Below are 115,343 nucleotides of genomic sequence, written 5' to 3'. Positions count from 1 at the left end.
CATCTTTCTGGGGCGGGCGTTAATTTAAACTCAGGCGGAAGTGCGGGCAGTGGTAGTGGTTTTAGTGGTGATCTACCGTTATTACCTGGTGAGCTTGAACTGCAAAAATCCCCCGCGCCACCTCAAACCATTCTTTACCAAGCGCTATTGCAAGCTGAAGAGGCAAGTATCCCTGCAGTAAGAGTTTGTCCTTTAGAGCAAACTCAAGGGTTAGTGAGTCCCCCACCGCCTCCACCTCCGCCATTAGCACCACCGCAACCAGTGCCGGTACAAGCAACGAATTTAGCATCAGATGCTCGTGTTCGAAATACAACTAAGCCTGCTCCGGAGTTTGGTACTCATTTCCCGACTTCCTCAATCGGTATCGAGAATGAGCTGAGTGGTTTGATTGTCGCGATGCCTGCCAATTCATCACAAAAATTTGGTTATGTAAAAAATGCAAAAGGCGAAGCGCTATTCATGTTGACCAAAGATATGAATCAAGGCAGTTATCATTGCCCGCCGCATCTTAAAAATGGTCGAGATTATACAGGGTGGCAAACTCATACAATTGAGCTTATTACTTACCCTTGTGCAATGGATGATGAAAAAGCCGTCGAGGATCGTAAAGCAGGTATGCTTTGGTTAGCGAAGTATTTCACATCGCACATTAGCCAGTTTAACCATCAAACGCTTGCGGCTACGAGTAGTGATGATGGTCAGTTTATTCTAGAAATCTCGAACGTGAATCATATTATCGCTGCTGGAAATGGTGTCGCTGCCGATTACCAAGGTCAAACAATCTCGATGACCCCGAGTGGGCAGCAGGTTACAGTTGGAGTTAGCGCTAAATTATTTGGAACGGGCGCTAATGCAGAGCTTCGGTTACTTGAATTAGCCCCTTGGTATAAAAAATCACTCAAGGATAAGTTTTTGTCATTAACTCGCGATGAGCGGTTGGATGATGAAGAAACGGCTTCCTCAGTATTTGCTTACTTAACGTCCATCTATATTAAAACCGCTGAGTTGTCGAAAAAATTTGGTATTTATATCAACGAGTGGCAGCCAGAATCAGAAGGCATTACACCTAATGCTAATGGTTTAACGGACCCTAAAGTGAAAAATGCTTGGGAGATATTACCAAGAACTAAGCCTTCGAAAATGTTAGAGGTATTAAGTGCTAAGGATTCTCGAGTCGTGCGTAGCAAAATAACTCCAGAACTTTATTCGGTGTGTTCAAATGATCTCGCCGTTAATGTATTTCAATACTTTCAAAATGGTGGAGAAGTAGCTGGGCATGGCATCAATAACGCCACCATCGGTGATCCTAAAAGCCCACAACCAGCGATACTTTTTGAGTTTCGAACGGTTCCAAACGCGCTGCAAGGTTATTTACCCAAGGTGGAATCTACTGCAAAAACAGACACCAAGCTACTCGATGCATTTGAGGGTAAAAAACGTACATTAGTCAATAATCAAGTTGACGATGTTATCCAAAATAGTGGCGATCAATTTGATCTCTGGTACCAAAACTATCGGCAGAGTATAAACATGCCTCCAGTCAAAAATGCGAAAAAAAGCGCTTCAGCTAATCATAAAGCTGAATGGGTCAAGGCGGAAAAACCACAAGAATGGCAATGCATTACTAGCCAATAACCATCAAAATACAGGGATGTAATGATGATTAATCAATGGGTAACGCAACAAAGCGGATCTGTGTATTGGCTTGTTGGATATAAGACAATCAAGCATGCGATGCTTGAAAACGGCGGTATGAGTTTCGAAAACATGGCCGTACTATTTCATGGAGATACTTTTTCTTCAGTAATGGGCTTATCTCCGTGGCTCGTTCCAGTATCTGGGAAAGTGTTAAACCTGCCAGTCGAGATTTTGCAGCAAGGTCTATTTCTAACCAGTTCAACCCGTACTGAAGTAATGCTCGATCATTTACAAAGCTTATTGATAGCTTCACTTGATGGCGAAGAAGTGATGTTTCGCTTTTATGATCGTGATGTGATTATTCCCATACTACGAGCGATGGATGAAACTGAGGTGAATCACTTTTTAGGCAACATCAACCAATTGGTGGCGATTGATCACCATAAAGAAGACGCTCTCATTACCTTCAGTAATACCTCATGCAGTGAATTTGTGCTTCGTCACGGGACTTGGTGGAAGATGTTACCTCACCACCTAGCGCCTTTGTACAACGTAAATGTTCATGCCAATTCCTTAGAAAGACGTTGGTGGGAGCTACTGCCGCATCTTTTACAACGCTTAGAATCACCGCAGCAGACGATATTATCAGCCTTGCAATCAGCATTAGAAAAGCAAAATAGCTATGAGGTCGCAGAGCAGCATGCGTTAGTTGCGCTCGTCACTGCAACCGATACCGCGCTTGATGATTTATCCCATCCTTTACATTTAACATTGGATGAATTGAAAGAGTTAAAGGCCATTAAGGAGAGCTGGCAATGAGAAGTACAACAGGAGTTAGCCCTTTTTGTGCGCCGTGTGAAAATCGAACGCATTGGATTGAAATTATCATCCGTGATGAGTTCAATAAGCCATTTGAAGGCATCACTGGCACTATCACTGACTCTGCAAAGCATAAATTTCCCGTCGTATTAGGTGAAGCACCTATCTTGCTTAAAACGCTTGCCCCCGGCCCGGTGACGCTCACTCTCGATGCTGAACAATGGTTAAGAGAGTCTCAGGGCAAACTGAGAACACCCAATAATGAAGCCGATCCTACTTTGGATTTTGCCAAGCAATACCAAGGCCATTTAGGTAATAGTGCTAGTTTTCTAAATGTAACCAGTGGCGATCTAACCGAATTAACGCCAGAACAAGCTCTACCCGTAAGACACCAAAAAGGCCAAGCGGATGCTTGTAATTTACTGACAGATAAAAGTTATGTCCTTAAAGTGAGAGGATTTAACTTTATTACCTTACGTGTAGGTATATTTTTTGATGGTACGGCCAATAATAGCTACAGTGCGCAGTGGGGGAAAACTCAGTTAGAGAATTACTATCAAACATGGAAAATGAAATACAACGTTGACTGCGACATTATTTCCAGAAAAACAGGGCGGCTTAAAAACGACATTCCTGCTACTCACTTATCGAGCGAGTGTTTTGATTATCCTAAAAAAGACAATTTTTTTATCTCTTTATTTAAAAATGATGAAGGCGAAGTAGAGACAGTGGCAGGCAGCGCTACTAATGAGCTAACTAATGTACAGAAGTTGTTTGAATTATACTCACAAGATAAATATCTCAGCGACCTAAATGTTTTTACACATGCTGAGTATGTCACTGGTATTGGCACTGGTAATAGTAAAAACATTGAACCCGCTGATGAATCTACGTTTGGGCAAGGGTTAGGGATAGGTCAGTATGGAGTCACAGCAAAAGTAACAACTGGCGTAAAGCAACTATCGGATAATATGCATATGGTTGTAAGTCAAATCTTTGCTCAGTTAGGAGATGATGTTGATGGAATAAATAAAATTCAGTTCGATGTGTTTGGTTTTAGCCGTGGAGCTGCCGCGGCAAGACACTTCATCAATGTGGTTTTGGATGGCGAGCAGGGCGAGTTTGCTCAAGCGTTTAGCAAGGCGTGCCAAAAAAGTGGCGTTCCCTTGGCGTATGGGTTTGATTGGGATGAAGCAGATGAGGCTAAAGCCAACTGTGAGATTACTTTTGCAGGCCTGTTTGATACCGTAGCTTCTGTGGTTGACCTACTCTCTTTTGATTTTTCAACTCATCATGATAACGGTGATGTGAGGTTATGGATTGATCCTCAGCGCATTCGGCGTGCTGTTCACTTAACCGCCGATCCTAGTATTGAGTGCCGCTATAACTTCAGCCTTAACCATCTTAACTCTGTGGATTCGGCTGCGCATTTTCATGAATTTGTTCTTCCCGGAGCCCATTCCGATATTGGTGGTGGTTACCATTCACGCCTAAACTACAACAATAGTGATTATCTCTTGCCGATCTTAGAGAAGAAGTTGGTGAAGCGTGCGAGTCGCTCTTTCTCTGACCGCTGGGATAAGGATCGCGCCGAGCAATACGTGAGAAGAAAGCTGGCTGAGTATAAACAGCGTGATTTAGCCACTGGTTGGCAGGAGAGTGATTACACAGAGCCAGAAATTGAATTTATCAATCATAGTAAAAAAGAGGGCGGAAGAGTGGTTGGTCGCCTTTATATACAGCGCAAAGTGGAAGGAGAGCTCTCCCGTTTATACCTCAGATTGATGTATGGTTTAGCTGAGTTTCACGGGGTACCAATAACTGATGATAATGGTTTTTTATGGCAAGACCCAGATCGTGGTTCTTATAGAGTCATGGACTTTCCTGCACAATCGAATAATAGTTTAGCTGCTAATTTTAAGGCATTAAATCAAAAAGTACTGGATATGGCGAAGCAAGGGCAATATGCCAAGTTAGAGAGTGAGTTTGATGCAAAACGTAAACAAGAGTTGATGCAGTTAAACTTATTTCATCATTCTTCGGATGATAGTTTTGCACTCAAACCGCTTTGGGACGAAAGTCAAGGCTGCTATAAACGGTCTAGCTACTCATGTGAGAAAGGAAAATAAGTTGAATATTAAAGCAATACTTATCATTTTATCTTTGTGCTTGCTGAGTTCTTGCGCCTCTAGTGCAACATATATACCAAGAGATAAATGGCGAGTGGGTGTTGTTATGCCCTCTTTTTACCCTGTTAAAGTTACTCAGGCGTATGGGGTAAATGAAAATGAAAATTGGACATCATTGCTGCATAGTTTTACACCGCAATCTTTTAGTAATAGTGAGTTAAGTAACGCGCGTAAAAAGCTGCCTAACTATGATGGTTTTGGTCTTCCTCTTCATGCCATAAGTATAACAAGTCGATACCAAATAGGTGGTACGAATCACTTGCCAGATAGTGTTTATTTATATTGGGTTTCGCTAGTAAATACTCAATTTTATGTCACGAAATATATTGTGCCAGAGTCTATAAAGCAACTTATGGCAAAACAAGACAGCTATACTCGAGCTAATGGTTTTGTTGTCAATCCCTGCTATCGCACGGACTTTGTATTTGGGTTATTGCCAAATGGGCAAGCCAAAGTTTGGCTAAGAGGTTGTGGCGAGACCGTATATCTAGCAGAATTAGCACCAGATAAAGTCATGGATCGTGATAGCAACGGTTTTACAGCTGACACATATAAAGAGGCTTCTTATTTAGGGCGTATTCACCAACGCGCAAAAGACGCAGGTGTATCAATTGACCCGATTCCTTGGGATAAAGTGGATAAGGTGTACTCGGCTCAGGAGATTAAGCCACTTCAGCACTAGAGATTGCTTTGAATCAGAGTAGTGATCTGAACGTGTTTGATGCACTACTATAGAGGCACTGCTGACTTGAAAAGGAATGACCATGGTTACTGCTCTATATGCATCGATACTTTCAATATTATTTTTGTGGCTAGCGATTAACGTTATTAAACAGCGTCGGGCTAACCAAGTGAGATATGCCGATGGTGGAGTACCAGCACTGCAATTAGCTCGCAGCGCGCAAGGAAATGCCGCAGAATACATTCCTATTACTTTAATCCTAATGGGGTTATTGGAGTTTAATGGTGCCAGCGTATGGTGGATCCACGGGGTGGGTATTACGTTTATCGTTGGCCGAATTTTACATGCCAGAGCGATTTTAAGTGATCAACTTAAAGGGCGGATTCGTGGTATGAAGCTAACGTTCAGTGCGATGGTTATCTTGATCGTGCTGAATATTATTTACCTTCCTTTTGGCCAAGTATTGGGTTAAGAATGCTATTCATTCACGGTAGGGTGAAGTTTATCTTGATAAGTGGCCAATTCTCGGCGCAAGCCTTTAAATGTGGTAAAGGCACTGTCAGTGGACAGTTTGTTCACTAACCAGTTAGGTAGCGCACCTCCTGGATTAGCGAAGGCAATATAATCGATGTGAGTCATACCATTAGTCAGTTTTTGCAGCGTCCAATGTGCGTTGACTTGAGTGATACGGATGTATCCCGGTTGTTCAGGCAAGTAATTTAGGGCATCCACTATGTCTAAACTTAAACCATTAGGTAGCATCTCAAATTTTGAATAAGTCACCATATCTCTGTTTTTAGCTGGCCATGGTGCCGAGAATTGGGTGTAAACAATATTCTCGGTATCTGAAATTTTTTGCAGCACACGGCTATTACTCACGTTATCTATCCAGTTTGGTACATGTTCACTGTCATCTAATAGCCGCATAAAAGCGAAATAGCTGGTGGGTACGAACATTTGCGCCCGTATTTGGACTAAGCCATCGCTATGGTGTCGCGAGTAGATCGTAATGCCGTCTTCTGATTTTACCTGTAACCAATCGACCGAAGTCGCTGCCAAACTAGCAACATTGCTAAATAGTAGGCTTAAACCAACTATCCATTTCATCATGGTTCTTTCCTCATTGATGTTGTAGTACGTGGCCTTATTTTTGTCGTGTTGGTTACAAAAAGTGGGTTTAAGAACTGCACTAGCATAAAAACATAAATATATTATGTATACGTTTTGTTTTATTAGTTTTTGTTATGTTACTTAAAAGTTTGCTCAATGTTCAGGTACGGCAATGAAATCTTTAAGATGGTATGAGGTTTGGCTCTGTCTCATCCTATCATGGATTTCTATCCCCGCATGGGCAGCGCCATCCTCAATACACAATGGTCATATTATTCGTATTAGTGCTGGTGAATGGCCGCCGTTTATTGGTCAACACCTTGAAAATAATGGTTTTGTTGCTGAGATCATCCGTAAAGTATTTAAGGATGCTGGCTACGAAGTTGAGTTTCATTTTTTCCCATGGGCGAGAGCATACGCCGAAGCCAAAGCTGGACGTTATGATGCAACTGCTATTTGGATGTTTAACCAAGAGCGAACGGTAGATTTTTATTATAGCGAAGCGGTGAGCGATGAACGCTTCGTGTTTTTTCACCATAAAGAAACCGACTTTCACTGGGAAAGCCTCTATGATCTTAAGGGGTTACATTTAGGAGGTGGCATTGCCTACAGCTATGGTGCCGAGTTAGACAGATTGTTAGAGACGCAGCAAATAAAAATGTCTCGAGTCAATGATCCAAAACAGAACTTCGAACGGCTGGCGAAAAAGCGGATTGATCTCATGCCAGAAGAAATTCATATCGGTTATTACACTCTGGATAAATACTTACCGCAATGGCGAGAAATGATCACGCACCATCCCAAACCTTTTCTCATCAATAATAACTATCTGTTGTTCCCTAAAATGGGTGAACGAAGTGAACAACTGTTGACGCTATTTAATCATGGACTGAAAGAAAGTGATGTCTCCATGATGGAATGATTCGCTTTTTTTGAATGGCCCTTCCTTCTTACCTTTCCGCAGTGAATTAAAAGGCGGTTAGATTAAGTTCAGAGACGCGAGCAGGAAGATGCCTAGTGTACAAGTAAACAGTGAAAATACGGTCGTCAATGCAATGATGTTGGCCGCTAAGGTTGCATTTCCTCCCATAGCTCTAGCCATAACATAACTGGCCGCAGCGGTAGGGGATGCACTCATCAAAAAGACTAGCCCGAGATCTAACCCGCGAAAGCCAAAAAGTAACGCACCCGATGTGATCAATATCGGGGCGAGAATCAGCTTATGGGCAGTGGCAAACCAAGCCGGTGCTTTGTCGCTTCTGAGTGAACCTATATTGAGTGAGCCGCCAGTACACAGTAGTGCTAATGGTAGTGTCATATTGGCAAAATATTGGCCAGCATCAGTAACCATTTTCGGGATTGGAAGGGATAAGGAATAGCATAAAACGCCGAGCAGAATACCAATAATCAGTGGGTTTTTGGTGAGTGTTTTGGCAATCACTCCAGCGGCTTTGAGCCCTGAACTTTCCCCTTTTGGCGTGAGTGTTATCACCGCTTGAATATTATAAAGGATAGTGGTTGCGGCAACGTACATCGCCGCTAATGCTAGCCCAGGTTCGCCATAAGTATTTGCGACATAAGCCAAAGCGATAATAGCGGTATTCGCACGAAACCCGCCTTGGATGATCACGCCGTGATCCAGATGTTGTGGGAACGCTTTTTTGGTGAAAAAAGTCGTGAAAAGAAAAAATAGGAAATTAGCGAGTAGTCCATAGCCAATCAGTGCTGCACTGGAAGAAAAATCGTGCTGTGATTTGACGATGCTAAGAAATAGCATGGCTGGTAAGGTGACTTGGAATACGATTCGTGACGCGACATCGATGAAATTGTCGTTGATAACCCCCGTTCGCTTCAGTACAACGCCCAGTACTAACATCAAACAGATAGGCCCTGTAATTGAGGCCGAAAACAAAAGTTGTTCGATAATCGTTGTCATATCAATCCATTGAAGTTGCTCATAGTGTTGCTATTCTTCCACAGTTCCTCATTTTGCAAAATCAAATTTGCAAAAAAGAACGAACGTGCTAAAAATAGCATGGTATGAAGTGAGAGTCGGCATAATATGAGCAAAGGTAGAATTACAAGAGAAAATGTACTGAACAAAGCATTCGAATTAGCCAGTGAAAACGGTTTGGAAAGCCTCACTATCGGTGAGTTGGCAAAACAGTGCGGTTTATCAAAAAGTGGTTTGTTTGCGCATTTTAATGCTAAAGAAAATTTGCAAATTGCAGTATTAGAGCATGCCCATTCTGTGTTTACTGAGCGTGTTATTACACCGGCTCGCCTGATTGGCGACGAGAATATCGAAGCTAAATTGCGAGTGCTGTTAGAGCACTGGTTAGGTTGGAATCATTCATTCCAAGGCAGTTGTATGTTTTTAGATGCGTGGAAAGATGCCGCAACTTGTGATTGTGCAATTCAAAAAGTACTTAAAAAAACCATCGCGACTTGGATTCATTACTTGCAAATTCAAATTCAAAAAGGGGTTGATAGCGCACAGTTTCATCCGAAATTGGATGTAAAGCAGGCTGCTTATGAGTTGTATGGACTCTATTTAAGTGCTCATTTGTTCTACTCGATCTACGGCCAAATGGAAAGTTATCAACATTTTTGGAAAGGCGTGGGCGATTTAATGTCTCGATGGCGAAATATAGTGAAGCAGCAATGTTAGCTAATTCTCGCTTTTCACAGCGAGAAGAACGAGCCTGCAACAGCGAAAATGCACTTTTATTTAACTAAATCAAATTGTTAACAAAATCAAAATTTTTTAATTAGAAATAGTACGAACGTTCTATTTTATCGAGAGGAAGGGCAACTCAGTGAGTGAAAAAATCTATTTCAGCACCTCAAACACATTCAGTGTGAAACGTACATTGGTCAATATGAGCACTCGTCTTCATCACACGCTCGCACCGTCACATGCCCAAAAATTTGCACGAAATATATTGTTGACTCCGGCAAGAAGTAAGCCTCAAAACCAGCCGCCAATTGGCCTGAAAACTGGCCGTGTAATGTGCGTTGAAGGGGCTCTGACGACTTATCAACTCGGAAGTGGTCCCATTTGGTTATTGACTCATGGTTGGTCTGGCACGGCAAGTCAGTTTTACCCACTGATGGAGCATATTGCGGCACGTGGTTATACGGCATTAGCTTATGATCACCCAGCACATGGTCAAAGCGAGGGCGTGTATGGTCACATTCCTGCGTTTGTTGGAGGGTTGGAAGCGATACTCGATAGTATTGACAATGTTGCTGGTATCGTTGGACACAGTATGGGGACGGCCGCCGCATTAGAGTGCCGACATCATAAAATTGAGCATTGTCCCATGCTATTGGTTGCGCCCGTGCTGGATTATTTGGATAACTTATTCAGCAGTGTGGCAAGGTCTGGCTATTCGATGCGCTTATTTGAGGCCGTTGTTGCGGAAGTTGCCGATCAATATCGTTATCCCATTCAATCTATCGATCCTTACCATAAGCTTGCTCAGCGTCAATCTCGCAGCGTCATTGTTCACGATGAGAATGACAAGTTCACCAAATATTCTGTTTCAAAGCGAGCGGCAGAAGAAATCGAGAAAGTGTCACTTATTACCACCCAAAACCAAGGACATGGACGTGTGATGAAAGGTGAACAAGTTAAGTCCGGATTTGATTTGTTGGCAGGAATACCATGCTAAGGTGTTCGTTTTAAGTTAATTTGAAGCCGTAATTGGATGGGCGTAATTTAACCAATAGTTTTCCATTTATTTCAAAGTGTTAAATTGTTAACCATAGTCTTGATAAGGTTAACAATTTCGCAATAATTATTATCTCCTTGTTTGAATATGTGTGATCATATTGTTGCCAGTAGGCCCTCATAAGGAAAAATAATAATGAATAGAAACGATAGTGTCCCTTTACCCTCCAACACCCGAGAATGGTTTTTTAACCGCAACAGCCTTATCATCCTAGCCGATATTGTCCTGTTTTTTGTCCTGTACAATGCCTTACCTGTTGATACTAATGTCGCTTTGGGCATTAGTATGCTGGCATTTATTGCTGTGCTGTGGTTAACGGAAGCTTTACACGTCACAGTCACGGCCATTCTTGTACCTATCATGGCCATCGTTTTTGGTGTTTTTAACACCCAAACGGCGCTCAATAACTTTGCTAACTCGATTATCTTCCTATTTTTAGGTGGATTCGCATTGGCTGCTGCTATGCATCGGCAGGGGCTGGATAAAGTTATTGCCGATAAAGTTCTTATCATGGCGCGCGGGAAAATGAGCGTTGCGGTATTCATGTTGTTTGGTGTGACTGCCGCGCTTTCAATGTGGATCAGTAACACCGCCACCGCTGCGATGATGCTACCGCTTGTGCTTGGAGTGCTCAGCAAAGTGGATAAAGACCGTGGTCATTCGACCTATGTTTTTGTGCTGTTAGGTATTGCTTACAGCGCCAGCATTGGTGGTATTGCAACCATCGTAGGAAGCCCTCCTAACGCGATTGCCGCGGCTGAGGTTGGTCTTTCATTTACAGATTGGATGAAATTTGGTGCTCCAACGGCGGCGATTATGCTGCCCATTGCGATTACTATTTTATATTTCGCATTAAAACCGGATCTTAATGGAGAGTTCGAGCTCAATTATGAACCTGTTACTTGGGATAAAGGTAAAGTCGTCACGCTTGGTATTTTCGCATTAACGGTTTTTTGTTGGATATTTAGCAAACCAGTCAATGCCATGCTGGGTGGTTTTGCGAGCTTTGATACTCTGGTTGCGCTGGGTGCGATTGTTTTGGTCAATTTTGCCCGAGTGGTGCACTGGAAAGATGTAGAAAAAACGGCAGATTGGGGGGTATTACTGCTGTTTGGTGGCGGCATTTGCTTGAGCAACGTACTTAAGCAAACGGGAACCAGCGTTTTCCTAGCCAATGAACTAAGTGCCCTGATCTCTCATTTAGGTCTGTTCTTTATTGTATTCGTGATTGCTGTTTTCGTGGTGTTCCTAACGGAATTCGCGAGTAATACAGCCAGTGCAGCGCTGCTTATTCCGGTGTTTGCCAGTGTTGCTGAAGCCTTTGGTATCTCACCCGTGATTCTATCTGTATTGATTGCTATTGCGGCTTCTTGTGCATTTATGTTGCCCGTTGCGACGCCACCCAATGCGATAGTGTTTGCCTCTGGACACATTAAGCAAAGTGAGATGATGCGAGTGGGTATGATGCTAAATATTGCTTGTATTGGCTTGCTGACCATGATTGCGATGCTGTTCTGGTAAGCTAAGCACAAACTACTTCAATACTAATGAGCTCTCAATTCAGAGAGCTCATATTGAGATGTTATTACTGTTGGTTAACGAATTCTTTAAAGCGTGCTTTCGTTTTCTCATCAGCCTTGTTGTACCAAAAATGCAGCATTTCTTCGGCGGCGTTTTGTACATTTCCTGACTGAGCTAGTTCATTTTGCAGCATAGCAACATCCGTCATTCCAATAGCTGCAATACCCCCTGCGCGATTATAGTCATTTGCTTCACGGATATAGTCACGGCCTACTTGATACCCTTCTTTAAGAAGGCGATCTTGCTTTATCTCTAGTGTTTGGCCTGCTTGGTCAATCAGTGACCATTGCATTGTTTTAATCTCTTTCTCTGCTCGATGTGCATCACGGTATTCAGGCATGGCAAAATTCAGTTTTGCATCCTTTGCGGTGAATGTGGCAATGACTGCATCGCTTTCGATAATCACGCGATCATTCCCTTGCGTAAAATAAGGCGCGTATTTGAAGACGATTTGTTGTTCACCATCGGCCAGCTCAAGGCTTTTCGCTGAGGAAAATAGGCTGCCAGAAGTTTCGGGCTTCTGACCATTCACCGCTAATAAGTTAATGGTGTCTGGAATTTCAAGAGTGATATTAGCCAATACAGAGGCACTAAAGATCATGGTTAATGTACATAAAGCCGGTTTAATTAGGTTCATTATTTTATCCTTGCAAGCAATAGAGTAGAGGTTGCCGATAGTTGGTTGTAAAAGCAAGTTCTCAACGGCATAAGTGACTAATTTTCATTGAAATGTAACATCTTTAGTGCGAGGCATGCGTCATGCATTCGTCAATATTATCAGATCGTTAGTCACGTGATAATGTCATTCTCTTAATTTTAAATTATGCCATTCAGTCTTCTTCAAAGGCCTTAATTAGCGTAAAAAATTAAACTTACCTGCTTTGCTTTGTCAAAATTCTGAATTCCTGACTCAGAATTGCTTTTAAGATGTAACACGGTGAATCCCCATAACAAAATTTTAACGATGACTCGAAAAGCGTTTTTATTTTTTTGCTAAAAAAAATAAGTCTTGTAAATACTGAAATGGATGTTCTTCAATGCCTTATCAGAAGAGCAGCTTGCTTAAATGTAAGTGAAACATTCAGAAATGAGAGATATAGGTATGAATCGTATTACTTTGTGCGCCGCAAGTATTGCAATGGCTCTTTCGGGCACGGCAATGGCAGCACCAGCAACCCCTAGCGTCGATGTCTATGGGTCGAATAATCTACAGTTTTCTAAAGTTGAATTAGCCATGGAAAGCACGGCTGGTTATAACCAAATGGTCAAATATTATGATCAAGCGCCGATTGCCGTTAAGTTTAACCAATGGAGTGGTACAACAGGCAACACGTATAAAATCTATTTTGATGGCGCACAGGTCGCGACAGGCCCAATCACTGGCAGCCAAACCACCGCAAACTTCAGTTATGCACAAGGTGGTGTTTACCAAATGACAATCGAAGCTTGCGACGCGACAGGTTGCAGCAAAAGTGCACCCGTTGAGATAACAATTGCCGATACCGATGGCTCACATCTCAAACCTTTGGTGATGAATATTGATCCCAATAACAAGACTTACACGACCGATAAAGATACGGTGGTTGGAACCTACTTTGTTGAGTGGGGCATCTATGACCGAAAATATACGGTAGATAACATCCCGGCTGATAATCTGACGCATATTCTATACGGCTTCATTCCAATTTGTGGCCCTAACGAATCATTGAAATCCGTTGGTGGAAACAGCTACAACGCGTTGATGACCGCATGTAATGGGGTGAATGATTACGAAGTGGTGATCCATGACCCTTGGGCGGCCTATCAAAAGAGTTTCCCGCAAGCGGGTCACCAATACAGCTCTCCGATCAAGGGCAACTATGCCATGTTGATGGCGCTCAAACAGCGTAATCCAGACCTCAAGATCCTTCCTTCTATTGGTGGTTGGACACTCTCTGACCCATTTTTTGATTTTACCAACAAGGCCAATCGCGATACTTTTGTTGCTTCAGTGAAGAAATTCCTAACCACTTGGAAATTCTACGACGGTGTTGATATCGACTGGGAATATCCTGGAGGAGGTGGTCAAGCAGCGGATCGCGGTGACCCAGTCAATGATGGCCCTGCGTACATTGCGTTAATGCGTGAACTGCGTGCCATGCTTGATGAATTGCAATCGGAAACTGGTCGTACTTATGAGCTCACGTCAGCAATTGGTGTTGGTCATGACAAGATTGAAGATGTTAATTATGGCGAAGCCATTCAATATATGGATTACATCTTTGCCATGACTTATGACTTTTATGGCGGTTGGAATAACGTATTAGGCCACCAAACCGCGCTTTACTGCGGATCATTCATGCGCCCTGGTCAGTGTGATGGGAAAGGAGTGGATGAAAAGGGCGAACCTTATAAAGGCCCAGCTTATACGGCGGATAACGGTATCCAGTTACTGCTAGCACAGGGTGTCCCTGCTAATAAGTTAGTCTTAGGTACGGCCATGTATGGCCGTGGCTGGGAAGGGGTAATGCCGGCTTCATTAAGTGATCCAACCGATCCGATGACAGGGGTAGGTAACGGAAAATTGAAAGGCACTTCCGCGCAAGGCGTGTGGGAAGCGGGTGTGATTGACTATAAAGGCATCAAATCATTCATGTTAGGGGCTAATAATACCGGTATTAATGGCTTTGAATATGGATACGATGAACAAGCTGAAGCACCTTGGGTTTGGAATCGTACAACGGGCCAACTGGTTACTTTTGACGATAACCGTTCAATCAAAGCCAAGGGCGCCTATGCTCGAAACCTTGGTTTGGCCGGGTTGTTCTCTTGGGAGATTGACGCTGATAATGGTGACATTCTAAATGCGATGCATGAAAGCTTAGCAGGAGGAGGTACTACACCCCCCGCGAACCGCGTGCCCACTGCAAATGCAGGTGTTGATCAATCGGTGGTTGGTCCGGTGAGTGTTGTTCTTGATGGCGGTGCATCAAAAGACAGTGATGGCACTATTGTCAGTTACGTGTGGCAGCAAACGACGGGCACAGCAGTGAGCTTAGTAAACGCTAATTCTGCACAAGCCAGTTTTGACGCGGCCGAAGTGGCACAAGTACAAACGCTGACGTTCAAGTTGACGGTCACAGATAACAAAGGCGCAACGGCTTCTGATGTTGTGACTGTAACGGTCAAACCTAAAGCAACTGAGCCTGTGAACACGCCACCAGTGGCGGTGATGACTGCGCCAAGCAATGCCAGTGCTGGTGAGGTTGTGGTAGTGGACGCTTCCGCTTCAAGTGACGTCGATCAAGACACCTTAACTTTTGTGTGGGATGTACCTGCAGGCCTAAATGCAATCATTCAAGGTGCGAGTGTTTCGTTTGTTGCTCCTGAGTATACACAAGACACCACGCTAAGCTTCACTGTCACTGTCAGTGATGGTAAAGCGGCGGCCTCTGCAAGTGCATCGGTTATCGTGGCTAAGAAAGATTCTGGTGGTGGTGACACTTGCAGCAACTTATGGGATAAATCAGCGGTTTATACTGGCGGTCAACAAGTTTCTTGGGCTGGTAAAGTATGGGAAGCCAAGTGGTGGACAACTGGCGAAAACCCATCGACTACTGGTGTGTGGGGAGTATGGAAAGAGATTGGTCCTGCGAGTTGTTCAACAAACTGATTGCCTTAATAAACCAACTGCTTTAATAAGCTAACGGGTTTAATAAGCTTTTTATTGCAAAACATCACTTCAAGCCTCGCTCCAGTGCGAGGCTTTTTTTGTGCGTCTTTCTGTGTTTTTTCATTCATCACTTGCAATTCAATATTTTTGCTTTAGTGTTATATATGTGTATAACACTATATCGGTATGAAATTGTGACAGATTGGCAAGATAACCAACCCATATTCCGTCAGCTAGCCGACAAAATTACCGAGCAGATCCTACAAGGTATTTGGCTAGAAGATAGTGCGTTGCCTTCGGTAAGAACCGTTTCGGCAGATATGAAAATCAATCACTTAACTGTCATGAAAGGCTATCAACTGCTTGTTGACGAAGGCATTGTTGAAAAAAGACGAGGTCAAGGTATGTATGTCGCGAAAGGAGCGCTAGCGCAATTACAGGCGAAACAAAAGCAGCACTTTTTAGAGCAACAGATCCCAGAAATTGCACAAACACTCAAGCTATTGGCGATGCCGCTTGAGGATTTTATCAACCAACTACAACAGCATATTGAAGGTGACCAATGAATCCATTAGTCGAAGTCAACGGTGTATCTAAACAGTACGCAAAGCATGCCGAGTCGGAAGCTCTGCAGAATGTGAGCTTTAAGCTCTACGCAGGACAGGTGCTCGGTTTGCTCGGACATAATGGTGCGGGCAAGTCGACCTTAATTAAGTCGTTACTCGGTGCTCACCATTATCAAGGTGACATTTTGATCCAAGGCTTAAATCCGATTACGGAACATGCGCAAGTGATGGCGCATCTTTCCTACATTTCAGACGTCAATGTGTTGCCAGATTGGATGACGGTTAAACAAATTTTGCGTTATACGTCAGGCGTGCATCCCAGTTTCTCGTTAGACAAGGCCACGCAAGTCCTTGCACAAACCAACATTCGTTTATCAAGTAAAATTCGTACTTTATCAAAAGGGATGAAAGTACAACTGCATTTAGCCATTGTGATTGCCACCGATACCAAAGTGCTGATTTTGGATGAGCCAACTCTTGGTTTGGACCTAATCTACCGTGATACCTTCTATCGTCACTTACTAGAATGGTTCCATGATGGTGAGCGTGCCTTGATTATTGCTAGTCATGAAGTATCGGAAATTGAACATTTGCTAACGGATGTGCTGATCTTGAAGCAAGGTAAGGTCGTGCTGCAAGACTCAATGGAGGTGATTACACAAGGGTATTTTGTTCTAGAGGCCAGTAACGCACATCAAGACGTTATCCAAACCTATCGTCCTTTGGCATCTCAGCCAAGCTTGGGAACAACAAAGTGGTTGTTGACTTCAGAACACCGTCAAGCCGTTGAAGGGCTTGGTTCTATTTACAGTGTAAAACTTGCTGAACTATTTCTTGCCTTGCAGAAGGAGAACGCATAATGCACCCCAGTATTTATATGCTTGAAAAAGAGCTGATTGAAAACAAAAATGTTACGCGTATTCCTTTGTTTCTATTGGTATGCGGAACCCTATTGTTCATCAGTTTGTTAATGAACAATACACTGCATAACTTGTTTTTGGAGATGGAATCTGGTGGCGACATCAGTGATGTCCATATTGAATTTGTGGATGATTTCAACACATTTATCATCATGCTTGTTGGTTTTATTTCGCTAATGCTCAGTTCACTCTATTTCCCCAGAACATTCCGCAAGGAGCGTAAAGAGGGAAGCTCTATGTTCTGGCGCAGCATGCCAGTGACGAACAATATGACCCACATAGTGAAACTGGGGTTTGGCTTATTTGCAATCCCTGTGGTCTGTTCCGTGTTAGTCATTTGTGCGGACGTTCTGCTGTGGGGGCTTAACTTAGCGACAGAAAACCGTTTAGCCCTATTATTTGAACAACGTTCTCTAGGATATGCCGTTCAACACTGGTTGAATTACCTCAATATCATGTGGGTGATTGCTGTGACGATGCTGCCATTAGCCTGCTTTACTTTAGTTATTTCACAGATATTTAATTCGCCGATCCTTGTGATGTTCGTGGGCGGTTTCGCGCTTAAATGGATCTCGATTGTTATGCTGAATTCTGACATTGTAGGGGAGTTTTACCACGCGATTTTCAACTTGCCGTTGCAGTTAATGACTTCTTCAAACATGTTCACGGCTTTCGAAGGTGCTGGTTGGGGTAATTTATTTGTGTATATCATGATTGGTATCGCCAGTTACTGGATTAGCCACAAGCTCTATAGTACTGATGAACTTTCATTGAAGTCACTGTTGACCCGATAAGTTTCTGGTTAAGCTTAATCCAAAAGAGAGCGTTTGTTCTCTTTTTTTTCGCCTACTTCCTGCGGTTACTATGATGAGGATAGAAAAGGTTAGACCAGAAAAATTCACTCAAAATTAGAAGTTAGTTCCAAAGTGATGAGTAATCAACTCTCTGACTAACATGATATAAATGTGTTAAATGCACTATGCTATTTTGTAGTCCTTTGTGAGCAATGACAAAGACGTGGACCGCTTCAAGTTTTATTTCGAGGCTTGAAATTATAATGTCCAATTGATCGAGAATTCTATCGGTTTGAGTTAAATTACTATTACAAATAGGTCTACCTATGTTTAAAAAAATGTCGTTAAAAAATAAACTGGCGATTTCAGCCAGCGCTGCCATTATTCTTGGGGGATTACTCGTTGAAGCATTGTCGTATCGAGCTGCACTGGAGCGATTAGATATTGATGTTGAACAACGATTACAAAGTACCACCGCTTCTTATAACCAGTATGTGACGGACTGGTTACTGTCGAAAGAGCGTGCTTTAACCTCGCTGTCGCAAGATGCCGAGAAACAAGCCATCGTGACACATTTAAAACAAGTTCGAGATTCTGCAGCGTTTGACAACGTATTTCTTGCTTACCCCGACGGTTCGCAAAACAACGCTAATGGTGTCATCTTGCCGCCGGGGAACGATGATCCGCGCAAATGGGGCTGGTATACAAACGCTAAAGCAAACCCATCAAAAGTGTTTATGGATAACCCAACCGTTGCTGCGGCAACGGGCGCTAATGTGGTTTCATTAGGTAAGGCACTGAATTTAAATGGCCAACAAGTCGTTTTAGGCGCCGACGTAGAAATTACTGACATCCTCAACAGCATGAAGCAAGTTATTTTGCCGGGTGAGGGATATATGTTTATTGCTAACGATAAAGGCAATATTTTTACCCATAGTGATACTAAGCTGCTCAATAAAAGTGTTTCTGATCTGGGTTTAAATTTCGCTGATATCCGCCAAGCGATTGCGAAAAGCAGCGATTTATTGGTGGATATTCGAGGTGAGGAGTATGTTCTCTACGCTCGAAGCATCAACGGAACGAATCTCAGTACTGTTGTGGTCATCAATCACGATTCGCTCATCGCACCTTTATCTGAAGCTACCTTCAGCCAGCTCATTGTTACTGCCGTTGTGGTCATACTCTGTACTCTGCTGTTCAACTTATTGTGTAATATTTTGTTCCGTCCTTTGAATAATGTTTCTCAAGCGTTGGCACAAATTGCAAACGGTAGTGGCGATTTAACGCAACGCATTAAGGTTGAAAATAGTGATGAAGTTGGCGAACTAGCCAATAATTTCAATACCTTTGTGGAGAGCTTACAACAACTTATTGGCCATATTCGTCACCAGTCTCATCAACTGGAAGCGCAATCAGAACATGGCGCGCATCGCGCTAATCAATCGGCATCAGAGCTTAGTCACCAGCAGCAAGAAATTGTGATGGTCGCTACTGCGGTTACTGAAATGGCGTCGGCAACGCAAGAGATAGCCTCTCACGCAGAGCAAACGGCAAGAGCAGCGCAAGACTCGGCAACCAGCACCAACAATGGACATGCCTTGGTGATTCATACCAAAGGCTCGATCAATAACTTGGCAAAATCAGTGAGTGAGGCCAGTGGAGTGATTGCCGCACTAAACCAACACGCGCAAGAGATTTCGACCGTACTGGCAACCATTCAAGGCATTGCAGAACAAACCAACTTACTTGCGCTGAATGCGGCTATTGAAGCTGCGCGAGCCGGTGAGCAAGGCCGAGGTTTCGCAGTGGTAGCAGACGAAGTCCGTGTGCTTTCTCAGCGCACCCATACTTCTACCGAAGAGATAAAATCAACCATTGATACCCTGCAAGAAACCACTAAACGTGCGGTATCGTTGATGCAAAGCAGCTCAACGCTCGCTGAGAACTCAGTGGAAGATGCCGATAAAGCATCCGGTGCGCTTGAAGAAATTAAAGCAGCGGTTGCCTTGATCAGTGATATGGCGACGCAAATTGCGACGGCAGCCGAAGAGCAAACGCATGTGACTAGTGAAATTACACAAAATGTTACTTCTATCAAGGATGTGACGGAGCAACTGGTCATTGGTGCAGAAGATAGCTTGAGCCAATCCAATGAACTCAAGCAGCAAGCGGAAGAGTTGAGTGCAAAAGTAGCGACATTTAAATTAGCGTAACGGTTGTTTCTTTTTTGTTCAAAAGGCTCTGCGGAGCCTTTTTTTGATCAGATTGTTATGTTTTCTCACTTAATGAGAAAGTAAGTCTGTTATTAATCTTAAATTCTCGATATATAAGAATCATAGTTGAGGCGTGGAATAAATGAGGCTAAAAAGAAAACATGAACGAAACGAAATTATCGGCCAGCCAAGTTAATGAAAAGTCACTGCAATTATTGATGCAAGTGGCGGTAAATGAAGAGCCAGTATCAGCGAAAACCTTGAGCGAACAATTGCAAGTTCCGCTGAGTAGTTTGTACCGACATCTGAAGATTTTGAAAGAGTGGAACTTGATCGAAGAGAGCCCACACGACAAAACGTTGATCATCGGTTCGGCGGCTCTACTTTTAATGCGCAGTTATGAAACGAGTCAACACAATTTAGATGCAGTCGATGCGGTGTTAAGTCGATTACAGAAACAGACAGGCGAAATGGCGGCATACATGGTTCCGGTGGGATACCGAGCCTTGTGCGTTAGCCAAAAAGAAAGTATGCAGGCACTTCGATGCAGCTTCGTCCAGGGTCAAAGTCAACCCCTGCTTCGAGGTGCCTCATCTAAAGTGATGTTGGCGTATTTACCCGCTCCGCGCTGTGAAAAAATTCTTCGTTATTTTGGTGAAGACCACCAAATGGAAAAATGGCAGACAGAGTTGGAAAAAATACGTCGTAATGGGTACGCCGTGAGCACGTCAGAAATTGATCCTGGCGTTTCCGGAATTAGTGCCCCCGTAATGAAAGGGAGTAAGTTGATCGGCGCAATTTCAGTGATGGCTCCAGCCCATCGTGTTGAAACCAACAAGCAGCGGATCATTTTACATGTATTACAGGCAGCAAGAGCGTTGCCACCAGAAAGGTAATTCATAATGCTAAGTTTATTCAAACGCTACCGTATGAGTCGTACACAGAGCCAACCCGCTTATCCATTCACGTTCATGACACTCTGTGAACAGATAAAGCCAATGTCTCAAGTAGAGTTTGAATTTGCTCAGCAGAGCCTTGAATTTGCATCAGATTGGCTCTATCAGAGTCAATCCACGCCTTGTTACTCTGATGCGGGACATATAGTCGTCAAAGATAAAAATGCCACCCGTTTTCAAGATACCTTGAGTCATCAATTAGCACTGAGCTCAGTGCCCGTCGTGCTAGCGAATTGTCACGAAATGCTGCTCAATGCATTACCAGTGATGGCTTTTGAGAATGACGAAGTTGGTATTGTGAGTATCGGACATCATTTTGAGCTGAAACAAACGCTGGACCTACAAGTTGGCTCTGCATTTCATTTTGCACTCTCTCGCTATAACAATACGCGCCTATTTTGTATTGGAATTGATGAAATGCATCAATCCAACCAAGTGTGGGAGTATGCAGAAGATTTAGACTGTGATTGGTTAACGCTGAATGAGTGTGGTTTTCGTCATCGTAATCAACTAAAAAGCCAATTAGGTCACTACATAGAGCATTGTGATCAACTGATCGTGACGATTGATTTAGCCTCTTTAGTTCCGGGAGTGGGGGTTGATGAGAACAACGCGTTAGATAACCAAATGGTACTAAGAACGTTAAGGCAATGTGCGCTTTCGGGCAAGGTAAAGCTTATCCAACTGGTGGGGGCGAAGGATAAATTGATTTATTCTAAGCAGACCAAAGAAATTTTAGATGAGCTATGTGCTTTATCACCAGATGTGATCCACGCTGCGTAGTGACATATTGATTCTCATATATACCAAACAAAAACCCCCAGTTGTCTGGGGTTTTTGTTTTATGGAACTCAACTATTTGAAGTATGCTAAGTGTGTTGTTCGGTTTTTAGTATTAGGTTAATGAGCACTAAACTTGCTGAGTGATAATGAAGTGGCTTGTGCTTTCTGGAAGAGCTCTTTACTACAATCGCTCATCACTTTGCTGTCATTAAGTAGTTCGAGTGAATGTTGATTAAGATTGCTCAGTTGCGTTAGCAAATCTTCAACATGTGACAGTTGCTCATCAGATGAATTGACCGCTAAGTGGTTGGCGTTATTCGCTTGATTAACATCCTTGATCGCTTGGCTGACTAACTCGTTACTACTTTCAATAGCTTCAACGCAACTCATTGATGCATTGACACTTTCCCCCATGTAGCCGATCAAGTCTTTCGAAAAGTTACTAAGCACGGTAAGGATCTCTTCCACTTGGTTGGTTGAAGAGGATGTTTTTTCCGCTAGGTTACGCACTTCGTCTGCCACGACGGCGAAACCGCGACCATTCTCACCCGCGCGAGCCGCTTCAATGGCCGCATTGAGCGCAAGCAGGTTTGTTTGATCAGCGATCGTACGGATGATCTGTAAGATATCGGTGACTTTTTCAACCTGGGCATTTAGGCTCTCAGCGGTTTTTGCTGTTACTTGTGACTTTTCTGCTAGGTTTTTATTTTCACTTAATGCATGTTTAAGTTGTTGTTGACTTTCTTGCCCAGAAATAACGGCTTGTTGTAAAGACAGCGACGCAGTATTGATATTCTCGGTGACTGACGCAATGCTTTGCCGAGCACCTTCACCAATTTGTACTGATTGCGCAATTTCCCGCTGCTGACCATTGATATTGTGTTCTAGCTGCTTCACTTGTCGTTCAACAGCTTTCGTAACATCAGTGACATCGCAGATGTTTTGTTCAATAGGGTGGAAGGTGTGTTCCACTTTTTCAATGAACATATTGATTGCTGTGGCAAGGTCACCTAACTCGTTATCTTTGTTAAATGGAATTCGTTGCTTGAGGTCACACCGACCAGAAGCCAATGATTCACATAAGTTTTTCAGCTGATTTAAAGGATGCAGTAGAGCGCTCCTCAAAATAAAAAACAAGCCAATAAAAGTAATCAACACGAAGGTTATGCCAATTGAAATGGCCCATAGCCCCAGTTCCTTGGAAATGGCATTGACCTTGTCAAATTGCCACTGAGTAACTAAGTAACCCACCAATTTTGCTTCCTTGCCCGACGTTAATGGGTTGATGATGATCACGTGTTGTGTGCTTTGTTCAATAATAATGGCGTTGGTTGATGCTTGGGTCAGCGCATTTTTTATATTGACTCCGCTAGGAGATACGGACTTCTCATTTAATTGATAGAATAAAGATCCATCTGCAAGGAAAACCGCTATATGTTTGAGTTCTTTATTGCTGCTATCGACAGCGACTTTAACCCGCTCTTCCAAGCTCTCTACTTTGTTAAAGCGCACCGAAGTGGCGACGTTTTCAGCTAGAGAAGCCGCCATTTGTTGATAAGTTTGAGCGCTCAGCGAGTACATCACTGTGGCACTTTTCGACCATAGAGCATAGGAAATAGCAATCAGCGATACAACGCTAAGTAGCGACGCACTTGCCACTACCAACCGACTAATACTAAGTCTCATATAGAGTAATCCTGATCAATGAGTTAAAGAGCTTCTACGTTAACGCCGATGGTGATGGCACCAATCACTTTCCCTGAGCTAGGGTCAACCACGCTGTGGCTTATCTGTGACTGAAACATTTGGGTCGACTCATCTTCTTCTATCTCACCAATTAGATATGCGCTTGGACCTTTAAGGTAGGTGTCTTGCCACTTTTCCTCATCTCCTTGCCAGTAGTCAGAAGTAATCTCGCTTTGGGCGACATTCAGCCCTTTGTTATCCATAGCAAAGATCTCCGTAATTAGCCCGTTGCTAGCTTGTTGAATCGATTTAAGTTCAGAAGATGCGGGGGAAGAGAGCAGTTTGTTGATCAGTGGAGCATCGGTTTGGCCCACTTGGCTACGCCAATCCTTGTCGAGTTGATCAATTTGCATTTGAGTTAGGTTAGCGTGTTGAGCGTTTTGAGCATTAATGGCTTGGATTAAAACGGGATTAGCAATGATTTCAGCCACCTTGGTATCAATGAAGTTTTTTAGCGCCCCTTCAAACTCATTAGCAAAGGAGGAAAAGGAGAAACAAGCGATCAGGCAAATAAAATATTTCATAACAGACTCCAGTCGAGTTAGGTATTTTGCGTTGTGTATAAGGTATGTAGTGATCTTAGATGTTCATATTCATCCATATGCACCTTGAGCCTAGTTTAAGAATAGAAAACTGTAAAAAAATAGGTGTGATTTGAGCGCATGATCAAATGAATATTCATCTCTTGCCAAACAAAACAAAAAACTATCCGTTTTGACAATTGACAATTGACAATTGACAAGCTTGATGGCGGTGCCGGTTGTATTGTTTTCTCGACGAGGTCGGTTAGAAAATATCGATTTGGAGTGATACTTGTGGTGACCCAGCTGTGCTGAATGGCTTATTTAGCTAACGCATAGATTTTATTTTTTAACTCACTGTCACCGTTAAGCAATGTAAATTTAACTTATTTGTCACGATAGACCGCTAAGCTGCTTGCAAAATCCAATAACAAGACAAGTAAAGTCAAGGAGCAAACATGTGGAAGCGTGATGAGCAAGAGTCTCAATTTAGTGAAATGATCGAAGCGAGACTCTCTCGCCGCCGTTTTATGGCGGGTAGTGCGGCAGTCAGTGCAGGCGCGTTTTTATCTTTAAATCCAGTTGCTAAGGCTGTGGCGGCAAAGTCGAGCTCTTCACTGCTCAACTTTGAGGCTATTCCAGCATCAACGGCTGATAAAGTCATTGTGCCTAAAGGGTACAAAGCGACTCCGTTGATTTCATGGGGTGACCCTATTTCTGTTGATGCTCCTGAGTTTGACCAAAGTGGTAAACAAGATTCACGAGCACAAGAGCTTCAATTTGGTGATAACACTGATGGCATGAGCTTCTTCCCAATTTCGGATGATCGCGGTGTGCTTGCGATTAATAATGAATACACCAATTACGAATACTTGTTTGATCACAAAGGCAAATCGATGACAGCAGATGATGTGCGTAAAGCGCAAGCTGCGGTCGGCGTTACCGTCGTTGAAGTGATGCACAAAAATGGCCAATGGACGGTTGACCGCGCAGGGAAGCGTAACCGTCGTATCACGGCAAACACACCAATGCTGCTCACTGGGCCAGCTGCAGGCCATACGCTAATGAAAACCGCCACTGATCCTAAGGGCTTAAATCCACTGGGAACTTTTAACAATTGTGCGAATGGTCAAACGCCGTGGGGGACATACTTAACGTGTGAGGAGAACTTTGATGATTTCTTTGGTAGTAACCAAGATGGCGTGAAGTTAACGGCTGATCATAAGCGTTATGGTATTGAAGCCAAACCCAGTGATTATCAATGGCACCAACATGATGAGCGTTTTGACGTTGCGAAAAATCCCAATGAGCCAAACCGTTTTGGCTGGGTGGTGGAAATTGATCCGAACGATCCAACATCGACGCCACTCAAACGCACGGCGTTAGGTCGTTTCAAGCATGAAAATGCGGCGCTTACACTCAATAAAGATGGCCATGCTGTGGTCTATCTGGGCGATGATGAACGCGGTGAACATCTATACAAATTCGTTTCAAAAAATCGCTACCAAGCTGGTAACGATGCGGCGAATCGCAACTTATTGGAAGAAGGAACCCTCTTTGTTGCTAAGTTTGATATGAATGAGCAAGAGCTGAAAGGTTCAGGAAAGTGGCTTGAATTGACCTTTGGTAAAAATGGTTTAACGCCAGAAAATGGTTTTAAGGACCAAGCAGAAGTGATGATTTTTGCTCGCCGCGCAGCGACTCAAGTGGGTGCTACGACAATGGATCGTCCTGAATGGGTTGCGATTCACCCTGATAATAAGCACGTGTTCTGTACACTGACCAACAATAAAAACCGAGGTAAAGAGGGGCAACCTGTTGGTGGTCCTAACCCTCGCGCTAAGAATAACTATGGCCAGATTCTGCGCTGGATGCCAGCCAATGAGGATCACACTAGTACTGTGTTTGCATGGGATCTGTACTTGATTGCGGGCAACCCAACGGTACATAAAGGCGATCTCTATGCGGGCAGCGACAATATCTCAGCAGACAACATGTTCAACAGCCCTGATGGTATCGGCTTTGACAAAGCGGGTCGCTTGTGGATTCAAACCGATGGCAACTATTCCAACAAAGGGGATTTTGCTGGGCAAGGCAACAACCAAATGTTGTGCGGGGATCCAATTACTGGTGAAGTGAAACGTTTCCTAACTGGGCCGATTGCTTGTGAAATAACAGGGTTAACTTTTTCACCGGATCAAAAAACCATGTTTGTTGGCGTTCAACACCCTGGGGAAGATGAAGCGCCATCGCATTTCCCATACGGCGGAACCACCAAGCCGCGTTCGACCATTATGATGATCACTCGTGAAGACGGCGGGGTGATTGGCGCATAAGCCCTGATCATTTTCCTCTGAAGGGAGCTGCGGCTCCCTTTTTAACATTCCTGCTGTCGGTCAACGCTGTTGCCATCATTCATTCACGTTCTTGGCGCCTCCTATCTTGCACGAAAGAAGACGTTGTTTCGGTTGGGCAGGACATGGTCTGGTTTGCCTTTCCTACACGTTATGCATGAATTCTTTGTGTCAGGAAAATAAGTAAAAAGGGTGAGATCGGGGCGATTATTTTCCCTCAAATTGACAATCGCTTGATACGTTCTTTGCGTGTCGTCCGTTATTATGTTGATCTTCAATAATCCAGCGGTGTCTATTGAGCGTGAAAAAGCAAATCCAAATCAAAAAATCGGGCTTAGTACTCTTAGCTTTGTTCTCGTTGCTGTTAGTTCCCATCTCATTGGTTGGGTCTTCGATTGATTTGACCACGCCAGTGAGCGAGGGCGTCGGTGCATTTTTTACCTATTTAACCGATTCGGCCGGTTGGCAAGGCTTTGGTTTTACCTTTGCTTTGTTGGCTTTTTTGGCAACACGGACAGCGACTTCCCGCATTGAACTGCTTAACCGCATTATTCAAATTGGCTTGTTATTGGTGATTGGTATGGCTGCCAAAACGGGTTTAAAACATTTGACAGAAAGCCCGCGCCCGTACACTGAATTGATGACGCATCAACTGCTTATTCCAAACCCTGCGCATTTTTATAAATTGAGTGAATTACAAAAAGAAAGTGTGATGACCGACATCGCAACCCAAGTCAGTGACTGGCGTTTACGTCATTGGCAGGGTGAAAAGGACTATTCATTTCCTTCTGGCCATACGATCTTCGCTGCTATTTGTCTGGCTTTCTTTGGTGGTCTGTTTATTGAACAAAAGCGCTATATCTTTGCGGCAGGTCTACTGCTTTGGGCCTGTGGGGTCGCCTTTAGCCGCTTATGGTTAGGGATGCATCGTCCGGTTGATTTATACGGTTCCTTGCTGTTTGTCAGCATGATTTACCTTGTGATACCCAAGGTGTACCCCTTAGATCACCCTAAATTAAAACCACTATTAACGCGTCTTCATCTCTGTTAATGGGTCACGAGTCATCATAAAAAAGCCAGCACATTTAAACGTGCTGGCTTTTTTGTAATCACATTTTACAATCACATAAGTAACGGCAATCAGGCAAAGAAGGAGGAAGCCACACCAATCAAACCACCGAATACTCCACCCCAAATAACCAACCAGCCAAGGTGCTGTTTAATCATCTTCTGTACCATCTCTTTCACCAATTTAGGCGTGAGTTCATTGAGACGTTGATCGATGATGTTTTCGATGTTAGCGGTGATCTCTTCAATCATCTCAGGAGCTTCTAACTGCTCTTTGAGCGCTTGTTTAACGCTATCGCTCTGGCTGATATCAATCATAGATTGCTGCATTTTTTCGACAAACGGTTGCTTGAGTGGTTGTAGCGCGTCGGTTCCACCAAACATCGCCAGCATGCCGCCAAATGGAGAGTTTGCAATCACTTCGACCAAAGAATCAAAGGTTGGGTTGAAGTCAACTTTGGCAATCACAGGCTCAAGATCCAACGTTTTACTGCCCGTCATCTCTTTACTGAGGAAGCGGTCAATATTGGACTGGGTGAAAAATTGCTCCATCATCAGGCTCTTGATTGCGGTTTTGAACTCTTCAAAGCGAGCAGGTATCACACCCGAGCCATAGAGTCCGGGCACTTTTTCAAACAGCATGTGAATCGCAAGCCAGTTGGTGATTGCGCCAGAAAAGGCAAATAAGCCCGCATACAGCGCAATGGTGTTATCCAGTTGATAGCCCGCTGCAAGGAGCGCTAGCGCAATGATATTAGTGAGTAAGCTCTTGTTCATAATCCAAATCTAGTTAAATAAAGGGAATGGGCGAATTCTAAGGAAAAAGAGTCAATTGTGGAAGCATCAACGGAGCGCAAACTCCGTTGATAAACCATTAAGCAATCTCAACGTCGTCGCAACCGATAAAGCCACCCGTTTGGTGCGCCCATAGGTGTGCATAAATGCCGTTTTGAGCGATCAACTCTTGGTGGGTGCCTTGCTCAACGACGTTACCTTTATCGAGTACAATCAACCTGTCCATTGCGGCAATGGTTGATAAACGGTGAGCAATGGCAATCACGGTTTTGCCTTGCATCAGCTCATTTAAGCTCTCTTGAATTGCCGCTTCCACTTCGGAGTCGAGTGCGGATGTGGCTTCGTCGAGTACCAATAGTGGCGCATCTTTTAACAGCACGCGGGAAATAGCAATTCGCTGGCGCTGGCCGCCAGACAGTTTTACGCCGCGCTCGCCCACTTGCGCATCATAGCCTAGGTTACCAAATGGGTCGGTGAGTGTTTCGATAAACTCATGTGCGTGTGCCTGTCGGGTGGCTTGCAGCAGTTGTTCTTCACTTGCATCAGGGTTGCCATACAAAATGTTATCGCGGATCGAGCGATGCAGCAGTGAAGTATCTTGCGTCACCATACCAATTTTGCTGCGCAACGAATCTTGGGTGACGTCATTGATCGCTTGCCCATCGATGCGAATTTGCCCACCTTCAACATCATGAAAACGAAGCAGTAAATTGACTAAAGTTGATTTTCCAGCGCCAGAACGCCCTACTAAACCCACTTTTTCACCCGGTTTAATGGTCAGGTTTAAATGGTTAATAACGCCTTTATTCTCGCCATAGTGGAAACTCACGTCATCAAATTCGATGCCACCTTGTGCAACCTGCAACGGTTTTGCGTTGGGTTTATCTTCAATGGTGATCGGTTTCGAGAGGGTTTTCATGCCATCCACGACTGTGCCCATGTTTTCAAAGAGTGCACCGACTTCCCACATGATCCATTTCGACATGCCATTAATGCGCAATGAAAGGCTGATCGCAATCGCGATTGCACCAATACTGATGGCACTCTGCATCCATAGATAAATCGAAGTCGCCGCAATCACGAACACCAAAATATAGTTAGCGAGTTCAACGCACAGGTTAAAGCCAGTCACTAAACGCATTTGGCGGTGAACTGTGTCTAAAAAGCTCTCCATGCCTTGTTCGGCATAGTCGGTTTCTCGGCGGGTGTGTGAGAACAATTTGACCGTGGCAATATTGGTGTAGCTATCGACAATGCGCCCTGTCATGGTTGAGCGAGCATCGGCTTGTTCTGATGCCACTTTTTTAAGCTGTGGTACAAAGTGAAGTTGAATGCAAATGTAGGCCGCGAGCCAGACGAGCATCGGCACCATTAAACGCCAGTCTGCTTGCGCCAACATCACCACAATCGCAGTGAAATAGACTGACACATAGACAAACACATCCAAAGTCTTCATCACTGTTTCGCGGATGGATAACGCCGTTTGCATCACTTTAGTGGCAATTCTTCCCGCAAAGTCATCTTGGTAAAAAGAGAGGCTTTGCTTGAGCAGATAACGGTGCGCTAACCAACGGATCGACATGGGATAATTGCCGAGCATAGTTTGGTGGATCAACAGTGAATAGATGCCAATCAAAAGTGGCATGATCACGAGTACCAAAATAGATAAACCGATCAAGGTGTCTCGGTTCTCAGTTAGGAAAGTCTCTGGGTTACTGGATGAGAGCCAATCCACCAGTTGGCCCATAAAACCGAACAGTGATACTTCAACAACGGCAATTAACGTGCTGATTAACGCCATTAAAATGAGTGGTTTTTCAAAGCCGCGCGTGTAGTAACGACAAAAGGCCCATAAGGTCGCAGGAGGCTGTTTGGGTTCCTCTTTGGGAAAGGCTTGGGTAAAGCTTTCAAATTTTTTATACATCGAAAATCCTTATGCCAATTCTCGCTAAAGTATGAGAGACCAAAAGCCTAGAACGCGAGAATCTAACGTTGAACTCCTATAAGGGGAGCAAATGATGGAGTAAGCCGAACAGAAGTATAACGAAATCACAACATAAGTGGCGGATTACTTTTCGCGTTTGGCTCTAGAAAACGGCGCCTGATTAATACGGTGGTTAATGCCGCAAGCATCGGCTCGAATGGTCAGTAACGTCCATCGGGTGAAAAAGTGAAGCGAGTAAAATATCGTTATCGACGATAAGAGAACCATAAACGAGTTGCGTTACTTTTAAGTGAGTTTTTACTGTGAATATTTTTTGAATAAGGGTGAATATTTTTAGGTGTGATGAGGATTTTGCCGTAATTTTTAATGTGAAAAATAGTTTTCTCAGTAATTAATAGGAGTTATTCGATGAAATAACCCAAAATTCAGTCAATGTTGTTTTAACATTATGCTTACAATTGGCCTAAAGTGAGTAGAAGGGAAAGTTTCTATGATGTTGCAGGAACAAGTGATCACACAGCCAGCCGTGAATACGGTACAAAATGCCAATTGTGTCGTAATGGTGCCGCCAAAAGAGTTCAAATTTAACGCTCAAACGGCACAAGATAATGAATTTCAACACCAAGTTGCATTGAGTACCGAACAAGTTCGCATCCAAGCCATGGCCGAATATCAAAGCATGGTTGAGACACTGCGTCTCGAAGGCGTACAAGTAGTGGAGTTTGATTACCCATTATCTGAAGTGGAAACGCCAGATGCCGTCTTTCCCAATAACTGGTTTAGCACTACGCCAGAGGGAACCTTGTTTACCTTTCCGATGGCTTGTAAAAATCGACAGCAAGAAGTGCGCCCACAAGCGTTGGTTGAAGCCCTTACTTTGTCAGGCCGCAAGATATTGGCGCAAGATTCGTTGCTCGCGTATCAAGACCAGCAGGCTTATCTTGAAAGCACCGGTGTGATGGTGATGGATCACCTTAATCGAACCATCTATTCGGCGTTGTCACAGCGCTGCGACCGTGAAGTGCTAGAGGAGTACGCCAAACGTATCGGTTATGATCGCGTGGTCTCTTTTCAAACGGCGTTGCCTTCAGGCCAACCGGTTTATCACACCAATGTGATGATGGCGGTTGGTGAAGCATTCTGCGTGATTTGCGATGAAGTGATCCCGGAGTTTGAACGTCGTTTTGTGGTTAAATCACTGGCTAAAGATAAACAGATCATCTCAATTTCACTTGAGCAGATGAACTGTTTCTGCGGCAACATTTTACAATTAGAAACGGCGGCAGGGGATAAAGTGATCGCTATGTCACAATCGGCGTTTGATGCCTTTTCGCCGGCGCAGCGTGCGCAGCTAGCCAGTCACGGTAAGTTACTGCCGTGTAATGTGAAGACCATTGAGGATATTGGCGGTGGTTCGGTGAGATGTATGTTAGGGGAAGTGTTTTTGCCTGCTATTGGCTAAGATTGATGTACTCAACGCCATTTTTGCCATTTTTCTTCACCTGATACATTGCTTGGTCGGCCAATTCATATAAGGTTTCAAAAGTATGCATTGAGGTTGTGAATTGGCAAACACCAATACTAAAGCCAATTTGCACTTCTCCATGGCTTAATTTTAGTGGTGAATAGGCTTTGGTGAGCAAACTGTCGATAAACTGCTTTAACGTTTCTGTGCTTTGATTGATGCACAAGAGGACAAACTCATCGCCGCCCAAACGAGCAATCGATGATGGTTGAGGCGCATTTTCTTGAAGCCATTGAGAAACTTGGAGCAGCACGAAATCCCCAGCTTGGTGCCCAAGATGATCATTGACGGTTTTAAAGTCATCCAAATCGATAAAAATCAGTGCCGCAGGGTGTTCGACAAGATCATTCATCTCGTCAAACTTAGTTTCTAACGCCTTTCGATTTAATAGGTTGGTTAATGGATCTTGCGCGGCGAGTTTGGAGAGTTCTAATTCATAATGTTTTTCATTGGTAATATCCGTGTGGGTGCCCATCATGCGCAGCGGCTTTCCATTCTCATCATATTCAACGATTCGGCCGCGATCCGACACCCAGCTTTGACCTCCATCTTTGCGGATCATCCGGTGTATGACCTGATAGGTGTCAGCCTTGCCATTCAAATGGTCCTCAAAAGCGCCCACGGCTAAGTCATAATCATCGGGGTGGAGCTTGCTTTTCCAAATGTCGACGGTGGCGTCTAGCTCGTGTGATTGATAGCCAAGCATATCACCCCATTCTCTATTGAATATTTTAAGGGTTCCGCTAGGAATGTGTTGTTCCCAAAGACAAAGTCCAGTGCCTTCTAGCGTCGCATTCAGTTTTTCTTCAAGAGAGCTGTTTTCTTTTTTGAGATGCTCAACTTGCTCTTCAAGCTGCTTGATTCGTTTTAAGTACTCTTCCATAAACCGTGATGAACCGAGTCTGCATTTATGTCGAGTGTGCCACAGTTTGCCGATGGATTCACAAGGTTGTTGATATCTTGTTCAACATACATCTCATTTTTTCCCGTGGGTCACAAAGCTTATTTGGTTTGAATAAATTTGCTGTAGGTACTGACTCGGCCGTTGATGTACTCAATACCGCAGTGAATGCTCTGTTCGTTATTGCCAACAATCTGATATTCGACAATAAATTCACCGCTGATCACTTTGATAAATAAGAAACCGTCGATGACTTTCCATAATCCTTGCAGTGTTTTTTCACCAAACAGATCTCGCTCGACCAACGTGCCATTAGGCTTTAAATGCAAAGCGGAAGAAAAACCGTCTACATTCACTTTTACCCAAGTATGCTGGTGAGCCTCAAAGCTTAATATTTTGCGTCGACACTTAACCCACTCTGCCAGTGCTTGTTCTTGGATTGGGGTGAGCGTAGGGAGCGCTTCCATTTCTAAAAGGGTGTGATGCTTTTCATACCAGAAGAGTTGTAAGTGAAGTAATTTCATTGGTTCTCAGAGTGTTATGCATCGGGGCGTTATCAAAAAGCAACTCTGCGCGATTGTGTTGGTGATGTCAATATTTGCCAAGAAAAGCTACCGCGCTCATGGGGGAGAGGGCGCGGCATTATCCAATATGAGGATGAAGGATGCATAAAAGATGCACCCGAGCACAATTTATAGGTTGAATAAATGAGCTATAGGTTGAATAAACGAGGCGAATCAGCGGCATCGCAGGCTTGATTTAGCCGATGCTGCGCAACACGAATATTTTGTTTCCAATGTTCATCTTGCGCCCACATTTCGATCACCATCGGCACAACACAGTTTGCCTCTTTCAGCGTTTGGGAAATAGCATCGAAATTGACTTCTCCTTCACCAATCACCAAGTCTCGAAATTGGCCCGTGGAACTAGAGGTAACACAATGGGTATCTTTAAGGTGGATCTGAGTAATGTGTGGCATACCAAGTGCCAATTCAGTACACACATCGTAGTTCCAACCTGAAATGTTGCCTACATCTGGATACGCCATAAAATAAGGGGAGGGTACTTCCCGCTTTAGTATTTCGAACTTGCTCAGTGAATTAAGATAGCTGGTATCCATGATCTCCACTGCCAGCATCACGCCAGCACGCTCGGCCAGTTTGGCGGCAAGCTGCATGCCTTCAATGAAACGTTGATGAGTTTCTTTATTAGCGGGTTCGTAATAGACATCATAGCCTGCGAGTTGGATGGTGCGAATGCCCAGTTTGTAAGCTAAGGTAATCGCTTTCTCCATGTGCAGAATGGCTTGCTCTCTAATGGCGGGGTCTGACGAGCCAAAAGGAAACTTGCGGTGTGCACTTAGGCACATCGATTGCAGCGGGATTTGGTATTGCTCACACCATCTTCGTAGCTGATAGATGGTTGCATCATCCCAGTCTAAGCGTTGACGACGTTCATCCGACTCATCGACGGATATCTCTAAAAAATCAAACCCTAGCTCTTTCGTTGTGGCGAGCTTTTCTTCCCAACTGAAATGATTGGGGAGTGCTTTTTCATACAACCCGATACGTTGGCGTGGCAAATGCTGATACATACGGCCTCCTAGCACCAAAAACGATCGATTTGACTGCGCAGTGCTTCGGCAGTGACGCGACCTTTTTCACCGACCAATGCACGCCCCGCAATGAACGTTTTGGCCTTAATGCCTTCAAATAAATAGAGATCATCTGGCACGATGCCACCTGTGATGGAAAGTTCAAGCCCCATATCGGATAGAGTTCGCATCTTCTCAACATCTTCGCTTGTCCAACCAATACCGGCCAGTTCGGCATCTCTTGAACGGTGATAAATGGCTTGAGTGATACCAAGGTCAATCCACGCTTGTGCATCAGCAAAGGTCCAGTTGCCGTAAATTTCGATTTGGATTTCGCCATCCAGTTCATCGGCGACTTTCTTACACGCGCTGATGGTGGCGATATGCGCTGCGGCAGAAACGGTGATCCAATCTGCGCCAGCTTCAAATGCCATCCGCGCCAAAATAGCACCGCCATCGGTGGTTTTCATATCGCACACTAGAATATGGTCAGGGTGATTATGGCGTAACGTTTTGACGGCTTTCATGCCTTCAGCAAAGGCGAGGATGGTGCCCACTTCGATGACATCCACAAAGCTTGCTACGTTTTTTGCCACTTCGATGGCAGAAATAAGGTCAGTTTGGTCGAGAGCGATTTGGATCATTGGTTTAGTCATGAGAGTTATCCTTGAATTTTGTCACGGATCAAACGGGCGAGCCCGTCGTGATTGTTATCGGTTGTACAAATCAGTTTGGCGTGGGATTTCACCGTATCGTCGGCATTGAGCATCGCCACACCGAGCCCGGCGTAGTCGAGCATTGAAATGTCGTTATGGTTATCGCCGACAGCCAACACGTGATTAGCGTGGTAGCCGAGCGATTGCACATATTCAGCCAAGCGCTGACCTTTACTGTTGCCTTTGGCAGCAAAGTCGACGCGATTCGACCATGAACGCTCACCGTTGAATGTCTCTTGTACCCAAGCTTGTTGGGCAAGGCGTTCAACGGAACTCGGTAGCCCTTCAACTACAAATTTCCAAATAAACGTTTCTTGCTCGACGCGGTGACGAAACGAGTCAATTTGCTCGATTTTGGGCTGTGCCGTCGGTGGATACTGGTTGGCCCATTTTTCTAACGCTTGCATGTAGGCGATTGGGCTACGCTTGGAATAGGTCATCGCGTCGGTCACATACATCACCAGTTTCATTTGAAACTCTTTAGCCAAAGCGAGAAAGGTCAATGCATCGTGCTTGGTGATGGCATTGTGCTTGAGCACTTTTTCATTTTGGTAGTCATACACATAAGTGCCGTTGCAGCAGATGATGGGGGTTGTGAGCCCCAATTCTTGATAATAGGGTTTAGCCGCCGTGTGGTGACGGCCAGTCACGATCACCACGTGGCAGTGTTGCTGCGCTTGTTGAATCGCTCGCTTTAGCTGAGGATGAATGGTGTGTTCATCAGTCAACACCGTGCCATCAAGATCGAGCGCGAGAACTTTATACATAGCCGCTACCTTTGGCCGTAGTAAGCGTTATCACCATGCTTACGTTGATAGTGTTTATCGGATAATTCCGGTTGAATTTTGATGCCACTGTTGAGCGAACGAGTCGCCAGCGCCATGGCGGAAATCTCCTCCAAGACGACGGCGTTATGAACCGCATCGTTAGCATCTTTGCCCCAAGAGAAAGGAGCATGCCCGGCGACAATCACGCTTGGCACCGCCATCGGATCAATGCGACGATGTTTGAACTCTTCGATGATCACAAGGCCGGTATTTTTCTCATATTGGCCAGCGATTTCATCGCAAGAAAGTTTGCGTGTGCAGGGGATGTCACCGTAAAAATAATCGGCGTGAGTGGTCCCTAAAGCAGGAATGTCAATGCCCGCTTGCGCCCAAATAGTGGCACTGCGCGAATGGGTGTGTACCACGCCGCCGATCTCTGGATAAGCTTTATAGAGTTCGAGGTGAGTGGCGGTATCACTGGATGGATTAAGTGTGCCTTCCACAATCGCGCCGCTAAGATCAACGATCACCATGTCATCGACTTTCATCACATCGTATTCTACGCCGGAAGGTTTGATGGCGATGACGCCCTTCTCGCGGTTTATTTCTGATACATTGCCCCAAGTGAAAGTGACTAAACCGTATTGGGGAAGCTTAAGATTTGCCGCAAATACTCGCTGTTTTAGTTCGCTATACATGACATCCTCACTCGACCAATTGTGCCGCTAACGCTTCATCAATTACTTGGTAAACATCCTGCGGAGTACGACAACGGCGCAGTTTATCGAGATCAACGCCAGTCTCGCTCTCTTCATCATCCAGCACTTGGGTTACTTCCATTAATCCTTCCATATGCTGATCAGACGAGCTACCAGCCAAGGTGATCAGCACATCGACTGGTTCATCTTCGCCGTCAAAGTAGACAGGCGTTTGTAGCGTCACTAAAGCAAAGGCGGTTCTGATCACGCCATTTTCAGGACGAGCATGAGGCAGGGCAAGATTCGGCGCGATGACTATATACGGGCCTAATTGTTCAACGCTGCTGATGATGGCATCGTGATAGCAGGGGTGGATGGCTCCTGATTTGATCAGCCTATCCGTACCGATTTTGATCGCCTCTTGCCAAGTGCTCGCTTGGGCATTTAATTGAATGGAGTCATTGTCGATCAGTGATTGTTTCAGTCCCATAGTTCTATCTCCAGAGTGGGTGCCAGTGCGTCTGGCACCTATTGTTGTTTTTGTACTTATCGTTTTGTAGTAAATAGCTATTTCAAAGTGACAAAGTTTTTATCGATGATATCGAGCAGCTCATCACCAAAAGAGTTCGGATTCAGCATGTTTTGTACGCCGAGCACAAATTTGCCTTCTCCGGGCTCCATCTCACCAGAGAGATGTTTTGATGAGACGATGATGTCGGTGGTGGCGAGCTTAGATTTATAATCAGACACTGCGCAGGAATCCATCACGTGTGGAATGCCTTTTTTCTCCAGATACTTACCGATTTTCATCTTCATCATCATTGAGGAGCCTTGCCCATTGCCACACACGGCTAAAATGCTGACCGGGCGCACGCCATCACTGACTTTCAGTGCTTGTTCGACGGCGGCGATGACTTCTGGATCGTCACTGATGTTCACCAAACCTTGTGCATCTTCCTCTTCACGCAGTTTTTTAGAGGCGAAGAACATGTACACACCAGCCAATGCAATCAGCACAAAGAAGAACAGTTTTGAGACGGATAAGCCTTGCATGATTGGCGGGAAGACTAGCGCCCAGTCGGCCATGCCCATCCAGCCACTGAATTCGGTGCCGTATTGGTTGAAGATGTGAATGGCCCATGCTGAGCCAACGACTTCGATTATACCCATCACAAAACAGATCTTCATGACCGCGCGCCAGCCGCCAAAGTGGTTGGCAAAAACACCAATGGTCGCGTTGGAGAAGAACATCGGGATAAAGCCGGGAATGATCATGATCGGTGCATCAAAAGCGAGCATGGCCAGCACCGCCGTAAATTGACCAATCGCGCCCCACATAAAACCAAACACCATGGCGTTAGGTGAGAACGCGTAGATAGCGGCGCAGTCAATGGCTAAAACCGCGTTAGGAATGACGCGCTCTGAGATACCTTTAAAGGCTTCAGACAGTTCGGCAACGAACATACGCACACCCGCTACGATAACTTGAATCGCTACCGCAAATTTAAGGCCAGTTTCCAGAATGTAGATAGACCAATGGGTTTTTCCCGCCATTGCTTGCAGGTTGTCTAAACCAAATGAGAGCAAAATAATGCCGAAAAATAGCGTCATCACAATCGCGGTTGCGGCAATACTGTCGTGGAAAATGTGCAACCATTTAGGCAGCTCAAGGTGGTCGACACTCTCGTTTTTGTCGCCCAATTTGGGGGCAATCTTAACCGCAATCCAAGACGCGACTTGTTGCTGGTGGCCGATGGAGAAACCGGCTCCACCCGTGACGGCTTCGGTGGGTTTGAACATAATGTTGGAGGAGATAGACCAGTAGAGCGCCATCAAAACAGCCGAATAAAGGATGGTTTCCCACATGCTTGCGCCCAGCACAAGGTAGAACACCGCAATTAACCCTGCCTGTTGGAACATAATATGCCCCGTTAGCATGATGGTGCGAATGCCTGTGTAGCGGCGCAGCAAAACGAGCAAAATGTTGATCGCCAGTGCCAGTAGTACGGTATAACCAACCCAAGAATAATCATCCCCCATGATTTCCATGGTGGCCATCATTGAAGTGTACGGGTCGATAACCGAGCCAGTTAAACCATGATATTCCGATAATTTCTCAATCACAGGCTTAAAGCCTGCCACTAAGGTCCCTGCACCCACCTGTACCAACATAAAGCCGACGATGGTTTTGATCGACCCTTTAATGATGGTGGTGGTATCTCTTCTTAATAACCAGTAACCGATAAGGGTGACTAAGCCCAGCAGCAAAGGTGCTTTAGTCATTACTTGGCTATAAAAAATGTAGAAGATATCGTAGATGAACTGCATATCTTTACCCCTTGATTCTCTATTTATCGTTATGTGTATTCCCGTCTTACTCGAAGCTGGGTGTAGGTCAGAGTGAATCAGCAAGGTGATGCCGATTTCAATCCTGTTTTGCTCACGAAATAGACTTTACCAATCAAAAGTAATCATTCAATGCTCATTTGTGATTATTTTGATTTTTATCAATTTCTTCGCCAAATGGAGACATTATTTGATACTCAAGTCACAGTTAAAATTTTATTTCAAATAAAATCAATTGTTTAGGTTTTATTGTGAGCGAGAGGGAAGTTTTGTTCGTCCAGTGTTTGACATTGTGATGGATGAGAAATAGAATCAAAACAAATCATAAATAATCACCAAGTAATCACTTGATGAAAAGATAAGGTGATAACCATGAACGAAGTACAAAGACATAACGAGATACTGTCTTTGCTAGACAATATGCGCACCATCAACGTCACGCATATTATTGAGAAATTTAACGTGTCACCAGCAACGGCCCGCCGCGATATTTCTAAGTTAGATGAGCTAGGTAAGCTGAAGAAAGTTCGCAATGGTGCTGAACGTTTAGAGATTAGAAAGCGAGCGTGGACGCCGTTAAATATCGACAGTACGGATCATTTCCATGAAAAATCACAGATTGCCATGGCTGCGGCTAAGCTCTGCAACCCAGGTGACAGTGTGGTAATTAACTGTGGTTCTACCGCCTTCTTGCTCGGTAAAGAGTTGTGTGGCCAAGATGTTCAAATCGTGACTAACTATTTTCCACTGGCCAGTTACCTTATCAATGAAGATCACGACGATGTAATCATCATTGGTGGGCAGTACAACAAAGCACAAAACATTTTCCTCAACCCCGCCCCTGATTCGTTAGGCGGTTACGCCGGACATTGGATGTTCACCAGTGGCAAAGGGCTGACGGAAAATGGCCTATACAAAACCGATATGCTCACCGCCGTTGCCGAGCAACAGATGCTAGAGCAAATCGGTAAGTTAGTGGTGGTAGTGGATAGTTCTAAAGTTGGGCAGCGTACGGGCATGCTATTTTGCCCCGCCAGCAAGGTTGATATTGTTATCACTGGCAAAGCCGCCGATCCGCAAGTTATCCAAGCGCTACAACAGCAGGGGACAGAAGTGATTCTGGTATAGAAAGCACTTCGCTCTACACATTCTAATAATAAACACAGGCTCAGTGTCTTCACCTTTGGTTAAGACGCTTGGCTCCCTACATCCAAAATTTGTCTAACTGATCGTGAAATAAAAGGTGTTGCTATGAGTAAAATTGATGAAATCACACGCGATTCATGGGTTCTCAGTACGTTTCCTGAGTGGGGAACTTGGCTGAATGAAGAGATAGAAAAGACCGAAGTGGAAGCCAACACCTTTGCTATGTGGTGGCTTGGTTGTACAGGCATTTGGCTAAAAAGTGCCGGTAATACCAATCTTTCGATCGATTTTTGGTGTGGGACGGGTAAGAAAACGCAAAAGAATGCCTTGATGAATCAACAGCATCAGATGATGCGTATGGGGGGCGTGCGTGAACTGCAACCCAACTTAAGAACGTCTCCTTTTGTGTTGGACCCATTTGGCATCAAAGAGATTGATGCGGTACTGGCGACGCATGATCACGCTGATCATATCGATATTAATGTCGCAGCAGCTGTGCTGCAAAACTGTGGTGAGCATGTGAAATTTATTGGGCCACAAGCTTGCGTTGACCTGTGGCAAGGCTGGGGAGTACCGAGTGAGCGCTGCATTGTGGCGAAAGTGGGTGATTGCATTGAAGTCGGCGATATCAGTATCCGAGTTCTGGACTCTTTTGATCGCACTGCGTTGATTACGCTGCCTAAAGGTGTTTCATCTTATGATAAGGGGATTCTTGATGGTATGGATGATCGCGCGGTCAACTACTTATTGGAAACCTCCGGTGGCTCAATCTACCATTCAGGTGATTCGCATTATTCTAACTACTATGCCAAGCATGGTAATGACTACAAGATTGATGTAGCGCTGCTCTCATACGGTGAAAACCCACGAGGCATCACAGATAAGCTGACTGCATCTGATATTTTGCGCGCAGGCGAGGCGTTAGATTGTGAAGTGGTGATCCCATTCCATCACGATATTTGGGCTAACTTCCAAAATGACCCGCGTGAAATTGAAGTATTGTGGCAAATGAAAAAAGATCGTCTGCAATACGGTTTTGCGCCATTCTTTTGGCAAGTGGGTGGAAAATACACCTACCCAACCGACAAAGGACGTATGCATTACCAGCATTTCAGAGGCTTTAAAGATATTTTTGTCGATGAACCAGAGCTGCCTTTCAAAGCATTCTTGTAATGTTCTGAAAGCAAAAATTAGAGAAAGAGAAGAGAAAGAGGCCAATTGGGCCTCTTTGTTTATTGGTAATCTCTTTGCTTATCGGTAGTGATGTACAGCACTTAATTTTATACTTCAGGTTGGTAGTGCAAAATTGTCATTGATATGGGCGATTGCAACAACTCCCCTTCTGCATGGCCGGGTTGTACGTTACGTAAATTGGTATCGCATATCACTTCCCAGTTTTGGTTACGATCTTTAGGTAGAGTAAAACGAGCGGGTGCGTTGGTTTGGTTGATCAAGTAGAGCATTTCAGCCCCATCCGATCCAATGCCCATCTGCAATGCCACAGAACTTAAGCGGTTCCAATCATCATGTTCCATCAGTGTGCCATCCACGCGTCGCCAGAATACGCGGTTGGCATTACGTTCCTCACCGCTAAAAGCACGAATAAAGGGCACCATATAAAGGTGTCTTGCCGCCACCATTTGACTCAACCAATGTTTGAAGTAGCTTTTGCGTTCGGTCATGTTCCAGTCAAGCCAACTGATCTTATTGTCTTGGCAATAAGCGTTGTTATTACCTTGCTGAGTATGAGAAAGCACATCCGCGGTGAGAATATGAGGAATGCCAAAAGCAAAGAGTAAGCTCGCCATCATATTGCGTTTTTGCTTTTCGCGGGTTGCTTTTATCACCATGTTCTCGGTTTCGCCTTCGACGCCATAGTTGTCGGAGCGATTGTCACCGTGACCATCTCGGTTTTGTTCACCATTCGCTTCATTGTGCTTATGCTTGTATGACACCAAATCTTGCATGGTGAAGCCATCATGATAAGTGATGTAATTGACGGTCAGTTTGTAGGGCCAGTTGGCGGCACTGTACAAGTCGCGCGAGCCCATTAAGCGTGTGGCGAACTCTTTTAAATAGCCTTGATCGCCGCGCCAAAAGCTGCGTGTGATATCACGTAATTTGTCGTTACATTCATTCCAACCGAAAGGAAAATTGCCTACTTGGTAACCGTTTGGACCAATATCCCAAGGCTCTGCAATCAATTTGACTCGTTTTAATGTTGGATCTTGCGCCACCGCTTTAAAGAACGCAGCATCGGGGCTGAAATTATCGCCATTTCTTCCAAGCGTTGCGGCCAAATCAAAACGAAAACCATCGATTTGGTATTCGCTAACCCAGTAGCGCAGCGTGTCCATGACTAGGTTAAGGGCGGGTTGATAAGAGAGATCAATGGTGTTACCACAACCGGTAAAATTCGCGTAATGTTGGCCGTGTTTTAGATAATATTTAGGGTCGAGTGCTTTTAAATTGAAAATAGGCCCATCTTCGCCCCCCTCTGCTGAGTGGTTATAAACCACATCCAGTATCACTTCAATTCCGTGACGATGCAGTTCTCTGATAGCCGTTTTCAGTTCCGTTACCGCATCTTTTTGCGCATAACGTGGATCTGGCACCATAAACAGATAGGGGTTATATCCCCAATAGTTGACTTTGCCCATATCCAATAGATGTGGCTCATGCATACAAGCCGCGATGGGCAGTAGCTGTAGTGTGTTGATGTTTTGCTTGCGATAAAACTCCAGCATCTCCTCACTGATTAAGCCTAAATAAGTACCTTGTTCTGCTTTAGGCACTCGTGGATTGAGTTTGGTCACTCCTTTGACATGGGTCTCAAACAAAATAGTCTTATCGCGAGGTATGTGTGGCTTTTTAGTTGATTGCCAATCGAATTGATCGTCAACCACGACACACTTAGGCAGCTCGAAACTCTTTTTTGAACTAAATGGTGTTTTATAGCCTAAGTTTTTATCTATCGCCTTCGCGTAGGGGTCGGAAATATAGTGTGGCTCGTCACCATTTAAAATGAGGTAACCGTATTTTTGCCCTGCTTTAATGTTTGGCACATGAGTGTACTTCACGCCCGCATATTCATTCTCTAACTCGTGGGTGGTGAAACTTCCCTGTTGATCAAACAGAGCGAGTAGAAGCTGTTTATTTGCTGGAGCATGAATAGCAAAATTGCAACCTGTGTTGTCAAGGGTTGCGCCGAGTGGGTAAGGGCTAGAAATAGTACATTTCATATGGGCATCTTTAATTGTTATTTTGCTGCACGTCATCGCTTTAAGTAAAAAGCTTTGTTGATATTAGGTCAAGCGCCCAATGAATAAAATTTGAATGTAATTTTATTTCATTTTAATGATGTTATTGGCCCTAAATAGTGATCAATAAGGCATTTTGTATTCTATTTTATAACCATTAACTGATCTCCTCCCCCTGAAATCCGTGATCCGTGCTTTAAAAACGCCATACTATAAAATTACTCATCCTTTCTCCTCCCCCCCAAATTACTTTGAGGTGGAGGAAGCAAGCCTATTACGCCTTTAGTAACCTTATCACCGTTGAAACAACTGGGGACTTAGTCCTGTCTTACCTCTTCTTTTAGCGTCTATCTGTCAACTGCCTTGCAGGTTCCAATAGGAGAAGAGTGAAAGTTTTAAATGCTGTCCGTAGTTAAAATTTTCCATAAATATAAATCGTCCTTAATGGAGTTAAGAATGAAAAAAGTAAGTGTAATTGCTGCCGCAGTGGCTGCTACTCTAGCAGCAGGTTCTGCTTTTGCTGTTGATTTTAATGGTTATTTCCGCGCGGGTACCGGAATTAGTGGTCAGGGTAATGGTGATCTTGCTGTTAACAAGAATGGTGTAGGTCGTCTCGGTAACGAAAACGACAACTACTATGAGTTTGGTTTTGCTGAGGAATTAAAGACAGGCGAGCAAACTTGGCGTGTCGAATCAATGATTGCACAAGGTAACAAAGGTGCAAATGGTTGGGAAGATGGCGATTTTAACGTTGCTCAGTTTGCGGTAAAAGCTAAAGGTCTTATTGCTGGTGATGAGTCTGCTGAAATTTGGGCGGGTAAATCTTATTACCAACGTAAAGATATCCACATCACCGATTTCTATTTCTTGAACACTTCTGGTACAGGTGGCGGTATTCAAAACCTATCAGTCGGCAATCAGAAACTGTCACTTGCTTTGATCCAAGATGGCGATAATACCAACTCAACGGGTTATATCTTTGATGCGCGCTTAGCCAATATCGGTCTTTGGGAAAATGCGAATCTAGAATTTGCATTGGCTTATAACTTTGCAACCGAAAAAGGTGATGCAACAGAGCAAGCTGATGATGGTTTGTTGGCATCAGCCATTCTGCACCAAGGCCTATCAAACGGCTTTAACCAAACAATTCTTCAAGTGGGTACCAATGGTTATGGCGTGCAAGCGGCTAATCTTTGGGGTGCAGGCACTTATTATAACCGTGGTAATGCAGATCAGAACGATGCAACTGGCTACCGTTTATTAAACTGGGGTGTAGTGAGTTTTGGTCAATCGTGGGAAATGGGCCATCAACTTGCGTACTTAGCAGGTTCTGATATTGGGGCTAGTAAAAAAGACATTGATCAGTATTCAGTTGTTGTGCGCCCAATGTACAAATGGGATGAGACAATGCGCACTGTATTTGAAGCTGGCTATAACGCTGGTGAGAAACTTAATAGTGCAGGCACAGCAACAGAAGATTTCGGCAATGCGAAATTGACAGTTGCACAAGCGTGGGCAATGGGAGACAGCTTCTGGGCTCGTCCAGAGTTCCGTGTATACGGCTCATACCTACTTGATACCGAAAACAAAAATGCATTTGCAACTGGCAAAGACACTGAATACGTCGTTGGCATTCAAGTGGAAGCTTGGTGGTAATTCCTCCTTGTTCTTATTAGTCTAAATCCATATGCTGATAGCCGACTGATGTCGGCTATTTTTTTAACGACTCGGAGATGAGTCGTTAAAAAAATACTAAAGGAGCGGAAAATGGTTTTTAAAACACTACTATTAGGTAGTTGCATTGCTTTAACTGGCTGTCAAACAGCTCCTGTTGTTGAGCAAACACAAAGTTCGGCAGTGCAAGCTGTCAATAATATAGAACAACTACAAGTCACAAAAGTGAAGCTACCGAGTACAACAAAAATGGTGCTCACAGCCAATACTCAGCGCTTGCATAACTCATTGATTCATAGCCCTGTCGCCGTGTTTGAAATACCAGCCGATCGTGGCCAAATGAATTTAACGGTCACCAGCGAAATTCAAGATTCAGTATTTTATCCTTATGTTGTTATCACAGATAAAACAGGAACCGTTTTAGAATCGTATACCGACACTGAGTTCGAATATCGTAAGCCACGTTTAAATTTGGGTAATCGTCTGGTTGCTGATTTGGAATTTTATCCTCCTCAAGGTCATAAAACGCTTTTACTTATTGTTTATACAAAGGAAAAAGATCTGTCAGGCGTAACTTATGTTGCACATCCTGGACGTATTGATGCCGAAGGCCGTGGTAACTACATGCCGGAATTAAAAGATATTCCGATGCCACACGGTTTGGCTGGAACCATTGAGTTAGATGTTTCTGGTCCCAGCTTTCTATCGTTTGTGAAGCCTGAGAATAAAGTAAAGACAGTTTCAACGGATGAAGCAAAACTGACAAAAAAAGTGCAGCCAGATACTGAAACTTACTACAAGGTATCGATTCAGAAAGCGGTAAAAGCGAACGATATCGCCAAAGCACTGAGCCTACTTGATGAAGCCAAAGCGCTAGGTATTGATGGAGCACAAGAAGTCTTTGTTAAAGCCGTGAATGAGAAATAATTAGAAATCGTACTACTGGCGTCCCTATGTGGACGCCTTTCTTTTTCTAGTCTCAAAATTCTGAGCTTCGATTACTAAAGATGACAAGCGAATTATCACTTCTCTCACTTTAGAACTCACTAGATCATTCAATGCAGAGATAAATATCATGGAACCCAAATGGTGGCATAGCGCTGTGGTATACCAAATATACCCGCGCAGTTTTTACGATTCTAATCACGATGGTATCGGCGATTTAAATGGCATTATTAGTAAGCTTGATTACCTTGCAGAGTTAGGCATTAACGTTATTTGGCTATCTCCTGTTTATCAATCTCCAATGGATGATAACGGTTATGATATTTCTGACTACCAAGCAATAGCTCAAGAGTTTGGTTCCATGGAAGATATGCAGCGTTTACTGAGCGAAGCACAAAAACGCAATATTAAGATAGTGATGGATCTTGTCGTTAATCACACATCGGATGAACACCAATGGTTTTTACAAGCGAAGCAATCGCGAGACAATCCGTATCGAGATTACTACATTTGGCGGGATGCAAAACCGGATGGCAGTGTACCGGATGATACAGGGTCAATTTTTGGTGGCAGTGCTTGGCACTGGGATGAGCAAACGCAGCAATATTACTTCCACCTTTTTTCTAAACGTCAGCCAGATCTGAATTGGGAAAACCCTAAAGTGCAGCAAGAAGTGCACAGCATGATGAACTGGTGGATTGAACAAGGCATTGGTGGTTTTCGATTAGATGTTATTGATTTAATTGGCAAAGAAATTGATAAGGGCATTACTGGTAATGGCCCGCGCTTGCATCCGTTATTACAGCAAATGAATGCCGCCACCTTTGGTAATCAAGATCTGCTGACCGTGGGAGAAACTTGGGGAGCCACACCAGACATTGCAAAACTGTACAGTGCGCCGAGTCGTCGTGAGTTATCGATGGTTTTCCAATTTGAACACATCACTTTGACGTGGGAGCAGGGTGACAAATGGAGCCCTATTCCGTTAGATCTTAAGCAGTTTAAACAGGTATTAACCAAGTGGCAGATTGAGCTTGCCGATCAGGGTTGGAATTCATTATTTTGGAATAATCATGACCTACCACGCGCTGTATCTAAGTATGGTGATGACAAACGCTACCGAGTTGAATCTGCGAAAATGTTGGCAACGAGCTTACACTTTCTGAAAGGCACGCCTTATATTTATCAAGGCGAAGAGATTGGTATGACGAATGTGGCCTTCGATTCGCTCGCTCAATACCGAGACATCGAGACGTTAAATTTTTATCGTGTGAAGACAGAATCGGGCGTTTCTCATCAGCATATGCTGGATGCTATTCATCAAAACAGCCGCGATAACGCTCGAACGCCAATGCAATGGTCAGCGGATAAACACGGCGGATTTACTCAAGGTTCTCCGTGGATAGAGGCGAATCCTAACTACCTAAAAGTCAATGTTGAACAAGCGCTCGCTGATAAACAATCGATTTACCATCACTATAAAAAGTTAATTGCACTGCGTAAAAAACACCTGTCCATCGTCTATGGATCGTTCACGCCTTTATTTGAAGAACATGATCAAGTGTTTGGCTATGTGCGCGAGTACCAAGGTGAGCAAATTGTCGTGATCAGTAATTTTTCATCGGCCACGGTTTGTTTAACAATACCCGAAAAGTTTCAATCGAGAACGGTGGAGTGTTTGAGCTCTAATTATCAAGAGATTGAAAAATTAGAAGAAAATCTAGTACTCGAGCCTTATCAATCCATCGCGGTTTTGATGAGAGAGTAAAGTGAGTGGCTCATTTTTGATCTGGAATGAACGCAGCGATTTGGCTGCGTTTTTTCATTCATTGACCCAAATCGGAATCTATTCCTCAATTAGTGTGATTGTGCGTAACACTCTTGAAAAGAGTACGGTACTATCTTAGTGCTAAGGCTATGTGGCTTAATTAATCCACGAGCATTAGATATAGAGTGGCCTCTCTGTTTTGGATGAACGGATTTGACTGTTTCGTATGCTTTAAATGGTTCGAGACAGAATGAATGTGGTCAGACTTTTTCAAAGATTGAGAAAAATGGTCGATAATGAAGTTAATCAGCTAAATAAGATTTGAATCAATGAGCACTATTGGGATTGCCATAGGCGCAACCGGGTTATCACTTATCCTCATCTTCGTGTGGATGCTTTCGCTCTCTTTGCGCAAAAAACGCTTAGAGGAAGAGAGAAAAGAGAGAGAAATCGCTTATCGCAAAGCGATAGAAAAATCACGTGAACAAGAAAGACAAGATCGCTTGTTTAAGGCCGAAACAGGCCATGTGCCGACGATTTTGTATTTAGCGAAAGAAGCCGAACGAACCAACCTCAAAGAGGCGATGTACTGGTATGACAAAGCGGCAAATTATGACAATGTTACGGGAATGTATGGTGTTGTTCGGATTTGCCAAAAGTTTCGAGATGATCTGATTTTGCGGGAAAAAGAGAAGTTTTGGCAGACTTGTATTGCAGGAATTGAAGGTAACTTAACCGCAAAGTATGAAACTGGCATGGCCTATATTCATGGCCGTGGCGTGGAAGCGAATACTGCGAAAGGAGTCTCGTTAGTACAAGAGGCTGCGGAAGCGAATTTGCTCGACGCGGTGATTTTCATGGGGGATTGGTGTGTTTCACACGACAATATCGCGCCATCACCAGCGGATTCAACATTTTGGTATTCCAAAGCCGCGAAGCTAAATAGCCCGATAGGACAGATGAAACTAGGCTTGAATTACCTTAAGGGTGTTGGTGTCGCAATGGACCACAGTAAAGCTTGTTATTGGTTAGAGCGAGCTTCTGAAAAAGGTCATGTAGAGGCGATGTATCACGCAGGAGAAGCTTGGATAGATAAAGGTTCAAATGGCAATGCTATTGCTTATATTTGGTTATTTTTATCGGCTCATTTTGGTTTTGAACCAGCAAAGGTGCTAAGAGATCAAGTGGGCTCACGTATCGGTGTCGATTCTGTTGTGGGGTTGCAATCGTTGGCCAAACCACTCATGAAGAAAATCGGTGCGGGTACTGTAAGTAAACACTCAATTATTAAAGCGCTGAACAAGCTCTACAAACGTGGGATCCCTATCCCAGAGAAAGGGGAGTTGCCTGATGAAGACGATCTCTCATTGAGCGTAGGGGCGGATGCCTCCGAAGAGCTTTTGTCATCCAGCCCATCTGATGATCATGAGGTTCTAACGCGATTAGATTTCTCCAATACTTCAATGGACAGGTAATGCTGGATCGATAAAGTGGCTAAGCGCTGTAAATAAAAAATTTCTGAAATAAAAATCCCCAGCGAATCGGCTGGGGATTTTTGTTGGTATCGATTTTAGTATATCGAATGATTATGCTGATTTATTGTGCTCAGCTTGGCAAACCGCAGCAGTGAAGACAACATCTGTTGAGCTGTTGAGCGCTGTTTCAGCTGAATCTTGAATCACGCCTATGATAAAGCCAACGGCAACAACCTGCATTGCTACGTCATTTGAAATGCCAAATAGCCCACATGCGAGCGGGATCAGCAGCAGTGAACCACCTGCCACACCGGATGCGCCACATGCAGAAACAGCAGCAACGATGCTCAGTAGCAAGGCTGTCATCAGGTCAATTTCAATACCTACTGTGTTTACTGCAGCTAGGGTGAGAACCGTGATAGTAATGGCGGCACCAGCCATATTAATGGTCGCACCGAGTGGAATCGAGACTGAATAAGTATCTTCATCCAGTTTTAGTTTCTCACACAATGCCATGTTTACTGGGATGTTGGCGGCGCTTGAACGTGTAAAAAATGCGGTGACACCACTTTCACGCAAGCACTGGAACACCAATGGATACGGGTTTTGGCGAGTTTTCGCGTACACAATGATTGGGTTGACAACTAATGCGATGATCAACATAGCACTGAGCAATACGAATAAAAGGTTGGCATAACCAGCCAAAGATTCAAAGCCAGTCGTGGCAAACGTGGATGCAACCAAGCCGAAAATACCAAACGGTGCTAGGCGAATAATAAAACGCACAATTTGTGAAACGCCGTGGCTTAAATCTTCAAATACGGCTTTAGTTGTTGCTGAGGCATGGTGTAAAGCTAAGCCCAACCCAACAGCCCATGCCAGAATGCCAATATAGTTTGCACTCATTAGAGCATTGACTGGGTTATCAACCAGCTTAAACAGCAGGGTATTAAGCACTTCAGCGATGCCTTGAGGAGGCGTTGCACCTTCTGCCCCCGCAACCAATGTTAAGGTTGTAGGGAAGATAAAGCTCAATACAACGGCAGTAAGAGCGGCGGTGAAGGTCCCAAAAAGGTAAAGCACCACGATTGGGCGCATATAAGTGTGTTGGTTTTTCTTTTGGTTTGCGATGGACGCGGCGACCAAAATAAACACGAGGATCGGCGCTACGGCTTTAAGTGCGCCAACGAAAAGGTCGCCAAGTAGGCCGACGCTTTTCGCATCATCGGGTGAAAGGGTTGCTAATATCCCACCGAGAACGATACCGGCGAGTATTTGCAGAACCAAATTGCCACGCGCAAAACGGGCGAAAATATTGTTGCTTTGCATAGTTATCCCTGCAATAAATCGAATTACATCCTGCATGACCTAAATACTACGAAGCCATAGCATCGGTTATGGTAGACAAATAGAGTTATAGTGACATCAGTGAGCTCCACTGAAGGGGGTAATGATATCTACGCGGGATATTGTGTCTAGAATTAATTGATAATCAGCACAAATAATTAATCAATGTGTGGAAATGCAATCGATTTTGAGTGAAATGTAAATAAAATGTAGCATTTGTGGTGGTGGAATGATAAGCCTCTCGTCGGGATGTCTCGCTCTCGCCATTAGACTGGACAATGAGTGGTTAGTGCGATGATAAAAGAGGGTAAGCCAACATCGCTCACCCTCTTCTTTTTAATGGTGTGCCATACCACTCATCACTTTTTTTACTGGTGCAGTAATGGTTTGCTGCTCACCATTGGCAAAGGTCAGTTGTACGTCAATCTTTTCACCTTCAACCAGTGGTTTCTTCAAATCAAAAAGCATGATGTGCAAGCCGCCCGGTTTTAGTTCGACGTGCCCTTTGGCCGGAATTTTAAATTCAGTGACTTGACGCATTTTCATCACATCTCCTTCGGTGATTACATCATGCAACTCAACTTTCCCTGCCACATCGGTGTTGGCCGATACAATGAAACGGTCCGTTTCACCTTTATTCATGATTTGAGAAAATACTGCGCTGGTGGTGGCGGTTGGTGCGGTAGCACGTGCGTAAGGGTGATGTACCATAATATCTGTGTTCGCAAAAGCAAGTGGGCTAAAGGCAAGGCTTGCTAAAAAAAGAGCATTGAGCTTCATGTTATTTTCCTTGTGATGACGTCATTATTGTTTTGATGGCTTCAACAATGGGAGCCGGTGAAAGCGTGTGTGGAACTTTAGTGATTAATGTTCCATCTGGTTGTAAAAAGTAGAAGTAGGAGCTGTGATCTAATGTGTATTTCAGTTCAGATCCCTTTAATTCGGTTTTACGGAAAATGACGCCATACTGATGCGCCAGTGGTGTTGTAATGTCTAAAGGAGCAGAAAGTCCCTCGATCATAGGGTGGAAATATTGGGCGTATTGATGAGAAGAATCAGCAGCGTCACGCTCTGGATCGAGAGAGATAAATAAAGGGCGCAGCTTTGCTTTGGTTACATCATCCAGTTGATTGAGTGCACCTGCTAACATAGCCAGAGATGTTGGGCAGACATCTGGGCAGCGTGTAAAGCCGAAGTAAACAACACGTATGCGTTCATCTTTAGTATTAAAAATAGAGATGGGTTGATTTGCTTTGCCAAATAAAATTACCTCAGAAGATGAGCTATTACCGCTCTCTAAATCCATACTTTGCTGCGTATCAAAATAGGTTTTTATGCCAAAGCCTAATACAAACGCAACCACCAATGCCAGAGACCAATTTTTACTCATCTTTCCATCCTTATTGCCGGAAATACTTGGGTACGACCATCAGAGAGTTCGCCAATCCATGTCATTTTTTCAGTCGTGCAAACTGGGAGTACAATCTGTGCTGTGTAGAGCCCGTCTTCCTGCGGCGTCAGTACATATTTAGCGGTGCCCATCTCCATCTCTAGCCCATTGAGTGTGAGTGTGAGTTTACTTGCATTGGCTTGCGGCCATTCAACGGTCAGAGTGTTAGCCACCAAAGGTTGAGATTTATCGTGTGCCAATGTCATGACAACATCTCCTTGTCGACAAGGGGCACTCGACAATTGGCAATATCGATTAATGTCTGGAGAAGAGTGGGTTGAAGAGAGCCAATTGAAAATATCGCTGCTAAAGTAACCCGCTAGCAGGGCTAGAACAAAGACGCCGATTTTGATTGCGTTGTGCATGGGGACAATCCAAGCGGTTATAAAACGCGAATGTTATCACAGCTATCTTTTTTCAGTGGTGACGAATGGATAAAATGTGCAACAAATCAATATAGTAAAGGTGAGTTTCCCCACCTTTTCTCATTCATGCTATGCGGTGTGATTTACACATCGTGATGTTTTGCATATTGCTCCAAGCCAAGCACGAGGGCAACAGCGCAAAGCATCAATAAAATGGCTACCAGCAGTTGCGAAGGCTGTGAAGTGATGGACTCAAATTCCAATGGAGAAAGGTTTCGCTGTAGTAAAGGAACGAGCTCGCCGTGAGAATTGGTTCGCCAAGTGAGCGTTTCTTTCCAAGGCCAGATTTTGGGTAAGGTGCCGATCATTAATCCCGTAAGAAAAATTAAGGTCAAATCTCTAAATTGTTTGAGTAACCAAGATAATACGTGAGAAAAACTCAGTAAACCACCGACACATCCGAGTAGAAAGAGTGCCAAAATATCGGCTTGTATCTCTTTCACCGCGCCCAGTACCGGTGCGTACATACCAATCAGCAACAGGATAAAACTGCCTGAAATTCCCGGTAGAATCATGGCGCAGATGGCAATAGCACCGGCTAGAACTGTGTTCAGCGCTGTTGGTTCCATCTGCATTGGGTTAAGTACCGTAATACTGTAAGCAAACGCAATTCCCAGCAAAGCGAAGAGCAACCGAGAAAGTTTGAACTGCTCAATTTGTTTCACAATATGGAACACCGAAACCAGAATTAAACCGAAGAAGAATGACCAAATGGGAATAGGATGCGTGGCTAACAGCCAAGAAATGAGTTTAGCCAAAGAGAGGATACTGGTGAATATTCCCCCAAACAGTGCGAGCAAGAAGAAGCCATTAATATGTTGAAATGCAGCGGCTAACCCATCTCGTTTGACTATGCGCAATAAACTCGGGTTAATCCTACGAATGCTTTCAAGCAAAGTGTCATAGATACCAGTGATGAATGCAATGGTTCCACCCGAAACACCCGGCACAACATCGGCGGCGCCCATGGCCATCCCTTTTAAAAACGTACTGAAATAGTTCATTGAATCTGCATGATTAAGTGTATGTGCCGGAAGTATATAATGAAATAACTAAGAAATGCTTGTACAAAAGATGAGTGAGTGGTGCTGGCTTAAGGTGAAAAAGCGCAGAAAGTTAGTTTGTTTTATAGCAACTGAGTGAGTATTGTTTTGCATTCGTTTCGCATAATGCAATTTGCGTAATGCGAAAAAGTACTACATTTTGATGAATTAATGCGATGCACAGCTAAAAAACAGACCTTTTTTAGTTGGCATACTTCATGCATAATGCTATTCGACCCTTCTTAAAGCCGAGGGTCACCTAGCCAACTGACGTTGTTAGTGAATGAATTTGTTCACACTATATATAAGCCAATCGCATCATTGCGGTTGGCTCTTTTTTTGTCTGTTAGGTATGATACGCCTCCTCGCTCGTCTAATGAGAGTTTGCAAATGACAATCAAAAGCCGTGAGCGAAGATGTTTTCCGAGCAAAACCAGTTAGGCCATATGTTCGTAAAACCCATCAAATAAACATCGTATGTCATTGTAAATAAACAATATCCATAAGGATGATCCGTATCGATCAATCGTATTTTTTTCGAGTTTATCAAGCTTTCTTTGATGATCTCCAAACTCATTAAGGAAGATGAGTGAAGCAGAAATAAGAGGTTATATGCACCATTTAATTTCAATTGGGCCCCTTGAGTCTTTCTTAATCGCTATTAGCGTGCTTTTTTTAGGCCACTTTATTAACGCAAAACTGCCTATCTTGGAAAAATTCAACATTCCTGAGCCCATCGTCGGTGGCTTAATTGTCGCTTTCGCGATCACTCTTCTACATTTTTACGGCTTAGATTTAGAGTTCTCATTGCCGTTGCAGAATATTTTTATGCTGATGTTTTTCAGCACCGTAGGCCTTGCGGCCAATTACACTCAACTGGTTAAGGGTGGAGCAAAAGTCTTTCTTTTCCTCGCTGTTGCCTCGTTTTATATCATCATCCAAAATGGCGTCGGTGTATCGTTAGCGACGGCTCTTGGTCTTGACCCACTGATGGGGTTGATCGCCGGTTCTATTACCCTCTCGGGTGGACACGGTACGGGAGCGGCGTGGGCTCAAACATTCAACGACAATTATGGGCTTAGCAATACGCTAGAAATTGCCATGGCCTCAGCGACCTTTGGTTTGATCATTGGTGGGATTATCGGTAGCCCAGTAGCTCAAAAACTCATTAATAAAAACGGGTTTGAATCTGAGTATGGACGAGGGACCAAAACGCACGATAAGTTCCCAGAGCTGGTTACGTACAATGAATATGAAGAAGATAAAGTCACCGCAAAGAAAGTGATTGAGGGTTTGTTCATCCTTCTTATTTGTGTCACTGGTGCTAAATATTTAGAGCAGTGGGTAAGTGCATTTGAAATCAAATGGTTGATGATCCCTGATTTTGTCTATGCGCTTTTCATCGGCGTGTTCATTACCAATATACTTGAATTGACGAAAGTTCATAAAATTGATGCTGAAACCGTTGATATCTTAGGTACCGTTTCTCTATCACTATTTCTTGCTATGGCGCTCATGAGTTTAAAGTTATGGAATATTTTTGACTTGGCAGTTCCATTTCTGGTGATTTTAGCGGTGCAATCGGTCGTGTTGGGTATTTTTGCTTATTTTGTGACTTTTAAAGTGATGGGATCAAACTATGACGCCGCTGTGATCGCTGGTGGGCACTGCGGCTTTGGTCTTGGAGCAACGCCAACCGCTGTGATGAATATGGGATCGCTAGTGACACGATATGGCCCATCACCACAAGCGTTTATGGTCGTGCCAATCGTTGGGGCATTCTTTGTAGATATTGTGAATTTGGTGATCTTACAAGGGTATATTTCGTTTCTCGGTTAAAAATAATAGCAATACACCCTAACTTATTGGTTAGGGTGTATTGCTTACTTCAGCGTTAGTTTTGTGCCATCAAACTTCAATTGGCTTAATAAACTCTTTGCATTTTTGACACCTTCTTCATCAAACTGCACTCCGTAACGAGCATAGTGCAGTGAGCGTTGCAAGTTACAAACTTTACCCATCAAAGGCGCAAAGAATTGGCTGCCGCGAGGATCCGTAAATAATTCGAGACTAATCTTATCACCCACTTGGAAAGTGCGCCCAAGAGGAGGTGTGACAAAACGACAGCCACTTTTGGAGAGATCTCTTACCTCACAATCCGACTTATGCGTTCCTACCGTTGCTTTTCCTGCTAGATTCACATCGTAACGAGCTTCTTTGCGCAGTTGGGTCACTTGCATGCTGTTGGGAATGGATAACATGGCGAGCGGTATAGGCTCTTGCAATACATGTAACAATTGGCTACGAAAATGGATTAAAGCTCCTTCGCCACGTGGTGAAATAGCTCTGATATTCATCCAAAAACCTTCTTGGAAGAAAAAAGAGAGATCATCTGCGGAAATTTTAGGAATTTCTACAAGGAGATGGGAATGAGAGTAGGTACCGATAAATGACGTTTTACACTGGAATTTCGTACCAACGGGAGTGGTTATACTTAAGGTTAGTTCACTACTGTGTTCAACCATAGATAACGCATCAGTACTATTAAGTGTCGATAGGGTTTTATTACGTTCGGTTGAACGGTTTGGGTTCTGTTCATCTTTCAGCACTGCCGACTGCGATTCCATCTTAATTTTCTCCGTGATGCAGTAGCTGCATTTTATTCTAATTTTTGTAATAGTTTAAATTCTAGGGGTAGATGTTGGAAGATTCAATTCTGAGAATATCAATTTATTTGATTTATATATCAATTAGGACGTTATCATGATTCATGAAGTGCAACATGACATACAAAATTGTCAATATAAAGTACATCTTGAGGGAAATCTATTCGCAACTGTGACATACCAACAACAGGATGAAGTGTTGTTTATTACTTCGACTCGCGTACCGGATGAACTTCAGGGTAAAGGATACGGAAAAATAATGATGGAGAGTGTATTACCGCAAATTGAAGCGCAAGGTTACACCATCAAACCTGTCTGTAGTTATGTTGTGCATTATTTAAATCGACACAGTGAATGGCAGCATTTATTGCATCGAGAGTCGTAGCATACAAACCCATTAGCTCGGTGCTGTGTTTACTTTTAATGTGAGCGCGACCAGTGCATGGTCAGTACTAAAGTTATCGAGCTCATAGCTCGGGTTGATCAGATGTTGATCAAGCACAGTATAGTGGCTGATATAGCTTTTCATTGGCTGGGTAAAAGGCGCGAAGTCTGCGGAAAGGAGAATATAGTCGAGTACAGATCCCGTGGCTCCGGCGTAATGAGTGGCTTTACGAGGCTGCTCAACACTCTCGGTATGCAGATCCCAAGCATCGTAAAGCGCATAGCCAGCCAGCGGTTGCTGTGTTTCTGGTCTGCGGTATAAGGCCTGTGATAGTAGTCCTTGAAACTCCTCGTGATGTAACGGTTTATTAAAATCACCCATTAGCACACAAGGCCGCCCAGTTTGTTTTTGAGTATTGACGATATATTGGTGAGTCAGGTTTGCTTCAAAGCCTCGCTGAACAGTAGAGAGCCAGCGTCCTAGCGTTTCTTGTTGCCATTCATCGATCAGATGATGAGGTGCCGCAGGCGATTCTGCCGGACGTTGAGATTTAAAATGCACAATATAGACATCGATATCCCCGAGCATTGGTAGGCAAACCGTAGCGTGTAACGGTGTACGATTAAAGCAAAAAGGGGCAGCTTGATTTGGTAACGTGCCATGTACGGCGCTCACTTGGCGCAGAGGATAGCGAGAGGCAATTACTACAACCGGATGGCTATAGATGTATCCATCTTTGACGATAGGTTCGTCTACACAGGCCACATACGGGTAGCCTAAATCTATCATTTGGTTGCGCAGTTCATCAAAACTGAAAACTTCTTGAAAGCCAATGATATCGGCATCCAGCTGTTTGATCTTCTGGCTAAACCATTGCTTTTTTTTCTGCCACTCTGCTTGCGTGTAAATATTGTCGAACTGATAATATGCGTTCGGCGGAGCTAAATAATTGAATAAATTAATCGTTGCGAACGTAATCGTCATGTTAAATCCCAATATTTGTGTCTCGGTCGATCTTATACCCGAACGGTGTAATTTAGCAGTGCTAATCCCTAACCTTGTTTCCTGTTGTGATGAGCTCTCGCCTTTTAAGGCGACTTGAGTATATGATGCGCTGAAACATAGATAAGGATCTCTCATGTACCCTAAAGCCTCTCAAGGTTGGCGCACGCCACAAAATTTCCTATTGATTATCTCCATTATTGTGCCGATTGCATTTTCTAGTTGGATGGCACTGTTGAATAATTTCGTGATTGAAAAAGCGAATTTCGATGGTTCAGACATTGGCTTATTACAAAGTGTACGAGAAATCCCCGGATTTTTAGCCTTCACCGCCGTATTCGTTTTACTGTTCATTCGAGAGCAGCGATTTATCCTGATCTCATTGGGTATGTTGACGTTAGGAACCGCGATGACGGGTTTTTTCCCTTCTTTAACCGGGTTACTGCTCACGACATTATTGATGTCGACTGGGTTCCACTACTTTGAAACGCTTAAACAATCCTTGTCTTTGCAGTGGTTGAATAAAGATGAAGCGCCAGAAATGCTTGGCAAACTCATTTCGGTTGGAGCACTTGCATCACTGATCACTTACGGTGCTTTGTGGGTAATGTTAGAAGTGTTTCAGCTCGATTTTAAATGGGTCTATGTCATTTCTGGCGGTGCTGGTTTTGTGCTGGTGTTGATCATTGCCTTTGCCTTTCCTGAATTTAAAGCGGAAGTGCCACAAAATAAAAAGCTCGTGCTACGCAAACGTTATTGGCTGTATTACGCCTTGACCTTCATGAGTGGTGCGCGTAGGCAAATTTTCACTGTTTTCGCTGGTTTCCTTATGGTGGAGAAATTTGGCTATTCAGCGGCCGATATTACCTTACTGTTTTTGATCAACTATTTGTTCAACTTTTTGTTTGCTAAACGTATTGGTAAGTTCATTGGTGTAGTCGGCGAGCGTAAAGCGCTACTGTTTGAATACACGGGGTTGATTGTTGTTTTTGTTGGGTACGGTCTTGTACAAAACGCACATTGGGCGGCGGCACTTTATGTGGTTGACCACCTCTTTTTTGCCTTGGCTTTGGCGATTAAAACTTATTTTCAGAAAATTGCAGATCCTGCGGACATGGCGTCTACAGCGGGAGTTTCTTTTACCATTAACCATATTGCGGCCGTGTTCATCCCCGCCACGTTTGGTTTAATTTGGCTTATCTCTCCGGCGAGTGTCTTTTACATTGGAGCAGTAATGGCACTTGTTTCGCTGCTTTTATCACTCAATATTCCAGTAAAACCCGAAGCGGGTAATGAAGTTAGAATTCTGCGTTGGAGCGACAGATAACAAAAGGGTCGTTTACGACCCTTTTAACATGATGCCAATAGTCACTAGACAAGCAACATCTGGGTTGGCTGTTTTTCAACGTATGTCGTGACGGATGGTATCTAATGATCTATGTAGAGATAGTTTTGCCAACTTTTCATCCGGATGAGTACCTTACGCATAATCGAGACATGAGAGAAACTGTCTGAATAGATAGCGGCTTCAAAAGCGGTACCGAGCGGCAGGTGATAATCGCTTAAATCATCGGTAACTTTAAGGGTGACGAGTACGCGTCCATTGGTACGTAATGCCTCAGTTCCTAGCAAGGTGCCTCGTGCTTGGATCTGGCTTTCACCAATCACAGGCAATATCTCAACCACCTCTCCTTTGAAGACTTTTCCGGGCAGTGCTCTGAACAAAAACTCGGCTTCAAAGCCCGGTTTTAGGCGTTGAAGAGAATTTTGCCTAAATGCAGCTGTGTAGATTTTATCTTCTGTGTGTACAAACGTCATCATTGGCGCTAAGGGTAATGGTACGGACATCGCACCTGGTCTGAGAGCTAATTGCGTCACATAGCCATCAGTAGGCGCTCTGACAATGGTTTGTTCAAGGTTGAATTGGGCTTGTCTCAAATCGGCAAGCAGGCGAGCAACGGTAGTATTCTCACCATTGATTTCTGAGTTTAAGGAGATATTGGCTTGATTTAGACGTGCTTGGGCGACTTCTACTGCTGCCTCTGCTGCTTTATAAGCTTGGCGACGGGTATCAAGATCTTGCTCGGTGAATGCTCCTTTATCATACCCACGTTGATAACGAGTATACTCACGTTGTGCTTTATCCCGGTCAGCGATAGCCTGTACTTTTGCTGCCGCAGCTTCTGAAACATTCGATTCTAGGCCGAGTGCACCTTGGCTCGCCTCTTTGATCTGAGCTTCAATTTTTGCCAATTCCGCTTCAAAAGGCACAGGGTCAATTCTAAAAAGCACATCACCTTGTTTTAAGGGCTGGTTTGCTTGTACCGGAACCTCAATCACTCTTCCTCGTACTCCTGAGACGACAGGTGTTGTGGAAAAAACTTGGCTACCCAATTGAGTAAAAGGATGATTATAGTTCATCAGTAAGATCAGGGTGCCGATCAAAATAACGCCACCTAATACAGCGGTAGGGACGGTCCACTTATTTAATGGAATTTTAAAGACTTTGAATATCGCAATACATAAAGCGGCATAAGTCATGATCAGAAGTAAATCCATTATTTTGTCTCCTGATTACTGGCATGGTCGATGTTCGCTTGAGCAACGGGTGGCTGCGCTTTTAACTCATGTAATTCTCGAGTGAGTGTTGCGACTTGATCGATAAGTTCATCGACACGATGATGAATATCGTGCTGCTCTTCTTGAAGTTTAGTGAACCCCCACCCGCGATCTTTTCGCCACAAGGTTGCCCAAATCCACAAAAATGGCCAGATGGCATGTAAGGTAAATAGACTCACCCAGCCAGAAACATGAATGGCATCTTGATGTGGATGGTCGCGTTCTTTGGCGATTTCATAGGGGATATCATGAATGACGATGATTCCATAAAAAATGACCAAGGCTACGAAAATCAGTAGACCAAGGGCAAAGTAATCTAAAAACATAGTTGCTCCTGTATTTCAATGAAGAGTGTAAACGGCAGCTAATAGCTTAATGTGATGGAAAGTTACTCAGTGCACACTTGGTTTCGGCCATTCGCTTTCGCGCGATATAAGGCTTTGTCGGCGCGGTAGAATGTGCGTTGTGTATTTTCACCATCTCGATGCAAGGTTATACCGATACTGACGGTTAAGCCGCGCTCACCTAGAATATCGTGCCAACCAAATTGGAATATGCGTTCTCGATAGTTTTCGGCATGCATTTCAGCTTGGTCGAGCGAGCAATCTTCTAAAATCACCAGAAACTCTTCTCCACCAAAACGGACACAGGAGGAGCCTCGGAATTTAAAGTAGTTTTTCAACTCACGTGAAACATTGACTATCGCTTTGTCACCAACCAAGTGACTAAGTTCATCATTAATCGATTTAAAATGGTCAATATCAATGACTAGAAATGCAAATAGCTTCTCATGAAGCAGTAGGTCTTTCAGCTTTACATCTAACCAGCGGCGGTTGTGTAAGGTGGTGAGTGGGTCAGTGAAGACATCCTGTTGAAGTTGGGCTACGGCATTCTTTTGATGTTCGGTGGTTTCTTTGAGCTCGCGATTTTCAATCTCAGATAAGATCAATTTCAATTGCAATTCAAAGCGCGATAAGCGACGCAGTTGATTGGCCCCCAGCTCACTAATCGGGATGTTTTTCATCAGATCAGTTTCAATTCGAAAGCCTTTTTTTTCATAAATCAGGGCGGCTTGATAAAGACCTTGGCGCTCGCACACGGCACTGAATGCTCGATACAGCTGCTTGGCCATCGTAGGTGACGTGTATCGTTGCAGACGTTTGTCTGTACTGGCCAGCATCATATTGGCAATATGACTTTTGCCTATTTTAGCCAGGCAGTTGGCCGTTTCAATGCGAATCATATTCGATAGCCAGGTGGAATTCATATTCCCAGCACTGTACTGAACACTAGAGAGCGTAATGAGCGCTTTATCGACTTGATCCTGATGAAGATAAAGTTGAGCTTGATAGAGTGAAATTTGCCCGGTAAGAATTTTATCGCTGACTAAAATACTCAGCTCTTCACACTCTTTAATTAGGTCGGTAGCTGCGGAGATTCGGTGCAGTTGAATGTAACACGATAGCATGTAAAGTTTATAACGCAGGCGTAATGAGCGGCTGGTGATTGCGTGATCAATACTATCAATTTTTTGATAGTAACGAAGGGCTCGGCTGTGCTCGCCATAAGCATCACACAGGTTACCCATGCCAATGACGGCTAGTACATATTCGTCAATGTAACCTGTGTCGACGGCAATATTAGAAGCGGACACATATTCGTTGAGCGCCGCGGCAAATTCACCGCTTTCCATTAGGCGATCGCTCAAACTGTTTTTCACAGACAAAATAATTTCGGCGTCCTTAGGCAATTCAAGTAATGCTAAGGCGTGACGAAGCTCCTCTATACTGGCGGACGACTGATGCAGTTCTGAACGATACTCTGCACTGATGATGTAGCTAAGTGCTTTTTCTTTTGATGTTGAGGCTATATGTTGTCGGACGTGATTCCAGAAAATGATGGCCTCTTCTCCGGAAACGGAGGTGGCATCCAAACCCGTATCTTTAATCTTACTGAGCAGTACTTCCATGCGACCATTCCTGAGGTTGACTGTCTTCCAGTTGTTCTAATGTGAATGGGAAACTCAAAATGTCTTGGAACATCACTTGAGGTAGCGACCCCGTTAATCCTTTTCTTTCCCAGGGGTATATTTCAATCATCTTAGCCAATACATGGAAGACGTGCAGCGCTGCATCGCCTTTATCGGCAAGAAGCAGCGCTAAGCGTTCGCTACTTAAACGAGAAACGAGATCTTTTTGGTTACAGAGCGAGTGGGCAATCTCGGTACATACATCGAGGTACTTTGAGTCGTTATGTTGGATGACAATGACGGCGTGATTAGAATGCTTCAACTCGGTCTTGAACAGCATGAGTTGTTCCCACCAATAAGTCTCTGAAACTACATTGGAGAGATGTTTCTCTGGGTCGTATTCGTGTTGACCACGAATACGGTTAATGAGTTTACGTGCTCGTTGCTCAAGTTGTCGCTTAGAGGCTCTTGCTTTATCAAGGCCAATGCGCGCCGTTTGTTCTCGAAGCATCTCAACCGTAAATTGGCGATATTTCTTAAATGAGGCTAAAGAAGCTTTAAAATCACCACGCTGCTCTGCGACTAGGGATTGTTGGTAGCAAATTTGTGAAAGTAGCTCACCTTTATCAAATGAAGCAGCAGAGGCTTCAGCAAGAAGCAACAGCTCAGTTGCTTTCTTGGAGTCTTTTCTCAGCAGTTCCAAACGAGCTCGACTAATGAATGAGTGAGCCTTCATCCACACAAGGTTATGCTCAACAGCAAGTTCGAGTGCTTTGGTGGTTGCCGCTTCCGCATCTTCGATTCGTTCAAGCCCGAGCAGTGCCAAGCCGCGAAAATCCCAAACCTCGGCTTGCCAAGTTTTATCGGGATGATCCTGTAGCGCTTCTTCTGCACCATCGAGCACCGTGAGCATATCGATGTATTGGTTAAGTAGATAGAGATCCCATGCCCACAGAATACGGGCTTTTCCTTCTAACCAGTGGATACGGCTATTGTTCGCAACTTTAACCGCTAACTCATGAGTTGAGCATGATAGCTGATATTCGTTGGTGATACGCCAAACATTACCCAGACCAATCAGGCTTTCTATTTGGATCTCAACTTCATCGACCAGAGCCGATTGTTCTAGGGCATTTATCCAATATTGTTGGGCGGTATAATATTTGGCCTGACCCCAAAGTTGCAGCGCATGAATATGCAGAATTTCGGGGAGGCAATCATCAGTATCGAGGGTATTTTGAGTGGATAAGGCTTCTTTAATGTATTTTAAACCCACGCGGTAGTCCATTAGACACCAAGCGCAGCGAGATAAAATGATCAAACATTGAATCGCCCCTTCCGGGAAAAAGATCTGCTGTGCTCTCAATAAACACTGCTCCGCGACGATCGACACCTTCTCCGGCTCAGTTTCAATACGGGCTCTAAGCTGTTCTATTTCAATTTCAAGAAGGTATTGGCTTTTATCCAAACGGGCTGTTCCTCAAAAGTAAGAAGCCTAAGTCACCGATTCATTATATGAAGCCAACGTTAAAGCGCACTATTTACTTTCCCAAAAGTGGGTGCATTGGTTATTCATTACCACAATAATCTGCGCTACTTCACAATCCACAGTCTAAATATAACCTAAAAATCTAAGAGAGTAGTTCTTTCAATGTCAGTGGATGTTTGGTTAATTCCAAATTTTGGGCGGCGGTGAATCCATGTTTATCTTGGTAGCACAGATTGTGCCAAGCACGAAAAATATCCAGCATTGGTTGTAGGCCGCCAGGGCGAAGTTTGCGCCTCGGTTCGTTGATAAAGCTTTCGAACAACAGTTGGAAGCGTTTTTGATAGAACTCTGTTTGCTTAATCGATGCTTTATCGAGCCAAGCTTCGGGTGTTGGATTGTCTCCTGCCAAATAGCAAACACCTTTGGCAGCCTGTGCCTGATTGGCAATAGCCCAGCGATCTCGCCACCATCCCATGTGAACAATGTCCGTTTTATTCACGGAATGTCCATTTTGCCATTGCGGATCTTCCTCAACGTACATCAAGTCAACATTCTTACGCTTGATTCGCGGCAAACAGACGCTCAATGCGGCAGAACGTAAAACCGGATCTTGAGGCAGATAGATAGAAACTCGCTTATCTTCAAGGCACAAATCCAGCACGTGGAGGAAGTGAGCATAAGAGGTGTAAGGAGGGCGAATCAAGGCACCTTTAGAAGGGTAATGAAAAGTGGTGAGGTTACCCATGGGGTCTTCAACATTACCGCGGGCTAAAATCGTTTGGTATTTCTGATCAATACGCTCACGCAATAGCGGAGATGCGTCAGGAGTGGGTAGATTCGCTTCGGATGAATGTTCACGAGAAACAAAACGCGCGGGCGAGTGATAGGGGTTGTGATCAAGCTCGCCTGCAGGCTCTTCATTGGCGGAATAGTTTACGTGCTGACAGAGTATATAACCTGTTTTGGCTTCACCTGTTGCAAACCACAATACGCCGTTGTCGCTATGGGGCTGGAGCGGGATGTAATTGCAAGCCAGTTCATATTGGTTTGCATGATTCACCCAACGCGCATCAATCATGGCCAGTTTTCGCCGACAGCGACTGGCAATGTGCTCTACATGATCATAAAACGTTTTTGGGTTGATGGATAATTTACGGCAAATCTCTCGCACCGAATAACTCATGAAGAGTAGGCCGAGTAAGGTTTCTTGAAAAACGAGTTTTTTGTTGGCTCCTGACCACTTATCAACAAAGGTACTCTGACAAGCTTTGCAACGGTATCGCTGGCGATCGCCGCTGTAGCCAAAAGCGTGATAGAGGTGTTTGTGCGTATGAACAGATAAACCGAAATTTTGGCAATCATCACTGCGACAAGCGGGCAACCCGTCGCTGTGAAGCTGTCTTAAACGGTGTAATTCGTTTAACACTTCTCGGTTGTTAAGTAAGGGGGGGAAAGCTCCACATTCACGACAAACCATCGTTGGACGCTTCGGGTTTACGCGCTGCAGAACGTACCGTTCGGCTTCACTCAGTCCAAAGTTGTCACACGCCAATGTTTTACAAAAGTTGAGTTGTAAACCATCTGCGTCCTTGGGTAGTTGGTCGTTGGACACAATCGCCCCCTCGGGGTAATTTAAGGCTGCCAATTTGGGTGAGCAGCTGAGGTTTAAAAATTAGATACTAATCGCTGTTTCAAGCGCGACTTTCATCATGTCGTTAAAAGAGGTTTGGCGATCTTCAGAGCTTAATTTCTCACCGCGAATGATGTGGTCTGACACCGTAAGAATCGTCAATGCTTTTGCGCCTAGATCCGCTGCAACACCATAAATACCGGCCGCTTCCATATCCACACCTAAGATGCCAAGCTTATTCATTTTTTCGAATAAATCACCTTCAGGCGTGTAGAACAGATCAGCGGAAAACACGTTGCCTACCTTCACGGGCACGTTTTGTGCGCGTGCTTGATTGACAGCTGTTTCAAGCAATCCGTAATCCGCAATCGCGGCAAAATCGTGGTTGTTAAAACGGATGCGGTTAACTTTGGAATCGGTTGAAGCACCCATACCAATAACGATATCCATTAGATTAACATCGTCACGAACTGCGCCACAGCTACCAATACGGATGATATTTTTTACACCGTATTCTGAAATCAACTCGTGAACATAAATCGAGCATGATGGAATGCCCATACCGTGGCCCATAACGGATACTTTTTTACCTTTATAAGTACCGGTATAACCGAACATACTGCGAACATCACAAACCTGTTTAGCATCATCTAAAAAAGTTTCAGCAATGTATTTTGCACGTAATGGATCGCCTGGCATTAGAACGGTTTCAGCGAAATCACCAACTTGCGCATTAATGTGTGGGGTTGCCATCGTTGTTACTCCAAAGTTTTCGAGTCAGCGATTTATCCGCAATAAGTGGATTAAATTACTAATTCTGTTGAATCTGATGTGTTTTGTTGAGGCAATACTAGCTAGACCTGACACTGTTCCTTGAGAGATTTGTCACAGAATGGAGGTTAATACCCTTTTTGTGGCTCATTGATAACTAAAAGTGTTGAAAGTGGTAAGGCAATCGATTTGGGTAAACGTTTACCTTTTATGTGTACATAAATATATTTTGTATAAGGTGGTTGGAGTGTGCTATACATTATACAACAAATATTTTTGTATATGAGGCGGCGATGAGTAATCCAGAAATTCGTATCGGGATCAGTGCATGTGTGCTGGGAGAGCAAGTCCGTTTTGATTCTGGCCACAAAGCGAGTGACTTTGTGACCAAAGAGTTAACGAATTATTTCTCTTTCATACCCGTTTGCCCAGAGGTTTCGATTGGCTTAACCGTGCCAAGGCCTACCATTCGCCTGATCTCTCACGAAGAGCGTTTAGCGCTGGTTGAAACTAAAGATGAAACCAAAGATTACACGCAAGCCATGTTCGATTTCTCAGAACGAAAAGTTGATGAGCTCGAATTGATGAAATTGTGTGGTTATATCGTTTGTGCGAAATCCCCGACATGTGGCATGGAAAGAGTCAAAGTCTATAAGCATCAACGAGCAGACAAAGAGGGTGTTGGGCTTTATACCGCCACTTTGATGCGTAAAATGCCGTGGTTGCCTGTAGAGGAAGATGGCCGTTTGCATGATCCTGTGCTTCGCGAAAACTTCATTACGCGTGTCTACTGTTTACATGACTTTTATCAATCGATAGGTGACAACCCGACACCGGGCAAAGTGGTGGCCTTTCATTCACGTTACAAATTGACGTTAATGGCGCATCACCCGCAAGCGTATCGAGAACTCGGCCGTTTGGTGGCTGAAGTCAAGCAGCATCCGCCACAGTATTTTATTGAGCACTATCGCCAAGGGCTAATGGATGCGCTTAAACACAGAGCGAGCCGTAAAAATAACACCAATGTTTTGATGCACATTCAGGGTTATTTCAAACGAGCCTTAAACAAAGAGCAGAAAGTGGAGTTAGCGCAATTGATTGATGACTATCGAACTGGCGAGCTTCCTTTACTTGCGCCTATTACGTTGCTCAAACATTACATAAAAATGTATCCCGATGCTTATCTGCAGCAACAGCACTATTTATCGCCTTATCCACAAACGTTAAGGCTACGTTATGGACTATGAGAACGCACTGACTGAAAACATGATGACTGAAAAATTATACGCTATTCGAGACGTTGCCGAGATGACTGGAGTAAAGCCCGTTACCTTGCGTGCATGGCAGCGCCGCTATCACCTTGTTCAGCCACAGCGCACGGAAAAAGGGCATCGCCTTTATTCACAAGAGGATATTGCGACGATTCGCATAATTCAAGGTTGGCTGGCGAAAGGTGTTTCGATTGGCAAAGTGAGTGCATTGCTCAGTGGCAGTGAAAGCATCATCGATACTTTGGCAAATCATGGTTCAGAGCTTTTAGAGCAAGAACAATTGCTGCAAGCTTTAGTGGATCTCAATAAAGGCAAAGCGGAATCAACCATTGCTACAGTATTGAAAGAGTATCCGTTAGAGATTGTTGAGCAGCAGTTTGTCTTTCCTGTCATCGACACGTTAGAGCGGGTTAAAGGACCGTTGCGCAGTTTGCAAAAAGGGCTTTTTCAGGCACTGATGATAAGCAAGTTGAGCTCGATCATTGAAGCGGAAAACAAAGCGGCGACCAAGGGGAAATGTCTTTGCGTTAATCTTGATCCAACATCGAGCATACTGGCTTGGCTATGGTTCGTGGGAAAGGTGGAAGCTGGGTATAACCTCACTATCTTAGATGGTGTCGAAGATCTTACCGCTCTTGTTGATCATGATGCTTTAGCAAACTACCAACAGGTTGCGCTGTTTGCCAACCGAGCACTAACCGAGCAGCAAGTTCAAGCGTTACGGAAATTGCGTATCTCACTGGGAGATAAGCTTTCGTTGTCAGATGTGGTTGCTCGTCTGCACCATTCGTTAGATTAATCAGTAAGGATGCACAGTGAAATTACTCTGGCTGCGCCGAGATTTACGATCCGTTGATAATACGGCATTACATGCCGCCATTGATGGTGAAGAACCTGTTGTTGCCGTATTCATTGCAACACCAGCACAGTGGCAAAAACACCATCTTGCTCCGATGCAGGCGGATCTTATTTATCGGCGTTTATTTGAGCTGCAACGTGAACTGCAAGCACTCAATATTGCTCTGCTGTATGAGGAAGTTGATGATTACGCTGATGCTGCGCAGCAGATTGCCACTATGGCTAAGCAGCTTAATGCCAGCGCAGTGTTGGTTAATCGCGAGTATGAAATCAATGAGTTGCAGCGTGATGAGATGGCGAGCCAGTTTTGCCTAGAGCGCCAGATCGAGTGGCGAGCATACGACGATAAGTGCATTATTGCCCCCGGTTCGGTCAAAAACAAGCAAGGTGATTATTTCAAAGTCTTTACGCCTTTTAAACGAGCGTGGTTATCACAAGCGGCTATTCCTCAAATTTTACCAACGCCTATTTCTGCACATTATAAACGCATAAAGGATCTTGAGCCGTTGCTGTGGAGCGAACACCGCTCGTTCAGCTATCCACGCATCAGCAGTGATCATTGGGTGGTCGAGTTCGATGCAATTCGCGCTAAATTACGCCAGTTTTGCCGTGATAAGGTACAGAATTACCACCAGCAGCGTGATTTTCCCGCGTTGGATTCGACCAGCGCACTGTCACCTTATCTCGCAATAGGGGCGCTTTCTGCGCGTCAATGTATGGCGCGTCTATACGCTGAATCGCAACATATTGGGTTGTCTGAAGGGGCGCAAACTTGGCTGAGCGAAATCATTTGGCGTGAATTCTATCAGCATCTGATCGGGTTTCGTCCTGATCTCTGTAAAGGAAAAGATTTTGCACCTTGGGGGAAACATGTATCTTGGTGGGAGAACTCAACGGCCTTTGAACGTTGGCAGCAGGGGCAAACCGGGTTCCCTATTGTCGATGCGGCGATGCGCCAACTGAACAAAACGGGGTGGATGCATAACCGATTAAGGATGGTTGTGGCCAGTTTTCTAACCAAAGATCTGCATATCGATTGGCGGCTTGGTGAACAATATTTTATGCAAACATTAGTGGATGGCGATTATGCATCCAACAATGGCGGTTGGCAGTGGTGCGCTTCAACAGGGTGTGATGGGCAACCTTATTTTCGAATTTTTAACCCTACCAGCCAAGGGGAACGTTTTGATCCGAAAGGGGATTTTATTCGTCAGTGGGTACCTGAATTGGCTTCGTTGCCAGATAAGTACATCCACACGCCTTGGAAATTCCCTGCCGTCAATTCCTTGTCATATCCCGCGCCAATGGTTGATCATAAAGTAGAAAGAGAGATAACCTTACAGCTCTATAAAGACGCCAAGGATACCTGATCACCATGCTACGCAAGCTACTCTCTTTGTGTTGTTGCTGGGGTGCGCTCAGTGTGAACGCGTTTGCCGCGACTTATGATTTTCCTGCCGAAGGCAGTAGCATGGTTGGCCGAACTCAATATCACGTGATTGAGCAGGGCGAAACCTTAGCGCAAATTGCAAAACAGTACGATGTTGGGTTTTTATCTTTGATGGCGGCTAACAAAGGAATTGACCCATTTTTGCCGCAGCAAGAGTTTGTGCTAACCATTCCGTCACAAATTATTTTACCGCGCGTGGCTTACGAAGGCATCGTCATCAACTTAGCGGAACTGCGGCTCTATTACTTTGAGTCTGAAAAACGCAAAGTGCATATTTTCCCCGTCGGCATTGGCCGTATTGGTCGTGACACGCCCGAAATGGAAACCACTATCAGCCAAAAACGGCCGAACCCAACTTGGACACCTCCTCAATCTATCCGCACTGAATATAAAGCGAAAGGTATTGAACTGCCTGCGGTTGTGCCTGCTGGGCCAGATAACCCGCTTGGTGAATACGCGCTTCGTCTCGCTTATGGTGCGGGTGATTATTTGATCCACGGTACCAACAAAGATTTTGGTATTGGTATGAGAGTCAGCTCAGGTTGTATTCGTATGGATCCCAAGGATATTGAATGGCTGTTTAAGCAGGTTCAGCGTGGCGAGAAAGTGAAAGTAATTGATGAGCCGATAAAATTAGCCTTAGAGCCAGATCGAAGCGTATTTCTTGAAGCTCATGAACCTTTAACGCGCAGTAACGGCAGTAAAAAAGAGTTGCAGGTACCGCAGGAACTTCGCTGGTGGTTGGATGAATTTAACAAATCAGATGCGAAAGCGAGAGCGGTGATCTTGGCGCAAAATGGTGTGCCTGTCGAAGTTGTGGCTGCAGATTTTTCAACCTCATTGGAGTAATTAAAGAAGTTGATGAGTTCATTAATGGTGAACCATGTAATAGCAGCAATAAAAAAGGCTTGAATTAACAAGCCTTTTAAGCAATTTCAGCTATGGAATATAACGAAATTATTTCGTGTATGACTGAGCAATATTATCGATGCGCTCGTTTGCACGAGCCGCTTCTTCTTGCGCAGCGGCAGCGGCATCAGCCGCTTGGCTTACTTTAGACGAAAGTGTCGATTGCTCGCTCTTAAGTGCAGAAATTTGATCACTGAGTTGGCTAACTTGGTTGCTTAGCTGATCCATTTTCGTCATTGCTGCGTCATCAGGGCCTGATGCGCAACCAGCAAGTAGAAGTACAGAAGAGGCTGCAGCTGCAATTAACATCTTATTCATTATTGAACTCCTTGTTTGTAAGATTATTATCAATGACGCCCTATTATACTTTTCCTACTTGAAGCTACAGCGGTGCTGTTTACCTGCAACGTCAAGTTGTTTGGGTATACACTTGTTTGGAAATCATCATATAGTGACGAACTCAATTGTAGACACTATTCTAGCGTTCACCCAGTAGCCGAACGTCAAAATAATCCAAGAATTTCAATTTATGCTCATTTACTCCGCTATGTCTCATCGTTAAGAGACGTATTTTCTATCTTCTTATGCCTTGAAAAAGTGTGCGTGCTGATTATTTTTATGTGATCTCTATCTATCTAAGCGCCTTTCGGGCTATCATATTGCGTTTTCATTTTGACCTCTTGCCCTATTTATTGTGGCAACTTTACAAATTTTTGGAGAATCCTTTGCAGTTTAAAGATTTAGGCTTAGACAATCGCTTATTGAAGACCCTCAAACACTATGACTTCAAACAAGCGACAGAGATCCAACAACAAGCGGTTCCCGTGGCGATTGCAGGTAAAGATTTGTTGGCATCCTCTAAGACTGGTTCGGGTAAAACATTAGCGTTTGTTTTACCAATGCTGCATAAGTCTCTCAAAACTAAAGCGTTATCAGCAAAAGACCCTAGAGCTCTGATTCTCGCTCCGACACGTGAGTTGGCCAAACAAGTGTACGGTGAGCTGCGTACTATGCTCAGTGGGTTGAGCTACGAAGCAACGCTGATTGTGGGCGGTGAAAACTTTAACGACCAAGTAAAAGCACTGCGCCGTTTCCCCCGTTTTATTGTGGCGACTCCCGGTCGTTTAGCGGATCACTTAGAGCACCGCTCGTTGCGTCTTGATGGTTTAGATACGCTGATCCTTGATGAAGCTGACCGCATGCTGGACCTAGGTTTTGCTCCGGAACTACGCCGTATTCATCATGCAGCGAACCACCGTCGTCGCCAAACACTGATGTTTTCCGCAACGCTTGATCACGGCCAAGTGAATGACTTTGGTACCGAGTTGCTTAAAGATCCAAAACGCATTTCGATTGGTGTTGTCAACGAAGAGCATAAAGACATCACCCAAAAATTCTACCTCTGTGATCATCTCGATCACAAAGAAGCCTTACTCGAACGTGTGCTGCAAGAAGCCGAATATCGACAAGTGATCATTTTTACCGCGACCCGTTCTGATACTGAGCGTTTAACGCTTAAACTCAACGAGCAGAAACTGAAAGCTGTTGCGTTGAGTGGTAACTTAAATCAAAACCAGCGCAACACCATCATGAGCCAGTTTGAGCGCGCTGTATTTAAAATTTTGGTCACGACGGATGTGGCTTCACGCGGCCTTGATATTGCAAACGTGACGCACGTGATTAACTTTGATATGCCCAAACATACGGAAGAGTATGTGCACCGTGTTGGTCGTACAGGCCGTGCGGGTAATAAAGGTGATGCAATCTCGCTGGTTGGCCCAAAAGATTGGGACAGCTTCAAGCGCGTGGAAGCCTTTTTGCAGCAAGATATCGAGTTCTCTCAATTTGATGATCTGAAAGGTAAATTTACCGGACTAAAACCACGCGTTCCGGCCTTTAAGAAAAACGCAGCCGCTAAGACTAAAAGTACTAAGCCCAAGGCGCACACCGCCAATAAAAAGCCCGTTAAACGCGATAAAACCTTTTATCAGAATGTGGCAGTGGGTGATGCGGTATTTGTGCCGAAAAAGAGAGTTGCACCTAAAGTTGACGATGAGTAACAGCGAGCGTCTTGTCAGCGTGACCTTTCGGTCAATCGAATCTGCTGACGGACTCAATGCCAGTATTTGCTGAGACAACCTCACCCTAATTATAAAAACACCGCCAAATTGGCGGTGTTTTTATATACACGCAAACGTTCACCCTTATAAATTTCATAATTTCTCTATTTTATATAAAAATGATAATTGATCTCATTATCGTTTGGTGGCAAGCTGCGCCTCATTATAATAATTGGCTATGTTTTCACTGATCATAATGAAATTACTCAATATCATTGCTTTTGTTGTTGGTTTGTCTTGTTTTCATTCATCTTATGGTGAGTCACTGCAGTGGCTGGAAGATGGCTCGCGTAGCCAGCCTAAGGTTCGAGCACACCTTGAAGATCACAATAAAAAAACACAACAGTGGCTCAATCAAGCCACACCACTTTCTAATGCACTAGTCAAAACATGGTCAGAGAATAAGAGCGTAAAAGCACCGACACCTTGGCTCATCCAGTACCAAAATTACTATCATGATCAAGTAATTAAAGGTGAACGTTTTGTTGTTAAAAAGACAGCAGAAGACAGCCCAATTGAGCGCTTGGTCAATATCAGTGTAAGACAGCAGCAATCAGATTATTACCAGTTAGCCAATTGGGCGGTGGCAAAAGGGGACCGCTTTATTGCATTAAGCGAAGATTTGACTGGCGAAGAGCACTACACGCTGACGCTGCTGGATCGTGTATCGAAGCAGGAAATCGTGCTTAGCCAATCTGCAACGACTCAAGCTATTTGGTCTGAAAATGGCCAATACCTCTATTTTTTGGCGGCAGAAGAAAGCCGTTCTTCTAGCTTATTACAGCGCTATGATGTGCTGAGCAAGCAGACAAAAACCCTATGGGAATGGGCTGATCCGCAGTGGATCGTGTCTCTCTATTTGGCGGCGGATCCGCATTTTGCCCTCGTGCAAGTCAACAACGAAAACAGCAGTGAACAACGTATTTTAGAGACTAACAGCTCTCACTTAAGCCTTCCGCTTCGTGCCGCACAGCCGGGTATTGAATACTACGCAGACGTTGCTAATGGTTGGCTCTACATCAATAGTAACCTCAACGGCAAGTTTGCACTCTACCGTCGATTACTGAGCATGAATGAAAACCCTTGGCAGCTTTTTTATGCGCCAGATGATCATTCCACGCTGGATAATTTTTATTTATATCAAGCTGGCGTTGTGGTTAAAACCAACCAAGCACAGCATTCTCAACTGGCCATTATGGATCAGCATGGAAAGTTGAGAGCATCACAGCCTTTGGCAACAGAAAGTGAGGTCGCTTGGGTCTCTCGTAACGGTGATTGGCAAAGCAATAAACTGCGGGTGCGTTCAATGTCGATGGTTTCTGCAGGAGTTTGGCGTGAGTTTGATGTGGCAAGCTTACAATGGAAGCGACTGGGTCAAGACCACTATCCTGCTTATTTACCGGAACAGTATGAGTCACAGCAGATTGTGGTGGATGTGAATGGCGTGGCTATTCCTGTCACTTTGGCGTACCGAAAAGACACCTTGAGCGCACAGTCCAGCGTCTTTCTTTATGGCTACGGCGCGTATGGCGTCACGATGCGTCCGTACTTTATGCCACAAGTGATCAGTTTATTGGATCAAGGCGTAATTTATGCGATTGCTCATGTGCGCGGTGGTGGTTATCACGGTGAATCATGGCACCGCGCTGGGTCAGGCATTCTGAAAAAAATAGGCATCTCAGATTTCCTGAACGTCGCCTCTTCATTGCAGCATTTTAATAACGGCCAACGCGCTATTTATGCGATTGGCGGCAGCGCTGGTGGAACCTTAGTTGCGGCCGCGGTTAATCAAAACCCAGCACTTTTTGCTGGAGTGGTGCTGCAAGTGCCTTTTGTGGATGTGCTTAGAAGCATGTCCACAGAAGACTCCTCTTCACTCTCGGTGCAGCAGCGAGAAGAGTGGGGAGATCCTAGCCAGCCATTGCAACGCTCAGCAATTGAAGCTTATGACCCACTACTCAATATTCAAGCCAAACCTTATCCGCCAACCCTCGTCCGTGTCGGGTGGTTTGATAACCGTGTCCCTTATTGGGAAGGCGCGAAATACATAGAAAAAATGTCGATGATGAGTACGGGTAGCGGGCCTTACTTGTTATGGACGGACTTCAATAGCGGGCACAGTAGCGATTCACGTAAGGCACTACAGCAACAGGCCGTGGAATACGCCTTTCTTCTTACCATAGATAAAAACAAAAAAGCGGAGCAGTAAATGAAGCTTTCTCCAATCACCGCAGCGGTGCTTAGCGTGCTTGCGGTAGGGTCAGTGCATGCCGAATTCAGCCTAACCAAGCTTGAAGAAGTGGTGGTGAGTGCCAATAAAGTAGAACAGCCGCTGTCAAAAGTCGCCGGCTCAATATCAGCGATTGACGGTGAAACCATTGAAAAACAAGGCGCGACAGAACTGTATGATGTATTGAGTCATGAACCCGGAATCAGTGTTACGGGTGGCGCTGGTCGGCCACAAAACATCACGATTCGAGGGATGACGGGCAACCGCATTGCGATCATTCAAGATGGCGTCGCCGCATCGGACGGCTATGGTGCCAATGACATTAACGACAAAGTAGGCCGCAATACTTTCGCCTTAGACAACATAAAAAGCATTGAGGTTGTGAAAGGGGCAGGGTCTACCATTCATGGTTCAGGCGCGATCGGCGGCGTTGTGGTTGTCACCACAAAATCGCCGGCGGATTATTTGCAAGGACGTGATTTCTATATTGATGCCTCTGGCTCCTACACAGGGATCAGCAATCAATATAAGAGCAGTAGCACGCTAGCGGTGCGCAATGGAAATGGTGAAAGCTTGGTGACCATTTCATATTGGCAAGGCGAAGAGACTCGCAACTTTAACCAAGATCTCTATAACCGAGATATTGAAGGATTCAGTGCATCGTTAGCCCACGATCACATGGTCAATGATTCGCTGTTACTCAGTGCAAAATTTAACGCCTATAAAGATGAAAACATCCGCAAAGAAGGCATTGCTTCCATTCAACGCGATGACAAATGGGAAAGCAAAGAATTTTTTGAACAGGAACAGCACCAAACCTTATCGGCATCATTGGGGGTGCAATTAGATACCCTTTCTTTCTGGGCAGACCATGTGGACGCCAAGCTTTACTGGCGTGATAGTCAAAGTGATACTCAAACCAATCGCTTATTGACCAAAGAACATGCCTTTTTCGACACCCTTGAATTTCGTCGTGAGAGACGCGATGAAAGTTTTTCTGATCAGTTGATAGGGCTATCGGTTGATTTAGAAAAAGCAGCACGAGTCCACAACATCGAACACCAATTTATTTACGGTGCAGTGCTTAATACCAATCGTTATGAACGCCCTCGTCACGTGGATACCAAGGATTCCAATGGGGAAACCTACGAAAATATTATTCCGTTTGCACCGGCGAAGGCCTATGGTTTGGGCGTCTATTTGCAAGATAGATTCAGCCTTAACCAGTGGACATTTAGCGCTGGTTTACGTTTTGATTTGAATAACCTTACTCCTCAGTCAGAGCAACCTATTGCTGGTTTTGCTGTTAGTGAAATTCAAACCAGTGAATGGTCACCGAGCGCATCCGTAGCTTACCAGTGGACGCCATCATTCAACAGTTACCTCAGTTACAACCACGGCTACCGCGCTCCGACCTATGACAAAGCCTACGGTGCGGCAGACCACAGCTTTGTTCCACTGACGCCGTTTTTTATCGCGCCGAACATGAATTTACAGGCTGAAACCAGTGATAGTTTTGAGTTGGGTTCAAAATACGATAATGGCCAATCTCAAGCTTATGTCGCGGTTTTTTACTCTCTCTTTGACAATTTCATGGACACTAAAGACGTGGGATTTGATAGCGATAGAGGCGCTTGGATCAAGCAGTACCAAAATATTAATGGCGTCGAAACGTATGGTGTGGAGTTCACCTTCGCCCATCAACTGAATCAACATTGGTCAACCACGTTCAAAGCGGGTTATGTGGATGGCAAAGATGATCAAGATGAATACGTTCGTACCATCACGCCGTGGGAAGGAAATGGACAACTAAATTACCAGCAGCAAGATTGGGATGCCTACGCACGTTGGAACTGGGCGAGCTCAATGGATCGAGCACCAGCATGCTCTGATGATATCGGCCGTAAAGCGCAATGCGCGCAAACGTCGGCATGGTCTACGGTCGATCTTGGCGTGAGTTATCAAGTGATGCGTGACCTTGATGTGAGTCTCAACATCATGAACCTATTCGACCGTGAATACGTTCGTTACCAAGACGTCGCAGGTGTAAGTCAAAGTCAAACTCTCTATTCCACTGAGCCCGGGCGTTACTTTACCGCTACGGCTAAATACGTGTTTTAGGAGCTAGAGATGAAAAAAATTATCGTTCTGAGCACCTTGCTATGCTTGAGCCATTCCGCCCTTGCGGGGGAGTGGGACTATCCACTGGCGAAAACGACCATTGCAACGAAAGAGTCGGCTGAGCTGTATTTGAGCTCGCTTTATCCTGATGTTGGGACACTGAAGTTTCGTTATCAAACCGAGAGTTTACTGGGAAATCATTACAACTTTGATGTATGGCAGAACGGCCAATACCAACCGCAAAAAGCGTTAGTGCTCTCGACTGATCAGTCTGGCGTAGTGACGCGCGTGTTCAAAAGTTTGCACAATACAGTCGAGCGAGATGGCGTTGCATTGGTAGCGGCAGAGCTCGAATCGCCCCGCCGATTGATGGCGAATGAACCGCCTTCGCTCTCATCAGGAGATGTGCAGAGCATCAATGTGCGACTTTTTGACCCCGATTTAAGAACCATGGATCAATTTCCTGCGCCAGATTCGGCGTGGAATGACCTTGCTGATTACCCAAACCAGCCGCACTACCAAAGTGTGAATGTCGAGATGTTGCAAAGTGCAGGTAAATATTACTTAGCCAATGAACGAGTACGACAAGTTGATGCCACCGCCATACAGCAACAAGATGATGCCAAGCAGTGGGTTGATAGCGGTGTTGGCTTACTTAGCGCTGAAGACGTGGCGCAATGGAACTCAGATGCTGAAATTCTCTCCATGGAAATGCTTGATGATCGCTTTGTACAGCTGATGGCTTTTTACCATCTTGATCAATCGATTGATTATACCAAACAGCTCGGTTTTTCCTTGTTTAGTGAACCTGTGAGGTTTGATGCGAGAGGTTTATCTAGCAACAACTCTTCTTATTATGTTGGCCCGAAAGCAGTGTTGTTTGGTGTTGGGGGCTCGCCCGATGCATTAGATGCCGACGTGGTTACCCATGAGCTTGGGCATGGAATTCATTATCAAATCGTTCCCGATTGGGCTTATGGACATTCGGGCGCGATTGGTGAAGGCTTTGGTGACTATTGGGCGGGTTCGCACAGTTTTCGCCGCCAGTATGCACAAGGAAAAGCGTTCGAAATTGACACCGTGTTTAATTGGGATGGCTATTTTGGTACTCGTATTTCGACACGCAGTTTGTGGAATCAGCGGGCAAAATATTTTGCATCCGCAGAGTATCGAGCGCATGAAAGTGTAGCAGGTGAGTTGGGTGATGAATTGTGGTCTACCCCTTTATTTCAAGCGCTGAAACAGGCCGTGAATGAGTACGGTCAAGAAGCGTTTGCTGAATTTGACCGTATTGTTCTTGAATCAATGTACGGCTTAGGTCGTGGTCTAAAAATGCATGATTTGAGTGAAAGCATGCTGTATACCGCCAAACAGCTGTACCCGCATCGCGCTTATGATGCGATGCTATTACAGCAATTTAAGCAACATAACTTAGTCCAAGAACCCTTCAAATTCCTGTTGGAACGTCGATTTGTGGTGCCAACGGATCCGCTGAACGTGCACATTCAGGCCACGGATCGCCAAGCAAGTTTACAAACGGTAGCCACTTTGCAAGGTGAAACCGTTACTTTCGCTAGCGAAAAATTCCAGCAGCAGCAATGGAGCATCGCGCTGCCAACCACCTACACCTGCGGCGTCAAACAGACTCTACTATTTGAATCGAGTTATCAATATCAACCGTACCTTGCGATGCAATCTGACAAGCAAACTTTATCGTTTATCGTGGGTAAGCCACAGCTTGCAACGCCGCCAGTGGCGATACATTCAGTATTGAAAGACGCCAGTATTGACGGTACAGACACGGTTACGTCCGGATTTAAGAGCTATGGCTTGACGATCGATGTTGGCAACGCATTGATTGATGAAGATTTTGTGGTTCGCCTGCAGTTATCGCACCCAGAGCTACAAGAGCTGCGCGTTACCTTAATTTCACCCGCAGGGACACGCGTCGAATTACTCAACCAAGCACCATCGGCCATCAATGGTTTTGATGACTATTGGGTGCTGGCACATGATGCCATATTGGGCTCTTTACAAGGCGAAGCCTTAAGCGGCTACTGGCGTTTGGAAGTAGTTGACTACAACCCGGGAAATTCCGGCACCTTGATTGAATGGGGGGTAGGTCGCCTAGCGGGCTATCAATGCCCTCAACCTGTGACCAACGCACTTTCACCTGAAACAGGTGGCGGTTCGACTTCACTGCTCTTATTACTTCCTCTCGCGGCATTCGCCATAAGACGACGTAATTTGTTGGCTATTTTTTCACTTAAACTGAAGAACACATAACTATGCACTTAAGACTTTCAACACTTTCGCTGGCACTTTTACTGGCTGGTTGTGGTGGCGGTGGAAGTGGAGATGTAGCTAATACATCTTTACCCAGCCATAAAATTAGCGGGCAAATTCAAGCGCAAAACGTCGCACTTGATGCCACTGTCTGCATTGATTCTAACCAAAACTTTGCCTGTGATGTGGGCGAAATCAGCACGCAAGCCGATAGCCAAGGGCGCTACACCCTCACGAGTGACAGCACTCAAATCTACCGTTTTCCTATTGTGGCTGACGTTTCTACTGGCATTAGTGTCATGACGAGAAGTCGCCAAACCAGCCAATCATCGATCCTGATTGCGCCGGCGCTGGGCAAAAGCAGTGGCAACATTCTCAACGGTGTGAGTTCTATTTTTGCCGGCATTATGCTGGATGGAAATACGGAGAAAGAAGCGAATCGCTTGCTGGCCGAGCAGCTTTTGCAATTGGGCGTTGAAGTGAATGGTGATATTTCACAAAACTTTAGCCACACAGCATTAGCAATATTGGATGCCAATGCTGTCGTGTTGCTCCAAAAAGCGAAAGCAAGTGAGCGAATTGATTTGCTGGCAACGCTTGGGCAAACCATGGCAAAAAACACACCACTGATTGCCTCTGAGATCGTTTCTGGCGAAAAGATGACCGAATATGCTAATACATTGATGGCGCAAGTATCGGAAGTGCGACCTCTGCAAGACACGGGCATTATTCAGTTCTATTCCGATCAAGGCGCACAAGCGCGGGCTGATGCTGATTATCCCGGTCAAGACGCTGAATATGGCCTAGATATTACCGCCAAAAATGGTATGACGCGTAAGAGCTTTGCGTTCATCAAATTAGATGCGGCTGGCAATGAACTTGAGGCAGACGCGAGCGATTGGTCATGCGTTAAAGATGTTTACAGTGGACTTATTTGGGAAGTGAAGTCAGAAGATGCCGCGTCTTTGAACTATAAAGAACGCTTGTTTGCATTAGAAATTGCCGACAAGTTTATCCCTTTTACGAAAGATGTGGTGGCCGCTTCGTGTCAGAAGGCAGGAGATGCCATTTGCACTACGCAAGATTACGTCAATCGTATCAATCAAGATAAATTGTGCGGGTTACAAACGTGGCGTTTACCGACCAGTAGCGAGCAATACATGATGCTCGATTTAGGTGAAGTGGGTGACGATGCAGTTGGTTTCAACAAAGACTATTTCCCGCATCAGCCGCAGAACACCGAATTTTTTGATGGGCATACGTGGACTTCTGGCATTGCTTATCTCAATACCTCTCAATTTCAAAGCGATGGTTCGATGCAATATCTTTACACGGCGCTGTCTGGTGCAACTAAAGGGGAACGTAGCCCAATTGAGCTCTACTCCAGCAGCACAGCGGCGGACAATGACCCGTCTTATGTCTTGCCGATTCGAGTTGTTGCAACCAAGGAGAACAACCAATGAAATCTCATTTAATCGCGGCTTCTTGCTTGATCTTTTCTGCTGTCGGCGTTGCCCAAGAGTGTTCTCCTGATATGACAAAAAGCGCACCCAATACGCGCTATGTCTACAGCGAGCAGGGGACGATCAAAGATAAGCTCACTGGCTTAACGTGGATGCGTTGCCAAGTTGGTAAAACATGGAACGCCGCTACGGAGCAGTGTGATGGCGAAGCGACCGGGTTTCGTTGGCAAAGTGCTTTGCAAGAAGTGGCGGCAATCAACCATCCTCAAAGCCGACATGCATTGCACCAATTTGCCAGCCAAGCTGAATGGCGATTGCCGAATATTAAAGAGTTAGTGTCATTGACTGAAATGGCGTGTTTTGGCCCAGCGATGAATAGCAGAGCATTTGCCCAAGGCTTTAAGTATGAGACAGGTAATATCTTGTCGTATTTATGGAGCCAATCACCCCATCTAGCGAGTGCTCAGGTGTGGTCTTTTGATTCCGTCAATGGCGAAATTTACCACTATGCACCGAACTTTGAATTTGGTGTTTTGCTGGTGGCTGAAGAATAAGTGTTATGAAATGACGCCACTTACGCTGTCAGGGAAACGATCAGTCATGTCATGTTGACATGACTGATTCTCTAACCAGAGTGTTCAAAAAATTAGCTGGTTTTATCATGGGTGATCAATCTGTCGACATGGATAGATGTCATGAGTGATCAAAACCCAAGAAGTACCATTGTCATCATTGATGACATTTCTGCTGGTCATTGAGCAACGAAGTGATTGGTGTTCCATGATCGGGTAGTTGCGCGCCGAAGAAAGCACAGACCGTCGCACCGACATCAGACAGTGTTGTGCGCAGCCCAATAGATATAGCTTGTTTACCCTTTTGATAACACAGTAGTGGTACTTGTTCACGGGTATGTTTAGTGTGACCGATGAATGGGTCGTTACCGTGATCGGCCATGACGATTAATACATCCTTTTCATTCATGTTCGTAATAACGTCTTTTAAGCCTTCGTCGGCTTTCTCCAAAACGGTCCAGTATTGTTTAGGATCTTGTTGGTGACCTGCAAGATCGGTTTCTTGAATGTTGGCGCAGAAAAACCCCTCCTTTTCGATACACAAATCACGAATAAGAAAACGAAATATTTGGTTTGTATCAACGAGCGAGGTGTACGAACAACCATGCGGATTTTGTACGATATCGGCCACTTTACCATAAAGCCAAGTTTGGATATTACGCTGATGTAAGTACCAAGGAACTTGGGTTTTTGCATCCACGCCATAGCCTAAGTGCGCCACCTGAAATCCCTCACTGTATACCCCGCTACTGGGTGTATTAATGCCGATATACTTTTGCCCATTAGTCGGGTTTTGTTTCACTTCAACAGCACTTAAGATTTGATCCATAGTGATACCGCACCCAGAGCCGCCAAATGCAATATTGCGACTCACGGAGTTGGCTTTACGCACCACGGCAGCTATTGCCAGCAAGGATTCAAATGTCACTCGGTTAAAGTTACAAGTTAAGTTATAAACTTGCCCCAAATCCGCTTCAAGATTGTCACCAATCACCACCCCTTCATTGACGATCAACAGTGATACTTGTTGTATTGTGTGGCGATTGACGCGATAGCCTTGTGCGAGCAAAGCCGATTCAATATCGGGCAATGCTACTTGAAATGGTTGGATAAGAGGGGCAGTTGGACGAGTGCCCATAATTTCTTGGTGCCCCATAAAGGTGTCGCCCCCCTCGTGGGCTAAGTTTGCACGCCCGGTATTTGCCTGCGGGTTTATCTCCATGACGGATTGTGGGCTGGCAATAATATTTTGCAATCCCAATCTTTCTAAGGTGGGCAAGCGTTTCAACGCAAAATGAGCAAGTAACTTACCCGCGGTATTCGCACCACAGTCTTGTGGCCTAACCAGCGGTACATCCGCCATTTCACCGACACCAAAGCCATCAAGTACAACAACGATAAATTTTGCCATATTAAACCTCATTACCTAAAGCATCATATAGGCCGATTAACTTGGGATTAGGCGTGGAAACGCCCTGCACTAATGCCACATCACTACGGGTTACAAAAACTTGTGTTCGATACGCCATCACAACCGGAGAACCGATAGGATGAAGACCGGGGATGCGTAAGTGGTAGTCGATGCTGTCCGTATCATCATTGAATACAGAGACCCGTTCACAGCTGTCACCGCTATAAACTCGAGCGTTTTCCAACTGCCCGCGCCGATAGTACCCTCCGCCGAAGCAATAACTGTCGTTAGCGAACTGGTGGGAGATCTCGCTTAAATAAAGTAATGCGATTGATTCTGCTTGGGGCTGCGTAGCATTAGCGGGTGTGGTGCCAGTGAATGCATGACCGGGTTCTCCATGGGTGCAGCCATATTGAGCCAGCAATGGTAGGGTCTCTATACTGGTGGAAGAGGGCGCATTGACTTGCTCACATTCGATGCCTAAATTGGCTAAAGCTTGCTTAGCATCAATAAGCGTTGTGAGGTTCGGTGTTGGCTCTGTTTTCCCTAATGTTTCATCGTATAAAAAACAAGGAAAATGTGTCACACCTGCGATGTAAACTCCGGGCATGTTTTGAATCGCGCGCACGACGTCGGCAGCTTGCTCCAACGGAAATCCCGCTTCTTGATTGACGTACAGCTTGTCGCGACTGTGGAAAAACTTTAATAACAAACCTTGTTGCCGATTGGAGGCTATGGCCGCATCCGATATTTGTTGCGCTTTTTCAAGGCTATAAATGGTCATTACTTGTGGTTTGATCTGAGCAACCAAAGACCGAATCATATTGCTAGGTGGTTGAACTAAGTGCCCAACGTTAGCAATGGGTAAACCGTGTGCCGCCATCATTCTGGCCTCTTTATAATCGACACACACAATCCCTTCATAGCCACATTGCTCTATTAACAAGCGGGCGATTAATGGGTTGCGGCCAAACTGTTTAGTCATGGCGTAAAGGCATATGCCCAACCTGTCAGCGACCTCCTTCATGCGTTGAGCATTATTGAGCAATTGGTCGACATCGATAACGGTGGTGTCTGGTTGTAACTTACCTTGCTTAAAGAGTGTCAGTGCCGCCGTGATTAAATCTGGATTTTGTTTTTCTAAAGCGTCTAAAAACATATTCTCCCCTTTTTAGGCATGAGCTGATCCTGCACATTATTTGGTAATGCGCATGCTTAATAACAAAATAAACGTAAAGAGTAAGTGTGCTATATAACGCTGAAGAACAGCCCGCCTAAATACAGTATCAAAATAAATTAAGATTAGTTAAGCGTCTCATTACAAAGCAAATAACCCAATAACATAAAGAATATTTAAAATAACCCCAGTGAGAATAGCGGCAACCGCTGGCGCTGCAATTTTAAGGACTGGCCGTCCCATGACTTCGTTTAAGAAAAATAACATCGCGAAAATAGTAAAACCTGTAGTTGAGCCCATTTTCATCACCGCCAATACGCCACCAATTAATAATGCAAACTCCATTAATGTATTCATTGAATTACGTATATTGTCTGATGCATTTCGAATCGATGGGAATTGTTCCAAGAAACGACCAATGCCACGAAGTAAGAAAATTTCGATACAAATGGTTATGGCTCCAAGGACAGCCGCGACGGGCATATTAGGAGCTAAATAACCGACGACGAATACAAATGTCATCCCAACCACGCCGTAAACGCCAGTCGCCAGTGCCGTAGTGGCAATCAGCGGAATAAAGCCGAGGCCACGCATGAATTCCGATAATGCCACTTGTTTCATTGCGGTATCGTGAGCCGCTGGGTCGGTGATTTTATAAGCTTCAGCGAGTGAATAAATAGAAACTTCAGATCCCGCGAAAATACCACCATTTGAAACCGCAGCAATTAATGCCCCTGTGACTGCAAGAAATGGCAGGTTTTTTACGATACGTTTAGTCCGCTCTTCAAATAGGCCATGTAAACCAGACATATCTGGTGCTTCAATGCCTTTTTTACGATCGGATATATCTTTTTGAATTGCGAAAAATACCAGCATTAACATGCCGATAAAAATCTGAATTGATTCTGGATAAATCCCCGTAAACTTCATCACCATTAATCGAGAAAATAGGATGACGACTGCCGTAATTGCCCCGGCTTTCCAGCCGAATTGATAAAATATCGCAAGCAATGGGAACAGGGCAAAAGCCGACATGACGGGAGTACCCAGCTCACCGAGTGCGCCCAATGCATCGACGGGAAGGCCCGTTAAGACGGCATTAACACCAGCAAGCGAAGTGACAACCAACACACCCCATAAACCACCCGCCGCGGCAGCCAGCCAACGGCTACCAATCATTACGCCTAAAATGTCTGTTGGTAAGAAAAGCAGCCAAGGGTTGAGTAGGCCCGTTGATAAAGTGAATGAAATCCCCACTGATGCCACAAAGCCAATCGATAGGCCAAAAGCGACGGATCCCGCTTCTCGGCGAGTCATATTGCCTTCAACCAATTGGGGCAGAATAGGCCGGATCCCATCATGAAAAACCGCCGCGCTCATGTTGGCGATTAAAGCTGTCATTGCACATAAGGTTGCAACGAGTCCAATATGCATAATATCCATAGGTTGCCTTTACTTTTTAGCGAGTAAGTTTGCGAGCATGGGTATAGCATGCTCAATGTGTTCAATGGAGAGTCCAAATGCAACGCATCCACGTTCAATAAACTGGGTCACTTCAGTTTCCTTGGCCTTAATCGCAGGTTTAGCGATAGTGCAGCTTTGACCAAAACCGATAATAGCAATGGCCATGGCTAATGCGCCTCCGGCGCCGGTATTACAGCAACCAATGAAATAGTCCATTTCCCCCGCTTTCACTTTCAGTGCGGCTTCCATGTCGCTCAGAATATGGCATTCAAATATGCCCGGTTCAGAGAGTTCAATCTGTGCTCGGATTTGCTCTCGTTGCAAACCCGCGATGGCGATTTTTTTCATGTTTTGTCCTTTTTATTTTAATGAGCACAAGTGCTCTTTATCCAAATAAGCGTGCAGGGTTAGTTTGTAACATTGTGCTTATTTGCAGATCACTGATCCCATGCTGCTTGAGCAAAGGAACAAATTCATCGATTAGATAGCTAAACCCAAGGCCACCATTTGCCTTTAGATGGGAGCGACGTGTAATGTCCATCGACAACATGATTTGGCCAACATAACCCCGTTCACATAAGGTTTTTAGTGATTGAGCACGACGCGTATCGGGGTAATAGCTGTTTTTACCAATGGTATCGAATTGGATATAGCAACCTTGATCGAGCATCCACTGGATATCGTCCAAGTTATCGCGGAGATCGCAGTGGCCGACAGTGAGGTTTTCCATTTCAACACCGCAACTTTTCAGCAGATCAATCTGCACTTTGCCCATCGTACTCATCGACTGATGAGTTGAAATCGGTCGACCTGTTTCTAAATGAGCAATCGCCGCCGCTCTAAAGACTTTCTGCTCGGTATCACTAAAGCCATTTTCACTGCTACCGATCTCGCCAATCACACTCGCCTTGAGGGATGAATCCTCGATACCCACTTCAATTTCCTTAATCATCTGTTTTGCCATTTGCTGGGTATCCATGGTGTAGAGAAAATCGGGGAAGAAACCTTCGATATAAAATCCAGTGGCCAGCAACACATTCATTCCAGTGTCGTCGATTAAATTTTCAATAAAATGAGGATTTCTACCCATAAAAGCATTAGTGACTTCGATGATATTTCTCACCCCACGAATTCGCAGCTCTTTCATCTCATCACACAACAACTCATATTGATCCAGACGGCAATCAAGGTTGCCTTTTTGTGGGGATAAATCGATATGTAAATGTTCATGGCAGTAGGTGTAACCAGTGCTGTCAATCATCGTTCACTCCTGAGTTTCATCGTGTTGCGCCGCGAGATAAAGAGCATAAATATTTGCGATGAGAAAACTTTCCTCGGTGGCAGGGACGGTACTTAAACTCATCGCATTGAGTGTTTTTTGATGAATATCGATGACCGATTGAATCCCCGGATCGTCATAGATTTCATCGAGTAGTTCGCTATCAAGCCCTTCAGCTACGGCTTCACCTTGCCAAATTCGATCCGCAGCACGCGATAAATGGGTGAGGGCCATTTGGTATTGCTCATTGTCATGAGGCAAACCCAGTTGACGGTCCATCATGGCGATAACTTGTAAACATCCATCATAAGCACGCTGGCTAATTACATTAGCATGCAGTAAAAGTGCAAGGCGCTGTTCCATATCTGTCCTTTTGCGATTATTTGTAATAAGCATTATGTGTGGTTAAACAGGGTCAATAGCTGGGAGTAATTTCCCCATTGACGACGGCTCGTTGATGCTTAATTAGTTGATCCATCCGGATCAGTTTTCTGAGCAAGGTCGTTATGTGAGTAGAAGCTCCATTCGCCAAGATCACCGCTTCGGATGCATCCCGACAAGCAGGAAGATCACTGAGTGATTTCTCATCTAAACCATATTTCTCCATCTCAATCGCTTCAGGTAACCAAACCACGGCATCAATATCGCCATTCGTTAAGTGGATGAGACTTTCGCCATAATGGATTTCTACAATTTCAATGTTTTTATCCTTAAACGATTGGTGAGTAAGAATTTTTTGGTCAGGAGAGTCTGGGTCAACACCAACTCGGCGTATCTGGTCATAGCCTCCTTTTTTAAAAATGAGACGGTGTTCATGCGAGTAAGAGTGGACCCCTAAAGTCATGGCCGTTACTAGCCCATTGGCTAGCTCTTTTGCTGCCAATTTCGACATAATGGCAATATCATAAGTACCATTTCTGAGGCATTCTGCGCGTACGCTTGCCCCGCGCATATGTGCAAAGTAGAGCGGCAAATCTCCAATTTGAGCTTTCAACCCACTTGCTAACCCTTCGTAATGACGGGTATAAGGCAGCGGCATCGCACATACGACATTGTTTATCCCAGCACAAGCCACTAGTTCACGGTAATTCAATTGAGTAATAAAGGTGCCGTTGCGCCCTTGTTTTGAAAGTATCACTGCATTGCGATGCTCTATGGTTGTTAAGGCTTTCTGAATAAATCCTACTGATACGCAAAATTCCTCAGAGAGTGAATCAATCGTTCTAAGACGGTCACCTTCTGTCGTTGTCATCAAGTATTGGGCGATGTTCATGATCGCCGTACCTTCTTTATTGATGTATTGAGTTGGCATAATTTTTATCTTCAATATTTTGAAGATAAACTATCAGCCGAGGAGTAAAACAAAAAGGAGTGGGTGGGAGAAATGTGAATTACCTCGAATAACTTTTTCTTATTTATGTCAGCTTATAGATGGTTTTGATCTTTTTATCTGGGATATTTCCAGATTTCAGGTTGATCTTGGCTGTTTTTACACATCCATTCCATTCGAAATAAATTACCACTGTGGATAGGTGAATAATTTGATGCAGTCAGTAGATGGAGAATTCAAACAGCTTCCAAATAAGGAAGCTGTTTGAATAAGTAAACAGCCTGTTTACTCGGTTAGTTCAAGAAAATAGCCAGTTGTGATAGCGCTCCAGCGCGAAGCACACCATCGGCCGTATCTTGCGGTGCGAGAAAGGTTGTGTGTGTACCACTGTCCATTTTTACGAAGACTTTAGACGTATTAGTGATTACATCAGAGGGTACTGCGTTGGCTAATCCCAATAGTATTGCTAGGGGTTCGGTGCCTGCACGTGTATTTGTGACATTGTTAGGTACACTCTCGTCTCCCGCCACTTGCAATAAATAAGTAGGGATTGTCGCGGTTCCACCACTGATTAGGTAACTTGCGTTTGTGTATGGATCCATAGTATCGAGCAAGGTTTGAGTCGCGTAGGTAAATTGATCCAACTGACTTTGCAGTGCCGCTTTGTCTGAAGCAGAGGCTGTGTTTTCAAACGTGGTGTAGCAAACTTTCTCTGTTAACCCTGGACAGTATTGGTCGGCGAATGCTTTGTATTTGGGGCTCGCACTTAAGGCGAGATTATGTTTAATGAGTGGGCCATAGTTTGCTGAACCCATTAACAAGTTACCGATTTGACCACCTGAGTTTGCAATGGCCATTCCAGAGAATTTATACAGCGCATCACCACTAGCATCACCGATAGTGCGGTTCGCGTTCGCGACAGCGCTTAAGCCGACGATTCCTCCCAATGAGTGGCCAAGGAATTTTGGTGGTGTCGTCGCGGTATTGTCTGCGTTTGCTAATTGGGAACCAACAAACAACCCTGCACTTTGTGAGTAAGTAATGGCCGCACGCAGCCCCATGATATCTAAGATACTCTGACGCGTGTTGTCACGAGCGACGGCCAAGTTGTTCAAATTGAGGTACGCTAGAATATCGGCATTAGCTGAGCGCTGTGCATCTAAACTGCGAGCACCATGCAGTGGTTGATCAATGGCAATCACGGCGATACCAGCATTGGCTAAATGTGCTGCTGTGAAGTACGCATCTTCTTTAACAGAAGTTATACCGTGTTGGTAAATCACGATCGGCCAGTTTGTTCCCGCGTTAGGAGTAAACAGTAAGAAATCAACGTCTTCTAACGATTTCACCTTAGGTACAGGGCTATAGCGTGTAATGATGCGCTGAGGATCGAGTGGGCTGCCATCAGACTTTGTGAGGGTCAATCCCACTAGCTTAAGCTGTTCACTTGGGCTGGTTGCTAGTTGAGTCACGTCGATATTGTTAGCAATGAGCTGATTGGCGATGGTGGCTTTTTCATTGTCATCTGCCAAAGCATTTTTAATCAAGGCTAAACTTGGCATTGCTGATTCAAACGGCTGTGAGTTCCAGTTGCTTCCTTTCTCTAAATAATAAGGGAGCTTAACCGTTCCAGTCGTGACATTAACGTTATAACTGCTGGTTGTGTATTCATTTTCAATAAACGCTTTAGCGGTTGTTTTTTCTGCGCCAATGTAAGTTTGAAAATTTGCATCGTTATTAAGTGCGGTTACAAAATCGGTTGTAGCACCAAAGCTCATGGTGTAAGCGGCGCTCAAATTAAGGTTGTTTGGGTTCGCACCTTGCTTCCAAATGTTGCCAATATCTGTCGTTGCAAGGCCTGCGGCGGTGGCGCCTTTCACACTGTAAAGTGTCTGACCAACAGATTGAGTACTAAACCACGTTGAATAAATAATCTTGGTTTGATCCACCCCTGCCAAAGCGAAAATGCTTTCCACGCCTTGGGTCACTTTTTGTAATGCCCCTAGCTTATCATCGGTATAGATTTTCACTTTGGACTTCAACGCGGCGTAGCTGCTGGATGTGCCTGCAATATTGCCATTTACATCGGTAATCTCATCTGTCACGGCTAAAATATATTCACTGGCAGGGTTGAGCGCTTTGTTTGGCACGATCGCAATTTTATCGCTGCTGGCACTGGCGATGGCAGCAAAGTCGGTGTTCAATGTCAGCACATTTTTAACCGCTGGGCTGCCAATCATACTGTCGGTCAGCTCAATTAAATAAATACCGTTAGAGATAAGACCGTCAGCCAATCCTACGCCTTCAAAGTCTAGAAACAGTGGCATTGATGTTGACCAACCATCCATGGTGCCCATAGCGGCGACTGGATTGGTTAAGGCGTCATCACCCTTGGTTGGAATTTCTAACGTGCCGTCTTTGGCATTCATGAGTGCAAAAGAGGGCAGTGGTACATTTGCGTTTGCGCCACTGAGCGTGAATTTTATGCTGGTGTCGCGTTTTAACGCGTCTTGAATGTAGGCTTCGTAAGTGGGTGTTGTGTTTGCTCCCGAACTGCTCGTTTCATCACCACAACCGACTAACCATAACGCAGAGCAGAGCAGCGATATTTTGAATGTTGTTTTAAGCATGACTTATCCCTGAGTTTAGTTGAATGTGTAGTTAAGTTGAATAGCGCTAAGGTAAGCAGTCCCTTGCGATTCAAACGTCAATGTTTCATTGAGTTTGTTGGTTTCGGTAAACGTGCCGCTTTTACTTTTCACCAGTGCAAAACCCGCATCAATGGATAGCGAGTCGCTGATCACGTAGCTCACGCCCGCTGAATACCAATAACGGTCGCTATCTGGAATACTCAATGTGGCTTCGCCAGCTTGTTCATCAAAAGCAAAACCGGCGCGTAATGTCCAAGTCGAGTTTAATTGATAAGTTGAACCCAATGACCAACGGCCACTGTCTTCATACTTTTCAGACTTATAAAAACACTCTCCGTTGGTACATTGTGATGATGTTGCCTTTAACTCTTTGAATGAACTCCAGTCGGTACGTTGGTACCCGTAATGCAACGCCACGCTATCCGTGAGTTGGTGAAATGCGGAAACTTCCCACATCGCAGGTAGCGTGATTTTTAAACGTCCTTCAACAACAGCGTTTGTTGCAACACCTGAGCTATAGCTTGAAAACTCACCATCATCAAAATCCAGATCAACAGCAGAGCGGTAAGCAAAACCGACACGGTGGTTTTGGTTGAACTCATATAAGCTACCTATGTTCCAGCCCAAAGCTATGGTTTCGCCAGTCATTCCGACTAGGTTGTCAGAGGCAGAGCCGCCAGTAAATACGGCTAAAGCACCTTTATGTCGTGTCAGTTTTGCTTCGGCATAGACGAGGTTAATACCCGCAGCGAGACTAAGCTGTTCGTTAACACGGTAGGCAATATTCGGGTTTAAATTGACAGAAAGAAGAGAAGTATCGCCTGCAAGATCGCCTGCATAAATATCATTAGGGTAGTCTGTAGCGACGCCGTAAGTAGTGAATATTCCCATCCCCCAAGCCCATTGTTCATTGATTGGACTGACGTAGTAAGCCGCGGGAACTACTTGCAGTGGTGCAACATCGTTCATTTTCTGTTGGTTTTTCACATCATATACATCAACTTCTGGGTCAACGATGGACAGTGCACCAGAAAACTGTGTTGTATCAAACCGTGTCATGGCTGCGGGGTTGTGAGCAATCACACTCGCGTTATCGGCCACCGCTCCTTCACCAGAGAAAGCACGTCCTAGCCCTGAGGCTGAATGCTCTGCCACTTGGAAGCCTGCAGAGTGAACATTAAACGCTGTCAATATTGATAGCGCGAGTAGCGTGCGGGGTTTGATGATCATTCTCGACCTCCTAAGGCCTTGTTATGGTAATGGCATTGCAATGCGAGATGTTAATTTTGTGTTATTGATATGTCAAAGAAAATGATGTCTTTATTTCAATTAGCGGCGAATGATAGTGTGTAAGTATTTGTAAATCAAATGAAAAGTTGACAGTTTTGGTATGACCAGTAGGGTTGTGCTTATTTGGCAGGGTAATTGGTTTAGCTTGTGCTAAAGTTAATTTTTATGCTTCAACACGTTCATAATATTGATGTTTTGGTGGGTGAGTTTAAATTATTTGACCAAAAAAATGGTGAAGAAACAGAGGCAGTCACTATGGTGTTTGCAACTACCTCTGTGGTGGGTTTAACGGCCAACAAAAGCAATAACGACACGGTCATTATTTAACGTTCTAGAGAACAGATAGGCATTTTGCTGTTCAATCTCATGATGAATACCTGCGCCAATGGCAGGGTGCGATTGACGAAATTGGCCTAGCGTTTGCCAATGCTTCAGCAGCGCTTGTCGCTCTTCATCCAGTGACCACACCATGTCAGAGCGTGTGCCTTGGTGAAAATCATCGGCGTAAGGGCCAACTTGACGTGCGACTTCATCACCGTAGTAAATTTGCACCGCACCCGGTGCGAGAAGCAATGCATTGGCGGCATTACGCTGCATTTCAAAGGAGTTAAAACGGCTAAAAAACAGCTCGGTATCGTGAGAAGAGAGGTAGCTCACGGGGGTAAAATCTGGGTATTTCGCTAGCGTTTGCGCGTAGTCGCGGTACACCATCGCCATTTGGCTTAAGCAGGCTGCGCCTTTATCGACTCTTTTTTGCATATCAAAGTTGATCAGTGCATCAAAGCCATCATCAAAATAGGGGCTGCGGTAAGCTGAATGGCCCCATACTTCGCCCATCATCCAAAAGGGTTGCCCTTGCTGCCCGTTTTGCTCGCGCCAAGCTTCTAAACTGCGTGATGCCTCGCTTTTTAAGCGTCGCCATACCTCGCCTTCCACATGTTTTACTGTGTCGACGCGGTAACCATCAATACCAAAGCGTTTAACCCAATCGGTTTGCCACTCAATTAAGTAATCGGCAACGCTATACTGTTCGCGCGCTACCACGCGAGTGCCGGGGTTATTAAGTAGCCACTGCGGCGGCGTCACCGCTTGTGTTGATTCAGTGCGAAAATCCGGTAAGCCGGCCAGCGTCATCGTGATATCGCTAGATCCGGGTTTCTGGTAGCCGGGCAACCCAGCGCGAACCCAATCCTTGCCCCACCACTGCGACCAGTTGGCGCTTTGATAATCAATGGATTGATTGTAGCTGTGCCAGTTTTCTTCAGCTTTCGGCATCCAATCAACCCATTTTTTCGGTAAATTTTGGGGATTAACCACCTCAATCTGATCAAATTGCAGGTCAGCCAAGGTGGCGTAGCCGGAATGGTTGAGCACCGCATCGAGCAAGATTTTTATGCCTCGTTTATGCGCTTCCGTGACCAGCGTTTTGAGATCCTCCTCATCACCAAAATTTTGATCGATCTTGGTAAAATCACGCGTCCAGTAACCGTGATAGGCATAAAAAGGGAACGAGCCACTGTCACCACCGCCGACAAAACCGTGCACCTGTTCCACAATCGGCGAAAGCCAAATCGCGTCGGTGCCTAAGCTTTTGATGTAATCGAGTTTGGCAATCACACCTTTTAGGTCGCCACCGTGGAAAGTGCCCACTTCTTCTTTGCCATCTTTTTTACGGCCATAGCTATTGTCGTTACTTGGGTCACCATTGTTGAATCTGTCCACCATCACAAAGTAAATCGTGGCATTGCGGTAGGTAAAGGGTTCGCTGGCGGCATCCGTTGCGGGGGCAAGCAGCACCAATCCACCACTGGTTGGTGACGGCATTAAGGTGACTTGGCTATTTTTCACGCTGAGGATTTGGCCGGTAAATGTCTCTTTTAGTAGTGTGCCATCGGGGAACGTATTGCCCAGTTGTAAGGTCACTTCGCCGCCTTGGTACTGCTCGCACGAAACACTCGGTATCGGCCGTTTAAATTTGCTCGTAGTGGATTTTTTGGCTTGGCGGACAAAGGTTAAGGTCTGCTGCTCGTCATCATAAGCGAAGGCGTAATCGCCAGTGAAACGTATCGTCAGCGGCAGTTCGGTTTCTTGCCCACAATTGAGAGCAATGGGCGCGTTGAATTTGATGCTCTGCTGAGCTGGCGCGCTGCACTGGCCCTCAATCCCTGACACTTTTATTGTGTAGCTTTCTTTGGTCAAGGGAATGACTAAAGGCGTTTTCGCATCCAGCGGAAAGTCGCGGCTAGTCGTGGTGGTCGAAATGGTCAGATTGGGCGCGGCAAACACAACAGGCGCGGCAGCGCAAAGTGCGAGTGTTAACGTGGAGAATTTCATGCTCTATCCTTGGCCTTCATGGGTTAGGGTGATTCGTTTTTGCATTATCGTCAGTCGCTGTAGGGCGAGGTGCTTCATCGCTAACAATAAAAGCAGAGAGAGAAGTTGACATCATTCTTGTGCCTAAGCCTTAAGAATTTGGCGTTGATCACAAAGCATGGCTTGGGGGCGTAGAAGCGATGAATTTTCCAGCGATATAAATTGTCAACGTGTAGTGAATCTCACAACTTCGGCGCGTAATCTTAACTTATTCGGTAGATTCATTGAGCCGTCATCGAAACCTGCTTAGGATGACGGCAATTAAGTCAAAGGAGACAACCAATGGTTGCTAAAGTAACAATCGCGCCGCAAGGGCCAGATTTTTCAGAGCTAGTACAAGGTTACTGGCGTTTGGCAGATTGGGGCATGACGCCACAACAGCGTTTAACGTTTTTAAAACAGCACATTGAATTGGGCATTAGCACGGTTGACCATGCGGATATTTACGGTAACTACCAGTGCGAGAAACTGTTTGGTGAAGCCTTAGCACTGGAGCCCGCGCTGCGCGAGCAGATCCAAATCGTCACTAAGTGCGACATCAATTTGTGTGGCGAAAAAACGCCGCAGCGTAAGATAAACCACTACGATACCAGTTCTGCGCATATCTATCAGTCGGTCAATAATTCGCTGGAACGACTTGGTGTGAGCGAAATCGATCTGCTGTTGATCCACCGCCCAGATGCCTTGATGGATGCCGATGAAGTCGCCGAAGCGTTTTCTGAACTGCGCAAAGTGGGCAAAGTGAAGCACTTTGGTGTGTCGAACTTCAGCCCGCGCCAGTTTGAACTGCTGCAATCTCGCCTAGGTAAACCGTTAGTGACCAACCAAGTGGAGATGAACCCGCTCAACTTCGATGTGGTGCACGATGGCACTTTGGATCATTTGCAAACGCAGCGCATTCGCCCAATGGCTTGGTCTTGTTTAGCTGGTGGCGAGATTTTTAACGGCCAGACTGAACAAGCCCAACGCGTGCGCAGTGAGCTAGAAGCGATCGCCCAAGAGATCGGCGCAGACAGTATTGATCAGGTTATTTACGCTTGGGTACTGCGTCTACCTTCTAAGCCGCTGCCGGTTATTGGCTCTGGTAAGATTGACCGCGTCAAAGCGGCAATTGCTGCGCTTGATTTAGAACTGACCCGCGAGCAGTGGTATCGGGTTTGGGTCGCCGCCAAAGGGCATGGCGTGCCATAGAGCGGATGTTTTTTGGAACAGGTGCTTTTTAGAACAGATGCTTTTGAAAACAGATGTTCTTGCCCCGCGATACGCTTTTCGTATTGCTATTATTTCAGTATTACGATTAGGTTTTAATATCACTCTCCCAACCAGCCCTCAGTGGCTGGTTTTTTTGTCTACTTCCCATTCACGTCATCCAGCCTGCCATTAACGCTGCATAATCCCCCTTTATCGCAAAGTGGCGCATCTGGCCTATTTACTGCGTAATCTGTTGTCATCAAGCAAATTTCATCACCAACGAATGAAAGGGACCATCATGATGACGACATTTTCTTATTCACGCTCACTTCGCAACCTGCTACTCAGTGTCGGGTTGCTGCTAAGCATCACGGCTGTTCAAGCTAATCCAAGCGACGCTTTAATTATGCAGTACAACCAAGCGGCCGAAGGCGACAGTGACAAAGTGGAGCTTGTGCTTCACCAACTAGAGCAGTTGATTAAACAGCAAGGGGCCAAACCGCTCAGCTTAGCTTATCTGGGCAGTGCACAAACCCTGCAAGGGCGTGATGCATTCATGCCTTGGAATAAGATGAGATACGTCGAAGAGGGCTTGGCCACCATAGACAAAGGCCTGACTTTACTCAGCAATCACCCGCAGCCGCTTGCTGAACAAGAGCGCGTCATGGGGCTGCCGGATAGCTATTTAACGCGCGCGGTTTCGGCCGCGACTTACACCTCACTGCCCGGTATGTTCAACCATTTTGAGCGTGGTTATGATTTGTATCTCGACCTTCTTGTTGAACCCGAATTAACTGCACAACCTTTTGCCGCCACTGCTTGGGTTTATCGATACGCCATTCAAGCCGCCCTTCGTGCCAACGACATTCCTCAAGCAGAGCAATGGCTTGCCCAGATGCAAAACCATCAGAAGCAAGGTAAGCAAGTTGACAACCAGCCAGCAGAGCATCCGCAAATCATCCAAGCCAAGGCTTTGATTACAAATGCGTTGATTGAAAACGGATTGACTGAAAAAACGCATGAATTGAAAAGCGAATGAGGGAGGGCAACAAAATGCTACGATTTGAACAGATCAGTAAAACCTATCAATTAGGCATGCAGCCGCTGCTGGCGTTGAGCGCGGTGAATGGCGAAGTCAAACAAGGTGAAATGCTAGCACTGTGCGGTCCGTCAGGTTCGGGAAAAAGCACTTTGCTCAATATCTTGGGGTTGCTTGATCAAGATTACCAAGGTGACATTGAACTGGCGGGTTACCCTTACCCAACCGATCCAAGAGAAGCGGCGGCGCTGCGGCGCAAAAAATTAGGCTTCGTTTTCCAAAAATTCAACTTAGTTCCGGTGATGACAGCGGCGGAAAATATTGCTTACCCATTGATGCTAAATGGCTACAGCCTGCGCGATCAGCGTACTTTAACGCGCACTATGCTGGCCAAAGTGGGGTTAGAAACGCTGGTTCACCACCGGCCGGATCATCTTTCAGGCGGTCAGCAACAGCGCGTAGCCATTGCGCGCGCGCTGATCCATAACCCTGAAATGGTGATTGCCGACGAACCGACCGCCAGTTTAGACAGCCATACCGCCAATGTGGTGATCGACATCATGAAAAGTCTTGGACACGAAATGGGCACCACTTTTATTGTGGCTACGCACGACGCGCGCATGGCCAACCGCTGCGACCGAACCTTGCAGCTTGTGGATGGCAAAGTGATTCAGGAGGCGATGAAATGGGCAAGCTGATTTCTATGGAATGGCGTATGGCGGCGCTGAACTTACTGCGTAATCGCCGCCGCAGCCTGCTTTCGGTATTGATCATTGCCATTGCTGTTTTCGCATTGACCAGCGCCGGAGGATTTGGCCTTTACACTTACCAAGCACTGCGCGAATCCACTGCGCGCGACACCGGGCATTTAACGCTCAGCCAACCGGGCTTTTTTGAGCAAGATGAAGAGTCACCACTGGCTAATGGGATTGCCGACAGTGCGTTAATTGTTGAGCGATTAATCGACGATAAGCGGATACGAGGCATTCAGCCACGCATTGAGTTTAGCGGGTTGGTCTCTAACGGTAGCAAATCGACCATTTTTGTCGGTTCCGGCGTTAACCATAAAGAGTTTGATATGAAAGGGCCATTTTTGGACGTTCGCCAAGGCAAAACCTTGTCCAATATTGACTCACCTCGATTTGATGCGAGTGAGCCGGAAGTGATGCTGGCGGTGGATCTCGCCAAAAACTTAAACGTGTCGATTGGCGACTGGGTTACTTTACTGACCAGTACCGCTGATGGCGCGCTCAACGCGGTTGATTTCAAAGTGCACGGCATCTATTCCACGGGTGTGCCTGAATTGGATAAACGCCAATTGTATCTGCACATTCAATCGGCCTCTGAGCTGTTAGCTTCGAATAAAGTGAGCACCTTATCGCTGTTTTTGTTTAGCACCGAACAGACAGAAAGCATGCGGCATTGGGTTGAAAACAAACTGTCATTAATGAGCCTTCGCCAAGCGATTCAAGTGACGCCTTGGCAGCAGCGAGCGTTTTTTTATCAAAAAGTAAAAGATCTTTACGATCGCATCTTCGGCATCATGGGGTTGGTGATGGGGTTGGTGGTTTTCGTCGCGCTATTTAACACCTTAACCATGTCGGTCACGGAGAGAACCCGGGAAATCGGAACGCTGTCGGCGCTTGGAACTTACCCAAATGAAATCGTCGCCAGCTTCATACGCGAAGCCGTATTGCTAGCCATTTTAGGTACGCTGGTGGGTGCGGCGCTCAATGCACTAACAAGCGTGTTATTGATGGTAGTCGATGTGCAAATGCCACCGCCACCGGGACGCACGGAAGGGTATCCTTTGCATATTTATTTTTCATGGGAATTGGTTCTGCTGAGTGCGTTTGGCGTACTGAGCATTTGTATTGCAGCGGCTTGGTTGTCGGCACGCAAAGGAGTCAACAAGCCAATCACGGAGGCACTGGCTTATGTATAAATGGATGATGTTATTACTGATCACGCTTAGCGGTGGCTACTCGGCCGCTGGCTGGGCGGCGCTGGATGCAGGGCAAATGACCAAAAACGCCGACCAATATCGCCTTGGTTACAGCGCGGCTAAAGTCGTCTCTTTGGTGTCGCTTTATGAACGTGGTGAGCTCGATAAAACGCGTCAGTATCACGTGTATACCAAAGCCAATCGCGACTCGTTAGTGGTGTTCAAATCCTCCGTTGAAGCGGGGCAAAAAATGCTGATGCTCGATGAAAACTACTGGTTGTTGATGCCAAAAAGCCGCCGCCCTATTCGTATTACGCCAATGCAAAAACTGCTTGGTGAGGCTTCGGTGGGCGATATTTCAACACTGACGTGGAGCGAGGATTACCAAAGTCAATTGATGGGTGAAGAGCAGATAGAAACACCCAGTGGTCAACCTTACCTGACGCATAAGTTGTCATTACTGGCTGTCACAGAAGGGGCGAACTACCAGCAAATTATCTTATGGTTGGATAAAGAGAACGATTTCCCAATCAAAGCTTCTTTGTATTTACGCTCTGGAAAACTGGCCAAGCAGGCTTGGTTTCGCGCTGGTGAAAAAGAGGGACGAATGCGCGTAACCAGTATGACGCTGCTTGATCAAATTCAACCGACCAAAAAAACGGTGGTTGAGTATCAACACATCGAGTCCATGGAGCTAGATGAAAAATATTACAACCCCGCCTATCTGACTCGTAACAGTCTATCGGAGTTATGAGATGAAGCGTGTTGCGTTCGCTTTTTTCACTAGCGTATTGAGCTTAGCTGCGCGGGCAGAAGCCCCCAGTTTTGATTGGAATTGGGTAATGAGCGCATCCACCACGGCGCATCGCGACAGCCTTTTTTTTCCTAGTAATCAAGCGCGCGATACGCAGCAGATTGAGGCGTTATTGGATGTAGAAATGAGGTGGCATGGCTGGTTGGGTCTAGTGGCTATCAAACAAAACGCCTTGTGGAGTAGCGATGCACAGCAGCACGCCGACAGCGAGTTCATTCTACAAGAACTGTTTTGGCAAGGCAGCCTAGTGCTGGCTGATGTGCCGTTTGAGCTGACACTAGGAAAAGTGCGCTTGGATTGGGGAGTGGGCTACGGTTATCGTCCGCTTGATCTCTTTCAGCCTTATCGCCGCAATCCGGTCGGTATTCAGGTAGAAGAGGGGGCCGGAACGCTCTCTGCTTCTTATTATGATCAGCAAGGTGAATGGACGATTTTTTATACAGATTCCTCTTGGACAGAGCAGCAAGGCAGCGAGTTACAACAAATGACCGAACAACAAGGGGCGGGCGTAAGGCGTTATCAGTTGATGGGCAATGCCGAATGGCAGGCGATTGCTTACTATGATGACGTTCGACGCGGCGTGCTGGGTAGCTCGTTTGTTACTGTGCTCACTGACGCATGGGAAGTGCATGCGTCAGCGCTCTATCAGCGTCATTATTTGGCGTACCAACAGCCCAGCGCGTTGGCTCAAGCAGTTTACTCTCAACAACATGAGATTGAATCGCGCATGGCTCTTGAATCACGAACTCAAGGCTATCAGGCACTGGTAGGGTTCAACTGGTCGGGAAGTGATGGGCAAAGCGTCATTGCAGAATATTGGTTCGACAGTCGCAGTTGGGGAAAAGAGCAGTGGCAACAAGCGCAGACCAACGCGGATTCGGTTCGTTATCAGCATAATCAAGCGTTAGGTTGGTCTTACGCACAAGGCTATAACCACGTGAATCTCGTGCAGCATAATGTGATGTTGCATGCTTCGTTAGATAGCCAAGCTTGGCATCATTGGCCGTGGAGCCAGAGTATTGAATGGTTGCAAGGCTTAGTGCCGACACTTGATGTGCTGATTGCACCGCAAGATGGCGGCGTGATCGTTACCCAATGGCTCAATTACTCAGTGTACGATTCGGGTACAGCCTCTATCGAAATCGAACTGGCCGCACGTTTTATGACTGGGCCTGCTGACTCTACATATGCAAACTTACCAGATAAGCATATGATTCTATTAAATATGAAAGGGAAATTCTAATGTGCGAGAAAGTTGAGATTCGAAATCTTGCCAAAAGCTTGCTATTTACTTCGCTGTTTTGTGTGGTGATCGCCTTTACCACTCAGGCCATTTGGCCCAGTGACATCACGTTGCACTTAGCAATAAGCTTTGGCTACGGTTACAGCGCTGTGGCTATTGCTCACTTACTGAGTCGCTTCGCACCGCAGTTGTCCGCACGCTTAGTGAACGTTTTTTCGCTCACGGGGTCGATGATTTTCGGTACGTTACACGCTTATTTATGGCTTAGTAAATACGCGCACTTTAGTCATTTTTCAGCAATGAAACCGGTGATTTTTCTCGGTTTCGTTTTTACTGGCGTTTGCTTTTTCTACTTCTACGCGCATGAACAAAAGCTGATTGCTGAAAAAGCGCTAGAAGCCTCCAAACGGCGTCAATCTGAACAAGAGAAAGCCTTGATTTTGAGCCAGTTGCAGCAGTTACAAAGTCAAATTGAACCCCATTTCTTATTTAATACGCTTGCCAATATCAGCGTGTTGATTGGCTCTGAGCCTTATAAAGCGCAAATGATGCTCGAAAAGCTAACCGACCTATTGCGTGGTTCGCTGCGTAGTAACCGCAATCGCACCACAACGCTACGTGAAGAGTTACATTTAGTCGATGCGTATTTGGGTATTCAAAAAATTCGTTTAGGTGATCGGCTGGATTATGAGATTGCAATGCCTGGCGCAGCGGATGACATTCCTTTGCCGCCGATGCTGTTACAACCTTTGGTTGAGAATGCTGTTAGCCATGGTATTGAGCCTAAAGCCGCGGGGGGGAAAGTGACCATCAAAAGTGAAATTTATGACGAGTGGTTTGAAGTCAGTGTCTGTGACAGTGGCATTGGATTGCAGCCGAGTGCTCTTTCAGCAGGGCATGGTATTGCGTTGGATAATATTCGCCAGCGCTTAAGCGGCCTATTCGCTGATGATGCGTGTCTCATTATCGCCCAAAATCATGATGCTGGCGTGACGGCAACGATTAGAATAAAGCGGCTACTATTGGACCAACTACAAGGAAGTGCCACATGAGTACTGTCTCTGCGACCGCTATTATTGCTGATGATGAACCGCTATTGCGGCATCATTTAAACCGTGCATTAGGAGAAGTGTGGCCAGAGCTCGATATTGTCGCGCAAGCCGAAAATGGACGCGTGGCATTGTCCATGATTGAGCAGCATCAGCCGGAGGTGGCCTTTATTGATATTCGAATGCCAGAAATGGATGGTATGTCGCTCGCTAGGCAATTGGCTGGTTTGGCAAAGCCACCACTGATTGTATTTATCACCGCCTATGATGAGTATGCCATTCAAGCTTTTGAAGCCAATGCGGCGGATTATTTATTGAAACCGCTTTCTGAAGCGCGTTTAGTGCAGTGCTGTACTAAGTTGCAGCTAAGATTAGCCGAGCATTCTTCTGAGCGACAATTACCTGATTTGCAAACCCTTTTACAGCAGATACAGCATATAAGCCAACAGGCATCGCCGTCGTTTTTAAGCTGGTTAAAAGTTCAAAAAGGTGAAGATATTCACCTGATTTCGGTGGCGGATATGTTGTACGCTAAAGCCGAAGACAAATATTTATCCATATACGTAAAGAGTGATTCTGGAGTGCAGGAGTTCTTACTGCGCAGTTCATTGAAAGAGTTGCTGCAGCAGCTTGACCCGAATCAGTTTTGGCAAATCCACCGTTCAACGGCAGTGAATGTTGCCAAGATAGATAAAGTGAAAAAAGAGTTCACGGGTAAAATGTACGTCTTGATTGGTCCTGATAAGTTACCCGTCAGCCGTGCGCTGCAAGCTCAATTTAAGTCGTAACTTAATTTAAACCGTCGTTCGATTGATCGCGTGATTAGCGGTGTGCGATCTGCTTGGCGGACAGGGTAAATTGGAAGAAAGCATCCACAGACATAGGTTCAGAATAATAAAAACCTTGGATGTAACGTACACCCAACAGCTCTAATTCTCTCACCTGATCTTGGTTCTCAACGCCCTCAGCAATCAGCCGCATGTTCAATTGCTTTGCTAGTTTAATCATCGACACTAACACCGAAGTAATGGCTGAATTTTGATGCAAGCTTTTAATAAAAACTTGATCAATTTTGAGAGTGTGGAAGTCGTGTTGGTGGATAAAATTTAAACCCGAGTAGCCAGTGCCAAAATCGTCAATCGCGATTTTAAAACCTAGCTGTTTCAGTCGCTGTAAGTTTTCCATGGCTAACTTCAACTCGTCCACGTTGAAATGGTTGTCTTCGGTGATCTCCAACAGAAGTCGTGGAACAATAGCTGGGTGTTTTGTCGCGTAGCGTTTCATGTAATCCATAAAGTAATTATCAATGATCAATAACCGGCTGATGTTGATGCTGATGTATTGATCGTGCAACGCATGTTTGTGCTGCTCCACACATTCTGTCACCAATTTCAACACACGGTAGGTGATTTGATGAATCACGCCAATACGTTCTGACAACGGGATAAAAATGGTGGGTGAAATATAGCCTTGAGAGGGTTCATTCCAGCGCAGTAGTGCTTCGCTACCAACAATTCTATTCTCGGTAATATCGACGATCGGTTGTAAATAGAGTTCCAACTGATGGTTTGATATGGCCTCTCTCAAAGAGACTTCTAAGGTATTTCGGCTGAGGTGATAGTTATAATAAGCAAGATAAATCAAAGAGATAATACTTGCTGTAAGCAAGGCAAGCCATAAGTTATCGAGAAAATGGTAAGCATAAGATCCGTTATTTAAGTAGATCTGAATTGAGAGTGGGTAATGCTCGGATTTAAAGAGAAAGCTAGTATGAGCAGAATCGATCTCTTCCTGATCACTGCGAATACTTTGGCTTAACACATTGACCTGATAGCCGTAGTGCCATTTGGCAAGTTTAGGAGCGACTAGGTTCATAAACTGTTCTGGAGGCATCAGTGCATTGAGGCCGCTCATATCTGGCTGTGAAGCATAGACAAAAAATGTCTGCTCTTTACTGCGAGATTTGGTTAATGAAATGGTCGTATTCGTTGGAGATTGTTTAAGCCTGTCAAGAATATGTTTGTACAAATGAATGGTGGTATGGCCTTCATTGCTGGTGCAAAAAATAGTCCCGTGAGCGTTGTACATGCCCACTTCTTTGACCATTTTCGAGCGAAATACATAGCTCCTCAGAGCAATGATGTCTTCTCTTTGGCAGTGCTTTGAAATGTTTTTACTTAACTGGTTCAGTTCATCCGACGTTTGATTGATGTGATGTTCCAGTTGTGTAATGGCTTGTTCACCGAAACGGGTTGCCAGCCGATTAGTGTCGTAAAAGTTTTTAATTATCGCCAAAGCGAACACAAAAAAGAAAATACCCAAAATAGGTGCGAATGTGCTTACCTTTGTCGACAGTATTCCTTTTGCTATGCTAAATGTGCTCGGTGAACTGTCATTATTATTGTGCATTACAGACAGTGCTCATAGGTTATTACCAGTAAAAATCAGTATTGCTTTGATGTTGATTACTATAAGTAATTAATCCCTAAACGTAACCTAAGTAACCGTCTCAAAAATGAGATGATGTGCAGTAATCTGCTTGCCAATCTCTTTGCTAAACGTCTCTAATTTCATATTTTTCTTAATATACAAGCCGATAGGTTTTCTTATGTGGCGTTTCGCTAGCCAGACTCTGTTTTGACGCTAGTGATGCTTTAACGCACAATTATGCTCAGTGATGTAATTTACATAAATATAAATTTGCATAATCAATTGCGACTAAAATAACAGTTGTCTATTGCTCGTTTTCTGAATCGATTTGCTAAAGAAGTATCTGGGGGCTCTATGGATTTACATGTGGTTGTTCAACCTGCGTTAGTACAAGAAGTGGTTGGTGATGTTATCGCAGCAGATGCCAAAGGTAATGCGCGTAAAGTAAGCGCGGGTGATCAATTAAATAAAGATGAAATCTTAATCACAGTGAATCATTCGTCGGTGACGATACTGCTTAATGGCCAAGCTACCGTAGTCGATCAGAATTGTATTACTTGTTTTAGCAATGCGTCACCAGATTCTGAGACCTCCGTTGACCTAGTTCAATTTCCGATTGAAGGCGAGATCAACGCTGATCTGAGCTTATTAGACGAGGTGAGTTTTGACGCAGACAATATTGCTGCCATCCAACAAGCCATTTTAGATGGCCAAGACCCGACCCAAATACTTGAAGCAACCGCCGCCGGAGCAGGTGGTGAAGGCTCTGCAAATGCTGGCTTCATCACCATTGATTACAATTTTGCAGAAGTATTGGCGAGTACGTTTTTCGAAACTGCAGGGCGTGATGCTCAGCAATCATTGACTGAAACGAATTTGAGTCCGTTGCGTTTTACCGCTGGGGGTGAATTATTATCAGCGGCATTAGCTGAAGGTTCGCTCTCACTAAATTCGTACCCACAATCAGTGACGGCAAATGTTTTAATCGCGGCGGGAGATCTGCCACTGGATGCCGCCTCTTTTGTCCCTGAATCCCTTTCATTAGCTGCGCTATTGTCAGAGCTGAATAGCGATATTACTTCGGCTGGGCGATCAGTAAGCTTTCGTTATGATGCTACGGCTAACCATATTGTCGGTGAACTTGACGGCAGTGAAGTGCTACGGATTGATTTAGTGGCGACGTCTGTCGGTAAAGACATCAACTTAGAGATAGTGACGACCATTAGTCAACCGATTGACCATGTTCCCTCTGTGGGAGGTGGCTTAGTTTCTTTTGCTAATGATCAAATTGCGATTCAATTCGATGTAACTGGTTCTGATGTGGGTGGAAATCCTATTCGCTCGCCGATTTCTATCGCAATCAGTATTGGTGATGGTAATAACCCTGTTATGTCCGATGAACCGTCGACGTCCGTTTATGAGGATAATTTGGCGAATATCGGTTCGGATGCCAGTGCTTCACAGACGATTACCGTTTCAGGACAGTTTGATACCCAATTGGGTTCTGATCAAATTGAAAGCTATCAGTTGGATTTAAGTGCTAATTCGTTGGCGGGGTTAACCTCGGCTGGTGTCGCGGTGCAATTGGCCTCTTCCTCGTCATTGAACGGGGTTTATACCTATCAGGCGAGCGCCAATGGCCAGCCTATTTTTGAGTTGATATTAAACCCAGACGGTCGTTACCAGTTTACGTTACAAGGCGCGCTGGATCATCCAGTCAATAGTGATGAGTTATTACTCAACCTTTCGGTATTGGCAACCGATTATGATGGTGATAGCTCTGAAAGTGTGCGTTTACCAATCAACATTATTGACGATAAACCTGAAATCATTGGTGTGGATGCGCTCAGCGTTGACGAAGACGATTTAGCGTCAGGCTCAGACAGCAGCAAAGAGCCGTTGTTCGCCGAAGGCTATTTCACCACCACCCAAGGGGCCGATACGGTAGTGAGTTATCAGCTTGATACCAGCATCAACCCCATCGCTGGGTTAACCTCGCAAGGTGAAAGTGTGGTATTGGGCGCGGCGACAGTTGACGCTAACGGTAACTACCTCTATCAAGCAAGTACTACCCCAAGCGGTCAGACGGTATTTAGCTTAGTGCTTAACGCAGATGGCAGTTATCGTTTTACCCTACAAGGGCCAATTGACCATGCGCAGGGGAACGATGAGCTACTGGTGAATTTCAAGGTGGTTGCAACCGACTATGATGGCGACAGCGCCAACATTCTGCTGCCTGTCACCATTCATGATGATCAGCCAATCATCGCGGGTGTGCAAGCGCTCAGCGTTGACGAAGACGATTTAGCGTCAGGCTCAGACAGCAGCAAAGAGCCGCTGTTTGCAGAGGGAATCTTTACCACTCAAAGCGCGGATAAGGTGGTGAGCTATCAGTTGGATACTAGCAGTAACCCGTTTGCAGGCCTAACTTCGCAAGGTGAAGCGGTGAGTTTGGGCGCGGCGACAATCGATGCCGACGGCAACTACCACTATCAAGCTAGCGCTGCACCGAGCGGCAATGCAGTGTTTAGTTTGGTGCTCAATGCGGATGGTAGCTATCGTTTTACCCTGCAAGGTCCGATTGACCATGCGCAGGGGAGCGATGAGCTGCTGGTAAATTTCAAGGTAGTGACAACCGATTATGATGGCGACAGCGCCAACATTTTGCTGCCCGTCACTATCCATGATGATCAGCCAACCATCACCGGCGTGCAAGCGCTCAGCGTTGACGAAGACGATTTAATGTCAGGCTCAGACAGTAGCAAAGAGCCGCTGTTCGCTGAGGGAATGTTTACCACTCAAAGCGCCGATAAGGTAGTGAGCTATCAGTTGGATACCAGCAGTAACCCGCTTGCGGGCTTAACCTCGCAAGGCGAAGCGGTGATCTTGGGCGCGGCGACAATCGATGCCAATGGTAACTACCACTACCAAGCCAGCACCACACCTAGTGGCAATGCGGTGTTTAGCTTAGTGCTCAATGCGGACGGCAGTTACCGTTTTACTTTGCAAGGTCCGATTGATCACGCCGCAGGCAGCGATGAGCGACTGGTGAATTTCAACGTGGTGGCGACGGACTATGATGGCGATGCCTCCGATATTCTACTGCCTGTCACTATTGTTGATGACAAGCCAACGATTGTCGGTATTCGCGTCGGTAGCGAACAGAGCGTTGATGAAGATGACTTAGCCACGATCGGTTCTGATCGTTCAGACAGCACCGTTATTGCTGGGCACTTTGATGTGATTGACGGGGCCGATGGTATTGTCAGTTATCAAGTGTCTGATCTCACCACGCCTGTCGAGAATTTAACGTCTGGTGGTCAAGAGATAGAGATCATCCAAATTTCAAGCAATAATGGTGTCACTGTTTATGAAGCGGTGATTAAGAATACGACGGACGTGGTTTTTCGTCTCACGCTAAATGGCTCGGCCGATAGTTACCAATTTGAACTGCTTAAAGCCATCGACCACCCGACGGGTAATGGTGAAAATAGTTATATTTTAGATCTTCCGATTACCGCAACTGATAGAGATGGCGATGTTTCAGCGTCAGCGAGTTTGCCAATATCGATTGTTGATGATATTCCAACTTTGCATGATAAAAGCATCACTAGTGTTGAAAATACGGCGATAAAAACAGTCAATTTATTTAGCCAAGACAACAATACCTCGCCGGATACTCAAGGTGCAGATCATGGTGCGATCACTAAATTTGTGGCCGTTGATGAAGTGGGTCGTGATATTCAATTTAGGGATGGCAATGGCGCAAGCTTAGCGAATGAAATTGAACTTAACGGCATCACAAAAACGGTCACAGTTATCGAAATAAAAAATGGTGTTGAGCGAGACTTAGGCACACTGACGATTACGCCTAACGGTAACGCGACATTTAAACCAGTTGCTAGCCTTGAACATGGTGATGATCCGACCATTTCATTTACTGTCGATGTCACTGCGCAAGATTTTGATGGCGATGCCTCAACCGAACAGTTGAACATCAATATTCTTGATAGAAATGCCACTATCACAGTTGCTAATGTTATTGGGGCTGAAGATGCTGGACGCGATGGCGTCACTATTTTGTTTAACGACCCCAATCAAATCACTAATAGCCAAGATAACCAGTCGGGTTTAGATACTTCACCGCTTAAAGTGGATTTGCGAGTCAACCTGCACGATTTAGATCGAAACGAATCGCTTGGCGAAGTGAAAATCACGGCCAGTAATGCTCATGGTGATTTTTATTATCTCAACGACTCTGGTGTCTATGTCAAACTAGAGGTCGTCAGTGGACGCTTTGTACTACCGGCTGATGCGGTTGAGCAAAGTCTAACGGGCAGCGTGGCGAAGGTTGAAAACTTATATTTTGTGCCTGACCGTCACTATGCCAGCGCTAACGGTGGCTTCCAACTTAATATCGCTGTACAAGTTTTGAATAATGGCCTGCACGATCATAATGTGAACGGGAAATTGCGCATTGAGGTGGAAAGTGTGGCCGATATTGCGACTTGGACCTCAAGCAGCCAATTTCATTATGATGCAGTAGAAGATAGTGACAATATTACTCTCGATGTTTTAGCACAGACACAAGATAACAGTACCCCCGAAATAATCCTGTATGAGATCCGCTTTACTCAAGGTGAAGGTGAGGCGCAGCTAGTTTATGCCGATGGTACGCCGGTTGGAATGAGCTCGGATGCTTCAGGTCACTATTATCTTGTTAGCGCGAGTCACATTAACCAAGTACAAGTTGACCCTAATGATAATTTCAGTGGTCAGATCAAACTTGATATTACAGCGATCACGACAGAGCAAACTAACGCTCACGTTGGTAAAGAGAGCGCCCGATCAGAAACGAAAGAAATCGTGATAGATGTTAGCCCTGTTGCCGATATGGGTAGCTTCTCTGTCAATCGAATCAATGTTTTTGAAGATAATGCCGCTACGCAAAATACCGTTGACCCCACCACAGATCACGATCCCTTGTTATTAAGTGAAGTCATTACGATGGCGGGATCCGTTGATTCTGATGGTTCAGAAACACTCTATGTGCGTCTCTCTGATTTTTCAGAAACAGGTGTTACATTGATTTGGTTGGGAGCAGGAGCCAGCGAAATATCACAAATAACCGATGCCAATGGTCATACTTATTATGAAGTTCCTGAACAATATCTTGACCAAGTTGAAGTGCTACCCCCATTGCATAGCAACGCTGATTTTACCTTCTCTGTTGAAGGCATCATTAAAGATAGCGTTACTCTTTCTACGGGTGCGGTGACAGATGAAATCTCGCTAGGTGTTAAGACGGTTAATGTTTCAGTTAAGGGCGTAGCAGATATTCCAACCATTGATTTTCACTCAAACAGTACTAACACTTGGAATGAATTTAGTGAAAATGGTCTGCAAGTGATTGAAACGACGATTGATGAAAATCAATCCGTTGGCTTTGGCTTTAGTGTGTTATCCGGTGAGCTTGCGGATAATCCAACTGACAGCTCTGAGTCGATCACCGTTTTGCTGTCGAACATTCCAGATGGTGTCAAATTGTATGACAGTGTTGGTAGCGTGATTAACTTGGTATTTGTTGGTTACGATACTGCGCAACAACCTATTTATCAGGCGAATCTAACTTCAGCGCAGGTTGATTCAGGTATTCGAGTTGAGCCATCTCATTCATCGACCGAAAACATCAACATCAAAATGACCACCATCGTTACTGAAAATGATGGACATACGCGTCAAATTGAGTCGGAAATTCGCATTAAGGTGTCACCAGTGATTGATGTTGTTGACAACTATCAATCACACTCGCTTGGTAACGAGGACAGCCGCATTAATATTCATTGGCAGCCAGAAGAGGAACAACATCTTGATGCTGATGAATATTTTGCCTCTGTTACACTTTCTGGCTTCCCAGCTGGTAGTACTATTTACGTCGATGGTGTTGTCACGGCCTTAGACAGTGACGGCAAGCTCATTTTGACCCCCGCACTGGGACAGAGCGAGCAAGATTTCTCAGCGCAAGTGCTGACAACTGGTTACGTTCAAGTTCGGCCACCAGAGCACTCCAGTACTGATTTTACCTTGAGCACTGAGATTGTGGTTAAAGAGCAAGACAACGAATACGTCGATGCAATCAATTCTGGAGAAGGTATTGCTTCGAAAGTCATTCACGGCTCTGTTGATATCACGGTAAGGCCGATAGTTGAAGCTGATGGACAACTGCGTGTTGAAGAAAACGGCGTAGTTACAAATAAAGCTGTCGCAGATGCCTCTGGTGCGATCTATTTTACTATTAATGATGCGGCCGGCGGCGAGCCTAATGCGAACGTTATACGCTTTGATAATGCAGACACTCAATCGACAGAAGGTTACCAATCATTAGAAGTGGTCGACCAACTGGTGGTGCGTTTTAGCAATATTACGCCACAGGTACTTGATCAACTACTGATTACTGGTGCAATTAATAATGGGGATGGTTCATGGACCATTGTTGATGAGCAGAATTTCAGTGTAAAAGCGCCGAATGGCCTGACATTGAGTAGTGGTAACGATCCTGATGGTGATGGTTATAACGACATCACTGTGACCATTTTTGCCCAAGTGTATGACCAAGGGGAAGATAGCTCTGAAGCCAAAGTGGTTCAACAAGTGCAATCAGAGCTCACCTTACAATTTCCGCTCACTGCTACGGGCAACAACACGGTAGCGGCTGACATTACTTTAGTTGGCAATGCGGATGATATTGTATTAGGCGTCGAAGATAACGCCATTAACTTAGGTCAGCAAATTCAAGATAAATTGATGGTGAGCGCTTCAGGTTTTGATGGTGTAGAAGATGAGCTCAGTATTGTCATCGCGCAAAGTGTGCTGCCAGTTGGCGCAAGTTTATCTGGTGGTCATTTTGATTTCGTTGATGGCTTATATGTGTACAAAGGTACCGTGAATACCGATGGCTCGATTTCAGGGTTAGAAAATCTGCAACTGCATCTGCCTGAAGATTACGCGGGCGACTTTAATTTGCCGATCACTTTTGTAACGACAGACACGGCTTCTGGTGATGAAAAAACCTTCAGTACGCAAATCCCAGTGGCAGTTTCTCCGGTAGCTGATGTTCCCGGAACGCATCAACCGCAAGATGATGACATTACCCCTAAAGCGACATTGACTGTGGAAGGTTCGCTTGGGTTAGATGCAAATCATCAGCCGACTTCAAGCTCGTCCGACGTTCCGACCAATGACGGCACCGGGTATGAAGATGGTATTATTCATCTTTCGCTCGACATTGACCTTGCTGATATTCGCAATAGCGCTACGGAAGGACAAGAGGTGCTGAGCGAAGTCACCTTAACCCTACAAGGAACCAATATCGGAACCTTTGTTGATGCGCAAGGCAATGATCTCGGTACCAGTATCACTTTTAGTCAGCCTCAGCTACCTGCGGCATTAGACAATGTTTATTTCAAACCCGCACCCAATTATCCGACTGGCGATGATGATAATACCGTCAACATTACCGTGGCGGGGAAAGTGACTGATATCACGCAATTTGATGATACCAATGCCAATGCGTTGGGTGTGGCTAATACTGATGCTGATAAACCATTTACCACACAAGTAAGTTTTGATGTGACGCCAGTGGTAGACGACGTCATTATTTCCAGTGGTGGTAGCAGCAATATTGAAGTGAGCGGTCTGGAAGATGAGTGGATTGTCCTTTCTAAACCGGGTTCCGAATTTACCGTTGATCTGACCGATACAGATGGCTCTGAGGTATTTGTGTCGATCAAGCTTACTGGGGTACCGACGGATTTTGTCGTGAGTTCTCTCTCTTCTGACTATACCGTGAAAAATAATGGTGGTGGTGAGTGGAGCATTCAGATTAACAACCCAGCACAAACCTCGATCAATTTATCCGATATTGCGATGAAACCTGCGAAGAACTTTAGTGGCGAAGTGGAAATCGGCATCAAGGTCTTCACCGAAGAATCCTTGCTTGGTGTGCCAGTAGAGCATAACGGCAGCTTTAGATTAGATATTACGCCCGTTGGGGATGTGGTGGATGTTGAACCAGTGACTAACGGCGCTGGCGATGAAGGCGTTGACATTGAAATTGATATCAACGCGCAAATTATCGATAAAGCCGATTCCATTGCAGCTGGTACGAACCATAGTGAAAACTCACCAGAAACGTTGAGAATTGAAGTTTCCGGGGTGCCAGATGGAGCAAGTATTGCATTGCCTGATGGCACGCTGGGGACTTACATCGGTGGTGGAGTATGGCTGTTGAATGCCGATGCGCAAAGCTTAGATAAACTGATTTTTAATTCTGGTGATTGGCATAAGGACACTTGGGCGGGAGATCTGACGATTAAAGTGCAGTCGGTCGATACAGGGCTGGACGGTACTGAACATTTGGGGCCTGCGCGTGAGTTTACTGTTTCAGTTGATGTTCAGGCGGTCAATGATGCGCCCACCATTGATAGTGCTACGGTCACCACAACGATTGATGAAGAGGCGGGGCAAAAAGTTACCGGCTTGAGTGTGAGTGATGTCGATTATGCAGGCTCACATGCCAACGACCCCATGACGGTGATTTTGAGCGTGAGCGAAGGTTTGCTCAGTGCCGTGATCCCCGCGTTAAGTTCTGTCACGCAGAGCACCAATTTGGCTGGAGAACTCGTCCTACAAGGCACGTTATCGGATATCAACGCACTACTTAATAGCAGCGATCCCGCCAGTGGCGTTTTTGTTGATGCCACCGCGATTGGTAGTGACCATATTGATCTGACAATTAAGGCCAATGATGGTGGTGTTTATGCCGACAATGTTTCTGGTATGGCGTTAGAAGAGACAGAAACCGTCAGTATTGCGGTGACGCCCAAAGCCAATACGCCGATATTAACCCTTGATCCGAGCTTTAATTATATGAAGCAGACGTATGTTAGCCAAAGTATCAGCGCTCAAGGTATTGCATTGCTGGGGGTAATCGCGGCATTAACGGATAGCCATGAAGTGTTGTCATTGGAGATCGACAGTCTGCCAAGTGGCGCTACGCTTTCCAGTAGCTCGGGCAGCGTGACTGAGCAAAACGGAGTGTGGATTGTTTCCGCTGATGCTATCGACGGATTACAGGTTAGCGGGCTCGATTTAGGGCAACACACTCTGTCGGTAGCGGCTATCTCAACAGAAACGGATGGTAGCCGTGCAGCTTCTGCATCAATTGATATTGCGATTGAAGTATTGCCTGACGGCAGCACGATTGATCAATCAACGAACGGAGATGATGCGCAATTGCTCGCCGGTAATGTTGGGGCGCAGTTGCTAGGAGGCAGTGGTCATGATCACCTTGAAGGTGGCGATGGTGATGATTCCTTAGTGGGTGGTGGCGGAAATGATACCTTGATTGGCGGGCTTGGTGCCGACATCTTAACCGGGGGAAGTGGCGCTGACATATTTAAATGGACGCTCGATACTGTTGATGAGCAAACCGACACTATCACTGATTTCAACGCTGGTGAAGGTGATGTGATCGATCTCACTGATGTTGTGGCCGATTTACATTTGCCCATGGATCAACTGCTCGTTTCGCTACACACTTCTCATCAGATAGAAGCGAAAGTGATGACCAACACGACGGATGTGGAATTGGAAATTCTGACGGACAATAACGTACACCAAACCATTGTGGTGCAAGATCTTGCCAGCCAATTCAATTTTGATGGCATGGCGTCGATTGACATTGTTGGCTTCTTATTGGACAACAACATTATCAAGCATGACGTTTAAATAAAGAAAAGAGCAGTTAAATAAAGAAAAAGTGCACCCAACGGCTTCATGCTCAGTTGGGTGCACTTTTTTATTTAGCAGTAAACACACCCCAGCGCTGTATCAGTCTGGGGCATTTACAGTGGGTTAACCAATGATGATTTGGCTCAGCACATAACCTAAACAGCACGCACTCACGACGCCAATTAAACCGACGGACATGAACGAGTGGTTGAAGTAGTACTTACCGATTTTGGTGGTTCCTGTGGTATCAAAGTTGACCGTTGCAATATCTGACGGATAGTTTGGAATGAAGAAGTATCCGTACAGTGCGGGCATTAATCCCACCAGTAGCGCAGGTTCTAAACCTAGCCCGAGGCCTACAGGTAGCATCATTACCGCTACTGCGGCTTGTGAGTTCACCACAACAGAAACAATGAATAGTGCAAGCGCGAAGGTCCAGTGATGGTCGGTAACCATCTCAACAATGCCTGATTTAAACTGCGGCATCGCGTATTGGAAATAGGTATCCGACATCCAAGCGATACCGAAGATGGCAATTGCCGCCACCATACCTGATTTGAATACCACACCGTTTGGTACATCTCGTGGGTCGGTTTTGGTTGCCAGTAAAATGATACCGCCAAAGCAGAGCATCATCATCTGGATAACCACCGCCATACTGATCGGTTTACTGCCTTCAACAATAGTGCGTGTTTCTGGCACCATCGCTAGCACGACTATGGTTAATATCGCACCAATGAAAATCAACACAGAATTACGCGCTGCCGCGGGTAACGTTTCATTCAGCGTTGTTGCGGTTGTGTTTAGGATTTTCTCTTTCCACACTGGATCTTGCAGACGTTCTTGATACTCAGGATCATCATCTAGTTCTTTCCCGCGGCGCAAGCTGTACAAAGACATCAACAGCGTACCGAATAAGGTCGCAGGTACAGTGACCAGCAAAATAGAGAGCAAGGTGATCTCGTGTTGAATATTCGACAATTGAGCAAGGTAGTAGACAACGGCCGCTGAGATTGGGGAAGCGGTAATCGCGATTTGCGAAGCAACAGAAGACGCAGCCATTGGACGTTCAGGACGGATCCCATTTTTCAATGCCACATCACCAATGATTGGCATGATGGAATACACCGCATGGCCAGTACCCAGCATAAACGTCATTGCGTAAGTGACGAACGGTGCAATCAAAGTGACATTTTTCGGGTTCTTACGCAGTAAACGTTCTGCCACTTGCAGCATGTATTTCAATCCGCCAGCCGCTTCGAGTATTGAAGCACAGGTGACAACAGCAAGAATGATCAACATGACGGTGATCGGTGGTGATGTGGGTGGCATTTTGAAGACAAAAACTTCAATGACCAAGCCAATACCAGAAACCACACCAAGGCCAATACCACCGTAGCGTGAGCCTATATAGAGCATTAATAGCAGGAATAAAAATTCCAAATACAACATATCTGTTTCCTATCCAAAGGTGTTAATGAAAATATTGTCTAACGTAACGTTAAAAAAAGATGAAACCTTGTTCACACAACCATTTACCCTATAAATGAAACGACATTAATCAGAGATTGCTCACGCATTTTATTCAATAAGTAATGAATATGAATAAACAAATGTAACTATTTTGTTGTGCTACAGGGGGGCTGGCGTTAATGATGAAGCTTATTTTCTCGCCGCGTAGGCTGTTTGCCGATCGCTAACCTTAATTTAAGATAGCACAAAGGTTACTGAGCTATTGGCCTTTGGGCGTTGGAATGAAATGCATATGAGAAAACTCATCGTCCATTTGGTAGTGCGTAAACCCAAATCGCTGATACAAAGCACCGACGGGGCTACCTTGCAAATAACAGAGCTTACATGGGTATTGAGTCAGATTGGCTTGGTTGACGACCAGTTGTAACACTT

Annotated in this window: 91 protein-coding genes (2 of these 91 cut by a window edge); 48 read left to right on the top strand and 43 right to left on the bottom strand. The window is 45.0% G+C overall.

Features of this window, described 5'->3' with window-relative positions; all coding sequences use genetic code 11:
* The 5 genes from AACQ42_RS04840 to AACQ42_RS04820 form a co-directional block, all read left to right on the top strand.
* Window positions 1–1,635 carry part of the coding region annotated (locus AACQ42_RS04840) for an actin cross-linking domain-containing toxin (RefSeq protein ID WP_303396286.1) on the top strand (this coding region is incomplete at its 5' end). Its footprint begins 570 nt before the window's first position, so 1,635 of the 2,205 annotated nt are shown.
* A 24-nt stretch (window positions 1,636–1,659) separates the two neighbouring features.
* Window positions 1,660–2,457 carry a DUF4123 domain-containing protein gene (locus AACQ42_RS04835; RefSeq protein ID WP_094165677.1) on the top strand — a complete coding sequence of 266 codons (798 nt, stop codon included), beginning with the start codon at window positions 1,660–1,662 and terminating at the stop codon, window positions 2,455–2,457.
* Window positions 2,454–4,586: a phospholipase effector Tle1 domain-containing protein gene (locus AACQ42_RS04830; protein WP_094165676.1), complete on the top strand. Its 2,133-nt coding sequence runs from the start codon at window positions 2,454–2,456 to the stop codon at window positions 4,584–4,586. The genes AACQ42_RS04835 and AACQ42_RS04830 overlap by 4 nt, the downstream gene beginning before the upstream one ends.
* Window position 4,587: 1 nt before the next feature.
* Window positions 4,588–5,328: a DUF2931 family protein gene (locus tag AACQ42_RS04825; protein ID WP_094165675.1), complete on the top strand. Its 741-nt coding sequence runs from the start codon at window positions 4,588–4,590 to the stop codon at window positions 5,326–5,328.
* Window positions 5,329–5,404: 76 nt separating this feature from the next.
* Complete coding sequence (locus AACQ42_RS04820) at window positions 5,405–5,800, top strand: MAPEG family protein (protein WP_017043566.1); 396 nt, start codon at window positions 5,405–5,407, stop codon at window positions 5,798–5,800.
* A gap of 5 nt (window positions 5,801–5,805) precedes the next feature.
* Here the strand turns inward: AACQ42_RS04820 and AACQ42_RS04815 are convergent, their stop codons facing one another.
* On the bottom strand, window positions 5,806–6,438 hold the full coding sequence (locus AACQ42_RS04815) for an START domain-containing protein (protein ID WP_094165674.1): 633 nt from the start codon (window positions 6,436–6,438) through the stop codon (window positions 5,806–5,808).
* A 172-nt stretch (window positions 6,439–6,610) separates the two neighbouring features.
* Between AACQ42_RS04815 and AACQ42_RS04810 the strand changes: the two genes are divergently transcribed.
* A complete protein-coding gene (locus AACQ42_RS04810) occupies window positions 6,611–7,360 on the top strand; it encodes a substrate-binding periplasmic protein (RefSeq protein ID WP_088733110.1) in 750 nt (249 codons plus the stop codon).
* A 57-nt stretch (window positions 7,361–7,417) separates the two neighbouring features.
* Here AACQ42_RS04810 and AACQ42_RS04805 read toward each other — a convergent pair whose 3' ends face one another.
* On the bottom strand, window positions 7,418–8,374 hold the full coding sequence (locus tag AACQ42_RS04805) for an AEC family transporter (protein ID WP_013868314.1): 957 nt from the start codon (window positions 8,372–8,374) through the stop codon (window positions 7,418–7,420).
* A gap of 126 nt (window positions 8,375–8,500) precedes the next feature.
* Between AACQ42_RS04805 and AACQ42_RS04800 the strand changes: the two genes are divergently transcribed.
* The 3 genes from AACQ42_RS04800 to AACQ42_RS04790 all read left to right on the top strand — a co-directional run bounded on the left by AACQ42_RS04800 (window position 8,501) and on the right by AACQ42_RS04790 (window position 11,696).
* A complete protein-coding gene (locus AACQ42_RS04800; protein WP_013868315.1) occupies window positions 8,501–9,109 on the top strand; it encodes a TetR/AcrR family transcriptional regulator in 609 nt (202 codons plus the stop codon).
* Window positions 9,110–9,257: 148 nt separating this feature from the next.
* Window positions 9,258–10,115 (top strand): alpha/beta fold hydrolase, encoded by an 858-nt coding sequence (locus tag AACQ42_RS04795; protein ID WP_094165673.1) that lies wholly within the window; start codon window positions 9,258–9,260, stop codon window positions 10,113–10,115.
* A 195-nt stretch (window positions 10,116–10,310) separates the two neighbouring features.
* Complete coding sequence (locus tag AACQ42_RS04790) at window positions 10,311–11,696, top strand: SLC13 family permease (RefSeq protein WP_017045011.1); 1,386 nt, start codon at window positions 10,311–10,313, stop codon at window positions 11,694–11,696.
* 64 nt (window positions 11,697–11,760) lie between these two features.
* Here AACQ42_RS04790 and AACQ42_RS04785 read toward each other — a convergent pair whose 3' ends face one another.
* A complete protein-coding gene (locus AACQ42_RS04785; RefSeq protein WP_026027524.1) occupies window positions 11,761–12,384 on the bottom strand; it encodes a DUF2057 family protein in 624 nt (207 codons plus the stop codon).
* Between the two features lie 474 nt (window positions 12,385–12,858).
* Between AACQ42_RS04785 and AACQ42_RS04780 the strand changes: the two genes are divergently transcribed.
* From AACQ42_RS04780 to AACQ42_RS04750, 7 genes are all read left to right on the top strand, one after another.
* Window positions 12,859–15,408: a glycosyl hydrolase family 18 protein gene (locus tag AACQ42_RS04780; RefSeq protein WP_094165672.1), complete on the top strand. Its 2,550-nt coding sequence runs from the start codon at window positions 12,859–12,861 to the stop codon at window positions 15,406–15,408.
* Between the two features lie 194 nt (window positions 15,409–15,602).
* A complete protein-coding gene (locus tag AACQ42_RS04775) occupies window positions 15,603–15,974 on the top strand; it encodes a GntR family transcriptional regulator (protein ID WP_026028428.1) in 372 nt (123 codons plus the stop codon).
* Window positions 15,971–16,834 (top strand): ABC transporter ATP-binding protein, encoded by an 864-nt coding sequence (locus AACQ42_RS04770; protein ID WP_017043561.1) that lies wholly within the window; start codon window positions 15,971–15,973, stop codon window positions 16,832–16,834. The genes AACQ42_RS04775 and AACQ42_RS04770 overlap by 4 nt, the downstream gene beginning before the upstream one ends.
* On the top strand, window positions 16,834–17,688 hold the full coding sequence (locus tag AACQ42_RS04765; RefSeq protein ID WP_094165671.1) for a hypothetical protein: 855 nt from the start codon (window positions 16,834–16,836) through the stop codon (window positions 17,686–17,688). The genes AACQ42_RS04770 and AACQ42_RS04765 overlap by 1 nt, the downstream gene beginning before the upstream one ends.
* Window positions 17,689–18,014: 326 nt before the next feature.
* The gene (locus AACQ42_RS04760; protein WP_094123611.1) at window positions 18,015–19,901 is read left to right on the top strand and encodes a methyl-accepting chemotaxis protein; all 1,887 of its coding nucleotides are present in this window, start codon (window positions 18,015–18,017) and stop codon (window positions 19,899–19,901) included.
* Window positions 19,902–20,062: 161 nt separating this feature from the next.
* A complete protein-coding gene (locus AACQ42_RS04755) occupies window positions 20,063–20,797 on the top strand; it encodes an IclR family transcriptional regulator (RefSeq protein ID WP_010316838.1) in 735 nt (244 codons plus the stop codon).
* A gap of 6 nt (window positions 20,798–20,803) precedes the next feature.
* A complete protein-coding gene (locus tag AACQ42_RS04750; protein WP_094165670.1) occupies window positions 20,804–21,640 on the top strand; it encodes an arginase family protein in 837 nt (278 codons plus the stop codon).
* Window positions 21,641–21,757: 117 nt separating this feature from the next.
* On the opposite strand, the gene AACQ42_RS04745 is transcribed toward AACQ42_RS04750, so the two are convergent.
* Together AACQ42_RS04745 and AACQ42_RS04740 are read right to left on the bottom strand one after the other, a co-directional pair.
* On the bottom strand, window positions 21,758–23,326 hold the full coding sequence (locus AACQ42_RS04745; protein WP_176429500.1) for a methyl-accepting chemotaxis protein: 1,569 nt from the start codon (window positions 23,324–23,326) through the stop codon (window positions 21,758–21,760).
* A gap of 23 nt (window positions 23,327–23,349) precedes the next feature.
* Complete coding sequence (locus AACQ42_RS04740; RefSeq protein ID WP_047688797.1) at window positions 23,350–23,910, bottom strand: hypothetical protein; 561 nt, start codon at window positions 23,908–23,910, stop codon at window positions 23,350–23,352.
* Between the two features lie 455 nt (window positions 23,911–24,365).
* On the opposite strand from AACQ42_RS04740, the gene AACQ42_RS04735 reads away from it, so the two are divergent.
* Together AACQ42_RS04735 and AACQ42_RS04730 are read left to right on the top strand one after the other, a co-directional pair.
* Complete coding sequence (locus tag AACQ42_RS04735; RefSeq protein WP_094165669.1) at window positions 24,366–26,243, top strand: PhoX family protein; 1,878 nt, start codon at window positions 24,366–24,368, stop codon at window positions 26,241–26,243.
* 313 nt (window positions 26,244–26,556) lie between these two features.
* Window positions 26,557–27,312, top strand: a complete 756-nt coding sequence (locus AACQ42_RS04730; protein WP_094165668.1) for a phosphatase PAP2 family protein — start codon at window positions 26,557–26,559, stop codon at window positions 27,310–27,312.
* A gap of 89 nt (window positions 27,313–27,401) precedes the next feature.
* Here AACQ42_RS04730 and AACQ42_RS04725 read toward each other — a convergent pair whose 3' ends face one another.
* Together AACQ42_RS04725 and AACQ42_RS04720 are read right to left on the bottom strand one after the other, a co-directional pair.
* Complete coding sequence (locus tag AACQ42_RS04725) at window positions 27,402–28,106, bottom strand: DUF445 domain-containing protein (RefSeq protein WP_094165667.1); 705 nt, start codon at window positions 28,104–28,106, stop codon at window positions 27,402–27,404.
* Window positions 28,107–28,203: 97 nt separating this feature from the next.
* On the bottom strand, window positions 28,204–30,048 hold the full coding sequence (locus AACQ42_RS04720) for an ABC transporter ATP-binding protein (RefSeq protein WP_064626585.1): 1,845 nt from the start codon (window positions 30,046–30,048) through the stop codon (window positions 28,204–28,206).
* A 511-nt stretch (window positions 30,049–30,559) separates the two neighbouring features.
* On the opposite strand from AACQ42_RS04720, the gene AACQ42_RS04715 reads away from it, so the two are divergent.
* Complete coding sequence (locus tag AACQ42_RS04715; RefSeq protein WP_094165666.1) at window positions 30,560–31,531, top strand: arginine deiminase-related protein; 972 nt, start codon at window positions 30,560–30,562, stop codon at window positions 31,529–31,531.
* Here the strand turns inward: AACQ42_RS04715 and AACQ42_RS04710 are convergent.
* The 8 genes from AACQ42_RS04710 to AACQ42_RS04675 form a co-directional block, all read right to left on the bottom strand.
* Complete coding sequence (locus AACQ42_RS04710) at window positions 31,521–32,477, bottom strand: diguanylate cyclase domain-containing protein (RefSeq protein ID WP_026028427.1); 957 nt, start codon at window positions 32,475–32,477, stop codon at window positions 31,521–31,523. The two genes, AACQ42_RS04715 and AACQ42_RS04710, sit on opposite strands and share 11 nt — an antisense overlap.
* A gap of 119 nt (window positions 32,478–32,596) precedes the next feature.
* On the bottom strand, window positions 32,597–33,019 hold the full coding sequence (locus tag AACQ42_RS04705) for a hypothetical protein (protein WP_094165665.1): 423 nt from the start codon (window positions 33,017–33,019) through the stop codon (window positions 32,597–32,599).
* Window positions 33,020–33,207: 188 nt separating this feature from the next.
* Window positions 33,208–34,089 (bottom strand): L-ribulose-5-phosphate 3-epimerase, encoded by an 882-nt coding sequence (locus tag AACQ42_RS04700; RefSeq protein WP_094165664.1) that lies wholly within the window; start codon window positions 34,087–34,089, stop codon window positions 33,208–33,210.
* An 8-nt stretch (window positions 34,090–34,097) separates the two neighbouring features.
* On the bottom strand, window positions 34,098–34,745 hold the full coding sequence (locus AACQ42_RS04695; protein ID WP_017049270.1) for a 3-keto-L-gulonate-6-phosphate decarboxylase UlaD: 648 nt from the start codon (window positions 34,743–34,745) through the stop codon (window positions 34,098–34,100).
* 5 nt (window positions 34,746–34,750) lie between these two features.
* Window positions 34,751–35,572 (bottom strand): pyridoxal phosphatase, encoded by an 822-nt coding sequence (locus tag AACQ42_RS04690; RefSeq protein WP_094165663.1) that lies wholly within the window; start codon window positions 35,570–35,572, stop codon window positions 34,751–34,753.
* Window positions 35,573–35,577: 5 nt separating this feature from the next.
* The gene (locus tag AACQ42_RS04685; RefSeq protein WP_094165662.1) at window positions 35,578–36,270 is read right to left on the bottom strand and encodes an L-ribulose-5-phosphate 4-epimerase; all 693 of its coding nucleotides are present in this window, start codon (window positions 36,268–36,270) and stop codon (window positions 35,578–35,580) included.
* Window positions 36,271–36,277: 7 nt separating this feature from the next.
* Window positions 36,278–36,760: a PTS sugar transporter subunit IIA gene (locus tag AACQ42_RS04680; RefSeq protein ID WP_094165661.1), complete on the bottom strand. Its 483-nt coding sequence runs from the start codon at window positions 36,758–36,760 to the stop codon at window positions 36,278–36,280.
* A 77-nt stretch (window positions 36,761–36,837) separates the two neighbouring features.
* On the bottom strand, window positions 36,838–38,598 hold the full coding sequence (locus tag AACQ42_RS04675) for a PTS ascorbate-specific subunit IIBC (RefSeq protein ID WP_026028425.1): 1,761 nt from the start codon (window positions 38,596–38,598) through the stop codon (window positions 36,838–36,840).
* Window positions 38,599–38,988: 390 nt separating this feature from the next.
* On the opposite strand from AACQ42_RS04675, the gene ulaR reads away from it, so the two are divergent.
* Window positions 38,989–39,744, top strand: a complete 756-nt coding sequence (gene ulaR, locus AACQ42_RS04670) for an HTH-type transcriptional regulator UlaR (RefSeq protein ID WP_026027147.1) — start codon at window positions 38,989–38,991, stop codon at window positions 39,742–39,744.
* 123 nt (window positions 39,745–39,867) lie between these two features.
* The gene (gene ulaG / locus AACQ42_RS04665; RefSeq protein WP_013868344.1) at window positions 39,868–40,935 is read left to right on the top strand and encodes an L-ascorbate 6-phosphate lactonase; all 1,068 of its coding nucleotides are present in this window, start codon (window positions 39,868–39,870) and stop codon (window positions 40,933–40,935) included.
* 107 nt (window positions 40,936–41,042) lie between these two features.
* Here ulaG and glgX read toward each other — a convergent pair whose 3' ends face one another.
* Entirely contained in the window at window positions 41,043–43,040 is a 1,998-nt protein-coding gene (gene glgX / locus AACQ42_RS04660) for a glycogen debranching protein GlgX (protein ID WP_094165660.1), read from the bottom strand.
* A gap of 438 nt (window positions 43,041–43,478) precedes the next feature.
* Between glgX and lamB the strand changes: the two genes are divergently transcribed.
* From lamB to AACQ42_RS04640, 4 genes are all read left to right on the top strand, one after another.
* Window positions 43,479–44,678 carry a maltoporin LamB gene (lamB, locus tag AACQ42_RS04655; RefSeq protein ID WP_176429673.1) on the top strand — a complete coding sequence of 400 codons (1,200 nt, stop codon included), beginning with the start codon at window positions 43,479–43,481 and terminating at the stop codon, window positions 44,676–44,678.
* A gap of 111 nt (window positions 44,679–44,789) precedes the next feature.
* A complete protein-coding gene (locus tag AACQ42_RS04650; RefSeq protein WP_094165659.1) occupies window positions 44,790–45,623 on the top strand; it encodes a MalM family protein in 834 nt (277 codons plus the stop codon).
* A gap of 148 nt (window positions 45,624–45,771) precedes the next feature.
* On the top strand, window positions 45,772–47,409 hold the full coding sequence (locus AACQ42_RS04645; RefSeq protein WP_094165658.1) for a glycoside hydrolase family 13 protein: 1,638 nt from the start codon (window positions 45,772–45,774) through the stop codon (window positions 47,407–47,409).
* Window positions 47,410–47,738: 329 nt separating this feature from the next.
* Entirely contained in the window at window positions 47,739–48,884 is a 1,146-nt protein-coding gene (locus tag AACQ42_RS04640; RefSeq protein ID WP_094165657.1) for a tetratricopeptide repeat protein, read from the top strand.
* A gap of 111 nt (window positions 48,885–48,995) precedes the next feature.
* On the opposite strand, the gene sstT is transcribed toward AACQ42_RS04640, so the two are convergent.
* From sstT to AACQ42_RS04615, 5 genes are all read right to left on the bottom strand, one after another.
* Window positions 48,996–50,213, bottom strand: a complete 1,218-nt coding sequence (gene sstT / locus AACQ42_RS04635; protein WP_026028166.1) for a serine/threonine transporter SstT — start codon at window positions 50,211–50,213, stop codon at window positions 48,996–48,998.
* Between the two features lie 354 nt (window positions 50,214–50,567).
* The gene (locus tag AACQ42_RS04630) at window positions 50,568–51,011 is read right to left on the bottom strand and encodes a copper chaperone PCu(A)C (RefSeq protein WP_017048143.1); all 444 of its coding nucleotides are present in this window, start codon (window positions 51,009–51,011) and stop codon (window positions 50,568–50,570) included.
* A 1-nt stretch (window position 51,012) separates the two neighbouring features.
* The gene (locus AACQ42_RS04625) at window positions 51,013–51,621 is read right to left on the bottom strand and encodes an SCO family protein (protein ID WP_094165656.1); all 609 of its coding nucleotides are present in this window, start codon (window positions 51,619–51,621) and stop codon (window positions 51,013–51,015) included.
* On the bottom strand, window positions 51,618–52,046 hold the full coding sequence (locus AACQ42_RS04620; protein WP_013868356.1) for a hypothetical protein: 429 nt from the start codon (window positions 52,044–52,046) through the stop codon (window positions 51,618–51,620). The genes AACQ42_RS04625 and AACQ42_RS04620 overlap by 4 nt, the downstream gene beginning before the upstream one ends.
* 143 nt (window positions 52,047–52,189) lie before the next feature.
* Complete coding sequence (locus AACQ42_RS04615) at window positions 52,190–53,110, bottom strand: DUF368 domain-containing protein (protein WP_094165655.1); 921 nt, start codon at window positions 53,108–53,110, stop codon at window positions 52,190–52,192.
* A gap of 651 nt (window positions 53,111–53,761) precedes the next feature.
* On the opposite strand from AACQ42_RS04615, the gene gltS reads away from it, so the two are divergent.
* Window positions 53,762–54,988 carry a sodium/glutamate symporter gene (gene gltS / locus AACQ42_RS04610; protein ID WP_026028168.1) on the top strand — a complete coding sequence of 409 codons (1,227 nt, stop codon included), beginning with the start codon at window positions 53,762–53,764 and terminating at the stop codon, window positions 54,986–54,988.
* Between the two features lie 44 nt (window positions 54,989–55,032).
* On the opposite strand, the gene AACQ42_RS04605 is transcribed toward gltS, so the two are convergent.
* Complete coding sequence (locus tag AACQ42_RS04605; RefSeq protein ID WP_017042158.1) at window positions 55,033–55,776, bottom strand: flagellar brake protein; 744 nt, start codon at window positions 55,774–55,776, stop codon at window positions 55,033–55,035.
* A gap of 136 nt (window positions 55,777–55,912) precedes the next feature.
* Between AACQ42_RS04605 and AACQ42_RS04600 the strand changes: the two genes are divergently transcribed.
* Window positions 55,913–56,200: a GNAT family N-acetyltransferase gene (locus tag AACQ42_RS04600; RefSeq protein ID WP_013868360.1), complete on the top strand. Its 288-nt coding sequence runs from the start codon at window positions 55,913–55,915 to the stop codon at window positions 56,198–56,200.
* Between the two features lie 12 nt (window positions 56,201–56,212).
* On the opposite strand, the gene AACQ42_RS04595 is transcribed toward AACQ42_RS04600, so the two are convergent.
* A complete protein-coding gene (locus AACQ42_RS04595; RefSeq protein ID WP_094165654.1) occupies window positions 56,213–57,340 on the bottom strand; it encodes an endonuclease/exonuclease/phosphatase family protein in 1,128 nt (375 codons plus the stop codon).
* Here AACQ42_RS04595 and AACQ42_RS04590 point away from each other — a divergent pair.
* Window positions 57,339–58,529, top strand: coding sequence for an MFS transporter (locus AACQ42_RS04590; protein WP_094125047.1), 1,191 nt, complete (start codon window positions 57,339–57,341; stop codon window positions 58,527–58,529). The two genes, AACQ42_RS04595 and AACQ42_RS04590, sit on opposite strands and share 2 nt — an antisense overlap.
* Before the next feature lie 101 nt (window positions 58,530–58,630).
* Here AACQ42_RS04590 and AACQ42_RS04585 read toward each other — a convergent pair whose 3' ends face one another.
* From AACQ42_RS04585 to deoD, 6 genes are all read right to left on the bottom strand, one after another.
* Entirely contained in the window at window positions 58,631–59,761 is a 1,131-nt protein-coding gene (locus AACQ42_RS04585) for an HlyD family secretion protein (RefSeq protein WP_094165653.1), read from the bottom strand.
* Entirely contained in the window at window positions 59,761–60,147 is a 387-nt protein-coding gene (locus AACQ42_RS04580; RefSeq protein ID WP_013868364.1) for a DUF3302 domain-containing protein, read from the bottom strand. Before AACQ42_RS04580 ends, AACQ42_RS04585 begins: the two co-directional genes overlap by 1 nt.
* 62 nt (window positions 60,148–60,209) lie before the next feature.
* Entirely contained in the window at window positions 60,210–61,790 is a 1,581-nt protein-coding gene (locus AACQ42_RS04575; RefSeq protein WP_013868365.1) for a diguanylate cyclase domain-containing protein, read from the bottom strand.
* The gene (locus tag AACQ42_RS04570) at window positions 61,771–63,258 is read right to left on the bottom strand and encodes a hypothetical protein (protein WP_094131794.1); all 1,488 of its coding nucleotides are present in this window, start codon (window positions 63,256–63,258) and stop codon (window positions 61,771–61,773) included. The genes AACQ42_RS04575 and AACQ42_RS04570 overlap by 20 nt, the downstream gene beginning before the upstream one ends.
* Before the next feature lie 163 nt (window positions 63,259–63,421).
* Complete coding sequence (locus tag AACQ42_RS04565) at window positions 63,422–64,891, bottom strand: lactate dehydrogenase (protein WP_026028170.1); 1,470 nt, start codon at window positions 64,889–64,891, stop codon at window positions 63,422–63,424.
* 60 nt (window positions 64,892–64,951) lie between these two features.
* On the bottom strand, window positions 64,952–65,662 hold the full coding sequence (gene deoD / locus AACQ42_RS04560) for a purine-nucleoside phosphorylase (RefSeq protein WP_013868368.1): 711 nt from the start codon (window positions 65,660–65,662) through the stop codon (window positions 64,952–64,954).
* A gap of 311 nt (window positions 65,663–65,973) precedes the next feature.
* On the opposite strand from deoD, the gene AACQ42_RS04555 reads away from it, so the two are divergent.
* Genes AACQ42_RS04555 through AACQ42_RS04540 form a run of 4 tightly spaced genes read left to right on the top strand, consistent with a single transcriptional unit; the run spans window position 65,974 to window position 70,108 of the window.
* Window positions 65,974–66,927, top strand: coding sequence for a YbgA family protein (locus AACQ42_RS04555; protein WP_141138389.1), 954 nt, complete (start codon window positions 65,974–65,976; stop codon window positions 66,925–66,927).
* On the top strand, window positions 66,917–67,750 hold the full coding sequence (locus AACQ42_RS04550) for a MerR family transcriptional regulator (protein ID WP_064626600.1): 834 nt from the start codon (window positions 66,917–66,919) through the stop codon (window positions 67,748–67,750). Before AACQ42_RS04555 ends, AACQ42_RS04550 begins: the two co-directional genes overlap by 11 nt.
* 16 nt (window positions 67,751–67,766) lie before the next feature.
* Window positions 67,767–69,179 carry a deoxyribodipyrimidine photo-lyase gene (gene phrB / locus AACQ42_RS04545; protein ID WP_094165652.1) on the top strand — a complete coding sequence of 471 codons (1,413 nt, stop codon included), beginning with the start codon at window positions 67,767–67,769 and terminating at the stop codon, window positions 69,177–69,179.
* Between the two features lie 5 nt (window positions 69,180–69,184).
* Window positions 69,185–70,108 carry a L,D-transpeptidase family protein gene (locus AACQ42_RS04540; protein ID WP_017045045.1) on the top strand — a complete coding sequence of 308 codons (924 nt, stop codon included), beginning with the start codon at window positions 69,185–69,187 and terminating at the stop codon, window positions 70,106–70,108.
* 108 nt (window positions 70,109–70,216) lie between these two features.
* Here AACQ42_RS04540 and AACQ42_RS04535 read toward each other — a convergent pair whose 3' ends face one another.
* Complete coding sequence (locus AACQ42_RS04535) at window positions 70,217–70,486, bottom strand: Lpp/OprI family alanine-zipper lipoprotein (RefSeq protein WP_026027153.1); 270 nt, start codon at window positions 70,484–70,486, stop codon at window positions 70,217–70,219.
* A gap of 395 nt (window positions 70,487–70,881) precedes the next feature.
* On the opposite strand from AACQ42_RS04535, the gene AACQ42_RS04530 reads away from it, so the two are divergent.
* From AACQ42_RS04530 to AACQ42_RS04505, 6 genes are all read left to right on the top strand, one after another.
* On the top strand, window positions 70,882–72,228 hold the full coding sequence (locus tag AACQ42_RS04530; RefSeq protein WP_026027154.1) for a DEAD/DEAH box helicase: 1,347 nt from the start codon (window positions 70,882–70,884) through the stop codon (window positions 72,226–72,228).
* Window positions 72,229–72,484: 256 nt separating this feature from the next.
* Window positions 72,485–74,497 carry a prolyl oligopeptidase family serine peptidase gene (locus tag AACQ42_RS04525; RefSeq protein ID WP_094165679.1) on the top strand — a complete coding sequence of 671 codons (2,013 nt, stop codon included), beginning with the start codon at window positions 72,485–72,487 and terminating at the stop codon, window positions 74,495–74,497.
* Window positions 74,498–76,639 carry a TonB-dependent hemoglobin/transferrin/lactoferrin family receptor gene (locus AACQ42_RS04520; protein WP_047688743.1) on the top strand — a complete coding sequence of 714 codons (2,142 nt, stop codon included), beginning with the start codon at window positions 74,498–74,500 and terminating at the stop codon, window positions 76,637–76,639.
* 9 nt (window positions 76,640–76,648) lie between these two features.
* On the top strand, window positions 76,649–78,925 hold the full coding sequence (locus tag AACQ42_RS04515; RefSeq protein WP_094165651.1) for a proprotein convertase P-domain-containing protein: 2,277 nt from the start codon (window positions 76,649–76,651) through the stop codon (window positions 78,923–78,925).
* Window positions 78,926–78,927: 2 nt separating this feature from the next.
* Window positions 78,928–80,388 carry an Lcl domain-containing protein gene (locus AACQ42_RS04510; protein ID WP_094165650.1) on the top strand — a complete coding sequence of 487 codons (1,461 nt, stop codon included), beginning with the start codon at window positions 78,928–78,930 and terminating at the stop codon, window positions 80,386–80,388.
* Window positions 80,385–80,942 (top strand): Lcl C-terminal domain-containing protein, encoded by a 558-nt coding sequence (locus tag AACQ42_RS04505; protein WP_094165649.1) that lies wholly within the window; start codon window positions 80,385–80,387, stop codon window positions 80,940–80,942. Before AACQ42_RS04510 ends, AACQ42_RS04505 begins: the two co-directional genes overlap by 4 nt.
* A gap of 175 nt (window positions 80,943–81,117) precedes the next feature.
* On the opposite strand, the gene AACQ42_RS04500 is transcribed toward AACQ42_RS04505, so the two are convergent.
* The 9 genes from AACQ42_RS04500 to AACQ42_RS04460 form a co-directional block, all read right to left on the bottom strand.
* On the bottom strand, window positions 81,118–82,371 hold the full coding sequence (locus AACQ42_RS04500; RefSeq protein ID WP_176429672.1) for a phosphopentomutase: 1,254 nt from the start codon (window positions 82,369–82,371) through the stop codon (window positions 81,118–81,120).
* Window position 82,372: 1 nt separating this feature from the next.
* Window positions 82,373–83,530, bottom strand: coding sequence for a YhfX family PLP-dependent enzyme (locus AACQ42_RS04495; protein WP_013868381.1), 1,158 nt, complete (start codon window positions 83,528–83,530; stop codon window positions 82,373–82,375).
* Window positions 83,531–83,689: 159 nt separating this feature from the next.
* Window positions 83,690–84,991, bottom strand: coding sequence for a YhfT family protein (locus AACQ42_RS04490; RefSeq protein WP_094123394.1), 1,302 nt, complete (start codon window positions 84,989–84,991; stop codon window positions 83,690–83,692).
* A 9-nt stretch (window positions 84,992–85,000) separates the two neighbouring features.
* Entirely contained in the window at window positions 85,001–85,360 is a 360-nt protein-coding gene (locus AACQ42_RS04485) for a DUF2620 domain-containing protein (RefSeq protein WP_094126712.1), read from the bottom strand.
* Window positions 85,361–85,397: 37 nt separating this feature from the next.
* On the bottom strand, window positions 85,398–86,273 hold the full coding sequence (locus tag AACQ42_RS04480; protein ID WP_094123395.1) for a phosphotriesterase-related protein: 876 nt from the start codon (window positions 86,271–86,273) through the stop codon (window positions 85,398–85,400).
* A gap of 3 nt (window positions 86,274–86,276) precedes the next feature.
* Entirely contained in the window at window positions 86,277–86,654 is a 378-nt protein-coding gene (locus tag AACQ42_RS04475; RefSeq protein WP_228209306.1) for a hypothetical protein, read from the bottom strand.
* 52 nt (window positions 86,655–86,706) lie between these two features.
* The gene (gene yhfZ, locus AACQ42_RS04470; protein ID WP_026028897.1) at window positions 86,707–87,603 is read right to left on the bottom strand and encodes a GntR family transcriptional regulator YhfZ; all 897 of its coding nucleotides are present in this window, start codon (window positions 87,601–87,603) and stop codon (window positions 86,707–86,709) included.
* A 311-nt stretch (window positions 87,604–87,914) separates the two neighbouring features.
* Window positions 87,915–90,251: a VolA/Pla-1 family phospholipase gene (locus AACQ42_RS04465; protein ID WP_094165647.1), complete on the bottom strand. Its 2,337-nt coding sequence runs from the start codon at window positions 90,249–90,251 to the stop codon at window positions 87,915–87,917.
* Window positions 90,252–90,266: 15 nt separating this feature from the next.
* Window positions 90,267–91,502, bottom strand: a complete 1,236-nt coding sequence (locus tag AACQ42_RS04460; protein ID WP_017049246.1) for an outer membrane protein transport protein — start codon at window positions 91,500–91,502, stop codon at window positions 90,267–90,269.
* 225 nt (window positions 91,503–91,727) lie between these two features.
* Between AACQ42_RS04460 and AACQ42_RS04455 the strand changes: the two genes are divergently transcribed.
* Window positions 91,728–91,889 carry a hypothetical protein gene (locus AACQ42_RS04455; RefSeq protein ID WP_017049245.1) on the top strand — a complete coding sequence of 54 codons (162 nt, stop codon included), beginning with the start codon at window positions 91,728–91,730 and terminating at the stop codon, window positions 91,887–91,889.
* Here the strand turns inward: AACQ42_RS04455 and AACQ42_RS04450 are convergent.
* The gene (locus AACQ42_RS04450) at window positions 91,848–93,896 is read right to left on the bottom strand and encodes an alpha-amylase (protein WP_094165646.1); all 2,049 of its coding nucleotides are present in this window, start codon (window positions 93,894–93,896) and stop codon (window positions 91,848–91,850) included. The two genes, AACQ42_RS04455 and AACQ42_RS04450, sit on opposite strands and share 42 nt — an antisense overlap.
* 321 nt (window positions 93,897–94,217) lie before the next feature.
* On the opposite strand from AACQ42_RS04450, the gene AACQ42_RS04445 reads away from it, so the two are divergent.
* The 8 genes from AACQ42_RS04445 (at window position 94,218) to AACQ42_RS04410 (ending at window position 102,004) form a co-directional block, all read left to right on the top strand.
* Window positions 94,218–95,126, top strand: coding sequence for an aldo/keto reductase (locus AACQ42_RS04445; protein ID WP_088733142.1), 909 nt, complete (start codon window positions 94,218–94,220; stop codon window positions 95,124–95,126).
* A gap of 220 nt (window positions 95,127–95,346) precedes the next feature.
* Window positions 95,347–96,165 (top strand): hypothetical protein, encoded by an 819-nt coding sequence (locus tag AACQ42_RS04440; RefSeq protein WP_094165645.1) that lies wholly within the window; start codon window positions 95,347–95,349, stop codon window positions 96,163–96,165.
* Between the two features lie 14 nt (window positions 96,166–96,179).
* Entirely contained in the window at window positions 96,180–96,863 is a 684-nt protein-coding gene (locus AACQ42_RS04435) for an ABC transporter ATP-binding protein (protein WP_176429671.1), read from the top strand.
* Window positions 96,851–98,110, top strand: a complete 1,260-nt coding sequence (locus AACQ42_RS04430) for an ABC transporter permease (RefSeq protein WP_094147246.1) — start codon at window positions 96,851–96,853, stop codon at window positions 98,108–98,110. Before AACQ42_RS04435 ends, AACQ42_RS04430 begins: the two co-directional genes overlap by 13 nt.
* Window positions 98,103–98,864 carry an outer membrane lipoprotein-sorting protein gene (locus tag AACQ42_RS04425; protein ID WP_094165643.1) on the top strand — a complete coding sequence of 254 codons (762 nt, stop codon included), beginning with the start codon at window positions 98,103–98,105 and terminating at the stop codon, window positions 98,862–98,864. The genes AACQ42_RS04430 and AACQ42_RS04425 overlap by 8 nt, the downstream gene beginning before the upstream one ends.
* Window position 98,865: 1 nt before the next feature.
* Window positions 98,866–100,167, top strand: a complete 1,302-nt coding sequence (locus tag AACQ42_RS04420; RefSeq protein ID WP_094165642.1) for a hypothetical protein — start codon at window positions 98,866–98,868, stop codon at window positions 100,165–100,167.
* Entirely contained in the window at window positions 100,167–101,219 is a 1,053-nt protein-coding gene (locus AACQ42_RS04415) for a sensor histidine kinase (RefSeq protein ID WP_094165641.1), read from the top strand. Before AACQ42_RS04420 ends, AACQ42_RS04415 begins: the two co-directional genes overlap by 1 nt.
* Entirely contained in the window at window positions 101,216–102,004 is a 789-nt protein-coding gene (locus tag AACQ42_RS04410) for a LytR/AlgR family response regulator transcription factor (protein ID WP_017042183.1), read from the top strand. Before AACQ42_RS04415 ends, AACQ42_RS04410 begins: the two co-directional genes overlap by 4 nt.
* A gap of 34 nt (window positions 102,005–102,038) precedes the next feature.
* On the opposite strand, the gene AACQ42_RS04405 is transcribed toward AACQ42_RS04410, so the two are convergent.
* The gene (locus AACQ42_RS04405) at window positions 102,039–103,625 is read right to left on the bottom strand and encodes an EAL domain-containing protein (protein WP_094165640.1); all 1,587 of its coding nucleotides are present in this window, start codon (window positions 103,623–103,625) and stop codon (window positions 102,039–102,041) included.
* Window positions 103,626–104,000: 375 nt separating this feature from the next.
* Between AACQ42_RS04405 and AACQ42_RS04400 the strand changes: the two genes are divergently transcribed.
* On the top strand, window positions 104,001–113,435 hold the full coding sequence (locus AACQ42_RS04400; protein ID WP_094165639.1) for a retention module-containing protein: 9,435 nt from the start codon (window positions 104,001–104,003) through the stop codon (window positions 113,433–113,435).
* Window positions 113,436–113,561: 126 nt separating this feature from the next.
* On the opposite strand, the gene AACQ42_RS04395 is transcribed toward AACQ42_RS04400, so the two are convergent.
* Complete coding sequence (locus AACQ42_RS04395; RefSeq protein ID WP_013868401.1) at window positions 113,562–114,890, bottom strand: anaerobic C4-dicarboxylate transporter; 1,329 nt, start codon at window positions 114,888–114,890, stop codon at window positions 113,562–113,564.
* 280 nt (window positions 114,891–115,170) lie between these two features.
* On the bottom strand, window positions 115,171–115,343 hold the 3' end of the coding sequence (locus AACQ42_RS04390) for a GNAT family N-acetyltransferase (RefSeq protein WP_047688721.1). The gene runs 277 nt beyond the window's last position; 173 of the gene's 450 nt are visible here — the last part of the coding sequence; its start codon lies off the right edge, out of view — the gene reads right to left on this strand; it ends in the stop codon at window positions 115,171–115,173.

This window comes from Vibrio sp. V12_P9A6T4 (assembly GCF_963874835.1).
Taxonomy (GTDB): domain Bacteria; phylum Pseudomonadota; class Gammaproteobacteria; order Enterobacterales; family Vibrionaceae; genus Vibrio; species Vibrio anguillarum.
This window is presented reverse-complemented; position numbering and strand designations above follow the sequence as displayed.

Excerpts from the sequence above, each read along its gene's own strand:
- AACQ42_RS04645 (WP_094165658.1), top strand. The coding sequence starts at position 45,772 with ATGGAACCCAAATGGTGGCATAGCGCTGTGGTATACCAAATATACCCG.
- AACQ42_RS04520 (WP_047688743.1), top strand. The coding sequence starts at position 74,498 with ATGAAGCTTTCTCCAATCACCGCAGCGGTGCTTAGCGTGCTTGCGGTA.
- AACQ42_RS04455 (WP_017049245.1), top strand. The coding sequence starts at position 91,728 with ATGCTTCAACACGTTCATAATATTGATGTTTTGGTGGGTGAGTTTAAA.
- AACQ42_RS04765 (WP_094165671.1), top strand. The coding sequence starts at position 16,834 with ATGCACCCCAGTATTTATATGCTTGAAAAAGAGCTGATTGAAAACAAA.
- AACQ42_RS04760 (WP_094123611.1), top strand. The coding sequence starts at position 18,015 with ATGTTTAAAAAAATGTCGTTAAAAAATAAACTGGCGATTTCAGCCAGC.
- AACQ42_RS04820 (WP_017043566.1), top strand. The coding sequence starts at position 5,405 with ATGACCATGGTTACTGCTCTATATGCATCGATACTTTCAATATTATTT.
- AACQ42_RS04725 (WP_094165667.1), bottom strand. The coding sequence starts at position 28,106 with ATGAACAAGAGCTTACTCACTAATATCATTGCGCTAGCGCTCCTTGCA.
- AACQ42_RS04435 (WP_176429671.1), top strand. The coding sequence starts at position 96,180 with ATGCTACGATTTGAACAGATCAGTAAAACCTATCAATTAGGCATGCAG.
- AACQ42_RS04510 (WP_094165650.1), top strand. The coding sequence starts at position 78,928 with ATGCACTTAAGACTTTCAACACTTTCGCTGGCACTTTTACTGGCTGGT.
- AACQ42_RS04425 (WP_094165643.1), top strand. The coding sequence starts at position 98,103 with ATGTATAAATGGATGATGTTATTACTGATCACGCTTAGCGGTGGCTAC.
- AACQ42_RS04465 (WP_094165647.1), bottom strand. The coding sequence starts at position 90,251 with ATGCTTAAAACAACATTCAAAATATCGCTGCTCTGCTCTGCGTTATGG.
- AACQ42_RS04700 (WP_094165664.1), bottom strand. The coding sequence starts at position 34,089 with ATGTATCAGCATTTGCCACGCCAACGTATCGGGTTGTATGAAAAAGCA.
- AACQ42_RS04605 (WP_017042158.1), bottom strand. The coding sequence starts at position 55,776 with ATGGAATCGCAGTCGGCAGTGCTGAAAGATGAACAGAACCCAAACCGT.
- AACQ42_RS04800 (WP_013868315.1), top strand. The coding sequence starts at position 8,501 with ATGAGCAAAGGTAGAATTACAAGAGAAAATGTACTGAACAAAGCATTC.
- gltS (WP_026028168.1), top strand. The coding sequence starts at position 53,762 with ATGCACCATTTAATTTCAATTGGGCCCCTTGAGTCTTTCTTAATCGCT.
- AACQ42_RS04690 (WP_094165663.1), bottom strand. The coding sequence starts at position 35,572 with ATGTATAAAGTTCTCGCGCTCGATCTTGATGGCACGGTGTTGACTGAT.
- AACQ42_RS04540 (WP_017045045.1), top strand. The coding sequence starts at position 69,185 with ATGCTACGCAAGCTACTCTCTTTGTGTTGTTGCTGGGGTGCGCTCAGT.
- glgX (WP_094165660.1), bottom strand. The coding sequence starts at position 43,040 with ATGACGTGCAGCAAAATAACAATTAAAGATGCCCATATGAAATGTACT.
- AACQ42_RS04480 (WP_094123395.1), bottom strand. The coding sequence starts at position 86,273 with ATGATTGACAGCACTGGTTACACCTACTGCCATGAACATTTACATATC.
- AACQ42_RS04410 (WP_017042183.1), top strand. The coding sequence starts at position 101,216 with ATGAGTACTGTCTCTGCGACCGCTATTATTGCTGATGATGAACCGCTA.
- AACQ42_RS04420 (WP_094165642.1), top strand. The coding sequence starts at position 98,866 with ATGAAGCGTGTTGCGTTCGCTTTTTTCACTAGCGTATTGAGCTTAGCT.
- AACQ42_RS04475 (WP_228209306.1), bottom strand. The coding sequence starts at position 86,654 with ATGGAACAGCGCCTTGCACTTTTACTGCATGCTAATGTAATTAGCCAG.
- AACQ42_RS04550 (WP_064626600.1), top strand. The coding sequence starts at position 66,917 with ATGGACTATGAGAACGCACTGACTGAAAACATGATGACTGAAAAATTA.
- AACQ42_RS04505 (WP_094165649.1), top strand. The coding sequence starts at position 80,385 with ATGAAATCTCATTTAATCGCGGCTTCTTGCTTGATCTTTTCTGCTGTC.
- ulaG (WP_013868344.1), top strand. The coding sequence starts at position 39,868 with ATGAGTAAAATTGATGAAATCACACGCGATTCATGGGTTCTCAGTACG.
- AACQ42_RS04780 (WP_094165672.1), top strand. The coding sequence starts at position 12,859 with ATGAATCGTATTACTTTGTGCGCCGCAAGTATTGCAATGGCTCTTTCG.
- AACQ42_RS04790 (WP_017045011.1), top strand. The coding sequence starts at position 10,311 with ATGAATAGAAACGATAGTGTCCCTTTACCCTCCAACACCCGAGAATGG.
- AACQ42_RS04745 (WP_176429500.1), bottom strand. The coding sequence starts at position 23,326 with ATGAGACTTAGTATTAGTCGGTTGGTAGTGGCAAGTGCGTCGCTACTT.
- AACQ42_RS04740 (WP_047688797.1), bottom strand. The coding sequence starts at position 23,910 with ATGAAATATTTTATTTGCCTGATCGCTTGTTTCTCCTTTTCCTCCTTT.
- AACQ42_RS04445 (WP_088733142.1), top strand. The coding sequence starts at position 94,218 with ATGGTTGCTAAAGTAACAATCGCGCCGCAAGGGCCAGATTTTTCAGAG.
- AACQ42_RS04595 (WP_094165654.1), bottom strand. The coding sequence starts at position 57,340 with ATGAGAGATCCTTATCTATGTTTCAGCGCATCATATACTCAAGTCGCC.
- AACQ42_RS04770 (WP_017043561.1), top strand. The coding sequence starts at position 15,971 with ATGAATCCATTAGTCGAAGTCAACGGTGTATCTAAACAGTACGCAAAG.
- AACQ42_RS04400 (WP_094165639.1), top strand. The coding sequence starts at position 104,001 with ATGGATTTACATGTGGTTGTTCAACCTGCGTTAGTACAAGAAGTGGTT.
- AACQ42_RS04405 (WP_094165640.1), bottom strand. The coding sequence starts at position 103,625 with ATGCACAATAATAATGACAGTTCACCGAGCACATTTAGCATAGCAAAA.
- AACQ42_RS04815 (WP_094165674.1), bottom strand. The coding sequence starts at position 6,438 with ATGATGAAATGGATAGTTGGTTTAAGCCTACTATTTAGCAATGTTGCT.
- AACQ42_RS04575 (WP_013868365.1), bottom strand. The coding sequence starts at position 61,790 with ATGGAAGTACTGCTCAGTAAGATTAAAGATACGGGTTTGGATGCCACC.
- AACQ42_RS04600 (WP_013868360.1), top strand. The coding sequence starts at position 55,913 with ATGATTCATGAAGTGCAACATGACATACAAAATTGTCAATATAAAGTA.
- AACQ42_RS04580 (WP_013868364.1), bottom strand. The coding sequence starts at position 60,147 with ATGTTTTTAGATTACTTTGCCCTTGGTCTACTGATTTTCGTAGCCTTG.
- AACQ42_RS04485 (WP_094126712.1), bottom strand. The coding sequence starts at position 85,360 with ATGAAAAAAATCGCCATCGCGGGTTTGCAACGAGAGCAAATCCGAGCA.
- AACQ42_RS04495 (WP_013868381.1), bottom strand. The coding sequence starts at position 83,530 with ATGTTTTTAGACGCTTTAGAAAAACAAAATCCAGATTTAATCACGGCG.
- AACQ42_RS04620 (WP_013868356.1), bottom strand. The coding sequence starts at position 52,046 with ATGCACAACGCAATCAAAATCGGCGTCTTTGTTCTAGCCCTGCTAGCG.
- AACQ42_RS04555 (WP_141138389.1), top strand. The coding sequence starts at position 65,974 with ATGAGTAATCCAGAAATTCGTATCGGGATCAGTGCATGTGTGCTGGGA.
- AACQ42_RS04500 (WP_176429672.1), bottom strand. The coding sequence starts at position 82,371 with ATGGCAAAATTTATCGTTGTTGTACTTGATGGCTTTGGTGTCGGTGAA.
- AACQ42_RS04805 (WP_013868314.1), bottom strand. The coding sequence starts at position 8,374 with ATGACAACGATTATCGAACAACTTTTGTTTTCGGCCTCAATTACAGGG.
- AACQ42_RS04395 (WP_013868401.1), bottom strand. The coding sequence starts at position 114,890 with ATGTTGTATTTGGAATTTTTATTCCTGCTATTAATGCTCTATATAGGC.
- AACQ42_RS04720 (WP_064626585.1), bottom strand. The coding sequence starts at position 30,048 with ATGTATAAAAAATTTGAAAGCTTTACCCAAGCCTTTCCCAAAGAGGAA.
- AACQ42_RS04515 (WP_094165651.1), top strand. The coding sequence starts at position 76,649 with ATGAAAAAAATTATCGTTCTGAGCACCTTGCTATGCTTGAGCCATTCC.
- AACQ42_RS04810 (WP_088733110.1), top strand. The coding sequence starts at position 6,611 with ATGAAATCTTTAAGATGGTATGAGGTTTGGCTCTGTCTCATCCTATCA.
- yhfZ (WP_026028897.1), bottom strand. The coding sequence starts at position 87,603 with ATGCCAACTCAATACATCAATAAAGAAGGTACGGCGATCATGAACATC.
- AACQ42_RS04460 (WP_017049246.1), bottom strand. The coding sequence starts at position 91,502 with ATGATCATCAAACCCCGCACGCTACTCGCGCTATCAATATTGACAGCG.
- ulaR (WP_026027147.1), top strand. The coding sequence starts at position 38,989 with ATGAACGAAGTACAAAGACATAACGAGATACTGTCTTTGCTAGACAAT.
- deoD (WP_013868368.1), bottom strand. The coding sequence starts at position 65,662 with ATGGCAACCCCACACATTAATGCGCAAGTTGGTGATTTCGCTGAAACC.
- AACQ42_RS04650 (WP_094165659.1), top strand. The coding sequence starts at position 44,790 with ATGGTTTTTAAAACACTACTATTAGGTAGTTGCATTGCTTTAACTGGC.
- AACQ42_RS04450 (WP_094165646.1), bottom strand. The coding sequence starts at position 93,896 with ATGAAATTCTCCACGTTAACACTCGCACTTTGCGCTGCCGCGCCTGTT.
- AACQ42_RS04630 (WP_017048143.1), bottom strand. The coding sequence starts at position 51,011 with ATGAAGCTCAATGCTCTTTTTTTAGCAAGCCTTGCCTTTAGCCCACTT.
- AACQ42_RS04525 (WP_094165679.1), top strand. The coding sequence starts at position 72,485 with ATGAAATTACTCAATATCATTGCTTTTGTTGTTGGTTTGTCTTGTTTT.
- AACQ42_RS04590 (WP_094125047.1), top strand. The coding sequence starts at position 57,339 with ATGTACCCTAAAGCCTCTCAAGGTTGGCGCACGCCACAAAATTTCCTA.
- AACQ42_RS04615 (WP_094165655.1), bottom strand. The coding sequence starts at position 53,110 with ATGAACTATTTCAGTACGTTTTTAAAAGGGATGGCCATGGGCGCCGCC.
- AACQ42_RS04695 (WP_017049270.1), bottom strand. The coding sequence starts at position 34,745 with ATGACTAAACCAATGATCCAAATCGCTCTCGACCAAACTGACCTTATT.
- AACQ42_RS04415 (WP_094165641.1), top strand. The coding sequence starts at position 100,167 with ATGTGCGAGAAAGTTGAGATTCGAAATCTTGCCAAAAGCTTGCTATTT.
- AACQ42_RS04585 (WP_094165653.1), bottom strand. The coding sequence starts at position 59,761 with ATGGATTTACTTCTGATCATGACTTATGCCGCTTTATGTATTGCGATA.
- AACQ42_RS04835 (WP_094165677.1), top strand. The coding sequence starts at position 1,660 with ATGATTAATCAATGGGTAACGCAACAAAGCGGATCTGTGTATTGGCTT.
- AACQ42_RS04640 (WP_094165657.1), top strand. The coding sequence starts at position 47,739 with ATGAGCACTATTGGGATTGCCATAGGCGCAACCGGGTTATCACTTATC.
- AACQ42_RS04715 (WP_094165666.1), top strand. The coding sequence starts at position 30,560 with ATGATGTTGCAGGAACAAGTGATCACACAGCCAGCCGTGAATACGGTA.
- AACQ42_RS04675 (WP_026028425.1), bottom strand. The coding sequence starts at position 38,598 with ATGCAGTTCATCTACGATATCTTCTACATTTTTTATAGCCAAGTAATG.
- AACQ42_RS04705 (WP_094165665.1), bottom strand. The coding sequence starts at position 33,019 with ATGAAATTACTTCACTTACAACTCTTCTGGTATGAAAAGCATCACACC.
- AACQ42_RS04685 (WP_094165662.1), bottom strand. The coding sequence starts at position 36,270 with ATGTATAGCGAACTAAAACAGCGAGTATTTGCGGCAAATCTTAAGCTT.
- AACQ42_RS04735 (WP_094165669.1), top strand. The coding sequence starts at position 24,366 with ATGTGGAAGCGTGATGAGCAAGAGTCTCAATTTAGTGAAATGATCGAA.
- AACQ42_RS04755 (WP_010316838.1), top strand. The coding sequence starts at position 20,063 with ATGAACGAAACGAAATTATCGGCCAGCCAAGTTAATGAAAAGTCACTG.
- AACQ42_RS04680 (WP_094165661.1), bottom strand. The coding sequence starts at position 36,760 with ATGGGACTGAAACAATCACTGATCGACAATGACTCCATTCAATTAAAT.
- AACQ42_RS04430 (WP_094147246.1), top strand. The coding sequence starts at position 96,851 with ATGGGCAAGCTGATTTCTATGGAATGGCGTATGGCGGCGCTGAACTTA.
- AACQ42_RS04490 (WP_094123394.1), bottom strand. The coding sequence starts at position 84,991 with ATGGATATTATGCATATTGGACTCGTTGCAACCTTATGTGCAATGACA.
- AACQ42_RS04710 (WP_026028427.1), bottom strand. The coding sequence starts at position 32,477 with ATGGAAGAGTACTTAAAACGAATCAAGCAGCTTGAAGAGCAAGTTGAG.
- AACQ42_RS04830 (WP_094165676.1), top strand. The coding sequence starts at position 2,454 with ATGAGAAGTACAACAGGAGTTAGCCCTTTTTGTGCGCCGTGTGAAAAT.
- AACQ42_RS04535 (WP_026027153.1), bottom strand. The coding sequence starts at position 70,486 with ATGAATAAGATGTTAATTGCAGCTGCAGCCTCTTCTGTACTTCTACTT.
- AACQ42_RS04750 (WP_094165670.1), top strand. The coding sequence starts at position 20,804 with ATGCTAAGTTTATTCAAACGCTACCGTATGAGTCGTACACAGAGCCAA.
- AACQ42_RS04625 (WP_094165656.1), bottom strand. The coding sequence starts at position 51,621 with ATGAGTAAAAATTGGTCTCTGGCATTGGTGGTTGCGTTTGTATTAGGC.
- lamB (WP_176429673.1), top strand. The coding sequence starts at position 43,479 with ATGAAAAAAGTAAGTGTAATTGCTGCCGCAGTGGCTGCTACTCTAGCA.
- sstT (WP_026028166.1), bottom strand. The coding sequence starts at position 50,213 with ATGCAAAGCAACAATATTTTCGCCCGTTTTGCGCGTGGCAATTTGGTT.